Source organism: Corynebacterium sp. KPL4072 (assembly GCF_037908395.1).
GTDB lineage: Bacteria > Actinomycetota > Actinomycetes > Mycobacteriales > Mycobacteriaceae > Corynebacterium > Corynebacterium kefirresidentii.
This window is the reverse complement of sequence record NZ_JBBMGE010000010.1, coordinates 1-114354: the sequence shown is the minus strand read 5'-3', so window position 1 is coordinate 114354 and position 114354 is coordinate 1. Positions and strand designations below refer to the sequence as shown.

The following is a 114354-nucleotide window of genomic DNA, read 5'->3' as shown; positions in this document are numbered from 1 at the left end:
CGGCAAGCCAGCGAAGGCGCAGCTAGACCTCTCCAACGATCTCCTCGCCCTGCCAGGCCTGGGCCATTACACCGACGCGGCCGGAAACGACCTGCGTAACTACGGCAACCAAAAGGGCATCAAGGAACTGCGCGACATCTGGGGCAAGCTGACCAACATGGACCCCGAGCTGCTCGTGGCCGCAGATTCTTCCTCCCTGAACATCATGTTTGACCTGATTTCTTGGGCGTTCCTCTTCGGCACCAATGATTCCGCGCAGCCGTGGAGCAAGGAAGAAAAACTCAAGTGGATCTGCCCAGTGCCGGGCTATGACCGCCACTTTGCCATCACGGAGCAATTTGGCTTCGAGCTGGTGACGGTGCCGATGGAAGAAGACGGGCCGGATGTAGAGGCCGTCGAAAAGCTGGTGGCGGACCCGACAGTCAAGGGCATGTGGGTGGTGCCGATGTTCGCCAACCCCACCGGCGCCGTGATTTCTGAGGACAAGGCCCGCCGCCTCGCCCGCATGCAGGCCGGCGCACCGGATTTCCGCATCGTGTGGGATAACGCCTACGCCGTGCATACCTTGACTGAAGAGTTCCCGGAAATTCTGCCGATTCTGGATATCGCCGCGGAAGAAGGCCACCCGAACCGCTTCTGGGCCATGTCGTCCACCTCGAAGATCACCTTCGCGGGCGCGGGAGTGGGTTTCTTCGGCACCTCGGAGGATAACCTCGAGTGGTACCTAGAGCATGCCGGCATTCGCGGCATCGGCCCGAATAAGATTAACCAGCTGGCGCACCACGAGTTCTTCGGCTCCGCAGAAGGGGTGCGCGCGGTGATGCGCCGCCACGCCGCGCTGATTAAGCCGAAGTTCGATGCGGTGCTGCGCATCCTGGAAAAGCGCCTGGGCGAGTACGAGGTGGCGCAGTGGACCAACCCGAAGGGTGGCTACTTCATCTCCCTCGACGTTGTCGACGGCACCGCCAACCGCGTCTGGGAGCTTGCGCGCGACGCCGGCATCCTGCTTACCCAGGCGGGCTCGGCCTTCCCTTATGGCCAGGACGACAATGACCGCAATATCCGCCTCGCCCCAACCCTGCCGCCGCAGGAAGAGGTCGAGACCGCGATGGACGGCGTCGCTACCTGTGTGCTGCTTGCCGCCGTGGAGAAGCTGGGGGCCTAAAATCAACGCCGACGAGTCTGCCCTGTGGCTGAGCGAGATTATCCCGGCGCCGCTGGAGTTCCGCTACGTCGATGAGCGCCGGCTAGGCCTCGCCGCGCTTGCCGACGCCCAATCGCTCGCCCTCACCACCACCTTCAACAACACCGACACCGGCCTGCAGAGCCAGGACGACGGCACCGATGTGCGCTGCGAGCTGTTGACGGTGGCGCGTACCGGGCAGCCCGAGGTGGCTGCCGCCGTAAATGCCGCGGCCGATACTTTCGAGAAGGCCGACGGTCTGCTTCCGGCGCAGCCGGGCGTGATGCTGCCGTCCATCCTCGACGCGCCGGGAATTACCGTGCACCACGGACTCTTCATCGCGCCGTACCTGTGGGGCGGGCAGACCCCGCAATTTCGCGAAGAGGGCCGCCTGACCCTCATCCTGCAGCTGGTCATGCTGACGGATTCGGAATATGCGTTTGGGGTAGAAGAGGGCGTCGGCAAGCTGCAGGGGGCAGTGGCCGAGCAGGGCATTGACCTGCTGGACTGGTCGCGCGAGGGTTAGCCGGTAAACTGGCTAACCGTGGCTTTATACCGGAAATACCGTCCAGCAACGTTTGCGGAGGTCGTGGGCCAAGAGCAGGTCACCACGCCGCTATCCGCCGCCCTCGATGCGGGGCGCATCAACCACGCCTATCTCTTTTCCGGCCCGCGCGGCTGCGGCAAGACCTCCTCGGCGCGAATTATGGCCCGTTCGCTCAACTGCGAGCACGGGCCGACCTCGACGCCGTGTGGCAAGTGCGATTCCTGCGTCTCCCTGGCCCCCGGCGGCCCCGGAAACTTGGACGTGACGGAGCTTGACGCCGCCTCGCATAATGGCGTGGAAGACATGCGGGAGCTGCGCGATCGCGCCTACTACGCGCCGGCCGAATCGCGCTACCGCATCTTCATCATCGACGAGGCGCATATGATTTCGCCCTCCGGCGCTAACGCGCTGCTCAAGGTAGTGGAGGAGCCGCCGGAGCACGTCATTTTCATCTTCGCGACCACGGAGCCGGAGAAAATTATCGGCACCATTCGCTCGCGTACCCACCACTATCCCTTCCGCTTGCTGACCCCGCCGGCCATGAAGGGCTTGCTGCAGCGCACCGTCGCGGCCGAGGGCGTGCATGTCGAGGACGCCGTATACCCCATGGTCATTGAGGCGGGCGGTGGTTCCCCGCGCGATACGTTGTCCTTGCTGGACCAGCTGCTGGCCGGTGCCGGGCCCGATGGCCTGACCTATGACCTCGCCCGGCCGCTTTTGGGTGTCACTGATGTTTCGCTGCTTGACGACGCCATCGACACCCTCGCCAACCAAGACAAACCCGGCCTCTTCGCGATGGTGGACCATGTCATCGAGGCCGGCCACGACCCGCGTCGCTTCGCTATCGATTTGCTCGACCGCCTGCGCGATCTGATGATCCTGCAGGCCGTGCCCGGCGCTATCGAGGCCGGCCTCGTCTCCGCGCCCACCGACCGCGCTTCTGTGCTTACCGCCCAGGCGCAGCGTTTTTCCGGCCCGCAGCTGACCTACTTGGCATCCACGGTCAACGACCGCATCAGCGATCTCACCGGTGCGACCTCGCCGCGCTTGCTGCTGGAAATCATGTGCGCGCACCTGCTTATCGGGTCCACCGGCCCCGCGGCCACCGGCGCCACCGTCCCCGCGGCCGCACCCGGAGCGCCCGTGCCTGCCGGCCCTGCGACCCCGGGCGGTGCCGCCGCGGCAACCTCAGCTGTCGCAGGTGCCCAAGACCCCCAGTCCGCTGCGGCCGCCATTATCGCGCGCCGTCGCGCCAAGTCCCAGGAGCAGCACTCCGCTGGCTCTGAGCCCGCCCCTCAGCCGCAAACGCAAACCCAGCCCCCGGCTAAGACCGCGCAATCGTCCGCCGAGCAGCAAACCCCGCAGCAACAACAGCAGCCGCAGTCGGAGCCGCAAGAGTCCCAGGATCCGTGGCAGCGCGAACGGCGCATACCGCAGTCGGCGCCGGCCCAGCAGGAGCGGCAGGAGCAGCGCGAGCCATTGGAGAAACCCGTACCGGCCCGCGCGGAGGAATCCGCCCAGGAAGCAACGGCGCGATCTGGGGGCCAGCCCGCTGCGGAGACGGCGTCGGAAAGAGTGTCGGAAACGGCGCAACCGCAGGCAACGCAAGAGCCGGAAGGCGACTTTGCGGAAACCGTGAGGGAGAAATGGGTGGCGTTGAGGGGGAGCGTCGGAAAGCGGAATAAGGTAGCGGAAATTATGCTTGCCGAAGCCCGCGTGCTTGGCTTCCGCGATGGCACGCTAACGCTGGGACACACCACCGGTGCCCTTGCCGAGCGAATCAATGCGCCCGCCAATAACGCCGTTATCGTGGAGGTACTCAAGGAGGAGTTCCAGCGCGATGTGGCCGTGACCTGCGTGGTAGGCACTGACCCGAAGACCGCCGGTTTCAATGCCCCACGGCCGGCGCAGCGCAAGGAGGCGTGGACACCGAATCAGCCCGCGCGCGAGCCTGCCGACGACCAGGAGGCGGAGAGTAAGCAGGAAAACACGCCGGGCTGGCGCTCGCGCATCGCACGGGCGACGCAGGCCGCCAAGCAGCGCGATGAATCGCAGTTCAGCAACGGCGTGCCGCTGCCGCCCGAACCCGAGCCGGAGCCCGATGAGGTACCGCCCGAGGAACCGCCGGCCTATACCCGCGATGACGAAGAACGCGACATGATGGAGGCCGCGCAGTCCACCGGTGAAATGGATCATCGCAGCGCTACCGAGGTAGCTATGGAATTGCTGGAGCGGGAACTAGGCGCGCGGCGTGCCTAGGCGGCGAGCACGGTACACTCGGGCGGTAGCGAAATTTAAAGTTGATTTAGAAAGGAAACACCATGGCTGACCAAGACCCAATGCAGCAGGCAAATGACATGAACGACCTCATCGCGCAGGCCGCGCAGGTGCAGGCGGATTTGCAGAAGGCGCAGGAAGAAATCCTCGCTACCAACGTCGAGGGCCAGGCAGGCAATGGCCTGGTCAAGGTGACCATGACTGGCGGCGCCGAGCTCGTGGACTTGCAGATTGATAAGTCCATCGTGGATCCAGAGGACGTCGATACGCTGCAGGACCTGGTTATGGGTGCGTTCAAGGAGGCCCACGCTGCGGCCGGACGCCTGGCACAGGAAAAGATTGGCCCGCTGTCCCAAGGCATGGGTGGCCAGGGCGGCCCGTCTTTTGAGGATGTCTTCGGCGGCAACCAGTAGCCCGCGCGATACGATATAAGGCCGTTGCCCCGGGGTGGGGCGGCGGCTTTTGCCGATTTTGGGAGTAATTGATGTTTGAAGGACCTCTGCAAGACCTCATCGACGAGTTTTCGCGCCTGCCGGGAATCGGCCCGAAGTCGGCGCAGCGCATCGCGTTTCACGTTTTGCACATGGAACCCGAGGACATCGAGCGGCTGCAAAACGCGCTGGGCGCGGTGCGCGACGGCGTGACCTTCTGCCGCATTTGCTGCAATATTTCGCGTGAGGATGTCTGCCGCATCTGCATTAACTCGCAGCGCGACGCCTCTACTATCTGCGTGGTCGAGGAGCCTAAGGATATCCAGGTTATTGAGCGCACCGGCGAGTATGAGGGCCGCTATCACGTTTTGGGCGGCGCGTTGGACCCGCTGGCGAATGTGGGTCCGCGTGATTTGAATATCTCCACACTGCTGCAGCGCCTAGGCGGCGTGTTGCCGGACCGAGAGCTTGCAGACTCCACCCCCGAAACCCCGCTTTACGACGCCACCCCCACCATCCACGAAGTCATCCTCGCCACCGACCCCAATACGGAGGGCGAGGCGACCGCCGCATACCTGGTGCGCTTGCTGCGCGACTTCCCTGATTTGAAGATCACCAGGTTGGCCTCCGGCATGCCGCTCGGAGGCGATTTGGAGTTTGTGGACGAGCTCACCTTGTCTCGCGCGCTTTCCGGCCGCCTGACCATATAGCACGTTGAGCGCCCTGGCCAGTACTGGGCGAATGCGGAGCTACAGCGGCTAGGGCACGGCGGCCGTAGGCCCGGTTCGCGCTCGGCCGGTGAATACCGGCGGGCCGTGCGCCTCCTTTGTCGTCGTGCTGCATCTGCTGCTGCGCCCGCTGCGCCTGTTGTCGGGTTCGTTGCTGTGCCCCATGTGTGTATGCCTGTCCTGGCTAGCGGGCGGGAGCCAGGCGATCCGGCCCCGAATACGCGCCATCCGGCCGCGGCCCGGCAGCCCGTTGATGGAGTTGTGATACGGGCACAATAGCGTCATGTTCTCAGGATGGGTGTGGCCGCCGCGGGAGTATTCGATGAGGTGGTGGGCTTGGCATTCGGAGGTAGGGCGTCGGCAAGCGGGCCAGGCGCAGCGGGCGCCTTCGGCCTCGAGCATGCGGCGTTGCTTGGCGGAGGCCTGCCGGGTGCGGTAGAGGTTGACCGGGCCGCGCTCGGGATGGATGAGCGTGAAGAGTCCCGCGCCGGCTAGGGTGCGGCGGACTAGTTCGGCGCCGGTGATAGTGGCGCCGTTGGTCATAGCGAGGCGGATATCCTCGCCGTTTCCAGCGAGGATTTTCAGATAATCCGGCAGCTCGATGATGACATTGGTGGTCACGGTAGCGGGCGCGGTGGCGCGGGAGCCGTTAAGCCAGGCTAGCGGGTCGGATTTAGCGGCGGCCCAGATATCGGCCATTTGTGCGGCGGGGCCGGTGAAACTCAGGGTGGTTTTCTCCCCGTGCATAATCCGGCGTCCGCCGTCTTCGCGCTCGGGCGGAGGGTTGAATTCGCGCAGCAGACGGGTAGCCGCGCGCGAGACGTGCGCGGTGGTGCCGGCGGTGGCGCAGAGCTGCTCGCGGAATTGCCAGCGCTTGGTGGGGTCGCTAATGCTGCGCGAGCGACGGGCGATGAGCGCGAGGGTCTCTAGGCAGTGGTGATTGCGGCGCGCGGCGGCCAGTGCGCGGGCTTGGTAGCGCGAATGGCTGGTGGGCGAGAGAAAGGCCGCGGCGGTCCGGCGCAGGGTGCGCGCTTGGTCCGCGGGCAGGGGCAGGCTGGAGGCGGCGTGGACCTCTTCGAGAAGATCCACGCCGCGCTTAGCGATGTCGCCCAGCTGCTCCAATAACGTCATGCCCCGTAGCCTATTGGCGTGGGATGCGCGGCTACAAGGGGCAGCGGCCGGGCCTGTGGATAACTCGGGATTTCAGGGCCGTCGGGCGCAGTTATCCACAGTTATGGGCCTATCTTTGGGAGCGCGGGGGCTCGGAGGCGTTGAAACGTTCGACACGCAGGCGGTCAACGGCCGGGATCTCAAGCGGTTCAAGATCCGCGAGGGCCACGCCCATCGCTTGGGCGAGGAGGAGATCGGCCAGCTGCGGGTTTCGGGCCAGTGCCGGGCCGTGCATATAGGTGGCGATGACGCTGCCTTGGACGGCGCCTTCGTAGGTGCGCTGGGTGGAGCCATCGGCAAGGTCGGCGGTGGCGGCCTGGTCTGCATTGCCATTGCCACGCGTGAGCGTGCCGAGGGGCTGCGCGGAGGGGCCAAGGATGGTGGCGCCCAGGTGGTTTTCAAAACCGGTCAGCGGCTCGGTGAGGTCCGCGGTAACTCCAGCGTGGGTGGGTTTGGAAGCCACCTCGCCGATGGCACGGTCCTGCATGCCGGCCGTGGTGGCATCGAGCAGGCCGACGCCGTCGATGATGCGGCCGGAGGCGCGGAAGGACTCGCCCAGGACCTGCAAGCCAGCACAAATGGCAAAGACCGGGCGGCCGGCGTTGGCGGCGCGGCTCAGGCCGCCATCGGAAATCAGGTGGTCCGCGGCTAGGATCTGCGCGGTATCTTCGCCGCCGCCGAGGGTGTAGATATCCAGTGTCTCAGGCACGGGCTCACCCAAGCGGATCGGGTGAATTTCCGCCTGTAGGCCGCGCATGCGGGCGCGCTGGCGCAGGACGAGGGCGTTGCCGTCGTCACCGTAGGTACCGAGGACGTCGGGAAGCACTAGGCCGATATTAAGCATTGGTGGCCTCCTTGGAAAGCGCCTTCTTCAAATCGCGGAAGGCGGTGTAGTTGGCGAGGACCTCGATGCGCCCCTCCGGGCAGGCGGCGAGCGCATCGAGCGGATCCGGGATGAGCTCGTGGGAGATATCGGCGTAGACCACGCGCACCGCCAGGTCGGTGCCGCGCTCGCCGGCGGCCTTCACGCTGAGGCCATTGAAGCCTTCGAATTTCACGTCCCACAGCCAGGACATGTCAATGCCATCGGCCACCTGGCCGTTGGTGGCGATGATCAAGCCATCGGCGCTGCGGTCCACCATGGACAGCGCTTCTTGCCAGCCGGCCGGGTTCTTGGCCAGCAGCAAGCGAATCTCGCGGCCGCGCCAGTGAATGGTGGAGTAGCGACCGGCCACATCATCGATGCTTTCGGCGGCCGCAATGGCTTTGTCGAGGTCCACGCCGAAGCCTGCGACGGCGGCAGCGATGGCTTGGGCCGCGTTGCCCCGGTTAGCACGGCCAGGCAGCGCCAGGTTCAGGGGGCGTTTAGCGGTGGGGGTGATAATGCCATGCTTATCGACGCCCCACGTTGGCTGCGGCCGGCGGAATTCGCGGCCGTCGGCAAGCGGCTTGACGGCGTACCAGTCATCCTCGGTGCGCACGACGTGCCCGCCGGTGCGCGGGCAGGTAACGGAATCGCCGAGCCAGCCGGCGCCGGCCGAAACCCAGATGACATTCTTGGCGTCATAGGCCACGGAGGTCATCAGAACGTCATCGCAGTTGGCGATGACGAGCATGTCCGGGTGGGCTTCCACAGCGCCGCGCAGAGCCCGCTCGATCTTATTAATCTCGCCCACGCGGTCGAGCTGGTCGCGGGTGAGGTTGAGCAGAACTAGCGCCTGCGGGTTCAGGTTATCGGCTACGTGGGGCACGTGGAGCTCGTCCACCTCGAGTACCAGGTGGGAGGCGTCCTTGCCGGCCATGAGTGCGGAGATGATGCCGGCATCCATGTTGTCACCGCCGTCGTTGGTGGCTACGGTGTGCTCGGCGCGGACTGCGGCGGCTAGCATGCGGGTGGTGGTGGACTTGCCGTTGGTGCCGGTCACTAGCACGGCCGGGCGCCCACCGCCCAGGTTGGTCATGATGGAAGGGTCAATGGCATTGGCGATTAGACCACCGATCATTCCGCCGGCGCCACGGCCGGTGGCGCGGGAAGCGGTGGTGGCCAGCTTCGCGGCGGTAGTGGCGGTGGTGGTGCGCAACTTCCTCAGCGCACCCGGGACTCTAAAACTCATGTCCCCTAGGGTAGTCGCGCGGGCGGCTTAGTCGTTCTTTTTCCCCGCCGAGCCGCCAGAATTTCGTCGGCCCCTGCCGCGACCACCGCGGCCGCCCCGGCGACGGCGGCGCTTTTGGTTCTTAGCGCCGCCTTTTTTGTTGTTGTGGGAAGAGCGTTGGGGCCGGGGCGTGGGTTTGCCGGATTCGGGTTCCGGCACGGCGTCTTCGATGCGGGTGAGGGCGTCAAGAAACGCGGTATCGGACATCAGCGGAATGCCCTTGCGGTGGGCGTGCATGGGTTTTCCCACCAAGTCAGTGGTCACGTTGCACACGACCAGCGAGGATTCGCGGGTGAGCTTTTCGGAATAATTGAGCTCCTCACGCATGAGCGCGGCGATGATGGCGTCCGGGTCCTCGAGGATTTCCGGAGCGACCACGATTTCCATGCCGCGGCGCAGTTCCTTGCCCGGCTCGTATTTGCCGGGGTTGTGGTGTTGGACGGGGGCTTCGGCAGCGTCGACTCGCACGTGGGAGCGTTGCAGGCCGAAGCGGTCGGCGCGCACGTCCTCGGGCGCATAGCTGCGCACCGTGCCACCTCGTTGCTTGCGGTAGAGCGCGATGAGCAGTTCGGTTTGTTCGCGCGAAGTCTCGGGTTCGGGCCGCTTGGCGCGCTCCACCGAGGCCTGTGGCGAAGCGTCCAAGCCGCTCTGCTTAGCGACACCCCCTAAGCGCACATCATTCGACCGCACCTGCTGCGCATAGGAGGTGCCCAAAGTATCGATGATGCGGACGGGGGTGGGGACGTGTCCGACCTTCTGGCGGCGCCGGCGGCCCTTGTTGCGGCCGCGGTTGCGCGCGCGATTTTGGCGGGCGGCGGCCATCATGGCACGGCGGGCCTCGGCGACGAGAAAACCCCAGGTATAGGGGAGGTCGTGGACGATGAGTGTGCGGCCGTCAATAAGCTTGTCCAGCGATTTGAGGATCTTGCCAAAAGCTGGCGCCTGCTCAATATCGGTGGTGCTCAGCCCGTGGAGGTGGCGCGGCCCGGCATCGATATCGGGCTTGAGGACGGCGTGGAATTGCTGGCCCTGCTCGCCGGCTTCGTTGAACGCAATGGCGTCGATAGTAACGATGCGCCCGGTGCTGGGATGGATGCCGGTGGTCTGGATGGTCAGCGCCACATAGGGAAAGTCCGCTGCCTCATTGGACGAGTCGGCCTGCTGCGGCTGTTGCTGAGCCGGTGGGTGCGGTTTCGGTTTCGGCTTGGGTTTCGGGGCGTCTGGCTCTCCGGAGGCACGGACCGCACGGCGGGGCTTAGTGCGGCGCTGTTCCATGCCTGGTTTGGGCGCTGTGGACCTGGCCGCGTGGCGCGAAGCTACCGTCGCGGGCGACGGCGCTGGGGCCGACGCCGACGGGTGCTGCGGGGAGGGGCCAGGTGTGTTGTTCATTAAACTCAGTGTAGTATCCCGCATTTCGTGCAGGGGGACAGGGCGCGCCGCTTAATCTTCTACAACGACGACAATGACCTTCGGCGGGGTTGTTTGTTCCTCAGGTTCTTCAGGGTGCCCCGGTGTCTCTGGCTGCTGCGGTTCAGCCGGCTCTTTCGGCTCTTCCGGCTCTGTCGGTTCTTCTGGTTCGAGCGGTACGAGGGGCTCATCCGAGCCGTCCGGCGCGCCGCGGTCTCCCGTGGGCAGTTCCGGTTCGACCTCTGGTTCTGGCTCCGGGGTGGGCACGATTTCCGAGCCAGGGATCGTCGTCGTTGGGACAGTAGTTTCCGGCTCTGGCGTTGGCTCGAGTTCGGAACCTGGGATAGTGGTGCTTGGCACGGTGGTATCCGGTGCCGGCTCAGCCTGGGGCTCCGAGGTCAATAACGAAGATGTCGTTGTAGGCGCAGTCGGCTCCGCAGGCGTTGGCTCTGAGGACTCTGGTGCGGGCAGTGGCGTCTGCTTATCCGTCGAGGTGGTGGCGCCGTCTTCAGTTGTGGTCGTTTCAGCCGAAGTCTTTTCCGAAGTAGGCGTATTTGAAGTAGGTAGGTCGGACGGCTCGGCAGGTGCGGTAGCCTCCGTCGACGTCGTGGCCTTCGATGGTGACGTCGAAGTTGCAGAATCCGTAGATGCCGTGGTCTGCGCGGGCTCCGTGGTCTGCGTTGTCTGGGAAGGCTCGGCCGATGACGAAGACGTGGAGGTTGCAGTCGGCTCCTTCGCCGCTAGCTGCGGCGCCGGCTCAGAGCTGGAAGATGGCGCCGCGGCCGGAGTCGAAGCCGGGGTCGATTCGACGTTATTAGCCGCAGCGGCGGCGGCAGCGGCTGCGGCGGAGGCGGCGCGGGAAATTGCCTGGGAATCCTGGCGGTGGTGCTCGCCATGGTCCTCACCACGGTGCTTGCCGTGGTGGCCGGCGGCAGGGGTCGTGGCACGGTCAGTCTGAGGGGTGTGCGTCGGCCGCGCCTGCTTAGACGGTTGGGGCGCGGGGGCGTGGCGGTGCTGCGGTGGTGTCTCAGAGGGGGCGTCGGCAAGCGGGTGCTGGGTCGGGGAATCCGCGCGGGATGGCGCGGCGACACCGCTGGTGGGACCAGCATCGTGGATGCGGGGCGTGGCGGGGTGCGCGGGGCGCTTGGGACCAATGCCATCGAAATGGGAAGAATCGTCGGTGGAATGCGAGTGGGTGTCCGAAAGAGCTTCGTCCTCACTAAGCATGTGGGTAGCCACGGTGGTGCCGCCACCAACTAGCACGGCGACACCGGCTGCGGCCAGCAGATTCGAGGTCACGGCCCCAGAAACGCCGGCGGCATTGGCGGCAGAGGTGATGGCAAAACCACTTGTGGAGGAGGTGCCAGCGGCAGAGATTCCGGCAGTGGGGCCGCTGGGAACGCTGGTTGCGGCCTGTGCGCGGGCTGCGGTGGCCGCGGACATGACGGCGGCGCCACCGGCGACAACGCCCAGAACTAGGCCGGCGTGGTGCCTATTGGCAGCGTTGTGCGCGTAGATGGTCAGCGCGGGGCGGTCATCGGCGTCGTAGTGGAAGTAGCCGTGGGCAATGGCGAGGCGGCCGGATTTGGTGCAGTCGAGCACGGCGGGGGCAATCTCGCGGGCGGCATCGCGCGGGAGGGAGCCTAAGAAGATGCTATTGACATAGACATCAACGGTATTTCGCCGCAGGAAACCACGGGTGCGCAAGGAGACGAGGTAGTGCTCGTCGGTGTGCGGAAAGCCAGTGACGTCTTTGGAAAACTCCGTCAATGTGGCGGCAGCCTCGCCCGGCAGCATGGTCCAGCGCTGCGCCGGCGGGTTATTGGCGGGGATGCACAGGTGCGGTGCCGGCAGGAGCAGGTTGAGCGTGGGCCACTCTTCGCCGGAGGCATCTGTCATGCTCACGTGGGCGGTGGCGCGTGGGCGTAGGCCGGCGCTGAGAACCCAGTCAAAGAGTGCGTAGGCCTGGGAATCGGCGGCGCTGAGACGGCCAAGGAGAGAATCGCCGATCCACACCGCGAAGCCGTCCTGGGCGGTGCGGGGGCCGAGCTCCGCAGAGAGGTAACCGCCTTCTGCGGCGGTGGACTCGAGCAGTTCGCTGAAAACTTCTGGCGAAACATCCTCGATGGGCAGATTATGGATCACGCCAAAACCGTGGTCAGGGACCACGTAGGTGGCGGAATCCAGCGAAGTCATTGGGGCCTTTCGATAGGGGGTAATAGTAACACTGTATTTTAGGCACTGCCGTGGGCCATTTCCAATTTCCCCGGCTGGTGAACAAGGGTGTTACCCTGCCCGAAAGTTTTACAGAATAAAAATGAGCACGGCGATGAGCGCTGCAATCACCAGTAGGGCCATGACGGCGGGCCACCACCGGCGGCGGGGTGCGGGGTCATCGGTGCTTATGGCGCGGAAGCTCGTAGTTTCGAAGGTTTCCGTGGCGGCGGGGGAGGTAGGGGCGGCGTCGGCAAGCGAGGCTTCCTTCGAATCCGGCAGCGGCGCCCCCGCGTAGATGCTGAGCACGCGGCCGGTGTTGCGCGGCGCATGATAGGCATGGGCCAGGGTTATGCCCTGCTTGGCGACGTCCACCCCTTCCAACCGCCCCACAAACTGCGGGCCCATATAAGCATCGGTGCCGGAACCGGTGCTGCTGGGCGAGAGCGTAACCAATACGTGCATGCGGGCGTGGGCGGGAATGTCCAGATCCGCGGGAAGATCGGCGATGTCGATGGGTGGGGCATAGCCCAGCATTGTCCACGGGCCCGCTGGCGGATTATTCGCCGGCAGGCAAAGGCCCGGCCGGGGCAGCAGTAGCGACAGAGAGCCATCGGGCTGCGGCGCGGCGGTGGCTGCAGGGGTCAGCCCGGCGCGAAATAGTAGATCTATTTCGGGATACTCCGCGCGGTCGGCGCTGGTGATGTGCCCGATGGTGGAGTCGGTACGCACCTCCAACCCGCCGTCTGGGCGGGGTGCCAAGGTGACGGTGAACTCTCGGTTTTCCTTCGTCTGCGCATCGTAGATGGGCAGGGCCTGCACGGCGCCCAAGCCACGGTGCGGTATGAGGTAGGTAGAAGAAGGCATACCCACCCTTCTACCACGCCGGGCCGCGGCGCCGGCGAGCAGGCCTAGGCCAGGGCGCGGTTGACGGCGGAGTTAATCGCGTTGATGGAAGCCCGCGTGGTGGACCCGGCGATGCCCGCTCCCCAGACCTTGTTCTGGTTGACGTCGGCGGCGATATAACAGGCGGCCTCGGCGTCGTCGCCGGCGGAACGGGACTGCTGGGAGTATTCCATGACCTCGAAGTCGATGCCCAGGGATTCCAGGGCGTTGGCATAAGCCGCAATGGGTCCGTTACCGCTGCCTGAGACGGTGGACTTTTCCCCGTGGAAAGCCACGGTGGCGGTCACCGATGCATCCCCATCTTCTGTTGGGGCATTGTCCATATGGAAAGACTCCAGGGTCAGCGGATCCTCGCGGTCCAGGAACTCGGTGGCAAAGATATCCCACATGTTTTTAAAATTGACCTCGCCGCCTTCGGAGTCGGTGATTTCCTGGACCACGCTGGAAAATTCCGCTTGCATGGCGCGAGGCATATTGATGCCGTGATCGGTCTTCATGATGTAGGCAACGCCGCCCTTGCCAGACTGGGAGTTGACGCGGATGACCGCCTGGTAGTCGCGGCCCACGTCCTTTGGATCGATGGGCAGGTAAGGAACCTCCCAGATGGCCTCGCGCATTTCTTCCCACGAGACCTCGGTATTATTCGCGCCGGGGCGGATGGTGGCTGCCAGCGCGTCCAAGCCCTTATTAATTGCGTCCTGGTGGGAACCGGAGAACGCAGTAAAGACCAATTCGCCGCCATAGGGGTGGCGCTCCGGCACGCGCAGCTGGTTGCAGTATTCAACGGTTTCGCGAATCTGCGGCAGATCGGAAAAATCAATCTGCGGGTCCACACCCTGGGTGAGCATATTCAGGCCCAAAGTGACGAGATCTACGTTGCCGGTGCGCTCGCCGTTGCCAAAAAGGCAGCCTTCGATGCGGTCCGCGCCCGCCATAAAGCCAAGTTCGGCGGCGGCGATTCCCTCGCCGCGGTCATTATGCGGGTGCAGTGAGAGCACGACGTCCTCGCGGCGGGCAAGATTGCGGTGCATCCATTCGATGGAATCGGCGTAGATATTGGGCGAAATCATCTCCACGGTGGATGGCAGGTTGATGATCATTGGATTCTCTGGGGACGGATCCATGATGTCTACCACCTCATCGCAGACCTCGCGGGCGAAGTCCAGCTCGGTACCGGTGAAGGATTCGGGGGAGTATTCCCAGCGCCAAGTGGTATCTGGGTAGTCGGCGGCGATGGACTTAATGAGTGTGGCAGCATCGGTGGCCAGCTTCTTAATGGCAGGTTTGTCTTTGCGGAAGACTACGCGGCGCTGCAGCTTCGAGGTGGAGTTATAAAAGTGCACGATGACGTTCTTGGCGCCCTCGCAAGCTTCAAAGGTGCGGCGGATCAGGTGATCGCGGGCCTGTACCAGGACCTGAATGGTGACGTCATCGGGAATTTTATTGCCCTCGATGATTTCGCGGACAAAGTTGAAATCGGTTTGGGAGGCAGAGGGGAAGCCCACCTCGATTTCTTTGTAGCCCATCTTGACCAGCAGGTCGAACATGCGGTGCTTGCGCTCTGGGCTCATGGGATCAATCAGCGCTTGGTTACCATCGCGCAGATCCACCGCGCACCACTGGGGAGCGTGGGTGATTTTCTGACTAGGCCATGTGCGGTCCGGCAGGTCGATGTTTTCTACCTCGACGGCGAAGGGTTGATAGCGCTCGTGGGGCATGGCGGAGCCGCGCTGCTTATTCCACGCGGGTTGTCCTTCGCGGCGTGGGCCGGTGGGGGTGGTGATGTCGCGCGGGGCGCTGATAAAAGAGTCGGTGGGGGACATGGGGTGCGGTTTCCTTTTCTGGTGTCTATGGGGAAAGACGGCCAGCTGGGCTTGGGTAGCCGGACTCCGCGACGGGGCGCTGGCCAGTGCTTAGGCCGAAATCCCGCCGCGGCAGATAAGGAGTAGGTCATTCCGCTGTGTCATATCGGTCACACTACAGGCTTTCTCACTGTGCGGCAAGAGATTTCATTCAATGAGACGCGGTGGTGGTGGGGTACCATGCCTTTCGTGTCTAATCCCCGCCATGCCAAGCCCCAAACATCATCCATATTGCGTTCCTTGTGGGCGCCTGCCGCACTCGTTGCACTCATTGGAGCCGCATTGCGCGTAGGCGTACTCGCAGCGGTGGCCGCCGCGCAGGACGATAAGCTGTGGGGGCTGCTCAATAAGTGGGACGCTAAGCACTACGTAGAAATCGCCCGCGGCGGGTACTTTGGTGCGGATATTTCTACGGATGGGCCGGTCCATGAGACGACCATGGCCTTCTTCCCGGGATTCCCCTTCCTCGTGCGTGGGTTAAGCAGCATCTTTGGTACCGACGAAGCGGGCACGGCCATTGCGCTCAATGTGCTCTTTAGCATCGCGCTGGCTGCCGGTGTGATGGCCTTGGCTGCGCGCATGGGCATGGGGAAGTGGGCCCAGGTGCTCAGTGCTGTGATGGTGACCTGTGCGCCGATGTCCATCGTGTTTTCCATGCCGTATACCGAGGCACTTTTTGGGGCCCTGGCCATATGGGCGGTGGTGGCGCTCGTAGATGAGCGATGGTGGGCTGCCGCGGCACTAATTTTTGTAGCCGGACTCGTGCGTCTTACCGCGGTGGATCTCGTTGCGGTCTTTGCATTCATGGTGCTGCTGCGGGCGCGAAAGAACTGGCGGGCCTGGGCCGCGGTGGTGTTTTCGGTCGTGCCGCTGGTGGGGTATTTGTGGTGGTCGAGCAGCCATCTCAAAGAAGTTGGCGGTTATTTTGGGATCCAGAAAGAACATTGGAACTCCAGCTTTGATGGCGGCAAAGCCACGGTTATCTGGCTTTGGGAGACGCTTAGCGGGGCTACTAACGGTGGATATCTGCTCAGCGCCGGCGTGATGATCGCTGCCCCGGTTTTCCTTGTGTTGGCATGGCGCCGCCTGCCGTTAGCGGCCTGGCTATTCTCTGCGGTGCTGATGGCGAACGTGCTGCTTTCTGATGGCATTATGCACTCGCGGCCCCGGCTGCTCCTGCCGGCGGTGATTGTGTTGTTGCCGTGGGTGAAAAAGGGGACGTCGGCAAGCGTGGCGGTTGGCGCCTGGGCCCTGTTCGGGGCGTGGTTTTCGGCCTATATGCTCGGCGTATTTGAGTGGGCCATTTAGCCGCGCTGGCTTACCGGGCTGCGGGAGAGCACGATGGTGGAGAGCACCATAACGGTAAGGGCGATGAGCATAATTGCCCAACCGACGGCCGTATCGATGAGGAATTTCTCTCCCAGCACCATGTAGCCCAAGCCGAAGGCCACGATGGGTTCAAAGATGGTCATGGCCGGCAGGGAATGGGCTAGGGGGCCGGCATTAAAGGAATATTGCTGCACTACGGTGCCGGTGAGCGCGAGACCGATGAGGCCGTAGAACTGCCAGCTTGCCAGTAGCGTGGCAAGGCCTTCGTGGGTGAAAATGTCCACCACGGCCTTTGATAGCAGGGCGACGAAGCCGTAGATGACGCCGCAGGCCGTGCCCAACGCTAAGGGACGGTTATCCGGTAGCTTCGTGGCTACCGCAGCAAGTAGGGCGAGGGTGACCAACCCTACAAGGAGCGCCGGCCACCAATCGCTCCATTCCGGGCGGGGGTTTCCTGCGACCGGACGGCCGTAGACGACCATGATGCCCACCGCGATGGTCAATGCAATAGACCAAAAGACCTCGTGGAAAGGCATTTTGCGGCCGGAATACCACGCCGAAAGCGGCAGGGTAAACATTAAGGACAGCACCAAGATGGGCTGGACCACCAGCAAGGTACCAAAACCGAGGGCGATGACCTGCAGGCCATAGGCGCCAATGGCGGCCGCGGTGCCCACCCACCACAAGGGGTTGGACATGGCGGCGCGCATGACCGAATCATCGGCGTCGAGGGCAATGCGGTGGCGGATGACCGTGCCCCAAGCAACCGTCAGCGCGGATGCGAGCGCGAAAAAGATGGCGAGGAGGTTGCTTAACACCCGCTCAACGGTAGTAAAAAATCCTGCTATATGCATATTCTTCCCTGCATGGCGCGCGTTTTTCTGCGCTGAGGAAGCGAGCGTGTGGTGCGCTTAACATTGGGGGCGTGTGAATAAAAATTAAGCATTGTCTAGGAATTATGATGAGGGCAAAGACCCTGCGGGGTAGCATGGGTCTTTGACTAATGAACGACAGGTATTTCCGGGCGTGTACACACACGCCAGGGATGCCTTGAACGACGAAAGGCGGCATCCTTACCGTGGCCCTGATCGTGCAAAAGTATGGCGGCTCATCCCTCGAATCCGCAGACCGCATCCGCGCCGTTGCGGAGCGCATCGTGGCCACCAAGAAGCAGGGCAACGACGTTGTCGTGGTGTGTTCCGCCATGGGCGATACCACCGATGAGCTGCTCGACCTTGCCGCCCAGGTCAATCCTGTCCCGCCGCAGCGAGAGATGGATATGTTGCTCACCGCCGGCGAGCGAATCTCTAATGCTCTGGTGGCCATGGCAGTGGAATCGCTTGGTGCCCACGCCCAGTCCTTTACCGGCTCCCAAGCCGGAGTGCTCACCACCGAGCGCCACGGCAATGCCCGCATCGTGGACGTCACCCCGGGCCGCCTGACCGAGGCTTTGGACGAAGGCAAGATTTGTATCGTCGCCGGCTTCCAGGGCGTTAATAAGGAATCGCGCGATGTCACCACCTTGGGTCGCGGTGGCTCCGACACCACCGCGGTGGCACTTGCTGCCGCGCTAAACGCGGACGTGTGTGAGATTTACTCCGATGTTGATGGCGTCTACACCGCAGACCCGCGCATCGTCCCAGACGCGCAGAAGCTAGACAAGCTCTCCTTTGAGGAGATGTTGGAGATGGCCGCGGTAGGTTCCAAGATTTTGGTCCTGCGCAGCGTGGAGTACGCCCGCGCATTCAATGTACCCTTGCGAGTTCGCTCGTCTTATTCAAATGACCCCGGCACCCTAGTTACCGGATCGATGGAGGATATCCCCGTGGAAGAAGCAGTACTAACTGGTGTAGCAACCGATAAGTCCGAGGCAAAGGTCACCGTCCTGGGCATCCCGGATCGCCCGGGGGAGGCTGCGAAGGTCTTTCGCGTCATTGCCGATGCAGAGATCAATATCGATATGGTCTTGCAAAATGTCTCCTCCCTGGAGGACGGCACCACCGATATCACCTTTACCTGCCCGCGTGCCGACGGCCCGCGTGCCATGGAGCTGCTGAGCAAGCTGAAATCTGAAGGAGGCTGGGCCAATGTGCTGTATGACGACCAAGTGGGGAAAGTCTCCCTCGTCGGCGCCGGCATGAAATCCCACCCGGGCGTTACCGCAGAGTTCACCGAGGCCCTGCGCGACGTCAACGTCAATATGGAGCTCATCTCCACTTCTGAAATCCGCATCTCCGTGCTCACCCGCGAGGCTGACCTGGAAAAGGCCGCCCGTGCACTGCACGAGAAATTCCAGCTTGGTGGCGAAGAAGAAGCCACGGTTTATGCTGGAACCGGACGTTAAACACCCACAGCAACTACAGAGGATTTATAGTCATGACCACTGTTGCAGTAGTAGGCGCTACCGGCCAGGTCGGCCGCGTTATGCGCTCCATCTTGGAAGAACGCAATTTCCCGGCCGATAAGGTGCGCTTTTTCGCCTCTTCCCGCTCCGCCGGCACCGAGCTGGAATTCCGCGGCGAGCAGATTACCGTCGAGGACCTCGCCGAGGTTACCGAGCAATCCGTCGCCGACGTTGATATCGCCTTGTTCTCTGCCGGTGGTTCTACCTCCAAGCAATGGGCTCCAGTGTTTGCCGCGGCCGGTGCGACCGTGGTGGATAACTCTTCGGCCTACCGCAAGGATCCAGAGGTTCCCCTCATCGTCTCCGAGGTCAACCCCGAGGCAGCCAAGAACACCCCTAAGGGCATCATCGCGAACCCAAACTGCACCACCATGGCCGCTATGCCGGTGCTGAAGGTCTTGCACGATGCCGCGGGCCTGAACAAGTTGCATGTGTCCTCTTACCAGGCGGTCTCCGGCTCCGGCCTGGCCGGCGTGCAGGCGCTGGCCGCGCAGGTCTATTCGGTTGGTGAGCACAATGTGGGTTTGGTCCACGATGGCTCTGCACTCAATGACGAGGACTTTGGCCCTTATGTGGCGCCCATTGCCTATAACGCGCTGCCGATGGCCGGCAACCTCGTGGATGATGGCTCCCTAGAGACCGATGAGGAGCAAAAGCTGCGCAACGAATCCCGCAAGATCCTAGACATTCCGGAGCTGAAGGTTGCAGGTACCTGCGTGCGCATCCCGGTCTTTACCGGCCACACCCTGACCATCCACGCCGAGTTCGACAAGGCAATCACCTCCGAGCAGGCCACCGAGCTTTTGAGCGGTGCCCCGGGCGTTAAGCTTGCCGACGTCCCCACCCCGCTCGCTGCCACCGGCATCGACGAATCCTTGGTAGGCCGCATCCGTCAGGACCAGACGGTGGACGATAACAAGGGCCTCGTGCTCGTTGTCGCCGGCGATAATCTGCGCAAGGGGGCCGCGCTCAACACCATCCAGATCGCGGAGCTACTCGTTTAAGCAGGTTCCGCTTCGTCGCAGGTTACACAAAAAGCTCGGCGCCCTCCTTCCTCGTTACGGGATAAGGAGGGCGCCGAGCTTTTATCTTGATTGACGTGGGCGAGAAGGCTAGTCCTCAGAGACTGGCTTGGCGGTGCCCGTAGCCTTGCCGCTATCAGCGGCAGCATCCTTCTTGCCAAAGTCAAGGTCGCTATCGGAGGACGGAACCTCCGGCTTGGTGTGCTGCACGTAGGTCACGGATGGCTCCGGATCTTCACGGTCGTAGTCAAGGTCGTCATCGTTTTCGAGCTCTTCGTGGATCTCTTCTGCGATATTGGTGACGAACTCGGTGGTTTCCATATTGGAAGCCGCAGCCAGCTTGCGCAGCTCGCGCTCATTTTTCTTGGTGAAGCGCTTGCGTGGATCCAAGCGGCGGGAAACCAGCTCGTGTGCGCGCATGCGGCGGTCGGACTCATCCGAGAGCTTGCTGCCGTTCTTGATGCGGTTGAAGACCATCACCACGATCATCAACAGACCCAGGTAACCCAGAATTGGGTAAACATTGCTGACCAGCGTCTGGAAGCCCACGAAGGACAGGATGAAGCCGATGATGCAGCAAACAGCGTAGACAGGGTAGAAGCGCTTGGGATTATTGCGGGTCAAGCGCTTGCCCAAGGCGTAGAACATACCGATAGCCGTATTGAAGACCATGCCGTAGATGATGAAGGTCATGAACACGCCGAATACCGGGTGGATGCTCGTGATGAGGGCCAGCACCGGCATATCCTCGCCGTTGACGGTCTCGGCCTCGAAGAAGAGGGCGAAGACCAGCAGGGCTAAAAGGATCAGGTAGAGCAGGCCACCAATGAGGCCGCCGATGCCGACTGCGCGGTTATCCAGGAAGTTACCGCCAATGACGATGGACATGGACACAGCCGTCATAACGTTCAGGCCGGTGTAGTTCAACGCAGACAGCCACCAGTTAGGTAGCGAGGTATCGACGTTAGCTACTGCCCAGTCATTGAGGGAAGAAAAATCAACATCTGCGTTGAGAATGGTGTAGCCGGTGGCAATCACCACGAAGATAATGATGAACGGGGTGATGGTACCGATGACCGCGGTCACGCGGTCAACATCCATCAGGCCGACGAGCAGTACCAGAATCAGCATCGCGGTGGCGCCCACCCATACCGGAACGGAGGGGAACTGCTGATTGATATTAGAGCCGCCGCCAGCAAACATGACGAAGCCGATGGAAAACAGAGTAACTAGTGTTGACCAGTCCAAAATCTTGGCGGTAAACGGCGATGCGACCTTGTCGTAGACAGCGGTATGTTCCTCGGCCTGGAAATACGAGCCGAGCTGCAGGATGGACACGCCGGTGATCATCATCAGGCCAGCGGCTAGGGCGATGCCCCACAGACCCCACTCGCCAAAGGCTACGAAGAACTGCATGGCCTCCTGGCCGGAGGCAAAGCCTGCGCCCACGACGACGCCGATAAACGCCATGGAAATTCCGATTGCGCGTTTTAACATGAAAGGGAGAAACTCTCTTACTCACACGCGCCGGGCCCGGCATTGGGATCGCACGGGCCCGGATCGACGGTCGATTTATCACGTGTGTACACATCTAATAAACCACACATTGGACAAATCTTTCGGGCAAGAATCGCCCTAATTGTGGCCTCCTTCACCCAGTATCCGGTGTACAACCTGCAGCTAAATGCCAAAAATTGGGGCTCTTGGGGTGCAAGGTAACCAGAGCGTAACAATTTGCAGGTGAAATTATCTCGCCGCCTCAAGGGGCCGGTATGGGGGTATTAACCTGTCCCTGCGATCAGATCCTTGCGGGCGCGCGCGACGCGGGAGCGGATAGTACCTACCCGCACGCCAGCAATCTTGGCCGCCTCCTCGTACGTGTAGCCCAGCACCTGGGTGAGAATGAGGGCTTCGCGGCGGTCGGCCGGGAGGGCGTCGATAAGCGCGCGGGCATCTATCCATTCACTCCATGCCGTGGACTCTTCTGGTGCCGCACCCATGGCGTCTTCGTATTCGGTGGCAGATTTGCGCGGCCGGGCCATATCGTGGCGAATATTATCCACCCACACCCGCCGGGCTAAAGACAGCAACCACGTGCGTGCCGAGGACCGGGCCGCAAAGCGTGGCAGGGCGCTGATCACGCGCAGATAGGTCTCTTGGGTGAGATCGTCGGCGCCTTCCGGCCCGCCTAAATGCGCTAGCAAACGCCACACATCATCCTGGGTAGCCCTAATAAACTCCGTCAGCGCCGCACGGTCACCGCGACCGGCCCGAAGGGCAAGGTCGGTGACGCGGGCGTCATCTGCTGCGGAGTGGTGAGTCACCTGAATGAATCTACCAGTAGCCCCTACACTCCTTTTAGATCCCTGACAACCGGTGATTCTTTTGCCACACTGGTGGTACATATCCACTGATTGCCAGGAGGCAAAATGACTGATTTCACCGCTGATGACATCCTGAACAAGGGCCAGCGCCCCGCTGGCAAGGGCAATACCACCCGCCCGTCTGGCCAACCAGTTCCTTCCGAGAACACCTCGGTGACTGCTGGCCAGCAGGGACCAGTGGTGCTCAATGACATCCACCTCATTGAAAAGCTTGCCCACTTCAACCGCGAGCGCGTGCCGGAGCGCACCCCGCACGCTAAGGGCCACGGCGCCTTCGGTGAGCTGCACATTACGGAAGATGTATCCGCCTATACCAAGGCCAAGGTCTTCCAGAAGGGCACCGTCACCCCGATGATGGGCCGCTTTTCCACCGTCGCCGGTGAGCAGGGATCCCCGGATACCTGGCGCGATGTACACGGCTTTGCGCTGCGTTTTTATACCGAGGAAGGCAACCTGGACATCGTGGGCAATAACACCCCAGTCTTCTTCGTTCGCGATGGCCAGAAGTTCCCTGACTTCATCCACTCCCAGAAGCGTCTGGGCACCAATGGTTTGCGCGATGCGGATATGCAGTGGGATTTCTGGACCCGCAACCCGGAGTCTGCCCACCAGGTCACCTACCTCATGGGTGACCGCGGCACGCCGAAGTCGACCCGCCACCAAAATGGTTACGGCTCCCACACCTTCCAGTGGGTCAACGAAGAAGGCGAGGCTTTCTGGGTGAAGTACCACTTTAAGACCCGCCAGGGCGTAGAGAACTTCACCGACGAGGAGGCCACCACGACCGCCGGCCAGAACCCGGATTGCCACCGCGAGGACCTCTACAACGCCATCGAGGAGGGCAATTACCCAGTCTGGGACGTCAAGGTACAGATCATGCCGCTGGATGAGGCGGAGAACTATCGCTTTAATCCTTTCGACCTAACCAAGGTCTGGTCCAAGAAGGATTACCCGCTGCACGATGTGGGCTACTTCGTGCTCAACCGCAACCCACGCAATTTCTTTGCGCAGATTGAGCAGGTGGCGCTCGATCCATCCAATATCGTGCCGGGTGTTGGCCTCTCCCCAGATAAGATGCTGCAGGCACGCGTTTTCGCCTACGCTGACCAGCAGCGCTACCGCATTGGCCCGAACTACCAGCAGTTGCCGGTCAACCAGCCGCAGAATGTGGATGAGGTCAATACTTATCAGCACGAGGGCAGCATGCAGTTCCTTTTCAATGCCCCGGAGGATCCGGTGTACTCACCGAACCGCTATGAAAAGGGCACTGGCGTGCTTGACGACGCCGCTGTGAATGACCGCTCCCAGCTCGAGACCACCACCGCGGCGGAGCTTTATATCAATCCGGAGTCCTACGGCGGCGATCTGGTGCGTGCACCGTACGTTCGCCACTCCGAAGATGATGATTTCGTGCAGGCGCGCGACTTGTACGAAAACGTCTATGATGACGCCGCCAAGGAGCGCTTGGTTACCAATATCACCAATGCTATGGCAGGTGTATCTGAGGAAACTGAGGAGCGCGTTTACGACTACTGGACTAAGGTGCACCCAGCCCTTGGCCAGCGCGTGCGTGAGGTCTACGCCGAGAAGAAGTAATCCTTCCGCGGCAGTCCCTCCGCACTAAAAACTCCGCCCCCGTATCGCGCAGTTATAAAGCGCGGTACGGGGGCGAAGTTATGCTGTGCGGCTAGTCGCAGCGGCGCATATTTTCGGTAAGGAAAGCGGGCGCCCCCTCGGCGGCCCACTTGTCTACGTCGTAGCACGGGGCGGTCATGCCGGAGGTGGCTTCGCCAATGGGCTCAATGGCTACCCACTGGCCATTGTCGTAGCGCGCCCAAGCTGTCCAGTCCGTGCTGTCCTTGCCGAAGTGCGCCCATTGGCCATCGCAGTCACTGACTCGGATATTTGTCATGCTGGGGGCCGTGGGTTGTAGCGCTTCTGGGGAGCAATCGCCCTGGCCTGTATCGGCGGGCGCGGCGGCTTGGTCTTCGCTCTCTTTATCGCCTGCTTCTGCGGGGGATGAGGAGGGAGCTGCTTCTACGGAAGTAGGTTCAGCCTCGGCGGTGGTCTCTGCGGCTGCCGACGTGGTGGCCTCACTCGTGGCTTCTTCGGAGGAGGTCTCCTCGGCGGAGGAGCTAAGAGCAGTGGCATCGGAAAACTCGGGTTCTGCGGACGTATCGGTGTCGTTGGAGCAGGCAACAAGGCCAAAGCACAGCGGCACGAAGGCCGCGGTGGCAAGGTAACGGGAAGGAGCTAGGGAATAAATGTGGGGCATGCCATATATTCTAGAGTAATCGGCAATGTGGGGTGCTCGGCGCGCCTGCAGCAGGGGAGTGACCTGCAAGGATAGGTTCATTACCATGACCTCACGCCTTGCTTCCCCAGACGCTGCGTCTCCCTCCCGGTGGCGCAGCGTCCTCTTGATCTTCTTGCTTGCCCTGCCGTTGGTTATCGGAGCTACGGTGGCGGGCCTCGCGCAGTGGGAACCTGCCCATGCTTGGTCTAGCGCCGCGCAGCCGTTTGGCGCGCCACGGGAAAATTCTTCCTCTCCAGAGGTGAAAGAAGCCGCCGAAGCAGCCAGCCGCGCCCAGGCACAGGCAAGCATGCTTAAATCGGGCGCCAAGCGGCTTGACGACGGCACGGGGGAGCTCAACAAGGGGGCGGATGAGCTTGGAGGGGGCGTCGACAAGCTGGCGACGGGCTCCCAAGAACTGGTATCCGGCCTCAATCAGCTGCAGTCTGGAACCAATACGCTCGGTGGCGGCGCCACGGAGCTGGCCAATGGCGTAGGTGGCGCTGTGGACCAGGTGGTCGGCCTCGGGGCCGTCCAGGGGCAGATCCTGCAGGCCATCGATGGCACGATGCACGATCTAGAAGGCAATAAATCCAAAGAAGCGAAGGATATTCGCGCGCAGCTGGGTGATCTCCGCGCGCAGGTGAATAATTTCCGCCTGGATAATTCGGTAACTGGCCAGCTCAAGAAGCTCAAGGACGGCTCGCGCGATCTGTCCAATCAGTTGGCAGTCAATGGCTACGCCTATCACGATGGCGTGAATCAGGCGGTATCGGGCGCGCAAGAGCTCAATGAGGGTATAGCGGAGCTTAGCAAGCGCGTCGGTGAGGCGCAGGAAGGCGTGGACAAGCTTGACGACGGCGCCGGCAAGCTCTCCGGCATGGCGGCCCAAAATCAGACGAACGTGGGCGATATTCAGCGTGCCCTGCCGCCGGTGCATACTGCATCCCAAGGCCCGACGCATTTGCTGAGTCCTATTGTGGCGCTGCTGATCTCCGCCTTGGTCTTGCTCGCAGGTGCGGCAGCTGGCGTGGCCTGGCACGTAGGGTTCCGCCCTTGGCTAATGGTGGCTGGCGGAACGCTGGCTGCGGTGGCCATCGGGGAAATCCTCCTCTTCGTGCTTGCCACTGGTTTTACTCCCGTGGCGGCGGCCTGGTCTGGGGTGACGCTGCTACTGGGCGCGCTGTCCATGACGGCCATTACGCGTGGCCTGCTAGGCCTGTGCGGTATTACTGCCGGCAGTATTCTTGCGGCACTCTTTGGCATCGGCCAGACCGCGCTGGTGGGCTGGTTGTGGAAATCCGCTGCAATTGCCGGGGTTTCTAAAGTATGGCAAGTTATTTCTAATCTTTTTCCGCTGAATTGGACTACCGCGGCCGTCACGGTGGCGGGCAACGAAGGCGAACAAGCCGTCCTCTGGGCTGGGATTGCGGTATTGTTGGCTGTCACTCTCGTTGGGTTAAGTGCAAAATGGTGGGCCTTGTCCACAGTAAAAACTAAAGATTCGGTCAATTAGGTCTGAAAATGCAGACCTAAGAATAAAAAATATTGGTGGAAACTGGGAATCTTGGTGTCCGCTACCGTTTGCATTGTGTGAATGCTACAGTTGGTCTTGCTCACAAAGCCTACTTAGGGGGTAGGCAAACGGTTTCTCCAATCCGTTGTGAGTGATAGGGAATAGGGACGACGCGGCGCTGTAGGGGCACCGCGTCGTTTCCCATATATGGGGTATTTATCTGCATTTTCTGCGCAAGAATCCGTGCACAACGGCCGCCGTTTTATCGGGGTGGGGTAGTTTTCACGCTTTGCATACCTTTTTGACGACACTTATCTATAGACAATTCAATTCAAAGTGGTGTGAATTTTTTGAGGTAGTGGTAGTGCTGCCGGTGGCCAGGGTTTAATCTGAGTCACACCCCGTCTATCTGTGTCACGTGCGGCACGGCGGGACGTCAACTTGTAAAGGAGCACTATGCAGACCCCGCTCGGCCTTACGACCGTAGGCCTTTTGGTCATTTTCGTGACGGTGGGAATTTTAATTCGCGGCCGGGTAAACCCCATCATTCCCATGACATTGGTGCCTGTAGTTGGTGCCCTAGTATGTGGATTTGGTCTAGGCGAAATATCTGACTTTTTCAGTGAAGGCTTAAGTTCCGTCATCAACGTTGTGGTGATGTTTATCTTTGCCATCATCTTCTTTGGCATATTGCAAGATGTTGGCCTATTTACTCCGGTTATCCGCGCGCTAATCAAGGCTACCCGCGGAAAAATCATGGCCGTAACGTTGGGCACTGCGGCGATCGGCGTAGTAGCGCACCTCGATGGATCTGGTTCTACCACCTTCCTTATCACCATCCCCGCGCTACTCCCGCTCTATCGTGCGCTGAATATGTCGCGCTACGTGCTTATCACCATTGTGGCGATGGCCGCCTCCATAATGAATATGGTTCCTTGGGGCGGCCCGCTTGGCCGGGCCGGCGCCGTAGTCGATCAAGAGCCCAATGCCATCTGGGTGCAACTTTTGCCCATTCAGGGCGTAGCGATTGTGCTGGTCTTCGTTTTGGCTGCGCTTTTGGGGTGGCGGGAAAAGCGCCGCATAGCGGGTTTGCGCGAAAGCGGCGAAATAGCAGGCGGCACGGCAGTAGACGTGAATGAATTGGCCGATGAATTCGCTGCTGCACAGGTACGTGAACAACATAAATTGGGCTACCACTTCCGCACGGGACGCTGGGTTACCGTGGTCAACGTTGTCGTAGCCCTTGCGGTCTTAGTGGCTCTGCTATCGGGCGTAGTTCCGCCCGCCCCAGCCTTCCTCGTGGCCACTACTATCACGCTAGCCATTAATTTCAGCGGTTCCATGGAACAAGGCGAGGCCCTACGGCGCCATGCGCCTAATGCATTGGCCATGGCGGGCGTCATTCTTGCCGCGGCCATGTTCTTGGGCGTTCTCAATGAAACGAAGATGCTTGAAGAAATCGCCCTGACGCTAGTTAACGTCTTGCCGGAGGGTGTCGCGCCGCATCTCCACGTTATTGTGGGCTTCTTTGGTGTACCGCTTGACTTGTTGACCTCGACGGATGCCTATTACTTCTCAGTTCTTCCTATTGTTCAGGGAACCGTGGAAAGCTTTGGGGTCAGCGGTATGGGTGCGGCTTGCGCGCTCATCATTGGTAACGTGGTGGGCACCTTCGTCTCGCCGTTCTCACCCGCATTATGGTTGGCGTTGGGGCTAGCGGAAGGCCAGATGGGTAAATATCTCAAGCTGGCTTTCCCCATTGCGTGGCTATTTTCCGCCATCTTGGTGGCCGCGGCGCTGTTTATGGGAATGTTGGCCTAGTAAAGGAAAGGCCCGCAGCACAGCTGCGGGCTCATGGTCGGGATAACAGGATTTGAACCTGCGACCTCTTCGTCCCGAACGAAGCGCGCTACCAACCTGCGCCATATCCCGGCGTTCCGCCTTGAAAAGCGGTACCTCGATACTTTAACGCAAGCTAAGCGCAATCAACAAAACGGCAGGTGGTTGCGTTTAGTCCACCTCAGTGATTTTTAGCAGCGTGGCGGAGGGCCGGCAGAAGATGCGTACGGGGGCAAATTTGGAGGTGCCCAAGCCATTGGAGACATGCATTTTCATCGGGCCGAAATCGTGGAGCCCCTGCACGCGGTCGCGGTCGATGCCGCAATTGGTTACCAGTGCACGGGATCCCGGCAGGCAAATTTGGCCGCCGTGGGTGTGACCAGAGAGCGAGAGTTGGTAGCCGTCGGCCGCGAACTTCTCCAGCACGCGGGGTTCGGGAGCGTGGAGGAGGGCCAGGGACAAATCAGCATCCTCGTTGGGAGGACCCGCGATTTCGGAGTAATCATCCAGATCGTGGTGTGGATCGTCCACGCCGGCGGCGGCAAGACGGACGTTGCCCACCTTAAACTCATGCCGAGCCTGGTTGGCATCGCGCCATCCGTGCTCCATAAAGGCGGCGCGCATACCGCGCCAGGGCAGATCCACATAGGAAGGCTCCCGCTTTTTGCCCAGCAGATACTTGAAGGGATTGACCGGACGCGGGGCCCAGTAGTCATTGGTGCCAAAGACAAAGAGGCCGGGGCGGGCCAGCAGCGGACCGAGAGCGCGCAGCGTATCGGGTACGGCCTGCTGATCGGAGAGATTATCGCCGGTGTTGACTACGAGGTCCGGCTCCAGGGCGTCGAGGGCGGAGACCCAGGCAATCTTGGTCTCTTGGTCCGGGATCATGTGCAGATCAGAAAGGTGGAGCAACCGAAATTCCGGCTTGCCACGCAGAGTGCCCTTGGGCAGGAGAGGGAGCGTATATTCCTTGAGCTCGAATTTGGTCAGTTCGCTATAGCCCCATGCTGCGGCGCCCAGGCCCGCAGCGGTGAGGCCGCCAAGAATACGTAAAAGTTTCACGGCTACCACCCTACCTGGCGTACATTGATAGGCATGAGCGAGCTAAAACAAACCATCCGTGCAGATCTGAAAACCGCAATGAAGGCGAAGGAGAAGCAGCGCACCAGCGCCATCCGTGCCTTGCTGGCCGCCATCCAGGCCGAGGAGACTAACGGCTCCCGGCACGAGCTGGAGGACGCCGATATCCTTAAGGTAATTGCGCGCGAAATCAAAAAGCGCCGCGAGTCCGCCGAGGTCTATGAGGAAAATGGGCGTCCGGAGTTGGCTGAAGCCGAGCTTGCTGATGTCCCCTTCTTCGAGGCCTACCAGCCCCGCCAGCTAGACGAGTCCGAGCTGCAGGCCTTGGTGAAGGAATCCATCGCCGAGGTCGAAGCCGAAAACGGCGAAGCACCCACCATGAAGCAGATGGGTGCCGTAATGAAGGTGGCCAATGCCAAGGCCGCCGGCCAAGCGGACGGCAAGCGCCTGTCCGCTGAGGTCAAAGCCCAGCTGAGCTAGAGCGGGCGAGACCACACTGGGCGGCGGAGCCTAGCGGCCAAGCAGGCTGCGGATATCGTTGGCAAAGTTATCGATGTCCTCTTGGCGGATGCCAAAGTCTTCCGGCGAGAATCCGCCCCCTCCACCGTCACCGCCTGTGCCGCCAGTCGAGCGGCCCGGACTAGTAGCACCGTCGGTATTAGCGCCGCCGGTGCTATTTTGCGTGCCGGTGGAGTTAGCATCGGCCACGCCGGAGGAGGGGGATTGGGAGGCCCCGGCGCCGTCGGAGAGCTGCAGCGTAATTTCTGCCCCCTTCTTCTTTCCGTCCTTGCCGGTAATGGCGCGAACTACGCGGCCATAAGGCACATCGCCGCCGATGACGCGGGAAGTCTTGACCACATAGCCCTTAGCTTCCAAGGCCTGGCGCGCCTCGGCCTCGGACTTGCCACGCAGGCCATCTAGGGTCTTATCGGCCGTGGTGCCGTTATCGTATTTCTTATTGTAATTCGGCAGACCAGCCTTGGTTGCTCTCGGCAGCTGGGAGGCCATGCTGAAGAAGGTCTGCGCCGGCTCCAGGCCGCCGTAGAGGTTGCCCCAACCCGCACACTGGCGCACCGGGCCAGTACACAGCGGGACGGTGGAGGTGCCGTCGTTATAAATATAAGGAGCGGCGGAAATGCCCTCATTGAATCCCAAGAAAGCAGAGGACTGGTTGGACTCGGTGGTGCCGGTCTTTGCCGCGATAGGGCTGGAATAGCCGGCCGCCTGGGCGGCATCTTTGGCCGTGCCCTGCTTGGCATCTTCGGACAAAGCATTGCTCATGGCGCGGGCCACGTCCTTATCCACCGCCTGCTCACAAGGGGTTTCTTTAAGGTAGACCTCGTTGCCTTCCTTATCGGTGATCTGGGCGATGGGGTTGGGTTCACACCATTTGCCATCCGAGGCCAGCGTGGCACCCACATTGGCTAGCTCCAGCGGGTTGACCTGGTCTGGGCCCAGGGTAAAGGAACCCGAATTGGCTTCCTTGGTGTGCTGGGCAATCGAGGTGTCCTTATCAAAGCTGCCCTTGTCATCGTAGGAGCGCAGGCCCAAGCGCACGGCCATATCAACGATGGGGGCTACGCCTACCTGCTCGGTGAGCTTGATAAAAGGCGTATTGGGCGAGTGGGCCAGTGCTTCCTGCAGCGTCATGGTGGCCTTATAGGCGCCAGCGTTTTCCACGCAGTAGCGGTCCGCCGGGCAGCCGGCGGCGCCGCCGTGACCAAGGCCTTCCGCCTCGTAGCGGGTGGGCACATCCACGGTGTTTTTAATGCCATAGCCTGCCTCAAGCGCGGCCGCGGCGGCAAAGACCTTAAACACGGAGCCGGCGCCGTTGCCTACCAGGGAATAGGGCTGCGGCAGGATGGTTTCATTCTTGTCCAAGTCCAAGCCATAGTCACGGGAGGAGACCATGGCCAGCACCTTGCGATCCGATTTACCGGGTTTGATGACGTCCATGACTTCCGCCACGCCCGGGGCGTCCGGGTTGGTGTGGCTTTGCACGGCCTGAAGGGCCTTATTTTGCACCGTTGGATCCAGCGTGGTTTTGATGGTGTAGCCACCGCGCGCCAGCTGTTCTTCGCTAATGCCCTTCTTATCCAGGTACTTCAGCACATAATCACAGTAGAAACCGCGGTCACCCGCGCCGATGCAGCCATTGGCTAGCGTTTGGGGCTTCTTGCCGACGCCCAGCTTTTCCCCCTTATACTTATCCGCTTCCTGCTGCTTGATATAGCCGTTATCCGCCATGGATTGCAGGACGAGATTGCGCCTTTCGGTTACTTCGCCAGTGTTGGTATAGGGGTTGAGACGCTCAGAGGATTGGACCATGCCCGCCAGCATTGCTGCTTGTGGCACCGTGAGCTCAGAGGCGTGGGTGCCAAAATAGGTGCGGGCTGCGGCCTCGACGCCATAGGCATGGTTACCAAAAGACACCAGGTTGAGATAGTTGGTGAGGATGTCATCCTTATCTAACTCCTCATCCATCTTGGTAGCCATGCGCATCTCGCGCAGCTTGCGGGTTATGGATTGCTCGGTGGCCGCGGCACGCTCTTCATCGGTGGTAGCAGAAACCAACAGCAAGTAGTTCTTTACGTACTGCTGATCGATGGTAGAAGCACCCTGAGAGACACCACCCGAGGTCAGGTTGGTCCACAGTGCGCGGAAATTGCCCTGGAAGTCTACGCCTTCGTGATCATAAAAGCGCTCGTCCTCAATGGAGACGATGGCGTTTTTCATGGCTTTAGAAATCTTCTTTCCCTCCACCGGGTGGCGGCGCTGGCTGAAGACATAGGCCATGTCCTTGCCCTTGGCATCTTTAATAGTGGTGACGCCAGGGATATTACCGGCCGTCAGATCTTGCAGGTCAGATTGCATGGTTTCGTTAGTACGGGCAATCGCTACCCCGGAAATGCCCGCGAAGGGGGCAAGGGCCAGGGCGATCAGCGCGCCTACCAAGACCGTAGACAGGGCTATCTTGGCCAAAGATTTGATGACAGTCACGCCCCATACACTACGTGGTCGCCCTCGGTGGGTGGAAGATCACTCGCACCCCCTAAAGTGTGACGTGTTAGACAATCTTCTACCTGGGTGAATAGACTTAGGCGCGTTACATAGTATTCCGTCTGGGAAGGAGCACACTCACCCATGACCGTTCGTGTGAAGACTGCTGGAATGTCTAATACAGCCCGAAATCCCGAGCGTGGTGAGTGGGTTACCCAGGCTAAATGCCGTAAAGGTGACCCGGATGCCCTCTTTGTGCGCGGTGCAGAACAGCGCAAGGCGGCGGTCATCTGCCGCCACTGCCCGGTGTTGACCGAATGCCGTGCCGATGCTTTGGATAACCGCGTCGAGTTTGGTGTTTGGGGCGGGCTGACCGAGCGTCAGCGCCGTGCATTGCTGCGCAAGAACCCTCACATCACGGATTGGGCGCACTACTTGGCTGAGGGCGGCGAACTCGTCGGGATTTAAGAATTTTGACGGCGTGGGGCGTATTTAATAGTTAGAATGGGACCCATGACTAAATGGGAATACGCAACCGCACCTGTTCTTACCCACGCTACGAAGCAGATCCTCGATTCTTGGGGTGAAGACGGCTGGGAACTGGTTACCGTCACCCCTGGCCCGAACCCAGAAAACGTCGTGGCCTACTTCAAGCGCGAGGTGGCAGAGTAAATGGGCTTTCATGCTCGCTTGCGGGAGCTGGGGTACGAGCTACCGGGCGTCGCCAAGCCGCTAGCTTCCTATGTGCCGGCCGTGCGCGTAGGAAATCAGGTCTGGACCTCCGGTCAGCTTCCCCTCGTGGAGGGAACCTTGCCGCTGACCGGCAAGGTTGGTGCCGAAATCACTACGGAACAAGCCCAAGAACAGGCCCGTATCGCGGCGCTCAATGCGCTCGCCGCCATCGATGCTGAGGTGGGCCTAGATAATATCTCCCGCGTGCTAAAGATTGTGGGGTTCGTGGCTTCTGATCCGGGCTATGCAGATCAGCCAGCAGTTATCAATGGCGCCTCGGATTTCATTGGTGAAGTCTTTGGGGATGCCGGAACGCATGCTCGCTCCGCCGTTGGTGTGGCTGCGTTGCCTAAAAACGCGCCGGTAGAGATCGAACTAATCGTAGAAATTGCTGCTTGATCGGATAGGCTAGTAACTATGGAGCACCCTGCATATAGTCAATTGCGTCCCGTCAGCCAATCCGTTGGCGTAGTCCTTTGTGATAACCCCAGCTACACCGCCCTTGAGGGTACGAATACGTGGATTATTCGCGCCGCTGAAGACTCCCGGGCGATCGTCGTAGACCCGGGTCCAGAGGATGAAGGCCATCTCAACGTTGTGCACCGCAACGCAGGTGAGGTGGCATTGATTTTGATTACTCACCGCCACGATGATCACGCATCTGGCGCGCAGCGCCTGCGGCAGATGACCGGCGCCCCCATTCGCGCATTCGATCCGAGTTACTGCAACGGTGCCGAGGCGCTGCAGGATGGTGAGCATATCTCCCTCGACGGCATCACCCCTCGCCTCGAGGTTGTTCACACCCCTGGCCATACCGCGGACTCCACCTGCTTTTTTGTGTGGAGCGGTGAAGTAGGAAACTCCCGTCTCGAAGGCATTATTTCCGGTGACACCATCGCAGGCCGTCACACCGTTTTGCTTTCGGAGACGGACGGAAACTTGGCCGACTATCTGCACACCTTGGATACCCTAGAGGAGCGCGGTAAGGATATCGCGTTGTTCCCAGGGCACGGCCCAGATTTGGATGACACGTCCCAGGTAGCTCGCAAGTATATCGACCGCCGCCACTACCGCCTTGATCAGATTAAGGAGATCCGCTCCCGCTTGGGTGAGGATGTAGATCTGAATACCCTGGTCAACGAGATGTACGATGATGTGGATCCGGTACTGCGCCACGCTGCGGAGCAGTCCACTCGCACCGCGCTGAAGTATTTGGACGGCAAGACTAAATAAGCCGTATCTCCTATGTGCCCCTTTTTCCTCCTAGTAGGAAAAGGGGCTTAATTGTTTTAGCCCCTGCGCTGGTGCACCAGGGAAGTGGGGCTGGCCTTCACGTAATGCTGGGCAAGGGGGGCGAAAACCAGCGAAACCCCCGCTTTAAGCGGGGGTGTGGCGAGCTCGCGCTTACTTAGCGAGCGCGGCGGGCGAGGTGCTCGGTATCGACAATGAGCACGGACTTGCCCTCGAGGCGGATCCAACCGCGGTGGGCAAAGGTGGCGAGCGCCTTGTTGACGGTCTCACGAGAGGCGCCGACCAGTTGGGCAATCTCTTCCTGGGTGAGATCGTGGTTTACGCGCAGGGCGCTGCCTTCCTGGACGCCGAAGCGATTGGCCAGCTGCAGCAAAGTCTTTGCCACGCGGCCGGGAACATCCGTGAAGATGAGGTCGGCCAAGTTGGCGTTGGTGCGACGCAGGCGGCGTGCCAAGACGCGTAGCAGCTGCTGTGCGATTTCGGGGTGGTCACCAACCCACTTCTTGAGCAGCTCGGAGTTCATGGTGGCCGCCTGAACTTCGGTCACGCATACTGCGGAAGAGGTGCGCGGGCCCGGGTCGAAGATGGACAGCTCGCCGAACATATCGGATGGGCCCATGACGGTCAGGAGGTTTTCGCGGCCGTCCGGGGCGTGGCGAGCGAGCTTAATCTTGCCCGAGGTGATGATGTACAAGCGGTCACCAGGTTCGCCCTCGTCGAAGATGGTGGTTCCGCGCGGATAGCGCACGGTCTCCATCTGCTCGATGAGGTGCTGCACTGCAACGGGATCAACGCCTTGGAAGATTCCGGCGCGGGAGAGGATGTCCTGTACGCCTTCCACGTTTTACTCCTTGGATGTCGACTACGAAAGTCCATAGATGCGCCTGCGCCACATCTGGGTGCGGTCTTTCATGCACTCGACAATGCGGAACAAGCGGGGTCACTGTGTAACGAGTTTCATCTTACAGTGTAATTGGTCACTTTTGGTACTTCAGTGAATTTTTGTCACACTATAGAAACTCTGATCGTGCTAGAGGCACAACTCCGGCCAGCGAGTTTGCGGCTTAGTCAGCGAAAACAACTGCCTCGAGCTTTTCCATCAGGAGGGCGAAAAGGGCGATCGCAAGCGGTACCAGAATCACAAGTGAAATCATGTTTTCCTAGTCTACTAAGCTTTATGCCATGAATTCAGCACTGTCAGCGGCCAGCGCGCCGGAGCTACGGGCACCGGAGATAAATAGGCGTTTGGCACAGGAGTATCCAGATGCGCGTTGTGCCTTGGATTATGACTCCCCGCTGCAGCTTTTGATAGCCACGGTGCTTTCTGCCCAGTGCACGGATGAGCGCGTGAACTCGGTGACCCCTGAACTCTTTTACCGCTACCCCGAGGCCGCAGATTATGCAGCAGCGCAGCGGTCGGAACTGGAGCGCATCCTGCGCCCGTTGGGTTTTCAACGAGCTAAGGCGGGACACCTTTTAGGCATAGGGGAGAAGCTGGTGGCAGATTATGCAGGCGAGGTTCCCCGCACGGTTAAAGAGCTCACCAGCCTGCCCGGCGTGGGGCGTAAGACCGCGCTGGTGGTGCTTGGGAATGCCTTTGGGATTCCGGGGCTGACGGTGGATACGCACTTCGGCCGCCTCATGCAGCGGCTCGGGCTCACAGGGGAGACGACGCCGCTAAAGATTGAGCGGGACATCGCCAAGCTCCTGCCAGAAGAAGAGTGGACAATGTTTTCTCACCGCGTCATCTTTCATGGGCGCCAGGTATGCCATGCGCGCACGCCGGAGTGCGGTGCATGCGTGCTGCGGGATATGTGTCCAGCGGCTAGTGGGCGCTAGGCTTAAGGCATGAAGAACTACGTCCTTGGCACGGTGATTGCCGCGATCCTCATTGCCGTTATCGCCGTAGTGGGGGTCTCGCAATTGCGGGGTGGGGACGAAGCCGAGGAGGCGTTGCCAACCGAGGCTGCTCCGCAAGAAGTTCCGCAGCGTCCAGACTGTCCAGCCGGCACCGTAGCTGGGGTAGAGCTGGATTGCTTGGGCGGTAAGGCCACCGGAAAGCGTGCCGATGAAGGTGTGAGCGTGGTCAACGTGTGGGCGTGGTGGTGCGAGCCGTGCCGCGCGGAGCTTCCCTATCTGCAAAAGGTGGCGGAGACGCACCCAGAATGGCAGGTCGTGGGTGTGCACGCGGATAAGAACGCGGGAAACGGTGCGGCTTTCTTGAATGACGTGGGAGTGGATCTGCCGAGCTTCCAGGATGCGGATAATAAATTTGCCGGTCAGTTAAGCCTGCCAGGCGTAGTTCCGGTGACAGTGGTGCTCAAGGACGGCGAAGTACGCAAGCAATTTGCGCAGCCCTTTAGCTCCGCAGCGGAGATTGAACGGGCCGTGAAAGAGGCGATTGCGGCATGAGCCAACTTCGTCCCGAGTACACACCAGAATGGCTCAAGCCAGCGTTGGGGGTAGACCCGAGCCAGGTGCAAGAGCTCATTGGCAACCGGCAGGCCTCGTCACTCAATGGCACTACTGCGCAGGTGCCGGTCAAACGGGAAGCAGCCGTGCTCATGCTGCTTAGCGGCGAAAGCGCGGAGGAGGGCAGCATTTTGCTCACGCACCGCTCGCCGTCCATGCGTTCTCACTCCGGACAAATTGCCTTCCCGGGCGGCCGCCGAGATCCCGGTGATACCTCGCTAGTGGATACTGCGCTGCGGGAAGCCTGGGAAGAAACGGACCTGCAGCGTAATTCCGTGACCCCGCTGGAGCAGTGGAGCCAACTGCATATCCGTGCCACCGGCAATCCCGTGAGCCCGATCCTGGCGCATTGGAACCAGCCGGGGGAGGTCTATCCCGCCAGCCCTGATGAAACCGATGACGTCTTTCTCGTTCCCATCCGGGAATTGGTCGATCCACACAATCGCTTCGTGGTGGGCTTTAGAAAATGGCAAGGACCAGCATTTCATGCCAATGGCTATGTCATCTGGGGGTTTACCGCCGGCGTGCTTTCGGCCCTCTTGCAGCACTCTGGGTGGAGCGTTCCTTGGGATAATAATTCAGTCATGGACCTGCGTGACTCCCTCAAAAACTCCCGCAATAATGAGAAGATGTCCTAACCGCTTGTGCCGCGGTACGTGTACGTCTTAACCCCCAAATAGAAAGAATCCATAGCCATGACTCCTGCGCTTATCGTTGACGGCCTGATTGTGGTCGCCGTCCTGTTGGCGCTACTTAGTGGGTGGCGCAATGGTGCCCTCGCGGCAGTTTTGGCCTCCATCGGAGTGGGTGCTGGGGTAGTGCTGGGCATTGCCGTGGCACCTGCCGCATTGCGCCTGGTGGAGCAGCCCTCGCTGCGCTTGCTGCTTTTGGTAGGGATTTTGGTGCTATTCGTGGGCATCGGGCAGCTCATCGGCTCCTCTCTGGGCGGCAGCGTGCGCGACCGCATGAAGGCGCGCAAGACGCAGCGCCTCGATTCTGCGGTGGGTGCGGTATTCCAAGCCTTTGCCGCCTTGGTGGTTATTTGGCTGATTTCTATCCCTGTGGCCACCAACTTGGGTGGTGCGGCCGGTCAGGGCCTGCGCGATTCGCGCATTCTGGGCAACCTCAACTCGGCCGCGCCGGCGCGGGTAGCGGCGCTGCCCAATGGTGTGGCGGCAATGCTTAATGAGTCCGGCCTGCCGCCATTAGTGTCGCCGTGGCAAAACTCTATTAGCACCGAGGAGGTAGAAGAGCCGGACCCAGACGTGCAGGATCCGGAGCTGGTGCGCCGCATGCGGCCCTCCATCATTCACGTGCTTGGCGACGCCGAAGAGTGCTCCCGCCGCCTCATGGGTTCCGGCTTCGTAACGGCCGATGACTACGTGATCACCAATGCCCACGTGGTGGCCGGCACGCAGACCGTGCGCCTTGATACCAAGCTGGGGCTTAAGGATGCGACCGTGGTCTACTACAACCCAGACGTGGACGTGGCGGTGTTGCATTCGCGCGACCTCGGCATCGATCCGCTGCCGTGGGCCCAGACCCCGGCCCAGACGGGCGATGATGCGATGGTCATGGGCTTCCCACATTCTGGGCCTTTCGACGCCGAGATGGCGCGTGTGCGCGATCGCATCACCATTTCCGGCCCGGATATTTACTCCCACGGGCATGTGGAGCGCGATTCCTACACCGTTCGTGGCAACATCCAGCAAGGAAATTCCGGCGGCCCGCTGGTCAATACGGCCGGCGAGGTCCTAGGCGTGGTCTTTGGCGCCTCGGTGGATGACTCTGAGACGGGCTATGCGCTCACCGCTGATGAAGTCAACAGTCAGATCGGGGACGTCGCGCAGCTTACCCACCCGGTCGATACCGGTGAGTGCGTGGCCCACTAGGTATATTCTTGGAGCCACGCCCCCAGCGTAGAGACGAACTCCGCCGGTGCTTCCACGTGAGGTAGGTTCTTCGCACCGGGCACGGTCGTGGCGGTAAAACCGTGGCGGGCGCGCAAGGCGGCGCGACGGACCACGGGATTCCACAGCCGTTGTTGGGCGTGGATGAAAAGGACGGGTCGTTCCACTGTCAGTTCCACCCAGTTCAGGGGGACAACGGCGGTGCGCATACGGTGGTTCCACAAGATTCCGCGCCGAACGCTGCCGATCCGGGAGGCGCGCAGGCGTAGATCGAGGATGCGGTCAAAGGTGGCTCCGTTAAGCGAAGGCCCCGTATCCAGCTCCAACTCCTTGCGGTAGGCGCGCGGGCTAAGTAGCAGGTTCTGGGCGCGGGTAACGCGGGGTAGGCGGCACAGCAGCGAGCGCAGGTTAATCCACCCAAAATCCCACGGCCGGGCGGCAATCGCTCGGCGCAGATCCACCGGGTGAGCGGCGGAGATGGAAGCCAAGCCGCGCACCCGCTCGGGGCGCTCAGCGGCTAAGCACCAAGCCACCGCGCCGCCGGTATCGGCACCGACCACAAAGGCATCGTCGTGGCCCATGGCCTGGATGAGCCCGCTGATATCGCCCACCAAGGTACGAATATCTTGCCCCGCATCAATAGGTGGCTTATCGGACATGCCAAAGCCGCGCATATCTACCGCCGCGACGTGGAAGCCGCGCTGCGCAAGCGGCGCAATGACGTCTTGGTAGTCGAACCACCCACCAAAGGCGCTGTGGATGAGTACCACTAGTGGCTGCGTGCTCTCTCCCGCCGTGGCCACGTGCAGGCGGATGCCGCGGGTATGGACGAAGTCATGCGCATAAGGTCCCTCCAGCTCCACCGTTGAGGGAGGCAGGGGTGCAAAGGCCATGGTGCCGCCTTTCTATAGTTGGGGCAGAAACGGTAGAGGATAGGGAAAAGTACACAAAATCCGCCCCAGGCTAGCTAGGGCGGATAGAGGGGAGCACGACTGCGTGGCGTGCTGCGTGTGCGTGGCGCCTGCCGGTTTAGGTGTAGAGGCCGTGGGTGGTCTTTCGGTCCAGAGACTTTTGTGCCTTGCCCGGAACCAGGTTCTTGAGCTCCTTGGTGGAGGCAATGGTCTTTTGCGGCGCCTTCACCTGCTTGACGTTCTTCAGACCAACAAAGGCCAGGATGCCGGCGAGGACGATCATGATCAAGAAGACGATCAGGAACGCTGCCCAGCGGTCCAGCCAGATGGCGAGGAGCTCTGCCAGGAAGAAGAAAAAGAAGAAAGAGCTATACAGCGCGATGGTGCCAGCGCCGCCGAAGAGACCAGCGCCAATTCCGCCCTTCTTTGCGGACTCTGCCAGCTCGGTCTTAGCCAGCTCCACCTCGGAGCGTACGAGCTGGGACATCTGCTCGGTGGCGTTGGAGACCAGCTGGCCTACCGAGGTCTCGGACGAGGACGTATCCACGTCACTCAATGGGATCGAGTTCACCTTCGGTGCAAATTGATCAGTACCGTCGGTATACAGTCCATCGTTGCTCACGATTAATTCTCCTCGCGTTTATCTAAACCTTGTAATGTCCCTAATAATAATGGAATCACTATTCTCCCATGGTGCCACGCATACGTAGGGACTTCCACGGCTATCCTAATGTATATGTCAGAAATTGACGCGTTATCCCCGCTGTTTCGCCTGCCGGGGGTGAAAGAAAGTGCAGAAAAAGCCGCCGCTGCCATTGCCCGTGCACACCGCCGACCTGCAGGATTGCGAAAGTTTGAGGTTATTTCTGCCGAGTCACTTATGCGCGGTGCCCGTTCTAGCGTGGCGCTTGATGGCTACGCCTTCCCCCCACATCCGGGCCCAGAAAATGTGGAAGAAGGGCCGTTGGCCAGCGCCGTAAGCGCCTACTCTGTGGCCGCGCCGGAGCTCTTGGACACCACGGTGCGCTCCTTTGCCCGCGCGCCGTTGCAGGTTTTAGCGCGCATTGACGTCGCGGCCGGTGGCACCGGTATCCCAGCCGGTGAAAGCGCACGACTGCAAGGGCTGGGCCAGCTTATCGCGCAGGGTAATGGTCCCGCCTTTGATCGCCTTCTACCGAGCGTGGTCCATGCCGAGATCGCCGCAGGGCAGTTTTTCGGCCCTCGCAGCGGCCTCGTCGCTCGCGTTGCTTCCCGCCTTGCCGCTGTGCATACGGGTTTTGACCCGCGCGGTTTCGCCGTGCCCGAGGTTTACTACACCCGCCACCGCGCTGAGTATGCCGATGCGGTGGATAATTACCGCACCGCGCTTGCCGACGCCCTCCTTACCCACCTCGCTGCCTGGGCAACCGGTGGTGCAGAGGCCGACGCGATTGCGCGAGCCGCTTAAGAGGTATGCCGTGGCCCGCGCTTGGGGAAGCTGGGGCGGTCAGGGTGCTGGGCAAGCCACAGCCCGGCGCCGATAGCCGCCACGGTCCCCGCCAGCACGGAGGCGCCGATTCCGATTTCTTTAGCGGATGGCGCAGGCAGGAGCGGCACTGGGTCCTTAAAGGATCGAATATCCCACTCATGGCTGATGGCGTGGCGCTTTAATTGCTTGTCCGGGTTGACCGCGACGGGGTGGCCAACCTTCTCCAGCATCGGGATATCCGTAGCGGAATCCGAATAGGCATAGCTGGCATTAAGATCAATGTTTGCTGCAGCGGCAGTGCGCTCTAGTGCTTCCGCCTTATGCGGGCCCTTGCAATAGAAGAGCACCTCGCCGGTAAAGCGTCCGTCTTTTTCTGCCAATTCGGTGGCGATGACGTGCTCGACGCCGAGCTCCTCCGCGATGATGTCTACCAGCACGGCAGCGGAGGCAGAGACAATGACCACGTGGTCGCCTGCGGCGCGGTGGGCACGGATAAGTTCCCGGGCCTCGGCATAGATGGAGGGAGTGACCACGTGGTGCATGGTGTCTCGGGCGATGGAGCGCACTTCCTCCACGGACCACCCCGTGACCATCGTGGTGAGCTGATCGCGGCTAGCGTCCATGCCTTCGCTGGAGAGGCCGGAAAACATATAGCTGGCTTTCGCCAGGGAGAGCTGCAGTGCTTCGGCCGGGGAGATGAGCCCGTTGTGCAAAAACTCGCGGCCAAAGGCATAGGCCGAGGAGGTGGCGATGATGGTTTTATCGAGATCGAAAAACGCCGCGGTGCGTGCGTGTTCGCCGCCGGCGCGACTCGTGCTAGCGGGGCGGGGAGGAAAGGATTCGCGGGAATTCGTCATGGTGTGCTGCCGAGTGTAGCCGCCCTTCGCGCTTAGTGGTGTTGAAGTGGCTGCAGTTAATGGTGGTTGGCGTGTCAATAAAGTGGGATTGGCAGCCCATGCGGGGGATAAAGTAGTGAACACGCATTCGGTGCAGGTCAGCGCCATGGCCGTGAAAAATTGCTGTTAGCTGTTGTGGTTGGGTGGCGAACATGTCATAATAATGCGTGCAAGGCCCCGATATACTGTGCGGCCTGCCCCGGCTCACCCCCCGAGGCCGGGTTACTGACGGCCCGTGCGCACACCCCCCCGATGCACGGGCCGTCACCTATATCTAGCGCCATGTGATACGAGGTTATCCACAGGTTTTTAGTTGAAGTGGCAACCAAATCAGGACCACACGGTGACTTATCGCGGGTTATCCACAGTGCCACCGGAGAGCCCTCGCTGCGGTTGCACGGATGCTTCAGGCTATGAGGCATGAACGCATTACATCCTGATTCCGCTGCCATCGTCGTTGCCGTCGGTGACGAAGCACTGCGCGCCGAGGCTATCCATGCCGCGGCTGCTACCAGCCACGATGTGCTTACCGTAACCGATCCCCGCGACGTCCCGCGCAGTCTGCCAGGCGCCTTTGCGGTCCTGGTTGATTCCCTCATGGCCCGCGTGGTGGCGGCAGCGCAACGCCCCCACACCGCGCCTGTGCCAGTACTATTCCTTGCCGCGGACCCTGGACCGATTGACTATGAAGCGGCATTAGCCTGTCACGCGGAGAGCGCCTTTATCATTCCCGCCCAGATCAAGGAGCTGCTCGCGGGCATTGCCGCCGCGGGCACCCCGCAGGACACGCGACCGGGTAGCGCCACCATCGCCGTGGTTGGGGCGAGCGGCGGGGTGGGGGCTTCTACCTTCGCGGCCGCCTTGGCCCGCACCCAGTGCGCTGCGGATGGACGCGCCCTGCTTATCGACGCCCACGCATACTCCGGTGGCCTCGACCTCCTGCTTGGCGTAGAGGCCGAAGCGGGGGCGCGCTGGCCGGAGCTTACCGTGGGCGATGGCAGTATCGATGCCGCCGATCTCTACCGCGCGCTGCCCACTACGCCGGATGGGGTAGCGGTGCTTTCGACCGCGCGCAGTACCGTCGCGGATCCCTTCCGCCTGGAAAAGGACCTGCTCGCGCGAGTAGTGGGCGCGGCCCACGCGGGCGAAGGGCTATGCGTGGTGGATTGCACCCCGGAGACCGTTCCGGATGCGTGTACCCACGTGGTCATAGTGGTGGCCGCAGAAGTGCGCTCGGCTGCATCGGCCGCGCAACTAATTACGCGCTTCGGAGCCGCGCGGCGCAGCTGTGTGGTGGTGCTGCGGCAACGCCAGTGGGCATCGTTAAGCGCGGCGGAAGTAGAAAGCATCATCCACAGCACGGTGTTGGCAGAACTGCCAACGGCCCGGGGCCTTACGCGTGCGGTGGAAATAGGCGGCCTCCCGCAGCGCCTCCCGGCACCCTTGCGCAAGGCTGCACACGCGGTCCTCGAGGAGGTAGGCGCGTGAGTGAGCAGAAAGTAGCACAGGAAACGCTGGAAAAGATGCAGCGTATCATCGCCGTCGAGCCCGACTTGGTGCATGATGCGGCAGCCCTGGCTCGGCGCATCCGTGCAGAAGCCGGCGTGATTAGTGACGTCGCGGTACTCGACCTACTACGCCGCCTGCGCCAGGACGCCACCGGAATGGGCCCGCTTGATGCATTGCTGGGGCGAGAGGGGGTTACCGATGTCGTTGTGAACGGGCCGCATGCGGTATTCATGGACCGCGGCGAGGGCCTCGAACGCACTGACATCACCTTCCGCGATGATGGCGAAGTCCGCCAACTGGCCAGCCGGCTGGCGGCAGCCTCCGGCACGCGCCTCGATGATGCTCAACCCTATGCCGATGGCCGCGTTAGCCGCCCTGATGGCGTCGTCCTGCGCGTCCACGCCCTGCTGAGCCCGCCTGCGGTGGCCGGAACCTGCCTGAGCCTGCGCGTACTGCGCCAAGCACAGACCACCTTGCCCCAACTAGTAGACAACGGCACGGTGCCAGAAGATATCGCTACGCTGCTGCGCGCTGTGGTGGACAAGCGAGTCTCATTCCTGGTTATAGGTGGAACCGGCTCCGGCAAAACCACCTTGCTATCGGCGCTTTTGGGAACCGTCTCCGAGCGCGAACGGATCCTCGTCATCGAGGACACTGCCGAGCTCTCCCCGCACCACCCGCACTGCGTCAGCGTGGTCTCGCGTCGGGCCAATGCGGAGGGAAGCGGCGAGGTCACGATGTCACAATTGCTCCGACAAGCGCTGCGCATGCGCCCAGACCGCATCGTGGTAGGCGAGATCCGCGGTCGCGAGGTGGTCGATCTCCTCGCCGCCCTCAACACCGGACACGACGGCGGCGCCGGTACGCTCCATGCCAATTCGCTCTTTGAAGTCCCCGCCCGCATGGAGGCCCTCGCCGCCCTTGGCGGCCTGGACCGCGCGGCACTGCACTCACAACTGGCAGCGGCCGTACACATGGTGCTGACCATGGAACGCACCCCGCAGGGCCGCCGCCTTGTCCATATTGGCGTGCTCGAGGGAAACCCGGTTACCCCACGCATCATCTGGAGTGCCGAAGACGGACCGGCGGATGGCTTTGCGGAATTTTCCGCACAACTTCTGGGCGAGCGCGCCGGGGAGGCCAGCCATGCTTAGTTTCCTCCTGCTCGCCGCCGCACTGCTCCTGCCCGCGCCCTCTATCACCGGCCGCCTAGCTTCCGCAACGCGCCAGACACGAGCTAGCTCCGTGGTCATCCTGGGGGCGGTATTTTGCGGCAGCCTGGTCTTTTACTCAGTGGGTCGCATCAGCGTCGCTATCGCCGCCGCCATAATCGCCTGGTGCGTGTCCTGGTACACCAAAGACCTCGTGGCTGCGCGCACGCAGCGGCGTGGGCGCGAAGGGATGGCCGCCTATTTGGGAGTGGTCACCGCGGACCTGCGGGCAGGGGCGACCCTGGCTGGGGCGCTTGCCCGCGGGGTGGAGGCCCTGCCGGGAACTACCCCGCGGGAGGTATCCGCCGCACTGGAAGCAACGGCCGCCCTCGCTGCGCGTGGCGCGCCGCCCCACATGGCGCTCACGGATGCAGAGGATACAAAGACCCTGCCGGAGCTTTCCCGCTTAGGCCATCTGCTAGAGCTTTCCACCTACCACGGTATTGCGGTGGCCAGCTTGCTCGACCAAGCCCAAAGCCGCCTCGATGCTTCTCGACGCCACCAGCAATCCACCTCCGCTAGTCTGCAAGGCCCCCAAGCGACCGCCACGGTGCTCGCGTGCTTGCCAATAGCCGGCATCGCCATGGGCGGGGCCATGGGCGCTAACTCGCTCGGCTTTCTTTTCGGCGGCGGGTTAGGCGGCGTCCTTCTCGTGGTAGGCGCGGCGCTGGCCTGCGGCGGCTTCGCTTGGTCGCGCATCATTATTCGGAAGGCGGCTGCATGACCCCGCTCATCTTTGTGGCCTTAGCCGCCCTCGTTGGCCTCCCACCGCACACTGGCCGGCTGGCAGTTACCAGTGCGACTGAGACCACCGCCAAGACCCCGCGCGATGGCCCGAAAGCGCGTGGGGGACTGATAAGCAAGCTCAAGCCCGCAGCACCGCTGGACCCGCTGGTAGTAGCAGGTGACGTCGAACTCTTCGCAGCGTGCCTGGCCGCAGGGCTGTCCGTGCACGGAGCCGCCACCGCGGTCGCTCGCACCGCGGACGCTCAGACGCAGGACCTGTGGGAGACCGTCTCCGCGCTGCTAGGCGTTGGAGTTTCCACGCAGTCCGCGTGGGGCCATATGAAGGGCCAGGCGGGGCTGGAGGACTTAGCACAGCTTGTCATCATGTCGGGCCAATCCGGCGCCACCATTGCGGCCGGATGCCATCGAATCTGTACTTCTTTGCGCGCGGAAGCATCCGCCCACGCCACAGCACAGGCGGAGCGCGCAGGAGTATTCATTGCCCTCCCGCTGGCGGTGTGCTTCCTGCCGGCATTCATCGTTCTAGGCCTTGCGCCCGTAGTAATCAGCCTGGGCGCGCAACTTCTCTAAACCTCACTTGAAAGGACACTAATCATGCACGCACTTACTAAGTATCCCCAGCTCATCCGCAATGACGAGGGGATGAGCACCATCGAATATGCCATGGGCTCTCTAGCAGCAGCGGCGCTTGCCGGGGTGCTCTACATGGTCATCAACGGCGGCGGCGTGGTGGATGCCATCGAAGGCATCATAACCGACGCCCTCTCTAATACCCCCAGCTAGCAGCTCTACGTAACCCCAGCCGGCGGGACCATTCCCGCCGGCAGAAAGGAGGAATAATGCACAAGGTATTTGATGACGATGGCTCCGTGACCATCGAGGCCGCCTTAGCTTTAAGCTCCCTAGTCTTGGTCGCGGCGGGAATCGTGGGTGCTATTGCCACGCTGGCATCCTATATCGCCGCTGTGGACATGGCGGGTGCGGCCGCGCGTGCGCATGCCATCGGCGTCGAATACCACCCCGCGCGCGAAGATGCCCAAGTCAGCGTGGAGGAAAGCGGTGGGCTGGTGAAGGCGTCGGTAAGCGTGGAAGCCCCCATCGGCACCATGCGCTCCGAGGCAGTCTTTCCCGCCGAGGTGGGCGGAAATGAGTAAGCCGCAACGCTGGGGCGAGGAAGGCTATGCCACCATCGCTGCGGCCGGCATCATTGTCGCCATCGTGAGCCTGCTGCTTATCGTGGCGGCGGTGGGCTCGCGCGTAGCCGCACGCCACGAGGCGCAAGTGGCCGCCGACCTCGCTGCGGTCGCTGGCGCCTGGGCACTTGCTACTGGCGAGGATGCCTGCACCGCCGCGGGCGATACCGCCGCCCTGAATGGCGCCACCCTAGAAACCTGCACCGAATCCGGTCGCGACGTCATCGTCACCGCGGCAGTGCGCGGCCGCTCTACCCAGGCCAAGGCCGGGCCGGTGTGAGCCAGCGGAAGGAGGCAGCGCGGCTAGCCCTGCGTCATGGTGACCAGCGCGCCGAGTAGCTTGATAGCACCATCTTTGCTGAGCGGATTATTTCCGTTGCCGCACTTCGGTGATTGCACGCACGACGGGCAACCGGATTCGCAAGGACACGAGCGCACCGCCTCGAAGGTGGCCTCTATCCATTCGGGGAAGCGGCGGAAGCCTTCTTCAGCAAAGCCGGCACCGCCCGGATGGCCGTCATAGACAAAAACGGTGGGCAGCTGGGTATCGGGGTGCAGTGCGGTGGATACGCCGCCGATATCCCAGCGGTCGCAGGTGGCGATAAGCGGCAGTAAGCCGATGGCGGCGTGCTCGGCCGCGTGTAGGGTGCCGGGCGTATCGGAGGCCGTCACGCCCATGGCGGAAAGTGCCAGCGGATCGATGGTATAGGCCACGGCTCGGGTAACCAGGCGCTGTTCGGGGAGATCGAGGGGGATGTCGTCACCAATGGTGCCATCGGCAAGCCGCACTTGGTAACCGGTGACGAGATCGGTGACCTCTACCTCCACGTCGGCTACCCACAGGCCCGGGGAATAATTGACCAGGTTATCGGCCTCGCGCAGGATGCGGATATCCGTGGTGGAGCGCGGGGTCGTCGAATAATCCGGGGCCTCGGGGCGGGCGAGCGCCAGGTAATCGCTGAGGATGAGTTCCTCGATGACAAAACTTTCGCCTTGGTGCAGGTACACCGCGCCGGGGTGCACCTGGCTGGTGGCGCGAGCGGCATCGATGGTGCCGAGCAGGCGGCCGTCGGAAGAATCCACGATCATCACTTCCTCGCCTGACCCGCCGCGCAAGGAAACGGCGGTATGCGCCGTCTCCGGGGAGAGTTCCTCCGGCGAGTGGGCAGGAATGGGTACGGCGAACCACCCGCGCTCGCGGTGGCGCAGCAGGCCAGACTCGGCCAGCTGATGGACCACGTCCTGGGCTCCCCAGGCAGCAATCGTGGCATCATCCAGTGGTTTTTCTACCGCAGCGCAGTAGACATGGCCGAAGAGGATATAGGGATTGGCCGGGTTGAATACGCTGGCCTCCACCGGCTTGCCCAGCAGCGCCTCGGGATGGTGGACCAGATAGGTATCCATCGGCTCATCGCGGGCGATGAGTACTACGAGCGAGCCCTGCCCGCGGCGGCCGGCGCGCCCGGCCTGCTGCCAAAAACTGGCGACGGTCCCCGGGAAGCCGGCCGTGACCACGGCATCGAGCCCACCGACGTCGATGCCCAGCTCGAGCGCGGAGGTGGTGGCGACGCCGAGCAAGGAGGCGTCGTCAAGCGCGCGCTCTAATGCACGGCGGTCCTCGGCCAGGTAACCCGCGCGGTAGGCGGCGATGCGCTGGGCAAAATCGGGCCGGCCCAAACTACCGGAGAGCACCTCGGCCGCACGCATGGCCACCACCTCGGCCGAGCGGCGCGAACGCACGAAGGTCATGGTGCGCGCACCCTCGGCGATGAAAGAGGCCATCATCTCGGCAGCTTCGGTGGTGGCGGCGCGGCGCACCGGCGCCCCGTGCTCACCCTCGGCGCCCTCGATGAAGCCTGGCTCCCACAGGGCTACGGTGCGCGCACCGGTGGGGGCGGTGTCCTCCGTAATTGCGCGGGCCGGCCGGCCGGTGAGGCGCTGTGCATGCCGGCCCGGGTCCTTCATGGTGGCCGAGGCATAGATAACCGTCGGCCGCGAGCCATAGTGCGCGCACAAGCGCAGCAGCCGCCGCAACACGAGCGCCACATTGGCGCCGAATACGCCCCGGTAGGAATGGCATTCATCGATGACGATGAATTCCAGGTGCCGCAGCAGCCGCGCCCACCGGGCATGCGCCGCCAGCAGGGACATATGCACCATATCCGGGTTGGAAAAAATGAACCGCGAATGATCGCGCACACCCGCGCGGGATTCCTGCGGCGTATCGCCGTCATAGGGCGCGGGCACCACACCCTTGAGCGCCGGAATCCCCCGGCACAGCTCCAGCACCGCCTGCAGCTGATCCGAACCCAGTGCCTTAGTGGGGGTGAGATACAGCGCGCAAGCGGTCGGCTCCTGCGCCAGCCGGCTCAAAATGGGCAGCTGGTAGCCCAGGGATTTTCCTGAAGAAGTGCCGGTAGCAATCACCGCATCCTCGCCTTTCCAGGCGGCCTGTGCGAGTTCAGCCTGGTGCCGATACAGCTTGCCGACGCCCCCTTCTACCAGCTTCTCCCGCAACTGCGGCAATACCCACTCCGGCCACTGCGCATACTGGGCGCGCTGAGGGGGCAGGGTGGTGTGAAAGGTGAGAGTGGACTCATCGAGGCGGCGCTGGATGAATTCGAGGAGCTCTGTTCCCAGGGGATTATCTGTTTCCGGGTGAGACAATTTTTACCCCCTCGTGGGTTTGGTCTATCGCTTTGGCGTGGAACGTGTCACACTGATATAAGGCCAATGATGTCTTGGTGCGGTGTTTACACTTTAAGGTACTGCTAAAGGACGCATTTACCGAACCCCCTTGGTGCGGAATCGCTGCACCGATAAGCAAGAAAAGGACTGCACACCATGGCACAAGGAACCGTTAAGTGGTTTAACTCTGAAAAGGGCTACGGCTTTATCGAGCGCGCGGATGGCGCCGGCGATATCTTCGTCCACTACTCCGAGATTCAGGGCAGCGGCTTCCGCACCCTAGAGGAAAATCAGCAGGTCACCTTCGAGGTTGGCTCCGGCCCGAAGGGTGATCAGGCCCAGTCCGTGTCCGTCATCTAGGCGGCCTGTTCTCCCCGCTACGGCGTCTCCGCGTAGCCGCGGCGGGTATCCCACCACTCGGTGAACTTATTCTGCAGCTTCTGCAGGCCCACGCCGATGATGATGGCTGCGATGATGCTGACCACCACGGCGAGTACTGGCGAATTAGAAAAGGCCATGCCGCCGAGATAACCAATGGCCAGCGCCTCGCCAGCCCAGAGGGCGACGCCGATGGTGTCGAAGAACACAAAGACGATCCACGGGAACCTCATGGACCCCAGCAGGATGGTCATAAACAAGCGTGCTGAAGGGATGAAGCGGGCGATAATAATGGCGGCCCCTCCGCCGCGGCGCATATTTCGCTTGACCCAGTTCAGCCCTTCGTAGGCCTTAGATCCCTTTGGCACGCGCTTAAGCAAGGGCATAAACCGCGTGCCTAGCAGGAAACAGAGATTATCGCCCATCATGGCGGCGATGAGCGCCACGAAAAACATGGTGGGCAGGTGGGGGAAGCCCTGCGAGCCGGACCAGGCGCCGGCCATATTGAGCGGGATTTCTGACGGCAGGACGGGGAAGAAGCAGTCACCAAAGATCAGCGCGGCGACCAGCGGGTAGATCCACTCTGTGGACATGACGGTTTCGATCCACATAGTGATTGTGTCGACCATGAATCCTCCCCGGGTGTCGGCTTAGGTGTGCTATCGTGCCCCACAATGCTTTCACAGTTACTGGGCATTCTAAGTAGGCCAGTATAGACCCGTTCCGTGGGGGTACATAGTGCCCCTGAAAACGACCTTTTGGCAGAACCGCGTATATGGTGCGAGAAAGGAAACACAGATCAACTGTGTACGCTAGGGGCGATTGCTGAAAGCGTGCATACCTTATTGTTCGCATCATCGAAAGGGATGAAGTCGAAGTGGCAGAAGCAGCCGGGCCGGGAAAGACCTTGGTGATCGTCGAGTCGGCGACGAAGGCGAAGAAGATTCAGCCTTACCTCGGAGATAAGTACATCGTGGAGGCCTCCGTAGGCCACATCCGCGATCTTCCCCGCGGCGCTGCGGACGTACCGGCTAAGTATAAGAAGGAATCCTGGGCGCGCCTTGGCGTGAACCCAGAGGACGACTTCGCCCCGCTATATGTGGTGAGCCCCGATAAGAAGAAGAAAGTCGCGGACCTAAAATCCAAGCTGAAGCAGTGCGATCAGCTCTACCTCGCGACAGACCCCGACCGCGAGGGCGAGGCCATCGCCTGGCACCTGCTTGAGGTCTTAAAGCCCAAGGTTCCGGTGCGCCGCATGGTGTTCAACGAGATCACCAAATCGGCCATCCTGGAAGCTGCGGATAATACGCGCGATCTGGATTACAACCTTATCGACGCCCAGGAAACCCGCCGCATCCTGGACCGCCTCTACGGCTACGAGGTCTCCCCAGTGCTGTGGAAGAAGGTCATGCCGCGGCTTTCTGCAGGCCGCGTGCAGTCGGTGGCTACCCGCGTCATCGTCGAGCGCGAGCGCGAGCGCATGGCGTTCATCCCCGCGGATTATTGGGATCTAGCCGCCACGCTAGATACCGGCGCTGCGGATGCGGATAATCCCGCTACGTTCGACGCCCGCCTCACAGCCGTCAATAGCAAGCGCGTGGCCCTGGGCCGCGACTTTGATGACCACGGAAACGTGAAGAGCAAAGACGTCATCGTCATCACCGAGCCGCAGGCCAAGGCGCTAGAAACCGCACTGAGCGGCGCGGACATGCAGGTCGCTGGTGTCGAGCACAAGCCTTATACGCGCAAGCCTTATGCGCCGTTTATGACCTCTACGCTGCAGCAGGAGGCCGGCCGCCGCCTGCACTTTACCTCCGAGCGCACCATGCGCATTGCGCAGCGCCTGTACGAAAACGGCCACATTACTTATATGCGTACTGACTCCACTTCGCTGTCCAAGCAGGGCCTATCAGCTGCGCGCAACTCCGCCACCAGCATCTATGGCGCAGAGTACGTTTCTGATTCCCCGCGTGTTTATGACCGCAAGGTGAAAAACTCCCAGGAGGCTCACGAGGCGATTCGCCCAGCCGGCGAGTCCTTCGCCACCCCGGGCCAGCTCTCCGGTCAATTGGACGCGGAGGAGTTTAAGCTCTATGACCTGATTTGGAAGCGCACCGTCGCCTCCCAGATGGCCGATGTCAAGGGAACCTCCATGAAGGTCACCGTGGCCGGCACCGCCACCACGGATAATGGCAGCTATGACGTGGAATTCTCCGCCACCGGCCGCACCATTACCTTCCCGGGCTTCCTGAAGGCCTATGGCGCAGATGACGCCAAGGGTGACAAGAAGGGCGAGACCCACCTGCCACATTTGGAAGAGGGTCGCGCCCTGAACGCCAAGGAGGTCTCCGCCGAGGGCCACTCCACCAACCCGCCGGCGCGCTATACCGAGGCCAGCTTGGTCAAGAAAATGGAGGACTTGGGTATCGGCCGCCCGTCCACGTATGCGTCCATTATCAAGACCATCCAGGACCGCGGCTATGTGGTCTCGCGCGGCAATGCGCTGGTGCCATCGTGGGTTGCCTTTGCCGTCGTGGGACTGTTGGAGGAGAACTTCACCGAGCTGGTCGACTATGACTTCACCTCTTCTATGGAGGATGAGCTGGACCAGATTGCTACCGGTATCGAGGACGGCACCGCCTGGCTCAATGGCTTTTATTTCGGCAACGCCGAGGCCAACGAGCAAAAGGCGGCCTCCATTGCCCGCCACGGTGGCTTGAAATCGCTTATCGACGTCAACCTAGAAGCCATCGATGCCCGCAAGGTCAACTCCCTGCGCCTTTACACCGATACCGAGGGCCGCGATGTCTTCGTCCGTGTGGGCCGCTATGGCCCGTATATCGAGCGCGCCGTCGGCACCAATGACGACGGCAGCATCGAGTACCAGCGCGCTAACCTCTCTGAAACCGTCACTCCGGACGGCTTGAACGAGGAGCTGGCGGAAAAACTCTTTGCCACCCCACAGGGCGGCCGCGAACTGGGTGAAAACCCGGCAAATGGGCGCATGATTGTGGCTAAGGAGGGCCGCTTCGGCCCGTATGTCACCGAGGTGGTCCGCGATGATGAGCGGGAAAAGGCCGAGGGTGAGGCTGAAGAGGTCGTCGCCAAGGAGCGTGCCGAGGAAGACAAGCAACGCGCCGAGGAAGGCAAGCGCGCTAAGAACTGGGAAACCAAAACTGCCGCGAAGCAGAAGGAAAAGCGCGTCAAGGAGTACATCGAGAACAAGCTGAAGCCGGGTACGGCCTCGCTATTTAGCTCGATGGAACCCTCTACGGTGACCCTCGAAGAAGCCCTCCAGCTGCTGTCCCTGCCACGCGAGGTGGGCGAGGACGACGGCGTGATGATCACCGCCCAAAATGGCCGCTACGGCCCGTACTTGAAGAAGGGGACCGATTCGCGCTCTTTGGCCAAGGAAGAGCAGATCTTCACCATCACCTTGGACGAGGCCCGCCGCATCTATGCCGAGCCGAAGCGTCGCGGCCGCGCCGCGGCTCAGCCGCCGATCAAGCAGCTAGGCGATAATGACGTCTCCGGCAAGCCCATGACCGTCAAGGATGGCCGCTTCGGCCCGTATGTCACCGACGGCACTACCAATGCCTCCCTGCGCCGCGGTGATGACCCGGAGCAGCTTACCGACGCCCGCGCGAACGAGCTCCTCTCCGAGCGCCGCGCCAAGGAAGCATCCGGCGAAACCAAGAAGAAGTCCACCAAGAAGTCCTCTAAGAAGACGACCAAGAAGAAGGCGACTAAGAAGGCCACCAAAAAGTCCACGAAGAAGGCCGGCAAGAAGGCAACCAAGAAACCATCGCCCGGCACGAAGAACGTGGTAAAGGCCGGCTCGCGCAAGAAATAACCGCGTAAGGTAGCGGGCATGAACGATTTACTTGCCCGCACCCAGGAAGGCGATGCGGCCCTGCGGCGCGCCGTATCCGATATCAGCACACAGCCACGACTGCTCGCCTCGGTCCGCGAAGACCCCGCCGTTGGCGCCGCAATCCTAGCCGGGATTATTGCCCAAGTGGAAAAGGCCCGCACCCTGACCCATCCTTCGGCGCTGGGCGTGGCGGCTTTAACGGCGAACCACGCCGCCTATGCCTGGAGCCTGTATCGCCGCGGCGCGCGCAACGATGCCTTAGGTTGGGGCCTGCGCGCGGCCGCATGGGGTGCGGGCGTTGCCGCTACCCGTAGCCAGCCGACGGCCGCCGCAGTGGCAGTGGGCGGCGCGGCCGTGCTTGCCACCTCGGCGCTGGCGGGCGACCCAGCGCTGCGCACCGATGCCGGTAAGGGCATCGGCCACGGCGCCAATCTGCTCGTCGCAGCCGAAGCGCTAACGGCCTTGCGTGCGGCGCTGAAGCAGCGCAAACACAAGGCGCGGCTAGTGCGCGCGGCCGAAGCCGGCGCCCTAGTTATCGGCCATCTGCTGCTGATTGACGGCCTTCACCGCACCCGGTAACTGCGGCTGCATCGTCGGACCATAGGAAAGGCGGCGGTGCACCGCCTCGAAGGGGCCGCGGCGGCCGCAGGCCTCCAGCACGCAGGCGAAGATGAGAGTGGCCAACCACACCGCGAAGGCCATCACCGCTTGGCCGAAGGCCCCCAGCTCGTGACCGAAGTTCAGCATAAACGGGTGCACGAGGCAGAAAAAGAGGATGGACTGCCCCACATAGCCGCTCATGGAGCGCTTGCCCAGCGCCGCAAAGGGCCATAACACTGCGGGCAGCGGTGCCCCGGCCGAAAGTCGCTCCTGTACTGGCTGCAGCACCAACGCGAGTCCGGCCAGGATACCGGGGCCAGTGAAGACGCCGAGGAAAGAGTTGGCATTATTGGCCGCATTCGCCCAGCGCTGCTCGATGACCCCAAGCGTGCTCAAAGACCACAAGGTACCGATAACCACGGTAATGATCACCGCGACGGCCACCCAGCGCAGGAGGGTGGGGCGGTGAGAGGGGACGTCGGCAAGCACGCCTTGGCGCGCCCACACAAAGCCCACCAGCATGACGGGCAGGTACATCAATAAAATGATCGGCGTGGCCAAGGCCTGGCTGCCTAGGGTGACAAGCTGGCTGAGCAGCAAATCGGGGTAGGACTCGATGGTGCCGATGCCCTCCGTGGCCACCACGCCGAGGGGATCCAGCGCGCCGGAAATGAAGGCCACAATCCCGCCCAGCGCGCATAGTGCGAATAGAATATAGGCCACGCGCATGAGGGAGGAATCCCGCTTGCGCAGCAGGAATGCAATCACGATTCCGGCCACGCCATAGAAGAACATGATGTCGCCCCAAAACAGCAGCACCATGTGCGCCGCTCCCATCACTGCCAAGAAGGCATAGCGCTTGGCGATGACCCTGCGCGCCCCCTGCACCGGAAACCCGCGCCGCCACAGACTCAGCGCGATGAGCCCCACGCCAAAACCCAGCAGTGTAGAAAACATGGGCAGGCCGCGGTTGTGAACAAAGAAGGCGGCGAAGACGACGGCCGCCTTATCCCACACGCTGCCATCGATGATGCCGCCGAAATAACTTGCTGGCCGGTCGGTGGTGATGATCCACGCCGTGGTCATATTGGCCATGGCGATGCCTAGAAGGGCCATGCCGCGCGCCACATCGGGCACGATCATGCGGGGCCGGGGAGCTGAGCTCACTTAAAAACCTCTTTATACCTCGGAACGTTCTGCCAGGGTAGCGCGGATAGGGCGAGCCAGCTGGGTCATGCGGTGACGGCCGCGCAGCTCAATGGATTTCATCATAGTCCAGCGGGCCTGCTCGGCCTCGTTAGCGGTTTTGAGCGTGGCGGCATTGGTGAGCACTTGGCCCGGGGTGTCCTTGGCCAGCTCGGTCAGGCGCGCGGCCTCGTTGACGGCATCACCGATGACGGTATATTCAAAGCGATCGGCGCCGCCGATGTGCCCGGCGACAACGTGCCCCGCGGCCACGCCGATGCCGGCTTGCAACTCGAGTCCGCGCAATTCACTGCGCAGATCGCGGGCGGCCTGCAGGGCCATGGAGGTGGAATCATAAACGTTGAGGGGAGCGCCAAAAACAGCGAGGGCTGCATCGCCCTGGAATTTATTAATAATTCCTTTATTGCGGTGCACCACCTTGACGACGTGCTCGAAGAACTTATTGAGCTCCTCCACAACTTCTTCGGGGGAGTGGTTAACGGCAAACGTGGTGGATCCAATAACGTCAATAAAAAGCACCGCCACTTTGCGATCCTCGCCGCCTAATTCTGGGCGCTCCTCCAACGCACGTTGGGCCACCTCGCTGCCGACGTAGCGGCCGAAAATATCGCGCACGCGGTTGCGCTCCCGCAGGCCACGCATCATTTCATTAAAACCGGCCTGCAGCACGCCTAGCTCGGATCCGTCATAGATATCGACCTCGGCATTGGTCTCACCGCGGCGCACCCGATTGATAGCGTTTTGTAGCTCCACAATCGGGTCCACGACGCTCATCACCGCAAAACTGGTGCCGATAAAACCGGTAGCCAGAGCGGTAAGCGCCAAGGCGGTAATGGCGGGAACAAGATCGCCGGCGGATCCCGGGAAAAGCCCGGTCAGCTGGGCAATCAATACCAGGAGGATGCCGATGAGCGGCACGCCGGAAGTCATCAGCCAGGTGGATATCAGGCGGTATTTGATGGGTGGCTCGAGCGTGGAATCCTCAAAGCGCCGTGCCACCGCCTGGGCGGCAACCGGGCGCACGAGGCGCTCTGCCTGCAGGTAGGTCAGGATGATAACCACCAAGCCAGCCAGGGTAGCGGATACGCCTACGACAAGCCCCAATCTGCCGGACTCCCGCGCGGAAATGACCACGGCCAAAATGATGCCGATGAGCCATACCGCGGCCGCTACTGCGGATTGGTAGACGGGGATGCGCAGCACGAGGTTGCGCACCATATTCGGATCGTGTTCGTCTGGGTTGCGCTGCCAGTCCAGCACCGGGCGGAAGAGCAGCAGGGTAACGGCAATTCCGATAATCACGGCGAAGATGAGGTACACCGCAGCGACACCCATCAAGCTCGGCAGCTCGGCGGCAAAGTCCTCGATTTCCGGCATGGGAAGGAAATAGAGAACGAATGTCATGATCGCGATGGCGCCGATGAGGTTCGCACCGAGGACTAAGGCAGCGTAGACCGGCCATTGGGTTCCCATGAGCCATCGTGCGCCGCGCAATAGTCTGTTCATGTCTTCATACTTTAGTAAGACCAGTAGGCTAGGGCGAGTGAATACCGGAAGCGTTGCGCAAAGATTGGCAGATACCCCAGGCGTGGCCCGCACCATCCTGGATGCCGCTCGGGCAGCTCGGGGGATGCCGGGGGCAGACCCGCGGGCAATGAGCCATTCCTGGCTATTTACCGGCCCGCCGGGCTCCGGCCGATCCCTGGCCGCCCTCGATTTTGCTGCCGCACTCATGTGCACGGACCCGGAAGAGCCGGGCTGCGGCCGGTGCGAGGCCTGCCAGGCGGTGCTGGATGCGAAGCAGCATACTGACTTGGTGCTGGTGGACCCGCAGGAAGTCATCATTCCGGTGGATACGGTGCGCGAGGTCATCGGCCGCGCCGCGAGCCTGCCCACGGTGGCGCCCTGGCGCGTAGTGATCTTCAACAATGCCGACCGCCTCAATAATAACGGTGCGAATGCCCTGCTCAAGACCGTGGAAGAACCGCCGGCGCGCACAGTGATCATCATGTGCGCTCCTTCCGACGCCCCCGAGGACTTCTCCCAGACCCTCCGCTCGCGCTGCCGCCACCTCTACATTCCTTCCCCGTCCGTAGAGAGCATTACCGCCCAGCTGGTCAGCGAGGGCGCCTCGGATCACGACGCCCACTTGGCCGCCCTCACCTCCCTCCGCCACGTCGGCAGGGCGCGACGCCTCGTCAACGACCCGGCGGTACAAAAGCGCCGCGCGGTGGCCATCAACCTGGCAGAAGAGGTCTTCCACGGCTCCCAAGGCTTCCAGGCGGTCACCTCGCTGCTGAAATTGGTCGATTCGGAAGCGAAGGAATCGCATAAGGAACAAGAAGAAGCCGAACTGGCGAAGCTGGAGCAGACCCTCGGCGTAGGTGCGAAGGGCAAAGGCGCGGCTAAAGCGCAGCGCGATGCCCGATCCGCCATTAAGGATCTGCAGGACCAACACAAGAAGCGAGCGAAACGCCGAGTTATCGACAACTTGGACTTAGTTCTTATCGATCTCTCCGGTGTGTACCGCGATGCGCTCATGCAGAAAGTTGGCGCGCAGGTGGACCTGACCCACCCGGACTTCGCCGGTCTTTCTGGCGAGCTAGCGCAACGCGTGAGTGAGGAAGGTCTGCTGGACTGCCAGGCCGCCATCACGTTGTGCCGCGAGCAGCTCACACAAAACGTCGGCACGCAGATTGCCTTCGACGGGTTGGTGGGCCGACTGCGTCGCGCGTGCCTATAAGCGGGTGCGTAGTCGGGGCCGATTTCTATTCCGCGGCGCCCCTAGGTTAAACTTTCTCTTGCTGCACTGGCATATGCCAAGCAGCGTGCCGCCTTAGCTCAGTCGGTAGAGCATTTCACTCGTAATGAAAAGGTCGCGAGTTCGATTCTCGCAGGCGGCTCCACAGTGGCCGCAGGTTATCTAGCCTGCGGCCTTTCGCCGTTGTGGGCACGGCAGTGGGTGCAGAGCGTTAAGCCTCGCCGTGGTTGTGCAGTAGGCGCGGGACCACCTTGCCGGTGGCGTTGCGCGGCAGCTGGGATAGGAAGTGCACATCGCGCGGCACGGAGTGATCGGCGAGCTTGGTGCGGACCCACTCGCGGATGGCGTCGGCCGTGAGGGCCTTTCCGGTGGCGTCGGCAGTAGGCACCGCCCACACGGCGATGCGCTGGAAGGTCTCGCTATCCTCCACGCCACCGGCATGGACCTCGTGGATGCCGGGCATGGCCTCGAGGACCTCGGTGATGGACTGCGGGTGGACGTTTTCGCCGCCGACAATGATCATGTCATCGGCGCGGCCGACCACGTGCAGGAAGTCGTGCTCATCGATGTAGCCCAAATCGCCGATGGAAATGAGCCCGTCCACCTTATTGAGCCGCAGGTTCGGGTTGGTATAGCCGGTCATCGCAGTGGAGTTGGTCAGGTAGATCTCTCCCACCTCGCCGCGCGGAACCGGGTGGCCCTCCTTATCGAGGATGCGCAGCTTCGTGCCCGAGGCCACGCGCCCGGCGATGGTGGGGTTGGCGGCCACCTGATCCATGGTGGCGGTCGTCGCGAGCGCGAGCTCAGTGGATCCGTATACGTTGCATAGGATGGCGCCGAAGCGCTCATTGGTCTCCTTGACCACCTCCGGAGTCAGCGCATTGCCGGCCGAGGCGATGAATTTCAGGCTCGAGGTATCGAACTCACCGGCTGGGTCCCGCTCCACTAGGCGCTTAAAGAAGATGGGGGAGGAAATCATGCCATCGAGGCGGTAGCGCTGGACATCGTCAAGCACCTGCTCCGCGTCGAATACGCGGCGGGTGACGATGGTATTGCGCAGTCCGAGTGCGATATTGATGCAGGCCCATCCCCAGGTGTGGAAGATGGAGGCGGTGATCTGCAGGCGCTGGTCGGCGCGCCATGGAATGGTATCCACGATGGAGGCCAGCACTACCGGCAGGGTCGGTTCCGGCCGCACAATGCCCTTCGGAATGCCGGTGGTGCCGGAGGACATGAGCACGATCGGGCCGTGCTTGGGGAAGCGCGGCAGCTCCACGGCCGGTGGATTCTTCACAATCTTGTCTAACTTCGGCAGCTCGCTAGCCCCGGTATCGTGCGCGATGATTACGGGGATATCGGTATCCACGCGGTCGATGAATTCATCATCCACGACGAGCACATTGATGCCGTTTTCCTCAATGCAGCCGGCCAGCTGCTCCGGGGAGGAGCCTACGTTGAGCAGGTAAATAGAAGCGCCCACATAGCCCTTGGCGCCGAGCGGAATGATGATGCCGCGGCCGTTGCGCGCCATGACGCCGAGGCGAATCTCGGGCAGGTCCAGCGAGCGGAGGTAGCGGGCGAAGCCCTGCGTGTGGGTGCGCAGCTGGCGGTAGGTGAGGGTGCCGTCGTCGTCGATAAGCGCCAAGCGCTCCGGACAGGCAAGGTAGCCCTGCTCGATCTCGCGTGCGGTGGTAAAGCGGTAGCGGGCCAGGTTCGGCAGCAGGTTGAGCTGGGCCTTCGCGCCGCCTTGGTGGCTGATGAGTCCGGCGTTAAGAAGCGCCGGCACGAACCGGCCGAGGGCTGCAGTGTGGAATGTGAAATCAGAAAAATTCACGGTTGGGGTAGCTCCAAAAAGCGAAGATAACAAAAAGGTAACCATGGACGATATCGTGAGAGAGGCGCGCGGTGTAGCCGCCAACTCGAAATTACAGAAGTGACTACAGTTACCTGAAGTTACTGGTGTTTCTAGAAAAGGATCTCATGAAATCTCTGCAGCTCAAAGTCCTCTCCGTGGTGGCGTCCGCGCTGGCCGTCGTAGGCGTGGCAGTCGCGCCGCAGGCCACCGCCGCGGAGCGCAACCTAGTAGCCTTCGGCGATTCCGTCCTCGCGGATCCAGATGCCGGCTCCTACTTCGCCCACCGTTACGATCCCTCTAAGGGTGTGGGCGTGGATTGCCCGACCTCCAATAACTACGCCAAGCGCGCCGGCGCCAAGCTGCGCCTTCCGGTGCGGGACTTCTCCTGCTCCGGCGCCGTGTCCATGTCCCGCGGCCCGCAGATTTTCCAGCAGGTGGATGCGGCCATCCGTACCGGCGCGCTGAGCCCGGCTACTAACCGCGTGGTTATTACTACCGGTTTCAACGACACCTATAACCACCGCGAGCTCAACCTGCCGCAGATTCGCAAGCAGTTCGCGGACCGCACCGCCCCACAAATCGAACGCATCAAGCGCGCGGCCCCGAACGCCCGCGTCCAGATCGTTGGCTACCCCACCATTGGTTCTGGCCCGTACTACTGCCTCTTCCACTTCGGTCCGCGCCCGGCCGACTCCACCTTCCTGCCGCCAATCCAGGACTTTGAGAATAAGGCACAGTGGATGCAGGTGGACCTGGCGGCACGCACTGGCGTGCAGTTCTTGGATATGAAACCTTCCACCCGCAATAACGGCATGTGCGCCGATGCAAACCAGCGCATGTGGGCTGGTCTGGTGGACTTTACTGGTGGTGACGGCAACCTGCCCATCCACATGAACCAGCGCGGCCACGAGCATACGGCCAACGTCATCGCCCGCTCTTAAAAAATATTTTCATTAATGTGCCGATTTTGAAAATATCGGTACGCTCGGGCGCATGACTGTAAAAGCTGTTATTGCCCGTTCCAAGGGCGCGGAAGTCGAAACCGTCAATATTGTTGTCCCCGACCCCGGCCCTAATGACGTCATCGTGCGCGTGCAGGCCTGCGGCGTATGCCACACCGACCTTGCTTACCGCGATGGCGATATTGAAGACGCCTTCCCGTTCCTGCTCGGCCACGAGGCCGCAGGCGTGGTGGAGACCGTAGGTTCTGCGGTCACCCACGTGGAGGAGGGCGACTTCGTCATTTTGAATTGGCGCGCCGTATGCGGCGAGTGCCGCGCTTGCAAGAAGGGCGAGCCAAAGTACTGCTTCAATACCCACAACGCCTCGAAGAAGATGACCCTCGAGGACGGCACCGAGCTCACTCCTGCGCTGGGCATCGGTTCCTTCGCGGAAAAGACCCTGGTCCACGAGGGCCAGTGCACCAAGGTGGAAGACACTGACCCAGCCGCTGCAGGCTTGTTGGGCTGCGGCATCATGGCGGGCCTCGGCGCAGCCGTGAATACCGGTGACATCCAGCTCGGCGAGTCCGTAGCCGTCTTCGGCTGCGGCGGCGTCGGAATGGCCGCCATTGCGGGTGCCAAGCTGGCAGCCGCGGCAAAGATCATCGCCGTGGACATTGACGAATCCAAGCTGGAAACCGCCCGCGAATTCGGCGCGACCGATACTATCTGCTCCAAGGACCTGTCGGAACAGGAAGTCATCGACGCCGTCCGCGAGCTCACCGGCGGCTTCGGCACCGACGTTTCCATCGACGCCGTGGGTATCCAGCCCACCTGGCGCCAGGCCTTCTACTCCCGCGACCACGCCGGCCGCATGGTCATGGTGGGCGTGCCAAACCTCACCGACCACGTGGACATTCCCGCCATCGACCTCTACGGCCGCGGCGGTTCCATCAAGCCAGCGTGGTACGGCGATTGCCTCCCGGAGCGCGATTTCCCCGCTTATGTAGCGCTATCCAAGGCCGGCAATTTCCCGCTAGAAAAGTTCGTTTCCGAGCGCATTGCGCTTGACGACGTCGAGCAGGCCTTCGCCACCATGAAGTCCGGCAAGGTCCTGCGTTCGGTGGTGGAGTTCTAATGCGCATCGATAGCACGGTTACTTCTGGCAAGTTCCGCCTCGACGGCGGCGAGTGGGACGTGGATAATAACGTCTACGTCGTGGGCGATGACTCCAATGTTTATGTGGTGGATCCCTCTCACGATCTCGATGCCGTAGCGGAGCTGGTAGGCGATCGCCACGTGGAAGGCATCCTGCTCACCCACGCGCACAATGACCACTGCGAGCTCGCCCCCGAGGCCGCCAAGCGCTTCGATACCGAGGTTTACCTGCACCCGGACGATGACATGCTGTGGCAGGAATCCAACGGCGATGCCCCATATACGCCGCTGGCGGATCGCGGTCAATTCGATATCGGCGGCGAGAAAATCACGGTCTACCACACCCCAGGCCACTCGCCGGGCTGCGTGGTGCTGCACGTGGGCGAGACGCTTCTGTCGGGCGATACGCTCTTCAATGGCGGCCCTGGTGCCACTGGCCGCAAGTACTCCGACTTCGATGTGATCATCGAGTCGCTGAAGAACGTGGTCTTCACCCTGCCGGAGGACACCAAGGTCCTGCCGGGGCATGGCGACGCCACCACGGTGGGTGCCGAGGCCGCACGCCTCGACGAATACATCGAGCGCGGTTACTAGCTGTTAGTACGCCCGCAGGTACTCGCCGTAGCCGGACTTAAGCAGCGGCTCGGCGAGTGCTTCTAGCTGGGCGCGGTCGATAAAGCCCGCCTCATAGGCAGCAACCTCGGGCGATCCGATAACGATCCCGGTGCGCTTTTGCATCACCTCAACATAGGCAGAAGCCTCGCTCATGGAGTCCACCGTGCCGGTATCGAGCCAGACGCTACCGCGGTGCAGGCGCTGGACATTCAGCTCGCCGCGGCGCAGGTATTCCTCGTTAACCGCCGTGATTTCCAGCTCGCCGCGGCCGCTGGGCTCGATGCCCTTGGCAATCTCCACGACGGAGTTGTCATAGAAATACAAGCCCACCACCGCGTGATTCGACCGCGGAACCTCCGGCTTCTCTTCGATGCTGAGCGCATGCCCCGCAGCATCGAATTCCACCACGCCGTAGCGCTGCGGATCCGAGACCTCGTAAGCAAAAATGATGCCACCCTCCGGATCCTGGCAGTGGGTGAGCTCGCCGCCGAAGCCGTGGAAGATATTATCGCCGAGCACCAGTGCGACGCTATCGTCTCCAATAAAATCCTCGCCAATCAAAAAGGCCTGCGCGAGCCCCTCCGGCCGCGGCTGGACCGCATAATCGATCATGAGGCCGAGCTGGGAGCCATCACCAAAGAGGCGTTGGAAGGCCCCCGCATCCTCCGGGGTGGTGATGATGAGGATTTCCCGAATCCCCGCCTGGATGAGCGTGGTCAGCGGATAGTAAATCATCGGCTTGTCATAGATGGGCATGAGCTGCTTCGAGATGCCCTTGGTAATCGGGTAGAGCCGCGTGCCGGAACCGCCGGCTAAGATGATGCCCTTCATTTAATCCTCCGGGTAGAGCGCCAGGTACAGGGCCAGCGCGGCGCGCCAATTCTGCGGCTTGAAACCGGTGGCCTCGACTTTATCCAGCGCAAACGTCGATTCCTTAGGTCGCGGCGCCTCGGGCCCCGCGATCTCACGGTACTGCTCGGTCGTCACTGGCGTGACCTCGGACGGATCGTGGCCGAGCCCGATGAATACCGCCATGGCAATCTCATCGCGGCCCACGGTATCGCCCGAATTGGACAGGTTATACACGCCGTAGTCCGCGCCGGACTTGAGCAGGTGCACGATGCCCTTGGCTAGGTCCTCGGCAAACGTGGGGCGGCCACGCTGGTCATGGATGACCTTCGGCTCCACGCCCTTATTAGCCAGCCGGCGCATGGTGGACATGAAATTTTCCCCATCGCCAAAGACCCACGAGGTGCGAATGACGTAGTGCTGCGGCGCGGTCTGTGCTGCGGTATCACCCGCGGCTTTCGACGCCCCGTACGCACTGAGCGGCGACGGCAACTCCGCCTCGGTGTGGACCTCGTTCGCCCCATCGAAGATATAGTCGCTCGAGACATGCACCAGCGTGATCTGGTTTTCTGCGGCGATGCGTGCCAGCTTTGCCGGCCCTTCCGCGTTGACGGCCCAGGCAGCGGCGCGGTCGTTTTCGGCGCCGTTGACGTCGTTGTACGCCGCGCAATTAATGATGGTCGAGTACTGCTTCCAATTTCGCTCCGGCGGATTGGTGATGTCGAAGTCGGCGTGGGAGCAGAATTCGGCGTCGCCAAGCAGGCGCTTCAGCGCCCTCCCCAACTGCCCATTCGCACCCGTGACGAGGATGCGCCGGGCAGGCATCGGGCTCACCTCTTCGAGGCTGGGGTGCTGCTTGTCTTTCTCCGAAATCTCGGTGGGCTCTAGTGGCCAGTCCACGATGTCGAGGTTCACCGCGGCATAGCGCGCCTCGGCCGACCAGTGCTCATTGACCAGGTAACTATAAGAGGTATCCTCCAGCGCTTGAAAGCCATTGGCGACGCCTCGCGGCACAAACACCGCCGTCTCCGGCCCAATCTCGTGGGTAATAACCTCGCCGAAGCTCTCCGACCCCTCGCGCAGGTCGCACCACGCACCAAAAATCTTGCCCTGCGCCACCGAGATGAGTTTGTCCCAAGGTTCGGCGTGCAGCCCGCGGGTAGCGCCGGCGTGGTTGAAGGAAATATTGTTCTGCACCGGCTGAAAGCTCGCGAGTTCGGGCGCGAGACCGGTGAGCTTTTCCCGCTGCCAATTTTCTTTGAACCAGCCGCGATTGTCCCCGTGCACGTCGAGGTCGATGATGAGTAGTCCCGCGATGGCGGTTTCAGTTATGCGCATGTCTACTGTCCTTGCTGCTTGTAGCGGGTCTCTACGTCTTCTTTCTCGGGCTTCCACCAGTCTTCGTTATCGCGGTACCACGCGATGGTGTCTTGGAGGCCGGCGCGGATATCCGTAAACCGCGGGGCCCAGCCCAGCTCGCGGCGCAGCTTGGTGGCATCCATGGCATAGCGCTGATCATGGCCGGGGCGGTCCGCCACGTGCTCATAGAGCGCGCGTCCATCGCGGGTGTGGCCCATGATCTCGCAGATAAGCTCGATGACCTGCTTATTGCTGATATCTGGCTGATCCGCGCCGATAGCGTAGGTCTCTCCAATCCGGCCGCGCTCTAGGATGGCGAGCACTGCCTCGTTGTGGTCATCGACATGAATCCAATCGCGGACCTGCTCGCCCGTCCCATAAAGCTTGGGCGTGCGGCCGGAGAGAATATTGGTGATCTGGCGGGGAATGAACTTCTCGATGTGCTGATACGGCCCATAATTATTGGAGCAATTCGAGATGGTGGCGCGCAGCCCAAAAGAACGCACCCATGCGCGCACGAGGTGGTCAGAACCTGCCTTGGTGGCGGAGTACGGGCTGGAGGGGGCGTAGGCGGTGTTCTCGTCAAACTTGGTTTCTGCCCCAATCTCGAGATCACCGAAAACCTCGTCGGTGGAGACATGGTGGAAGCGGGTATCGTGCTTCCGGCACGCCTCCAACAGCGTGAACGTGCCCACGATATTCGTGTGGAGGAAGGGGGAGGGGTCACGCAAAGAATTGTCGTTATGGGATTCGGCGGCGAAGTGAACTACTACATCGGCGGCAGCGACGAGCGGTTCTACCGTCGCAGAATCGGCGATATCACCCTCGACGAAGTCAATATCCAGATCGGCGAGGTTGGCGCGGTTTCCGGCGTAAGTGAGCTTATCAAGCACCGTAACGCGGGTATCGGGGCGCGCCTGGCGCATGAGGCGCACGAAATTGGCGCCGATAAAACCGGCGCCGCCAGTGACGAGCATCGTTTGCATGGTTATCCAGTGTAGGGCAGTCGGACGGGCTGCTGTGGCAGGCCGCGGGCCCGCGCGCAAGAGGTCAGGCCGCGCCCGGGGGAGACGGTGGTGGCGAGGGCGGATCCGTGAGCCTGCGTCCCGGGGCTTGTTCCGCGGCGGGGTGGTCGTTGACCTCTACTGTGGGCGATAGCCCGCTCGCGTGCGCGGCCCGGTAGCCCACCCGGCCGGTGCCGGGGTCCCGTTCGGCGTGACCCATTCCGTTGCGGCCATCGCGGTAGTCGTTATTGTCCACGTGGTGGCGACGGCACAGCAGCGTCAGATTTTTTAGGTCGGTGGCGCCGCCGTGAGACCAAGCCTGCAGATGGTGGACATCGCAGTCCTGCCAGGGGCGGTGGCACTCGGGGTGGGTGCAGACAAGCTCGGAGGCCGCGAGGGCGAGCTTCTGCCAGAGGGAAGCGGTGCGTTTGGTGCGGCCAAGTTCGAGGGGAAAGCCCTTCTCATCCACCGCACAGAAGAAATCGTGCTGCGCGGCACCCAAGCGGAGGAGATCGAGCGGAGAAAGCTCGATGCCGGTGCTGGTGGCGAAGCGGGTATCGCCGCCCATCGCCTCCAGTTCTTCCAAGGTGGTGGCGACGAAGAAAGAACCAAGGCCCGCTGAGTCCTTTTGGGTGGCAGAAAGGTAGCTCGACAAGGCAGCGGTCAATTGGTCCGCCATGCGCTGGGCATAAGTGCGGGTATCATCCTCGGCGCTGAGATCGGCGCTGCCTTTATTTTTGGCGGGAGCAAAGGCACTGGCAAGGATGGCGGCCGCGGAGGCGTCGAGGTATCCGGAGATATGCACACCGCCGTCAGCATCTTGGCGGGAGATGCTAAAGCGCCGCTTGCGGGTAGCGGCGTGCGGATCGGGCTCGCCGGCAGGATTGAGGGCGTGCTTATTCGCCTTGCGAACTGCCTTACGCAGCCACTCGCGTAAGGAATCGAAGGAGCGGCGCTTGGCCTGCTCGAGGGCCTGGTTGCGCAGCTCGCTTGGGCCGGGGATGGCGTACTTGCTGAGGCTGCGCAGCTCATTCTCGATGAGGTTAAGGATGCGCTCAGGGATAGGCTCTTCTTCGAAAAGCTTCTTGCGGCGCTTTTCCTCTTCGCGGCGCTCGCGGTCGGCGCGGCGGCGGGCTTCTTCCTCGGCCTGTGCGCGTGTGGCGTCATCAGCATCGGGATCAGCAGGTGGGGGAGTGGGCTCCGGTTCGGGGATAGGGGCAAATAGGTTGCGCCCATTGCGCAGACGGGCGGCGGCTTCGGACTCGCTAAGACCTAGGCGGGCGGTCAGGTAGTCCTTGGCTTTGGAGGAGCCCACGCGGCGGCCGGCGTCATCGCGCTCCGCGATGAAGGCGAAGGCAGCGTCAATAGCGGCCTTGTTGCCCAGGGCCCTTTCCAAGTGCTCGAAATGAGGGTGAAGAAGCTCGAAAGAGAGGTCGGAGGGATCCTGCATGAGGCCGCGCAGTTGGGTTAACCCGGCGGCAACTTGGGCGATGGCGGAGTCTATCTCCGCGTGCTTGGTGGTCTGCATAATCCCTCCCCTCCTGTTCGTTTACATGTTCTATTCTATCTAGATAAAACACCCCGTCAACAGGAAAGAAGGGATTGGTCAATAGATTAGACAATCCCCAAACAAACGCAGGGCCAAAACCACTAACTCGGGAATGAAGGAAGGGCCGTGTGGTTGAGCCAAGCGTCTACGGTGGCGTCGAAAAGCGCGGCATCAGGAGCGGCGGCGCGGAAGGAATTTAGCAACATGGAAGGCTCCACCACCGAATGCTGGTGCTCGGTGAGGTAGCTGCGGAGGGTGCTAAAGAAGGCGTCGCCAAGCAGGCGGTGAATGGCGTGCACGGTCAAAGCACCGCGCTTATACACGCGGTCATCGAACATATCGCGCGCACCCGGATCGGAAACGGTGAGGTTCTGCGCCTTGCGGCCTAGGACGTTGTAGTGGGAGCGTGCTGCCTCGCGCGCGGTGGTCTCGCCCTTGTGCTCGGCCCATAACCACTCGCTGTAGCAGGCAAAGCCCTCATTGAGCCAGATATCTTTCCACTCGCTCAGGCCTACGGAATTGCCAAACCACTGGTGGGAAAGTTCATGCGCGATAAGGCGCTCGAAGGCGTGGTCTCCCTTCACATGGTTGGATCCAAAGATAGAAAGCCCCTGCGCTTCGAGCGGAATTTCCAGCTCATCTTCCGTGATGACCACCTGGTAATCCGCAAACGGGTAGGGGCCATAAATGGAGGTAAAGAAGTCCACCATCTCCTGCTGCTGGGCAAATTCATTCAGCAGCCGCTCGCGCAGCGTGGCTGGAGCCCAAGCCCGAGTGGAAGGGCCCAAGGCAAAGCTGGAAAACTCACCTACCTGCACCGTAGCCAGGTAGGTGGCCATGGGCTGGCGGGTACGGTAATGCCAGCGCGTGGTGGAGCCGCCCGCCCTGCGGGAGACGAGGTCGCCATTAGACACAACGATAAAGGGATCATCGGCCGTAATGATGATGTCATAGAGCGCCTTTTCAGACGGTGTATCGTCGCAGGGGAACCAGCTCGGCGCGCCATTGGGCTGGCTGGCTACCAGCGAGCCGGACTCGGTTTCTTCCCAACCAATCTCGCCCCAGGTGGTGCGGATGGGGCGAGGGCTACCGCCATAGCGAATAACCAGCTCAAACTCCGTACCGGCGGCGATTTCTGCAGCGAAACGAAGACGCAACTTACCGGAAGACTGGCGGAACTTTGCCACCCGCGGTGCACCCTTCGCGGTCACGCGACGGGCCACCATCGCCCCGCCCAAATCCAAGGTCAAAGACGTTAAATCGGCGGTCGCTCGGATTGCTAAAACGGCCTCGCCGTGGAGCAAGTTGGGCTCCACGCGGTAGGTCAGATCCAGCGTGTAGTGGGACACCTCAAATCCGAGGTTAAAATCCACGCCGGTATAAGGATCGGTATGGGAACGCGAAAGGGCGGTAGGAAGCAACTTCATAATGCTGCAAGCCTACCGCCCTTTTAGCCGCGGAAAGAAACGAGCTTATTTATTGAAAGCGCGCTCGAAGACCGGCCAAGAATCCTTGAGGTCCGCAATCCAGTGCGGCCAGGAGTGGGTGCCGGTATTGCGGAAGTTGTAGGTTGCCGGGATACCAGCCTGGTCCAGCTTGGCCTTGAAGTTGTGGGTGCAGTAGTTCACGCCAGCCTCGATGGCGCCGCCTTCCACCTGCAGCTTAGCGGAGCCCAAAGCAGCGGCGGCAGGGTTGTAGCCCTTAGCCACGTTATAGGAGAAGGTATCCTCCTTGCCGGCCAGACCGGAACCGGAGGAGATGTACAGCTCCGTGCCGCGCAGCTTCTCGTGGTTCATCATCGCATCGTTATAGCGGTTGGTGGGGGAACCGAAGGGGCCCCACATCTGCTCTGCGGAAGCGCCACCGCGGTTAACGGTGAGCTCAACGGCCTTGTGCTCTACCGGATAGGCGGTAGCCGCACAGCCGGCGTAGGAACCAACGGCGTCATAGAAGCCTTGGTTATGCTCCGCCAGCAGCAGGGAGGAGGTAGCGGACATGGACATACCCGCGATGGCGCGGTGGTTATCGGCCTTGATGTGTCCCTCGATAGCGCCCGGCAGTTCCTTGGTGAGGAAGGTTTCCCACTTCTGCGGGCCCTTAAGATACTGGGAGTTCGGCTCGGATACCCAGTCGGTGTAGTAGGAGAAGGCACCAGCCTGCGGGATGACCACGTTGACGTTCTTGGAGTGGTAAAAATCCACGGCATCGGAAAGCTTCAGCCAGTCCATGTCCTGCTCCGCGCCGCCTGCGCCATTAAGCAGGTAGATGGTCGGGCGGTTCTCATCCGTCGCGCGAATGACAGCCAGCGGAATCTTGCGGCCGTTCATAGCCGGGGAGGTGGCCTGCAGCTTATCGACGCGCGGATCGTCCTTGTACTTCTGGTACCAGGTCTGCTGCTCCAATTCCGGGGTGACTTCTAGTGGGGCCAGGATGGACTGGGCAGCATTGCCAGCTACCTGCTGCGGGGTGAGCTGTGCGGCGCCCGCCAGCGGGGCGCAAGCCAAGCCTGCGCACACGGCGGTGGCGGCAAGGATGGAGTTAAGACGCTTCATTGTGCTTCTTTCCTGTAGTTAATGAACTCGTTGATTATACTTCTGCGCTACTTATTCCGCAGCGCCGGCAGCCTCTGGAGCTTCGGCTTCCTTGCCCTCGACGAAGTCCTTATCAGGGGACTGGTCAGCGGCGCTCGGGGCGTCCTTGATCTGCGCATTTTCCTGAGCCTGCGGCGCATCGATGGAAAGCTCGTTGGGCTTTACTTCCAGCTCGGCCGGAGCTTCTGCGGCGTCCTTTTTAAAGCCACGCTCGAAGGTCTTCCACGAGGAGAAGATGTCATCGCGCCAGCCCGGCCAGGAGTGGGTGCCGGTATTGCGGAAGTTCCAATCCGCCTTCATGCCCTGGGAATCCATCTTGGCCTTGAGATCGTGGGTACAGGAGCTCATAGCAGCCTCGATGACGCCGCCCTCCACGATGAGGGTGGACGATCCCTTAGCGCCCCAGTCATTGGCACCGCCCAAACCGCTATTCACGGAGACGTAGGTCTCGGATGGGCCCAAATTCTTCGGGGTGGCATTGACCAATGCGTCGTTGTACACGTTGTACTCACTGCCCATAGCGCCCCACATCTGATCGGCCGAGCCGCCGCCGCGGTTGACAGTCAGCTGGGTGTACAGGCGCGGCAGCGGGCGAGAGGTAGCCGCGCAGCCGGAGAAGGAGCCCACCGCGTTGTAGAAGCCCGGGTTGTGCTCCGCCAGCAGCAGGGAGGAGGTAGCGGCCATGGACATGCCAGCGATGCCGCGCTTGCCATTGCCTCCGATATGATCCTCTAGAGCGCCTGGCAGCTCCTTGGTCAGGAAGGTCTCCCACTTCTGTGGGCCCTTGAGGTAGCCGGCATCCGGCGTAGAAACCCAGTCAGTGTAGTAGGAGAAGGCACCGGCCTGTGGGATGACCACATTGACGTCCTTGGACGTGTAGAAATCCACCATGTCCTGCACGCCCTCTTGCTCTGGGTTGACGTCGCGCTTCGCGGTGGCGGTGATCCAGTCCATGCCCTGCTCAGCGCCGCCCGCGCCGTTGAGTAGGTACAGGGTGGGGCGCTTCTTTTCAAAGTTGCCGTCTGGGGAGATGACCGCAAGCGGGACCTCGCGGCCACCCATGGCGGCGGAGGTAGCCGTCATGACCTTGACGTGGTTGCCGTAGTGGTTGCCCTGGGCGCTCTTGAGGCCGAAGGCATAACCCTTCCACTTGTCCTTGTCCTTTAGTCCGGCAATATCTACCACGCGGTTTTCGCCCTCGGTGGTGATGGCGTAGTTGATATTTTCCGGATCTGCCGAGTCAGTGAGGTTTACCTCGCGGATGGTGGATGGGGTGGCGTCCCCCTGAATCTTGGCCGGCTCGACGGCGGAGGCGATAGGGGCGGAGAGGACTCCTGCCGCGATGGCGATGCCTGCGACGCTGGAGCCGATAGAGCGCAAAGTATGCATATTTTTAGCTTCCTCGAGTTAAGAGAATCTTCTCAGTAGGTATCGTTCCGCATAGCGGGAGTGTTAGCAAGACTCTATGCCTTAATAGCCCTTTTAATGTAGCAAAACCTGTGACGCATGTGGTTTGTGTGTCATAATTCTGAACGCAGCGCTAACCCAGCGCTCATGTAACGGCGGCGCTACAATTCCCGTTAGTTCTAAACGTGTGAATAGTGCGGTCCCATCCGCGGGCCCATCCCTCGCTCTAGGCAAAACAGAAAGAAGAAAAATGAACGTTTTCGATTCCATCCTCGTATCCATCAACGAAGTTCTGGGCCAGTTCCTGCATATGGGTTCCTCCATGTCCTCCAACGCTGCCCTGGCTCTCGGCCTGTTCTAAAACACCGAGCCCATAGCCCTGCACGGCGTCGCGCGCTTGCCGACGCCACCGTGCAGGGCCTTTGTGCGTTTTACCCCCGAAGCGTGGGGTACACGGGCAAAAGAGTGTGACCCAATGCGCGACATGGAGGGGAAAGTTACGTATCCTGTAGGGCGTGACTAATGAACATTATGACGTAGTAGTACTCGGCGCGGGCCCTGGCGGCTACGTGGCCGCCATCCGTGCAGCTCAGCTTGGTAAGAAAGTTGCCGTAATCGAGAAGCAGTACTGGGGCGGTGTCTGCCTCAACGTAGGCTGCATCCCTTCCAAGGCACTGCTGAAGAACGCTGAGGTTGCCCACACCTTCAAGCATGAAGCAAAGGACTTCGGCATCTCCGGCGATGTTTCCTTCGACTTCGGTGTAGCCCACAAGCGTTCCCGCAAGGTTTCCGCGGGCATCGTCAAGGGCGTTCATTACCTGATGAAGAAGAACAAGATCACCGAGATCAACGGCCTTGGCTCCTTCAAGGATGAGAAGACCATTGAAATCACTGACGGCGATGACAAGGGCAAGACCGTCACCTTCGATGACTGCATCATCGCCACCGGCTCCGTGGTCAAGTCCCTGCCGGGCGTAGAGCTCGGCGGCAATATCGTCTCCTATGAGGAGCAGATCCTCAACGATGAGGCCCCGAAGTCCATGGTCATCGTCGGCGCCGGCGCCATCGGTATGGAATTTGCTTATGTTCTGTCCAATTACGGCGTGGACGTCACCATCGTGGAGTTCATGGACCGCGTGCTGCCGAACGAGGACAAGGACGTCTCCAAGGCCATTGCTAAGGAGTACAAGAAGCTTGGCGTAAAGCTCCTGACCGGCTACAAGACCACCTCCGTCAAGGACAATGGCGATAATGTCACCGTTGAGGTCGAGTCCAAGGATGGCTCCAAGCAGGACACCCTCACCGTGGACCGCGCCATGATTTCCATCGGCTTCGCCCCCCGTACCGAGGGCTTCGGCCTGGAGAACACCGGCGTTGAGCTCACCGAGCGCGGCGCCATCGCCATCGATGACACCATGCGCACCAACGTGGACCACATCTACGCCATCGGTGACGTCACCGCGAAGCTGCAGCTCGCACACGTTGCTGAGGCACAGGGCGTTGTCGCCGCAGAGACCATCGCCGGCGTGGAGACCCAGCTTCTGGGTGACTACATGAACATGCCGCGCGCTACCTTCTGCAACCCGCAGGTCGCTTCCTTCGGCTACACCGAAGAGGCCGCAAAGGAGAAGTTCGCGGACCGCGATATCAAGGTCGCTACCTTCCCGTTCTCCGCCAACGGCAAAGCTGCCGGTCTCAACGAGACCGCGGGCTTTGTCAAGCTCATTGCGGATGGCGAGTATGGCGAGCTCATCGGCGGCCACATGGTGGGCTCCAATGTCTCCGAGCTGCTGCCGGAGCTGACCCTGGCGCAACGCTTTGACCTCACCGCTGAGGAAATCGGCCGCAACGTCCACACCCACCCGACCCTCTCTGAGGCCATGAAGGAAGCTGCCGAGGGCATCGGCGGCCACATGATTAACCTCTAAGCAGGGGCGCTTGGCGACGTCGCCTTGAGCGCAACACCCACGGCACCGCGCCGTCCCCGCCCACCAGGCAAAGGGACCGCGGTGCCGTTTTGTATGTCTACGCCCCCGAAAAGGCTCGTCGTGGTGATGCGTAACTAGTACGGTGCCACCGCTGAGCGGTGGGCATCGATGCTGATGACCTCGTTAATGGGTGGGAAGGCGCGCTGCGCACAATTCTCGCGCGGGCAGGTGCGGCAACCGGAGCCGATAGGGGTAGCAGAAGAGAGATCTTTGAGGTCGAGACCTTCTGCGTAGACGGTGCGGTCGGCGTGGCGAGCCTCGCAGCCCAGGCCAATGGCGAAAAGCTTATTGGTATCGCCAAAGCGGCCTTGATGGTGCTGTACCGCGCGGGAGATCCACAGGTAATTGCGGCCATCGGGCATCTGGGCCAACTGACGGGAAATAATGCCCGGCTGGGTGAAGGTCTCGTAGACATTCCACAGCGGGCAGGTGCCGCCATTATTGGAAAAGTGCACGCCGGTGGCGGATTGTCGCTTGGACATGTTTCCGGCGCGGTCGACGCGGACGAAGGTAAAAGGAATGCCCCGCAGGTTATCGCGCTGCAGGGTGGACAGCCGAGAGGCGACGGATTCATAGCCCACTCCGAAGACCTGGCAGAGGTATTCCACGTCGTAGCCGGAGCGTTCGGCCTCAGAATGTAGCAGGGTATAGGGCATCACGGTGGCGGCGGCGAAGTAGCTGGCCAATCCGCGTTGCGCTAGGTTACGCGAGGCATCCGAGGTAAACGGCTCATTTTTTACCAAAGATGCGATCTCCTCGCCAGCCTCGAGGAAGCTCAGCTCCGCGGCCATGCGGAAGGCGCGTTGCCCTTCGCTTAAGCGCGAGGCGAGCCGAAATTCGCCGGTCTCGCGGTCGAAGCTGTGCAGCGTGCCATCCATCTGTGAGGTGATGTGAATGTCTACGTTGTGGAGATCGCGCAGGCGCTGGGCTAGGGCATGTTCGGTGTCGCGGATGCCGAATTGGGTGACCGAGAGGGCGTCGGCAAGCTGCTCCGCATGGTGGTCCAGGCCGTCCAAGTAGTTCTGGCGGGCATAGAAGAAATCGCGCACCTCATCGTGCGGCATGGACAGTGCCTGGGTGGCCTCGGTGGTGCGGCGGGTATCGGTGGCGAGTGAGAGCTTATCGCGCACATTGCGGTAGCGGCGGTGGACATCCACCAGCGTGCGGGCGACGGTGGGGTGGTTATAGACCAGCTCGGAGAGCTCCTGCAGCTCGACGGGGGAGGGGCACAGCTCCTTGTCCTGGATGACGTCCTGGATCTCCGCGAGGAGGCGCGAGTCATCGTCGCGGGAGAAGAAGGTGGCGTCAACTCCGAAGACTTCGGTGATGCGAAGGAGGACCGGAACGGTAAGTGGCCGAACGTCGTGCTCGATCTGGTTGACGTAGCTGGCCGAAAGGCCCAGCGTGGCGGCTAAGGAAGCCTGGCTGAGATCGCGCTCACGGCGAAGTTGGCGAAGGCGGGATCCCACATACGTCTTACTCATGCCGGAAAGGTTACTGGGTGGCCTGCGCGTGTGCACCTTAATCGCAAAGATCTTGTGAAGAATATTCACCCTCCTGTGGGGAATATGTGGGTTTCATGCGAAAGTTTGACACATAAAGGGGTAAGGGGATCACTCCCGTAACACTGGGTGACCAAGTTCACAACTGGAGGAAGATTTACGCAACGTCAATATTGCGAAATTGCGAGCAGCCAAGGTAGTGACGTTTTGAATCCGGCCATCTAAGGCAACCCTTACCTAAAAGAATTCTGAGTTTAACCGTACCGCCGTACCGTTAGATGAAACGCCGCCGGAATTGACTGGTAACCAGCGGTTAAGCCCAGTTAAGGTGAGGACGACAATGGAGGTGTCATGACTTTAAGAAATCCCGACCGTGAGGCAGTAGCTCACGGCCACATTACTAACGAACCAATCCGCCAGAAGCCGGGAGTGCCCTCCTGGGTTCTGAAGCTCATCATGGCCGTCACCGGCCTGCTATTTGCACTTTTCGTCGTCGGCCACATGGCCGGCAACCTGAAGCTGTACTTGCCGGCTGAGGATGGCGACGAGGCTCTTGATGAATATGGTGCATTCCTGCGCTCCATGGGCGAGCCACTGTTCCCGCATGAGGGTGCGTTGTGGATCATCCGAGCAGTCCTGCTGGTTGCCATCATCGCCCACATCTATGGCGCGTTTGCTCTCACCGCACGTTCCAAGGCGTCCCGCGGCAAGTTCCGCCGTAGCAACCTGATGGGCGGCCTTGATTCCTTCGCCACCAAGTCCATGCTGGTTACCGGCATCGTTTTGCTGCTGTTCATCATCTTCCACTTGCTGGACCTGACCTTGGGCGTACAGCCCATCGCCCCAGGTGACTTTGTGGAGGGTGCGGTGAAGGCCAATATGATCGCAACCTTTAGCCGCTGGCCGGTCACCATCGTGTATGTGATCGCCATGTGCTTCCTGTTCCTGCACCTCACCCACGGCATTCGCCTCGCCGCTTCTGACCTGGGTATTACCGGTGCGAAGTGGCGTCAGACCTTCCTGATCCTGGCGTACGTCATCCCGGCCGTTGTCTGCATCGGCAACATCGTTATGCCTTTGTCCGTTGCCCTGGGCTTGGTCAGCTAAAGGAGTTAGAAACCCATGACTAATACTGAACTCAAGCGCGAGCACCCCAAGTTCTCGCATCCGCAGTCCATCGTTCCGGGCGTATCTGCCGGCAACATTCTGGAATCCAATGAGCCGCACGGCGTGCCAATGAAGGATATGTGGTCCCACCAAAAGGACCACATGCAGTTGGTTTCCCCGCTGAACCGCCGCAAGTTTGAGGTCCTCGTGGTTGGTACCGGCCTGTCCGCCGGCGCCGCTGCGGCCGCACTGGGCGAGCTGGGCTACAAGGTAAAGGTATTTACCTACCACGACTCCCCGCGCCGCGCGCACTCCATCGCCGCGCAGGGTGGTGTCAACGCTTCCCGTGCCAAGAAGGTGGACAATGACTCCGCCTACCGCCACACCAAGGACACCGTCAAGGGTGGCGACTACCGCTGCCGCGAGTCCGACTGCTGGCGCTTGGCCAACGAATCCGTTCGCGTTATTGACCACATGAATGCCATCGGTGCACCATTCGCTCGCGAATACGGCGGCACCCTGGCTACCCGTTCCTTCGGTGGTGTGCAGGTCTCCCGTACCTACTACACCCGTGGCCAAACAGGCCAGCAGCTGCAGCTGTCCACCACCTCGGCGCTCTACCGCCAGATTGGCCTGGGCAACGTGGAGCTCTTCGCTCACAACGACCTGCAGGACATCATCGTCTACAACGACAATGGCAAGAAGCGCGCTGGCGGCATCGTTACCCGCAACCTGATCACCGGTGAGCTCAAGGCCTTCACCGGCCACGCAGTCGTGCTGGGTACCGGCGGCTACGGCAACGTCTACCACATGTCCACCCTGGCTAAGAACTCCAACGCCAGCGCCATGATGCGTGCGTACGACAGCGGTGCTTACCTGGCTTCCCCAGCCTTCGTGCAGTTCCACCCGACGGGCCTACCGGTCAACTCCGATTGGCAGTCCAAGACCATCCTGATGTCGGAGTCCCTGCGTAACGACGGCCGCATTTGGTCCCCGAAGAAGGAGGGCGACGACCGCGACCCGAATACCATTCCGGAGGAAGAGCGCGACTACTTCCTGGAGCGCCGCTACCCGGCATTCGGCAACCTGGTTCCGCGTGACGTTGCTTCCCGCGCCATCTCCCAGCAGATTAACGCTGGCTTGGGCGTTGGCCCGCTGCACAACTCGGTGTACCTGGACTTCCGCGACGCCATCGAGCGCCTGGGCAAGGACAAGATCCGCGAGCGCTACTCCAACCTCATCGAGATGTACGAAGAGGCCATTGGCGAGTCCGCCTACGAGACTCCGATGCGCATCGCTCCGACCTGCCACTTTACGATGGGTGGCCTGTGGACCGACTTCAACGAGATGACCTCCATCGACGGCCTCTTTGCTGCCGGTGAGTGCTCCTGGACCTACCACGGTGCTAACCGCCTGGGTGCTAACTCCCTGCTTTCGGCTTCCGTTGACGGCTGGTTCACCTTGCCGTTTACCATCCCGAACTACTTGGCTGACCACCTCAATGAGGAGAAGCTGGCGGAGGATTCCCCAGAGGCACAGGCAACCCTGGCCCAGTCCCAAGAGCGCATCGACCGCCTCATGGGCGTGCGCGGCGAGAACCCGCACGGTCCTTCCTACTACCACCGCCAGCTAGGCGACATCCTGTACCACGGCTGCGGTGTGTCCCGTAACGTGGAAGACCTCAAGGAAGCCATCACCAAGATCCGTGAGCTGCGCGAGGACTTCTGGGCTAATGTCCGCATCCCGGGCGAGGCCAACGACATGAACCAGGTGCTGGAATACGGCCTGCGCGTTGCCGACTACCTGGACCTGGGCGAGCTCATGTGTGTTGACGCTCTGGACCGCGACGAGTCCTGTGGCGCCCACTTCCGCGAGGACCACCTCACCGAGGACGGCGAGGCAGAACGCGACGACGAGAACTGGTGCTTCGTTTCCGCCTGGGAGCCGGGCGCTAATAAGAACGAGTTCATCCGCCACGCTGAGCCGCTGTACTTTGATTCGATCCCGCTGATGACAAGGAACTACAAGTAATGAAACTGACACTTGAGATCTGGCGTCAAGCCGGACCGACCCAAGAAGGCCACTTCGAGACCGTCCAGGTGGACGATGCCTCTGAGCAGATGTCCATCCTGGAGCTGCTGGACCACGTCAACGAGGGCTACATTGAGCGCGGCGAGGAGCCCTTCGCCTTCGCCTCTGACTGCCGTGAGGGCATTTGTGGTACCTGTGGTCTGACCGTCAACGGCCGTCCACACGGCCCTGGACAGAACACCCCGGCCTGCCAGCAGCGCCTGTTCAACTTCACCGAAGGACAGACCATCAAGCTGGAGCCATTCCGTTCCGCTGCCTACCCGGTTATCAAGGACATGATCGTCGACCGTGCGGCACTGGATCACGTGATGGAGCAGGGCGGCTACGTCTCCATGGATGCTGGTACCGCTCCGGATGCGGATACCCTGCACGTCAACCATGAGACTTCCGAGTACTCGCTGGACCACGCTGCCTGCATCGGCTGCGGCGCCTGCGTTGCTGCTTGCCCGAATGGTGCTGCACACCTGTTTACCGGTGCGAAGCTGGTGCACCTGTCCCTCATGCCGCTGGGTAAGGAAGAGCGTGGCCGCCGTGCCCGCAACATGGTCGATGACCTGGAAGCCAACTTCGGCCACTGCTCCCTCTACGGTGAGTGCGCTGATGTTTGCCCGGCCGGCGTTCCCCTGACCGCAGTATCCGCGGTTACCCGCGAACGTGCACGTGCTGCTTTCCGTGGCAAGGACGACTAAGCTAAGGTTATTCCGTAGGAATACAAGGAACGAGAGAAAGACAGAAAGACTCCGCCATGAGCGATAACACCCACGCAGTCGCTGACTACACCAGCGAGACTTACCCGGAGTTCTCCGGAAAGATTCAGGACACCTACATTGAAGGCTACGACCCAGTTTCCTTCGGTGCTCCTCATTCTTCCCTCATTCGCACCTCCACCTGGGTGGGCATGGGTCTGATCCTGTCTTGCCTCCCGGCTGCCGGAATCCTCATCTGGGGCCTCGGCGTGTGGGATACCCCGCTGGGCACCGCCGGCGAGGGTGACTACACCCTGACCACCATCATCGGCATCATCGCTCTAGCCGTTGTGGCTATCGCCGCCTTCAGCACCGTCCACTATGGCCGCCGCTACTACCGCAAGTACCGCAAGGAAACTGGCCGAGCTAACTAAGGCGCTTGCTGTACCAGGCAATGCCTAAGTTTCTGTACTGACTCGACGTCACCCCCGTCTCCACAGCATGCAATCCATGCAAGGAGGCGGGGGTTGCGTGATCTCTCAGTACCCAAGTGGCAATGTCAGATGGACCAGCCGGCGATTCAGGACATCATTGCAACGACGACTGCCACCGAGCATGTTCGTTGCTGGCACTAGTGTTAGAGAATGAAGCTCGAAAGCACCTTCACAACCCCAAGGAGAACTCATGACCCACCGCGCGGACGAAGGCCTCGAATCGGCAGCCGCATCGGCGTCGGCACCGGAGTTGGCATCGTCGGGTGCTGCTCCCGTGCCGCAGGCTGGTAACCAGGAGGCCCGGCGGGCGGACTTGCGGCGGTGGAAGGCGATTGCGCTGTCGTTCCTGATTGGTGCGGCGGTGATCTTTTTGGGATGTTCGTGGTGGCAGGCGTCGGAAAGCGGGGCACCTGTGTGGGTGGGCTACGTGCGTGCAGCGGCCGAAGCCGGCATGGTGGGTGGCCTTGCGGACTGGTTTGCGGTGACTGCGCTCTTTCGCCGACCCTTGGGACTGCCCATTCCCCACACCGCGCTGATTCCGAATAATAAGGACCGAGTGGGCGATGCCCTGAGTGACTTTGTGGAGGAAAACTTCCTCACCGCGGATGCGCTGAGCGCCAAGGTGCGCGAGGCGGAGCTGCCCTTGTGGCTGGCGCGCCAGGGGGTAAAGCCCGGCAAGGCGGAGGAGGTCTCCGCGTGGATTGGTGAGCGTGCGGCCAGCGTGGTGTCGGATTTGGATGCGGAAGAGGCGGAGCAGTTTATTCGCACCCAGGTCATGGACCGCCTAGCCGAGCCGGAATGGGGCCCGCCGCTGGGCAGGTTGCTGGAGGGCTATATTGCAGATGGCAAGGCACGCCCCTTGGAGGATGACCTCATCGACTGGGCACACGGCAAGATTCTCAGCATGGAGTCCACCGTGGTCACCGCCATCGATGAGCGCATGCCCGGCTGGGCGCCGCGCTTTGCCCGCGAGATGGTGGGGGAGAAGGTCTATACTGAGCTCGTAGAATTCGCCGATGAGGTCCGCCGCAATGGCAACCACGAGGCCCGCCTGGCCATTCGCCGCAACTTGTCCAAGCTTGCCTCCGATCTGCAGTGGGACGAGGACATGCGCGGGCGCATCGAGGGCATCAAGCAGGAGATGCTCGCCTCTGACCAAGCACAGCAGGCGCCAGCCGCCATGTGGCGTACGGTCTCCACCACGCTCATTGACCAGCTCAATGACTCGGAGTCCTTCCTGCGCCAAAAAATTACGGCCAAGGTCAAGGAGCTGGCGCACCGCCTGCTCGAGGACTCCGAATTTTTAGCCCAGGCCAATGCCCTGGTGGACAAGGCCGCGCGCTACGCCGTGGAGAAATTCGCCCCGGAAATCATTGCGATTATCCCCGAGACCATCAAGCGCTGGGATGCGGAGGAAGCCTCCCAAAATATCGAGCTCATGGTGGGCAAGGACCTGCAATTTATTCGTTTGAACGGCACCGTCGTCGGTTCCCTGGCAGGATTGGTGATATTCGCGGTCAATCACCTTATCTTTGGCGCTTAGAAAAAAGGAGTAATGAACAATGAGCGATAATAAGAAGATTTTTGATTCCCTGAAGGATGCTGGCAGCGCTGCCTTTGACGTAGCCAAGGACTTCGGCGGTCGCCTGCAGGAGGAGCGCGCCCAGCACGCTCATGGCGCCGAGGCCAAAAGCCCCTATGGCGCCTCCGGCAAGGAGGGCTTGGTGGATAAGGCCACTGCCACCGCGAAGGAGCTCGGTGCCACTGTGAAGAAGGCCGCCGATGGCACCCGTGAGTCCGCTGCTTTCGACGCCGCTAAGGGCAAGTTCTCCACCGCCTATAACGAGACCCGCGAGGGTGTCATGGATGCCTATAATTCCGCTCAGGCCCGCCGCGCGGAAAAGAAGAATGCGGCACGCCCTGGCCAGGATTCGGCTCCTTCGCAGGGCGATAATATTATCGATGGCGAAGTAATCGAGACTGACGATCCACAGAATTAAACTACATGTATTTTCTTTATGATCTTGCCTTGCATCTAGACAGCTACCTCTTCCAGGTCCTCGCCCTGACCGCCATCATCGGCGCGATCCTCGCTGCCACCACGCGCGAGGATGCCTTCCGAGCCGGCGACCGTCAAGGTAAGTGGGTGTGGGTAGGCCTGCTGGCGGGCTCGGCGGTAGCGATGGCCACCGGCATGCCTTTACTGTCTTGGATCGGCGCGGTCATTACCGGCGTGTACTGGTTTGATGTGCGCCCGCAGCTCAAGGCCATTATCAACGGCGACTACAGCTACTAATGCTTAATTTGCTTGACGCCCCGGCCGCGACGGTCAAGGAGCGCGCCGCCGATAACACCGTCCTTGTCTCCCCGCACCATGTTTCCCTTGCCGCAGGCGCAGGTGCGGCCGATATTATTTCTGTCGCGGGGTATCCTACCGGCCGCCACCACACTCTTATCAAGGCCTCCGAGGCGCGCCTGGCCATCCAATCGGGCGCCAGCGAGGTATGGGTCAGCCTCGATGAGACCTTAACGGATGCCAATGCTGTGCTCTCCGAGCTCATTGCCATCCGCGAGGCCTGCCCGGATCCGGCCCGCTTGGGCCTCATTGTGCCAGACGCCCCGCTTGCCGACGCCACCCTTAAAGCCGCCCATCAAGCCGGCTACCAGCGCCTCATTGTGCGCAGCCGCAAGGCCGCGGATTACGCGGAATCCGCGGCCGGTGAAGAAGGCAAGAAAAAAGGACCGGAGTTGGCCGCTGCCACACTTCCGGTCCTCGAGTTTCCCGCTCCCGCGGTTTAGGCGGCTTTCTCCTGCGCGTCCTGCTGCGGCGCGCCATTGCCCGTGGCGCCGCCCTGGCCCGCGGAGTCACCACCGCCGGCGAACTTATCCATGTCCTTCATCGGAACATCGGTGCCGGTGATGGTGAGCTTGAGCTCGCCATCGAGCACCTCTACGGAATCGACGTTCATGTCAGAACCCACGAACTGATCCGACATGCCATTTTGCAGGGCGGAGGAGATGGCTTCGGTGGCCTGATCCGGCAGCTCGAGGCCAAAGATGGAGGCCTCGGTGGCGCGGATATCGAGCTTGCCATCGTGGGCGGTGGGCTCTAGCGAGAGGTTGGCAAGGCCGCCGGCAAACTTCACGTCCAGCACGTGGTCTTGCTCATTGGCGGTGATCTCCGTAACCACCATATTGCCCACCTTCTCGCTGCCGGCCTGCTCGGAAATGCCCTTCTGGAAAGACGCCAGCAGGTAGTCATCCGGCACGGTGGTAGAAGCGCGCAGCTTGCCGGCCACCGGATTCTCCTGGTCGGTGCTCATATCTTCTACGTGGATCTCTGAGGCAGGTTGGCCCTTGATATCAGTGCCGTCGATTTGCAGGGTGGACGGCGTGGTCATATCCATCTGAGAAATGGAGCCCTTAAACAGCCCTACGAGCAGTGGGCTGCCGCCAAAGCTGACGGAGGGATCTTCTTTGACCTGGATACCTTCTTCTTCGGCAGCCTGGTTAAATTGCGAGGTCATCTGGTGACCAATGAACCAGCGCAGGCCGAATTCGGCCAAGAGGATGAGCACGAGTAGTGCTACGAGGATGCCAATGATGATTTTCCAGGCGAGTGAACCTGCCGATTTCTTCGAAGCCATGCGTACCAGTGTGGCGCATGAGACGGCGCGGAGCAAAGTTTGCGGGAGTTCTCGGGCACATTGCTAGGCACTTCACAGCTGCCCCAGCTGTCATCACCGCGCGGCGCGGTTAGTCCCGTGGCGCGACGGACTCCCAGTCCACGGTCAGCACATTATCGCGCAGGCGCCGGCGGATGGGGTGGATAGTAAAGGGGGCGTCGGCAAGCGCGGCTCGTGCCATGCGCCAACGCACGCGCGGGCCGTAGGGCGCCCACCCCGCCGCGTGGTCCCAGGCCTCGTCGGCGGCCTTAAGCAGCTCGTGGATGGGCTCGCCGGGAACGTTGCGGTGAATGAGGATTTTGGGCAGGCGCTCGGCGATGTCTGAGGGCCGCGCCACATCGAACGGGTCCCACGCCAGGGTGAGAGTCCGTGGGCCGTGGGCATCCAGCAGCAACCAGGCCGCGCGCCGGCCCAGCTCATCGCAGGTGCCTTCCACAAAGAAGCCACCGGGGGCAAGCCGAGAACACACCGTCTGCCAGGCCTCCTGGACCTGGTCCACGTCGTATTGGCGTAGCACATTGAATGCGCGCACCAGCTGTGGCCGGTAGCCGGCCAGTTCAAAGCCGCCAAGCTCGAAGCGCACGCCGTCGCGCGGTGGCAGGACCCGGTCCGGGTGGATTTCGAGCCCGCGGACGTCTACCTGCGGATTCGCCCGGCGCAGCCACCCTGCCCATTCCACGGTGGTGGCGTGCGAGGCCCCGTAGCCTACGTCGAGCGCGAGCGGCTTTTCCACGTGCCGCAGCAGCGTGGAAATCTCCGGGTGCGCGAGCATCCATCTATCGCAGCGGCGCAGGCGATTGTGATTGGTGGTGCCGCGGGTAATAACGCCAAAAGGCCGACCCGCAGCTGCGCTAGCGCGCAGATTATGTGCGTGGTCGGCCATAGATTTCGGTGCTGTAGAACTTAGGCGTTCTCAGAAATCCACTGCTCGGTGAGCTTTCCTTCGTTATCGAAGAGCTCAGCCAGGGATTCGCCCACCTTCGGCTCGATGGCGGCGCCCATCATCGGGATATTTACGGAAATCTCGTTGACATAGGACAGCTTGGTCATCTCGCCCTCGCCAGCCAGGGAGATATCGCCCTTGAAGTCCACCGGGGTGCCCTTGACATCTGCGGTGTAGTTAACATCAGCGGCTTCACCGTTGAGCTCGCCTACGGTGACCACGCGCTTGACCTTGAGGTCCTGGGAAACCATGGCGCGCACTGCCTCTGGCAGCAGGGTGGTCGGCAGAACCTCGAAAAGGGTAGCAACGTTATCGCTGAAGTCATGCACCTGACCCGCCTCAGGGGAGAGGTTGGCCACGATGTACTCCCAGTATTCCTTGGTGAGCAGCGCCTTGTGCACCTTTTCGATGGGCTGATTGATGGTTACGGTGTTTTCACTACGGGTTGACATGCTTAACAGACTACCTTGGTAGGCGTGCTTGATAAATCTTTGACGCAACAGCTCACAGCGATCGACGGCGTGGAACTGGACTCCACCACCACCTTCGCGGATCTGACTACGCTGCGTGTGGGTGGAAAACCGCAGGCCGCACTGCGCTGCTCGCAGCCGGATGCCGCAGTGTCCGTTGTCCGCGCCCTGGATCGCGCTGCGGTGAAGTTCATAGTCGTTGGCGGCGGCTCCAACCTCTTGGTGGCCGATGGCTCCGTGAATGTCGTCGCCGTCATCCTCGACTCTGATGAGGTGTCCATGGACCCCGAATCCGGTCTGGTGCACGCGCAGGCGGGTGCCAACTGGGATGATGTGGTGGCTCGCTCCGTTCAGCTTGGCCTGGGTGGCATCGAGTGCCTGTCCGGCATCCCCGGCACGGTGGGCGCGGTTCCGGTGCAAAACGTGGGTGCTTATGGCGCGGAAATCTCCGAGGTGCTTACCCGCGTGCGCCTTTATAATCGCCGCACCGATACCGATGAGTGGGTCCCTGCCTCCGATCTGGAGCTGGCCTATCGCTATTCCAACCTGAAATTCACCGGCCGCGCCGTCGTGCTCGAGGTAGAACTCCAACTCAACAACGATGGCCTATCCCGCCCGTTGCGCTTTGGCCAACTTACTCAGAACCCGGGCGAGCGCCGCCCCGTGGCCGAGGTCCGCGAGGAGGTCTTAAAGCTGCGCCGCGGCAAGGGCATGGTGCTCGACCCCACCGATCATGACACCTGGTCTGCCGGCTCCTTCTTCACCAACCCGGTGGTGGACTCCGCTCTTGCTGACGCCGTGCAGGCCAAGGTTCGTGCCTCGCTTGGCGACGCCACCGCAGACTCCATGCCTCGCCACCCCTCCTCCGAGGCCGACCGGGAAAAGCTTTCCGCGGCCTGGCTCATCGATCGCGCCGGGTTTGCCAAGGGCTACCCAGGCTCTGGCCGGGCTACGCTTTCGACAAAGCACACGCTGGCGCTTACCAACCGCGGCGAGGCTACGGCCGCCGATATCGTGGACCTTGCCCGCACCATCCGCGATGGCGTCCGCGATGCTTTCGGCGTGGAGCTCGTGCCCGAACCCGTCTGGATTGGCCTCGCCCTCGACGAGTAGCGCGAGGTTGTCCCTTCACACCGGGGCCTAAAACCTATAAAGCGGCCACGATAGCACCCTAAACCACACGGTTTTCGGGTCTATCGTGGCCGCTTTGCGGGCGTGGCGCCTGTCGCGTTTGTCGCGCCGCGAAGGTTTCTGGATTAGACCGCCATGACCTGAAGCCACTCATCCTTAGCACCCAAGAATGCGCGGGCCGCCTCCTGCGCACCCTCCAGGCTGTGGTGCGCACCCCAACCGCACTGCTCTTCGTTGGCCGCGGGTACCTCGGTGGCGTTAAGAATATCGTTGAGCGCGCCTTCTACCGCGCGCAGCAGCTCGTCTTGTTCCATGCCATTAGTGATGGCGTAGGAGCCGGTACGGCAGCCCATTGGGGCAAAACCGATGAGCTTATCGGTGTAATTGCGCATGAAGTTGGCCATCATGTGCTCTACCGAATGCAGCGCCTTGGTATCAAGGTGATCCTGATTAGGCTGGCAGAAGCGCAAGTCGTACTTAATGATTTCGACGCCGCCACCCAAATCCGTGCGGTCGGCCACGCGAATATACGGTGCGCTGACGAGGCGGTGGTCGAGTTCGAAGGACTTCACGTTGAGCTTCTTATCATTCTGTTCAGTCATGCTTCTCCAGTGTAATCACAGCTGAGTGTCACTTCCTGAAATAGATTCTTTACCGCATACGCTGGGATAATATGAGCACACTGGACGATTCCGCCGAGGTTCCTGGCGCCGCGAACATGGCGGCCGACGATCTGTCTGCTGGCGACCCGTCCGCCACTGCACGGCCGAGCGCTTCAGCCACTCCGGTAAGAGAATCCGTCTATGAGGGCGCGGATAAAATCGTGCCGAGTACCGCGCCCACCGTGGTCAAGATCGAAGGCCACACCGAAAATGTGGACCCGCTGGCCCGCGGTAACCGCTTGCGCAAGGAAAGCTGGGGGCTGGTGCTCCGCCGCGTGTGGGCGGACTTCTTCCACGATGCCTTGATGGATCGCGCCGCCACGATGACGTATTTCACGCTCATGGCCTTTGCTCCTACGGTGCTCGCGGCCTATTCGATAGCCACGCTCATCTTTTCCTCTCGGCGCGCCGAGGTACATGAATTAACCTCGCAGTTCATTGCGGATTACGTGCCGAGTTCGATGACGGAGCAGGCCGAGCACCTCGTGGGCTCCATCATTGGCTCCACAGCCCAGGGCACCTTCGCGCTGGTGGTATCCGTACTGGTTTCTCTTTTTGCCGCCTCGGCCTATGTGCGTGCCTTCTCGCGCACCGCCAATACCGTCTACGGGCGGGTAGAGGGCCGCGGGATTATCCGCACCTGGGCACTCATGTGGGGGCTTACTATCGTCCTGGTCATCGGCGCGGTTATCGTGCTTTTTGCTAACCTGCTGCGCGATACCATTGTCAGCGGTGTGGTCGAACCGCTGGCTGGCAAGCTAGAGATGCAAGGCACCGCGGACTTTTTGGGCGGCATCTTTATGCCGGTGTGGAATTGGCTGCGCTTCCCACTCACCGTGGTGGTTGTGCTGACGTTGATTGCCATCCTGTACCACTTTTCCCCGAATGTGCGGCCGGCGCGCTTCCGCTGGATAACTCTCGGTTCCGTGGTGGCGCTTAGCACCAATGTCGTGGTGTGGGGAGCCTTCGCGCTGTATACCCAGCGCTTTGCTGGGGCCAGCGTCTACGGAGCCTTCAGCCTCATCATGGCCGTATTCATGGCCGTGTGGCTATCTAATACGATGCTCATTTTGGGCATCAAAATCGATGCGGAGGTCTTGCGCGCCAAAGAATTGCAACTGGGTCTGCACGCCGCGCGGCATATTCAGGCCCCGCCGCGTTCCGATGCCGCCGCCAAATCCCAAGCCCGTGCCCAACATGACCTGGAAGAGCGGTCCGAGCGCATCTACAAACAAGCGGTGCGCAAAGCAGAAAACGACGCAGACTAGTCGCGGTGAAGGCGGGCAAGGAGATCGCGCCGGACATCGCGGCGGCGCAGCTTGCCTAGCTGATCACCGGCAAGCTTATCCATGGCAAAGAATCTTTGCGGTACCTTATAACGCGCCAGCAGCCCGCGGCAGTGCTCGCGCAAGGCGGCTTCGTCGAGCCGGACACCAGGAGACAGGACCACGCAGGCAGCGACGTCCTCAGAACCATCGGAGCGGGGAGTGCCTACGACGGCGGCTTGGGCGATATCGGGGTGGGATGTTAAAGCCTCCTCCACCTCCCCGGGATAAACATTGAATCCGCCGGTAATGATGATTTCTTTAATGCGGCCCACCAACCGGATATGGCCATCGGGCTCGCGCACGCCCATGTCTCCGGTGCGGAACCAACCTTCATGGAAGGCGGCTGCGGTAGCGGGGGCGTCGGCAAGGTAACCGCCAAAAACCTGCGGGCCGCGGGCGAGGATCTCGCCGGCCACGCCATCCGGTTGGGTACGGCTGAGATCGGCAGGATCGCCGATGCGCAGCTGTGTGTCCGGCAAAGGCAGGCCGATGGTGCCGGCGCGCCGGGTGTCATCAAGGGGATTGATGATCAGCACAGGAGAGGTTTCTGTAAGCCCATAACCTTCCACCAACATGCCACCGGTGCGTGCCTCCCACGGGTCGATGATGCGCGAGGGCAGCGAGGCCGCGCCCGAGATGGAATAGCGCACCCCGCCGAGATCCGAGGGAGACTCGGAATCAGCGGCAGTGGCAGCGTAGTTCATGGCGCGCTCGTAGATGGTCGGCACGCCCGGCATCCAGGTGGGGCGGCGGGTGGCAAGCGCTTCCGTCACTGCGTCGGTGTGTGGAGCGGCAAGCAGGATAATCTCGGCCGCGCAGCGCACCGCAAGCAGCACGCTCATCGTCAGGCCATAGGAATGGAACATGGGCAACGCGGCCAGGAAGCGCTCATTACCGCGGCGCAGCGGGGCCTGGGTTTCTAGCTGCAAGCAGTTGGCAGCGAGGTTGCCGTGGGTTAAGACCACGCCCTTGGGGCGGGCGGTGGTGCCGGAGGTGTAGAGGATAAGGGCGGCGTCGGCAAGCGTGGCTGGGTGCGCCTCCACGGGGGTGCCGTTTAGCGGAAGCGGTGCGCTAAGGGAGACGGAGATGGTGGTCTCTACCTGCGCGGAGACGGTGGGGGCGATGTCCTCCCAGGCGATAGCCACGCGGGCGCCATGGTGGGCGAGCAGCGGAGTGAGCTCGTGCGCGGTATAGCGCGGGTTATGCTCCACCACCACCGCGCCCACGCGCAGGATGGCGAAGAATGCCACTACATGCTGCGGGCAATTGGGCAGCAGGAGCGCCACGCGGTCGCCGGGCTGCACGCCCATCTCGCGCAGGGCCCCAGCCGCGGCTGCCACCTGGGCATCGAGCTCGCCATAGGTCAGTGTCTGGCCGGCGAAGTAGGTGGCGGGGCGCTGCGGAAACCTCGCGACGGCCGCCGCGAGGAAATCCGTCAAGGTAGCGCCATAGTGAATTTCTGCCATAGCCGATAAGTTTAGGCCTTTGCCTCCAACAGCTCGAGTAGGTCCTTGCGCACCTGGTGGCGGCGGATTTTGCCCAGGTGGTCGCGCGCTAGATCTTCGAAGTGATAGAAGGTGCGCGGCACCTTATAGCGGGTGAGGCGCTCGCGGCAGAATTCCTTCAAGCCCTCGGGATCGAGCACGGCACCATCGCGCAGGGTAACGCAGCCGACGACATCCTCGGAGCCATCCTGGCGCGGGCGGCCCACGGCGGCGACATCCACCACGTCGGGGTGCTCTGCAATTGCCTCTTCTACCTCTGCGGGGTAGACGTTGAAGCCGCCGGTGATGATGATTTCCTTAATGCGGCTGACTAGGCGGACCCAGCCGTCTTCTTCCATGACTGCCATGTCTCCGGTGCGGAACCAGCCGTTATGGAAGGACTCCTCTGTTGCTTCTTGGTTGCCAAAATAGCCTTGGAAAATTTGCGGACCACGCGCGAGCAACTCGCCTGGCTGGCCATCAGGCTGGGTTTCATCCAGATTCTTCGGATTGGCAATGCGTACCTCGGCATCTGGGAATGGGAGCCCCACATAGCCAGGGCGATTCTTTCCGTTCATTGGGTTGCCAATTAACACGGGGGAGCACTCGGTCATGCCAAAGCCTTCTACGAGTCGTCCGCCGGTCATGGACTCCCACCGTTCCACGATTTCTACGGGCAGTGTAGCGGCACCGGAAAAAGCGTTGCGGATGCCGCTTAAGTCCACGTCTTTGTCTTCGGCTGCGTCCATGATCTTCTGATAGAGGGTGGGAACCCCTGGCAGCCAGGTAGGCGTGCGCTTTTTCACGATGTCCAGGATGAGCGGCATTTGTGGGGAAGGAAGCAAGATAAGCTCGGCGCCCATGTACACGCTAAAAATGCACAGTGTGGTCATGCCGTAGGCGTGAAACATCGGTAATGCGGCGAGGAAGCGCTCTTTGTGCTTTCCCATTTCTGGAACCCAAGCTTGGCCTTGGACGCAATTAGCTATGAGATTACCGTGCGAGAGCATTCCGCCTTTGGGTTTTCCGGTGGTGCCGGAAGTGTAAAGGATGAGCGCGACGTCAGCCTGGCTGATGCGTGGCATTTCTAGGGCGCTGCCGTCGCCGCCAATAGCTGAGCCGATCAGGGTAGACCACGCTACTGTGTTTGGTGCATGCTCGGTGAGCTGCTCGCGTTTAGCAGCTAGCGGTGGGATAGGCAGGCGGAGCGCGAGGCGCTTGAGTGGTGGCATGGCATCGACCATGTTGACGGAGACGATGGTCTCTAGCGGGGTAGTCGAGCGCAGCTTTTCCAGCGTGGAGGCGGTTTTATCCCAAGAGATTGCTACGCGGGCACCATGATCTCGGAAAAGGCCTTCCAATTCGTGGGCGGTATAAAGTGGGTTGTGCTCGACCACGGTGGCACCAAGTAGCTGCACCGCATAGAAGGCCGCGACGTGCTGAGGGCAGTTGGGCAGCACGATGGCCACCTTGTCGCCTGGGCGAATACCAAAAGCCTTGAGCCCGGCCGCGGCGGCGCGCACTTGGGCGTCGAGCTCCGCGTAGGTCTGCGTGCGGCCGAAGAAATAGGTGGCGGGTTTATTGGCGTTGACCCGCAGGTTATCGCGGTAATAGTCGACGATGGTTTTATTACCGTAGTCCAGCGTGTGAGGGGTCCATTCGCTGTAGTGATCGAGCCAAGCTCGGGAGGTGGAAGCGGACACGCAAAAACCTTTCGTTTGGGTAAATAATTAGTTTTAAAAAATCAGTATAGAGAAAACGTGAAGAAGCCCTCTAGTTTTCTTCCAGTGTCAGCAAAAAACGTTTGGCTTCCAGACCGCCCGCATAGCCGCCGAGCCCGCCGTCGCTGCGCAGCACCCGGTGGCATGGCCGCACGATGAGCAGGGGATTGGCACCGCACGCACTGCCCACGGCCCGCGTCGCGCCGGGCCGGCCCAGCAGCTTGGCGACGTCGCGGTAGGTGACCGTCTCCCCATAGCCAATCTCGGCCAGTTGCGCATGCACTGCGGCGCTAAAGTCGGTCGTCGCAGGCGGGTCGAGGGGCAGCTCGAAGGCGCGGCGCTGGCCGGCGAAATACTCCGCGAGCTGTGCCTGGGCGGCGTCGAGCACGTCCGCGCTGCGCTTTTCGATGCCCCCTTCCTCTACACCGCCCACCGCTTCCTGCAGGGTGCTGGCCGCGGTGAATTCGACGCGGGAAACCCCCCGCGGGCTCGCCTGCAAACGCAGGGGTCCGAGGGGGCTATCGATTAGGCGGAACATGCTAGTTCTTTTCGGTCTCGAGGCGGCGGATGAGGTCTGCCTGGACCTCGCGGCGGCGGATCTTGCCCATCTGGTCCTTGGCCAGCTCCTCAAAGTGGTAGAAGGTGCGCGGGACCTTGTAGCGGGTCAGGCGCTCGCGGCAGTAGTCCTTGAGTCCCTCCGGGTCCAGGGCGGCGCCATCGGCGAGGTCGAGGCAGGCCACGACGTCCTCGGAGCCATCTTCGCGCGGTCGGCCTACCACGGCGACGTCATCAATGCTCGGGTGCTCGCGCAAGATTTCTTCCACCTCGCCCGGATATACGTTGAAGCCGCCGGTGATGATGATCTCCTTGATGCGGCTAACCAGGCGGATGAAGCCATCTTCTTCCATGACGCCCATGTCACCGGTGCGGAACCACTCGCCGTGGAATGCGGCCTCGGTGGCCTCCTCGTTATTGAGGTACCCCTTGAAAATCTGTGGTCCCCGCGCCAAAACTTCGCCTTCGGTGCCATCGGGCTGGGTTTCATCGAGGTTATCTGGGTTGGCGATGCGCACCTCGGTATCCGGGAAGGGGATGCCGACGTAACCAGGGCGGCGGTCGGTGCTCATAGGGTTGCCCACGATGATGGGCGAGCATTCGGTCAGGCCATAGCCTTCCACTAAGAGGCCACCGGTATAGTTCTCCCACTTCTTGACCGTGTCCGAAGGCAAGGTAGAAGCCCCGGAGAAGGCTGCGCGCACGCCCTTGATAGGAATCTGCTGCTCGTCGGCGGCTTTGACGATTCGCTCGTAGAGCGTCGGCACACCCGGCACCCAGGTCGGGGTGTGCTTTTTCATCAGCTGCATAATGAGCGACATATCTGGCTTAGGCAGGATAACCAGCTCGCCGCCGATAAACTGCGCCAGGGTCACGTTCATGGTCAGGCCATAAGCATGGAAGAAGGGGAGGGCGGCGAGCATGCGCTCGGGCTTATCGCCCAAGCCCGGTACCCACGCCTTGCCCTGCAGGAGGTTGGAAAACAGGTTTCCATGGGAGAGCATGGCCCCCTTCGGGGCGCCGGTGGTACCAGAGGTGTACATGATGAGCGCGATGGTGTCCTTGTCCACGTCTTCCGGCGTGGTGATATCGCTGCCGTCGCCACCGATTGCGTTGCCCACCAAAGTTTCCCACGGCACGGTATTTGGCGCCGGGGAAGATAGCTGCTCGCGCTTGGACTTGAGCGGCGGAATAGGCAGGCGCAAAGCGGCGCGCTGCAGGGTGGGCATGGCGTTGATCATGTTGATGGACACGACCGTTTCCAGATTGGTGGTTGCCCGCAGCTTCTCCAGCGTGGGCGCGGCCTTGTCCCAAGCGATGGCGATGCGCGCGCCGTGATCTTGGAAGAGTCCTTCCAACTCATGGGCGGTGTAGAGCGGGTTATGCAGTACCACCTGCGCACCGAGCTTCAGAATGGCATAAAACGCTGCGATGTACTGCGGCGAGTTGGGCGCGACGATCGCTACGCGGTCACCTGGCCGCACGCCGAAGGCCTTCAGGCCCGCGGCCGCTGCGCGAACCTGGCGGTCTAGCTCAGCATACGTTTGGGTGCGTCCGAAGAAGTAGGTGGCTGGTTTATCGGCGTTGACCTCAAGATTGTTGTCGTAGATATCCAGCAGCGTGGTATCGCCGTACTCAAGGTGGTGCGGTGTCCATTCCGGGTAATACTGGAGCCAAGCCTGTGATTCGTATGCGGACAAAACGTGACCTTTCGGTAGCGTAGGTTTCTGGCAGGGGCCAGTATAGCGCCGCTAGAATGGAGCGCCATGCGCATCGCCATGATTTCTATGCATACATCCCCTATCGAGCAGCCTGGCTCAGGGGATGCGGGTGGAATGAACGTCTACGTCCTCAATATTGCCCGCCAATTGGCCCGCCGGGGAATCGAGGTAGACGTCTATACCCGCGCCACCCGGCCCAGCCAAGGCGAAATCATTGCGGTTGAGCCTAGCCTGCGCGTTATCAATATCGTCGCGGGCCCGTACGAGGGGCTAGATAAAGAGGATCTCCCTACCCAGCTGGCCGCTTTCGCCGGCGGCATGGTGCAATTTGCCAAATGGCAGGGTAAAAAATATGACCTTATTCACTCCCACTACTGGCTTTCTGGCCAGGTGGGCTGGCTGTTGCGGGATCTCTGGGGTATCCCGCTTATTCACACAGCGCATACCTTGGCCGCGGTGAAAAACGCCTCGCGGACGGCGGATGACACCTTGGAGTCCGAAGCCCGCCGCATCTGCGAACAGCAATTGGTGGATAACGCGGACTTGCTGGTGGTCAATACCGAGCAAGAAGCCCGCGACTTGGCCGAACATTATGATGCCGAGAGAGCCAATATTCGCGTGGTCTCGCCCGGCGCCGACGTAGAGCTTTTTACCCCTGGCACGGACCGCAATACCGAGCGCTCCCGCCGCGAGTTGGGCATTCCGCTGCACACCAAGGTGGTGGCCTTTGTCGGCCGCTTACAAAAATTCAAAGGCCCGGAGGTACTCATCCGCGCCACGGCCGAGCTCTTCCGCCGCGAGCCGGCCCGCAACCTGCGGGTGGTTATCTGCGGTGGCCCGTCGGGGGCCAATACAGCGCCGGAGGCATATAGGGAGTTGGCGCGTGAGTTGGGCGTCGATAAGCGGGTGCGCTTTTTGGGCGCCCGCCCGCCGGAGGAACTGGTGGGGGTCTACCGCGCGGCTGATATTGTGGCGGTGCCCAGCTATAACGAGTCCTTCGGCCTGGTGTCTCTGGAGGCCCAAGCCTCTGGCACGCCGGTGGTTGCTGCCGCCGTCGGCGGGCTGCCCATTGCCGTGGCTGACGGGGAAACTGGCTTGCTGGTGCACTCGCACGATCCGGAGGATTGGGCTGATGCCTTGGCCCGCCTGCTTGACGACGACCCCATGCGCATCGCCATGGGCGAAGCCGCCGTCGCCCACGCCGCGCGTTTTAGCTGGGCCAGCTCCGCCGCAGCGCTCGCGGAAATCTATGACGAGGCCAGCCATATCGAGGTTCCAGACTGCCATCAACGGCGGGCAAGTGGAGATTAAACCTCCTACGCCGGAAGCTATTTCGTGGCATGCTGGAAACATGACTAACGGAAAGCTAATTCTCCTTCGCCATGGCCAATCCAAGTGGAACGAGTCCAACCAGTTCACTGGCTGGGTCGATGTAGACCTGACCGAAAAGGGTGAGGCGGAAGCCAAGCGCGGCGGCGAGCTGCTCGCGCAGGAAGGCATTCTGCCGGACGTCCTTTATACCTCTCTTCTGCGCCGCGCCATCCGCACCGCAAATATCGCGCTCAATGCCGCCGATCGTCACTGGATCCCAGTAGTGCGCGATTGGCGTCTCAACGAGCGCCACTACGGCGCCCTGCAAGGCCTGAATAAGGCTGAGACCAAGGAAGAGTACGGCGAGGAAAAGTTCATGGCATGGCGCCGCTCCTATGACACGCGCCCGCCAGAGCTGGCCGATGACTCCGAATACTCGCAGGCCAATGACCCGCGCTACGCAGACCTAGATAAGGTCCCGCAGACCGAGTGCCTCAAGGATGTTGTCGCCCGCTTTGTGCCGTACTTTGAAGAGGAAATCCTCCCGCGCGCCAAGAAGGGCGAGACCGTGCTCATCGCCGCTCACGGCAACTCCCTGCGCGCACTGGTCAAGCACCTGGACAATATTTCTGATGATGATATTGCCGGATTGAATATCCCCACCGGCATCCCGCTGGTTTATGAGATTACCGAGGACGGCTCGGTAGCAAACCCAGGCGGTACCTACCTGGATCCGGAAGCTGCTGCTGCCGGTGCCGCCGCCGTTGCTGCGCAGGGCGGTAAGTAAGTAACTGCGCTAAAGTCCCCGGGGAGTATTCCCTGGGGACTTTGTGATGGATAGGCTAGACACGTGGAATTGATTCTTTCCTTTGCCGCCGGCGTGGTGGCCTGCGGGTTGGCGCTGCCGGCGATGTCCTGGGCGCGCGGGCGCATTGCGCGCTACCGCCAGGCTACCGATGTCGGGGCCAATCAGGTTACGACGGTTAGCCAGGTGCTGCACTTGGCCGTGCAAGGCTCGCCGACGGCGCTGACGGTGCTGGACCGCAGCCAGGAAATCGTCATGTCTAATCCGGCCGCGCATGAGATGTCCTTGGTGCATGACCGCGCCGTTAACCCAGAGGTATGGGAGACCGCGCAGGAGGTCTTCGAAGACAAGGAGACCCGCACCGTTGACATAGCTATTCCCAAGCGGCGCACGGGACACCGCGTCACGCAGGTCAGGGCGGTGATTAAGCCACTGACTCTTAATGACGGCCGCTTTGTCATCGTCTACGGCACCGATGAAAGCGAAAATGTCCGCATGGAGTCCGCCCGCCGTGACTTCGTGGCGAACGTCTCCCACGAGCTCAAGACACCCGTCGGCGGCATTGCCTTGCTGGCAGAGGCCCTGCTACAAGATCCCGGTGACCAAGAGACCGTGGAGTACTTTGGCAATAAGGTCTATAAGGAAGCCAACCGCATGGCCGATATGGTCAGCGAACTTATCTCCCTGTCCAAGCTGCAAGGCGCCGAGGCCCTGCCGGAGATGGAACCGCTGGCCGTAGATGATCTCATCGATGAAGCCCTCTCGCGCAACCACCTTGCTGCCGAGGCCCGTTCCATCGAGCTCAACCGCGGCGCCTCTGTGGGCGTGCAGGTTAAAGGCGATCGATCCCTGCTGGTAACAGCACTATCCAACCTGGTCTCCAATGCGATTAACTACTCGCCGGAGAAAATGCCGGTGTCCGTCTCCCAAAAGGTGGTGGATGGTGGGGTCGTACTCATCCGCGTCACGGACCGTGGCATTGGCATCGCACCGGATGACCAGAAACGTGTTTTTGAACGCTTCTTCCGTGTAGACCAAGCCCGGTCGCGGCAGACCGGAGGCACTGGCCTAGGATTAGCAATTGTTAAACACGTGGTGGCCAACCATGGTGGCAATATCAAACTATGGTCCCGGCCGGGTACGGGTTCTACATTCACCATTGAATTGCCCATCTACAGGGAAGAAAAGCCAGCGCAGGAAGCTGGCATGAAGGATAATGAGAAAAGGGATGCCGTCGACGCGGCGGCGCCTGGGCTCCCGCGTGCAGTGGCACGCGTTGCAGCACGTCGAAAGGATAAAGCACAATGACCACCATCCTCATCGTTGAAGATGAAGAGTCGCTGGCAGATCCGCTGGCATTCCTCCTCCGCAAGGAAGGTTTTGTACCCATCATCGCGCATGATGGCCCTACCGCGCTGGAAAAGTTTGCCGCAAACGACATCGATATCGTCCTTTTGGACCTCATGCTGCCCGGCATGTTCGGCACCGAGGTATGCAAACAACTGCGCACTACTTCGTCCGTGCCCGTCATCATGGTCACCGCGCGCGACTCCGAGATTGATAAGGTCGTCGGCCTCGAGCTGGGCGCCGATGACTACGTCACCAAGCCTTATTCTTCCCGCGAGCTTATCGCCCGCATCCGTGCGGTACTGCGCCGTGGCCATGATTCTGGAGCCGGTGCCGAGGCCGAGGCCGAGGAAGAGGTTGCCGAGCAGATCCTCGAAGGCGGCCGCGTCAAGATGGACGTGGAGCGCCACACCGTTACCGTTGCCGATGAGTCGGTATCCATGCCTCTCAAGGAATTCGACCTCCTGGAGTACCTATTGCGCAACGCCGGCCGCGTGCTCACCCGCGGTCAGCTCATTGACCGCATTTGGGGCGCTGATTATGTCGGCGATACCAAGACGCTCGACGTCCACGTCAAGCGTCTCCGCTCCAAGATTGAGGAACAGCCCTCCCGCCCGAAGCACTTGGTTACGGTGCGCGGTCTGGGCTATAAATTCGAGCTCTAATCTTCCGCCTGCAGGCTCTCAGCCTTCACACTGGCCGGGTGCTGCGTGAGCTGAACGCCGTGTTCGGCCGCCGCCGCTCGGGCCTTGCAGTGCGCGGCCAAAATTTCATAAGACTCGCGGCCCATTAGTGCTACCAGCTCGTCCTCGTGCGACTGCCACATCGGCAGCGGGTTGGCGTGACAGGCGGAATCGGCTGAGCAATACCAATCAAAATCTTCGCCGCCATTGCCCCAACCGCGACGGTCATACTCGCCTATCTGGGTGCGTAAAATCTCCTGCCCATCCGGGCGTTCTTCATAATCCTCGTACCGGCGCAGCGGCAGCTGCCAGCACACCTCCGGCTTGACCACCGTGAGCTCTTCGCCAGCATCCACCGCCCACTGGTGCAGCGCGCAGCCCGTGCCCGTTGCCCAACCGGTGCGGTTGGCAAAAATGCACGCGCCATCCACAATCGGCGTCTTAAGGGCCGGCTCCGGTTCCCCGTCCTCGCCGTCGAGCTCGTCCCATTCCAGCCACGGCTCTAATTCATCCGTATCGTCTTGCGCGAGGAATTCATCTACCCCCGCTGGGCGCAGCTGCCAATATTCGGCGGGCATGCGCGCGACGGCGTCATAAAGCTGGTCGCGGTCTTCCTCATCGGCCATATAAGCTCCATGCACGCAGCAGCCCACTTCGGGCTGGCGCTTGTCGATGCCCCGGCATGCCGAAGTACCAAACTGGCAGCTGTAGTGCGATTCCACCCATGTCAGGTCGATGGAAAAGACGTGGTGTGGGTCGTTCGGATTGGTAAATTCAAACCACTCCCGCGGGAAATCGGGGGCCTCTTCGCGGCCTGCTCTTATCGACGCCGCCGCGGGCGAGCTCGCGGGAAAACCTAGATATACCGTGTCAGATTTTGGGTGATTCACACCTAACCACGGTAGACCTACTACGCTATTAGTGTGCGATTAGGTGTATTAGACGTCGGAAGCAATACTGTCCACCTTGTTGCGGTCGATGCCGCGACGGGCGGACGACCGACTCCGATGAGTGATTGGAAGACCCCGCTCCGGCTGGTAGAACAGCTGGATAAGAAGGGCAACATCCATGAAAAGGGTGTAAAGAAGCTGGTCAGTGCCGTAGCTGAAGCTAGCGAGCTGGGTGAAAAGCTTGGCTGCGCTGAATTCATTGCCTTTGCTACCTCGGCGGTGCGCTCCGCGCCCAATTCGGAGGAGGTTCTCGATGAGGTGGAAAAGCATACTGGCGTGCGCCTGCAAATCCTCTCCGGCGTGGAAGAAGCCCAGCTGACCTTCCTCTCCGCGCGTCGCTGGTATGGCTGGTCCGCTGGCCGTATCACTAACCTGGATATCGGCGGCGGCTCGCTGGAACTTTCCACCGGTACTGATGAGCACCCCGACCTTGCTTTCTCCCTCGACCTAGGTGCCGGCCGGTTGACCCATAATTGGTTCGATACCGACCCACCAGAGAAGAAGAAGGTAAGTGCGCTGCGCGATTTTATTGATGCGGAGCTTGAGGACGTTGCCGCACAGATGAAGGCGATGGGTCCCGCCGGCCTCGCCGTGGGCACCTCTAAAACCTTCCGTACGCTTGCACGACTTACCGGTTCTGCGCCCTCGTCTGCCGGCCCATACGTCAAGCGCACGCTGACTGCACCGGGTCTGCGTCAGTTGATTTCCTTCATCTCCCGCATGACTGCGGCAGACAGAGCGGACCTAGAAGGTGTAAGTTCTAACCGATCGCACCAAATCGTTGCCGGCGCTCTGGTGGCCGAGGCATCCATGCGAGCCTTGGAAATCGAGAAGCTGGAAATCTGCCCATGGGCGCTGCGTGAGGGCGTCATTTTGCGCCGGACCGACAAGGGATTGGAATAGGAAGAGATCATGGCTGACCAGAATAAGTTGACCGTGGCAGAGCTGCTGGCTCGCAATAACAAAGCCCGCGGCGAGAAGGAAAGCAAGAAAGACAACCGTTCTCGTCGCCACCGCCGCAGCCTGGATGAAGGCGGCATTTCCGTTGCCGAGCTGACCGGCAACCTCAAAAAGGTCAAGGCTTCTCCTGCTGAGGCCAAGCACACCTCCGTCTCTATCGACGAAGACGCCCCCGTCATCCGTTCCCCCAAGTCAGCCGAACAGGCCGGTGCCGATTCCGCGAAGAAGCCCGCCGCGGACCCAGCCGCAAAGCCGGCGGCAAAGCGCGCGGCACAGCCCGCAGCTAAGGCGGCGCAGACTACCAAGCCTGCCGCAAAGCCCACCACAAAGACTGCAGCTGCTTCGTCCGCTACTCCGGCTGCCGCTGCTCCGGCCGCACAGAAGCCTGCTGCCACCGGCGCGGCACAGGACGCGGCGAAGAAGAACCAGCCTTCAGCCGATGACACCGCCGTAATCCAGCGGGTGGATAAGGCGGGCGAGGCTAAACCTGCTGCGGCAAAGTCTGCTGCGGACACACCAGCGGCAAAGAAGCCAGCCGCAGACAAGGCCCGTGCTGAAAAGCAGGGCACTGCGAAGCCTGCTGCTGAAAAGCCTAAGGACGACAAGCGCGCGAAGGCAGCCGGAGCAGGAGCTGCGGCAGCGGGCGCTGGAGCGGCAGGTGCTGGAGCGGCCGCGGCGGCGGTGCCGACGTCGAAGAAGGCGGGCGTCGCCAAGAGCGCAGAGGAAACCGGCAACCTACCCAAGGTCGAAGACAACGAGGATTGGGTGGAAGAAGAGCACGAGAAGCTCAATCCGGTATCCATCCTGCTGATGATTGTCGCGGGCATCCTGCTGGCGATTGTCATTTTCAAGGGCTTTGAGATTCTGTGGGATAACTTCCCACGCCTGGTCGTGGCTGTCCTAGCGCTGTGCGTCACCGCGATTATGGTCGGTGTGACCCACGCGCTGCGCACCGCACGCGATGGTTTCTCCATGTTCCTGGCCGGCTTTACCGGCCTCGTCCTTACCTTCGGCCCGCTGCTATTGGTTATGCTTTAACCCCGCGCTTGTCGATGCCCCGGTTACCCCACGTGGTAGCCGGGGTTCCACATTTTTGGCATGGTGGAGACTATGACAAAGATTGCAATTTTAGGCGGCGGACAAATCGGTGAGGCTTTGACCTCGGGACTCGTGGCATCGGGCTTTGCGGGCTCGGATATCACGGTTACCAATCGCACCGAATCGCGCAGCCAAGAACTCGAACAGACCTATGGCGTGAATACCACCAGCGATAATGCGGCCGCGGTAGACGGCGCGGACTATATCTTCGCGTGCGTGAAGCCCTACGCCATCCTGGAACTGCTCGAAGGCCTGTCGCCGGCGAAGGACGCCGTGGTCGTTTCCATGGCCGCAGGCCTAACGCTAGAGCAGCTGCAGGGTGCGGTGGGCGAAGGCCAGCCGGTGGTGCGCGTCATGCCCAATACCCCCATGTTGGTGCGCAGCGGCATGTGCACCTGCGCGGCCGGCGAGCATGTGAGCGATGCCCAGATGGACGGCGTGCGCGAGCTGCTCGAAGCCGTTGGCGAGGTTGCGGTTATCCCAGAGAAGAATATCGACGCCGCCACCGCGCTGGCGGGCTCCTCCCCGGCATACTTTTTCCTCGTGGCAGAGGCGCTTGTCGACGCCGGCGTGCAGCTCGGCCTTCCCCGCGACGTCGCTGAGAAGCTTGCCGCTCAGGCCGCGGTCGGCTCCGGCGAGATGTTGGCCAGCTCTGGCCGCTCGGCCACCCAGCTGCGTGCCGGAGTGACCTCGCCGGGCGGCACCACCGCGGCCGCTGTTCGCGAGCTGGAGGAGTCCGGCCTGCGCGGAGCGTTCTACCGCGCGGCAGAGGCCTGCTCCGACAAGGCTAAGGAGCTTGGCTAAAGCTTCCGTGCGCGACCTTCCCGTGGTGGGGGTGTACCCCCGGGAGCGTTGGGGCGGGTGTTAAGCAGCGCTTTCGGGGTAAACCCTAATGAATGCTGTGAAGAAATTTGGCACTTGGGTCGCATTAGTCACATGTTTCACGATAGGCTAGGACAAGCACGTGCGTGAAGTCCTGTGGGAGGGGAAGCCTACAGCGCGCACCGAGCTGAAGGGTTAGATATATATGGCAAATGAAGATAAGGGAACCTTTCTGACGATCGCGGAGGTCGCCGAGATTATGCGCGTCTCCAAGATGACCGTCTACCGTTTGGTTCACGCAGGCGAAATGCCGGCTGTTCGCGTTGGACGCTCTTTCCGCGTCCACGAGTCCGCCGTCAACGAGTACTTGGAGGCATCCGTCTACGGAGCCTAGGCTCGCGCCGCACTAGACAGCGCCCACCTCTGCTGGCCATCGTGGTCAGCGGTGGTGGGCGCTGTTCTTTCTCCTGGGCCCTTTTTGGTCACGGGCTGGGGGCTGGGTAAGATGGTGTGCATTCGTGTCGGCTCGCTGATGTGGCCCGCGGTCCGTGTGGCCACGGCGGCAAGAGTGCACCTTCGCCGTTTTAGCGCTGACAAGTTTGACAGTACGTACTATTTGAAAGTGAGGACTCTATGGGTTCCGTCATTAAGAAGCGCCGCAAGCGCATGTCCAAGAAGAAGCACCGCAAGATGCTGCGCCGCACCCGCGTGCAGCGCCGTAAGCTGGGCAAGTAAACCCAGCCCGCTTCTTGCCCTCCGCCATTGTGCGGAGGGTTTTTGCATGCTTGCCGATGTCCCCCCAGCGCCCGCTACCGCCGGTAGTAGCGCCAGCCGCCATAGGAAAAGGCAGCGGTGGCCAGGGCCGGCAGGCCATAGGTGCGGATAGCGCGGCGCACTGAGCGATAGTCGCGCACCAGCCAGCCGTGCTCGCTGGCGATGGTGCGCAGCTTACGGTCTGGGTTAATGGCCACGGCGGTACCGACCATGGACAGCATGGGCACGTCGTTGGCGGAATCCGAATACGCGGTGCAGCGCGAAAGGTCCAAGCCCTCGATGGTCGCGAGCGCGGCTACGGCGTGCTTTTTGCCGGGGCCGTGCAGGATATCGCCGACCAGCCGGCCGGTGAACTTGCCATCCTTGACCTCCGCGACGGTGCCGAGCGCTCCCGTAAACCCGAATCGCCGCGCGAGCACCTGCGCTAGCTGCACCGGGGTGGCCGTGACCAACCACACCTGCTGGCCGGCGGCTAAGTGCATTTCTGCTAACTGGGTAGTGCCAGGGTATGCGCGGCGCGCGAGCGAGGCGTCCACAATCTCCTCGCATAGATCGACCAGCTCGTCGACGCTGCGGCCTTTGACAAACTCCAGCGCCTGCGCACGGCCGGCGGCGACGTCTCGGGCATTTTCGCTGCCGGAGACGCGGAATTTAAGCTGCTTCCACGCAATCGGCAAGATCTCTGATAACCGGAAGTAGCGCTTGCGCGCCAACCCGAAGGCGAATTCCACGAGGGAGGAGCCTTGGATGAGGGTATTGTCGACGTCGAAAAACGCCGCCGCGCCCACATCTACCGGTACGTCCGGGTCCTGGGCGGTAATACGCTGCGCGCCCGCGGCGTCATAAGAGCCGGTTACCGAATCCACACCGGAGGCAAAATCCTCTAGCGCCAGCCCGAATTCTTCCAATGCCGCCGCGGCCGCGGCTTCGCCGGCGGTGCGCTGGGATTCCTCATCCAGCGGGGCGAGCGCCTGGTTTTCTAAAAAATTTCGCAGATTGCCGCGCGAAGCGGTCCAGTTGGCCAAGAATTCGCGGGGAGTTTCAGGGAACCCTGGGGGAGTGGTAGCGGACACGAGTCAGACAAACAGCTTTCGCAAACGCGGGGTGGACTAACGTGTCCATAGTAATGGTTTCGACCGCCGCCGTCCCTGTGAGGAGAATATGTCTCAGCATTTCGTCGAGCTCATGGTGCGCACCACCTGCGGTTCTTGTGCGCGCGTGAGGGAGCAGATTACCCCCGTTGTCACGCAGGCAGGTGCGGAGCTTGCCGTGCGTAACGTGGATGAGGATGCGGAGCTGGCCATGGAGTTCGGTGATCGCGTACCCGTCGTGGTTATCGACGGCGAAGAGTTCGCCTGCTGGGAAGTAGACAATGCCGAGCTCGCGGCCGAGCTAAGCAGATAATTCGGGATCCCTGCCACCGACGGGTACTCTTTTGGTGGGTTAAAATCAATCAAATGGTTGAGGAGTGTTGTGCATGAGCGTGCTCGTCGTGGGCATGTCCCACCAGTCGGCGCCAGTGGCGCTGCTGGAGAAGCTGAGCATGGATAGTGCGGTCCAGGATTCCGCCTGCGGGAAACTGGTGGCGGCCGACTCACTTTCAGAGGCGATGATCATCTCCACCTGCAACCGCATGGAGGTCTACACCGTTACTAACTCCTTCCATGCCGGCGTGCAGGAAGTCGTGCGCGTGCTCACCCAGGTATCGGGCGTGAGTGAGGAGGAGCTGCGCAGCTACCTCTACGTGCGCTATGCCGACGCCGCGGCCGAGCACCTGATGTCGGTGACCTCTGGGCTGGATTCCATGGTGGTAGGAGAGCAGCAGATCATCGGCCAGGTGCGCAGCGCCTACCAGGCCGCCTCCGAGCAGGGCACGGCCGGACCGCGCATCCACGCGCTGGCGCAGTCGGCGCTACGGGCGGGCAAGCGCGTGCACTCCGAGACCGACATCGATGAGGCAGGCTCCTCCATGGTGTCCTTCGCTTTCGACCAAGCCCTGCAGCGCCTAGACGCCGAGGACTTGGCCGGCAAGACCGCGTTGGTCCTCGGCGCAGGTGCTATGGCATCGCTCGCCGCCACTCACGCCGGCCGGCTGGGGGTCAAGGAGCTGGTGCTGGCCAACCGCACCCGTGAGCGCGCCGAGCGCCTGGCGAGCCACGCCGAGGAGGCGGGCGTTGCCGCCCGCGTCGTGGACTTTTCCCAACGTGCCGCCGCGCTTTCCGACGTCGACCTGGCCATCTCCGCCACCGGCGCCGATAACTTCACCATCGAGGCCACCGACATTCCCGCCGGCCGCGAGCTCATGTTCATCGATCTCTCCCTGCCGCGCGATATCGACGATGCCGCCGCTGCGGCCGAGGGCGTGGATCTGGTCAATATCGAGCGCCTGAGCAAGTCGCTCTCGGCCGCCGATACCGACGTCGCGGCCGGCACTAGCCCGCACGCGCAGGCCCGGCGCATCGTCGACGAAGAGCTGGCAGCCTATACCTCTGCGCAGCGCGTACGCGATGTCGTCCCGGCCGTGAGCGCCCTGCACCGCCGCGCGGCCGACCTCGTGGAATGCGAGGCCGCACGCCTGCAACATAAGCACCCCGAAATCTCGGGCAAGCAACTTGAGGACGTCCAGCGCGCCCTCAAGCGCGTGGCCGATAAGCTGCTGCATGAACCAACGGTGCGGGCGAAGAAACTGGCGGCGTCGGAAAGCAGTGTCAGCAGCGAGAATGCCCTGCAGGAACTTTTTGGCCTGCAACTGGAAGGCTCCGGAGTGTCCGTGGCCGTTAATGAATTGCCCACCATGACTAAGGAGGCCTAAATGTTTCAGATTGGTACCCGCGGCTCCAAGCTTGCCACCACCCAGGCGGGCCACGTCCGCGATTGGCTTATCGACGCCGGCTTTGACTCCCAGCTCCACATCGTCACCACCGCCGGCGACGTCAATATGGCACCGGTCGAGCGTATCGGCGTCGGCGTATTTACCCAAGCGCTGCGCGAGGCCCTCTATGCCGGCGAGTGCGATATCGCCGTCCACTCTTTTAAGGACCTGCCCACCGCGCCCGATGATCGCTTCCGCCTCGTGGTGCCGCAGCGCCAGGATTCCCGCGAGGCGCTCGTCGCCCGCGATGGCCTGAGCCTGGCGCAGCTGCCGCAGGGCGCGCGCGTGGGTACCTCCGCCCCGCGCCGCATCTCCCAGCTGGCCGCCATCCGCCCCGACCTGGAGATTCGCCCGCTGCGCGGCAATATCGATACCCGCATGTCCAAGGTCACCGACGGCGAGCTCGACGCCGTCTTGCTGGCCTATGCCGGCCTGCTGCGCGGCGGCTACGCGGACCGCGCCACCGAAATCTTCGAGCCCTCCGTCTTCATGCCGGCGCCGGCCCAGGGCGCCCTCGCCATCGAGGCTGTGGCCGGAACCGAGGCTGCCGCGGCCCTCGATGCCATCGTCGATGACCGCGCCTCGGCCGCCGCGGCCGGTGAGCGCGGTGTGCTGGCCCGCCTTGAGGCCGGCTGTACCGCGCCGGTGGCCGCCACCTCGCGCTGGGACGGCGACCAGCTCACCGTGCGCGGTGGCGTCTTTGCACTCGATGGTTCGCGTCAGCTTACTGCCACCGCCTCCGGGCCTGCGGCCGAAGCCGCCGAGCTCGGCGCGCGCGTTTCGGACGAGCTTTTCGCCGGTGGTGCGGCCGAGCTGCTGGGCAAGTAATTTCGCCTTTAGGCGCTAATAATTTAAGGTGTAGATACCACAAATCATTGTCCCGCAATGATCCGGCCCCCTTTAAGGGCATCCCAGGACTTAAGGCCTGGGATTTTGGCCGTTATGACCGTGTCACCCACCGCCGGCGCGGGGAACCACACCGCATGCGATCATGTCCGTGCGCGGTGCCGCGCGCCCGAATTTAGAAAAGAACTTTATGAGCAATGCCGCGCCAGACACCCAATTGGGCAAGATCGTCTTTGTGGGCGCTGGTCCAGGTAATCCCGACCTGCTGACCGTCCGCGCCCGCGAGGTTCTGGCAAATAGTGCCATCGCCGTGACCGATCCAGAGGTCATGCAGGGGGTGCGCGATGCCGTCGCAGCCGCCCTGCCCGTACCGCAAGAGCTTCTCGATGCCGCCGAGGCCGAATACGCCCAAATGTGCGCCGATGCCAAGGCTAAGGGCGCGCGCCGCAAGCCGCCCCGCCCCGCGCCGCCAACGGCCGCGGTGTTGTATGAACCGGGAGAGGATATCGTCGGCCAGCTGCGTGAGTGCTTGGTTGAGGCCGACGGCGAAGATGTCATCCGCCTAGTGACCGGCAACCCGCTGCACCGCGAGTCCATCAAGGCCGAAATCAATGCCGTGGCCTCCGCAGGCCTGGAATTCCAGGTCGTGCCGGGCATGTCCCTGCCGTCGACCGTGCCGTCCTTTGCTGGCATTGCACTCGGCTCGACTTATACCGAGGCCGATGTCACCAACGGTGCCGATTGGGACGCATTGGCCAACGCCACGCAGCCCATCGTTCTGCAGGCCACGAAGGAGGACCTGCCGGTCATCTCCGAAGAGCTACAACAACGCGGCATGCCGGCCGAGACCGAGGCTTTTGTCACCGTGCACGGCACCACCCGCCTGCAGCGCACCTACGAGACCACTCTGGGCACCATGGGCAAGCTCGACGCTGACCTTGTCGGCCCGCTCGTGGTCACCCTCGGCCGCAGCATCGACGACCGCACCAAATACTCTTGGTGGGAAAACCGTCCCCTTTACGGCTGGCGCGTGCTCGTGCCGCGCACTAAGGAGCAGGCTGGGCCGATGTCCGCGCGCTTGGCCGGCTACGGAGCCATTCCCCAAAACGTGCCCACCATCTCCATCGAGCCGCCGCGCAATCCGGCACAGATGGACCGCGCCATTAAGGGAATCGTTGAGGGTCGCTATAAGTGGATCGTCTTTACCTCCGTCAACGCAGTGAGCGCGGTGTGGGATAAGATAGCCCAGCTCGGCCTCGACGCCCGCGATTTCGCCGGCGTTCACCTCGCGGCCGTGGGCACCAAGACGGCGGCCGCCATCCGCGCCAAGGGCATGGTCCCGGAGCTTTTACCGCACAAGAAAAAGCAGAACGCCGAGGGCCTGCTCGATGTCTTCCCCAACTTCGTGGAAGATATCGACGCCGTCGGCCGCGTCCTGCTCCCGCGCGCCGATATCGCGGCCGATACCCTCGTGGATGGGCTCAAGGCCCTCGACTGGGAAGTCGATGACGTCGTGGCCTACCGCACCGTCCGCGCCGCCCCGCCTTCGGCCGAGATCCGCGACATGATCAAGACCGGCGGCTTCGACGCCGTCGCCTTCACCTCTGGTTCCACCGTGCGCAACCTGGTGGGCATTGCGGGCAAACCGCACCAGCGGACGATCATTGCGTGTATCGGGCCGTCGGCAAGAGCGGCCGCGGAAGAGATGGGCTTGCGCGTTGATGTCGTGCCCGAGGTCGCGGACGTACCCGCGCTTGTCGACGCCCTCGCAGACCACGTCGCCGCCCTCCGCGCCGCCGGAAACCTTCCCGCGCCGAGGAAGAAGCGCCGCTCGCGCAAGAAGGCTACTAAGGTCGACAAGGCATAAGTTTTAGTCTCGCTCTAAGGAGTACCCAATGAGCACTTTCCCAGTCCGCCGCCCACGCCGCCTGCGCACCACCCCCGCGATGCGCAACCTTGTGGCCGAAACCCAGGTCCGCCCCTCGGACCTGATTTTGCCCATGTTCATCGTGGACGGTCTCGACGCCCCGCGCGAGATTCCCTCCATGCCGGGCGTTTACCAGCACACTTTTGATTCCCTGCGCCGCGCGACCGAAGAGGCGCTAGAAGCCGGCGTGACCTGCGTCGATCTTTTCGGCGTTCCGCTCGAGGAGGACAAGGATGATACCGGCTCCGTCGCGTGGGACCCGCAGGGCATTTTGAACCGCGGCATTTCCTGCCTGCGCGAGGAATTCGGCGATGACCTCATCGTGATGGCCGATACCTGCCTGGACGAGTTCACCTCCCACGGCCACTGCGGCGTGCTGGATGACAAGGGCCGCGTGCTTAACGACGAATCCGTCAAGCTCTACCAAGACATGGCCCGCTCCCAGGCCCGCGCCGGTGCCCACATCGTCTCCCCGTCCGGCATGATGGACGGCCAGGTGGCCGCCATCCGTGCCGACCTCGACGAGGCCGGCCACGAGGATGTGGCCATCATGGCCTATTCCGCCAAGTACGCCTCCGCCTTCTTCGGCCCGTTCCGCGACGCCGTCGGCTCATCCCTCGAGGGCGACCGCCGCACCTACCAGCAGGATCCGCGCAACTTCCGCGAGTCCTTGCTCGAGGCCGAGCTCGATATCGAAGAGGGTGCGGACTTCGTCATGGTCAAGCCCGGCCTGCCGTACCTGGACGTGCTTTCGGCCGTGGCGGAGACTTCTCCCGTGCCGGTTGCGGTCTACCAGGTCTCTGGCGAGTACGCGATGGTCAAGGCCGCGGCCGCCAATGGATGGATTGATGGCGAGGCCATCATGCTCGAGTCCCTGACCGCGTTTAAGCGCGCCGGTGCCGATCAGATTCTCACCTACTTCGCTACCGAAGCCGCCCGCCTGCTCAAGTAAAGGATCCCTGTGACTGTTACGCCCCCGTCGTCCGCCCCTGCTCCGCGCTCGCCGCGCACGCAACGCCCGGAATCCGTGGCGTACATGCTGTGGCTGTGGATGGGCGCGCTGTGCGGCGAGGCCGTGCACCAGGTGCTCAACGTGGTGCTGACGCTGCTCAACCACGACGTACTCATGTCGCAGGCCAAGGAGATGGCCAAGTCCGCGCCGGCCGGCGTCGATGAAGCCCAGCTTTCCGACGCCTTCCTCCGCACCGCCGCCTACGCCTCCGTTGCCCTTTCGGCGGCCATTTCCTTGGCGATTATTGTGCTGCTGGCCTTCCTGCTGCGGTCCCTGGCGCGTCGCGGCAAGCGGGCCGGTACCTCGCGGCGCGTGTGGTTCGCTTTCTCGCTGTATTTTGGCTTCCGCATCCTGCTGACCTTAATGGTTACCCCGGCCGGCGCTGATGTGCCCGATTGGCTCTTTGCCGCCGATGGCATGGTGCAGATCCTGGTCGGCGTCGCGGCGGTGCTCGGCCTGATTTTCTCCGTGCGGGTCGATACCTTGGATTACACCGGCGAGCTCGAGCAGATGCGCGAGCTGGAAAAGGAACTCGAACAAGCGCAGCGCGAGAAGAAGCGCGCCGAGCAAGAACGCAAGCGTGCCAAGGATGACCAGCACAGCAAGCGCACTGACCGGGAGGACAAGCGATGAGCAATACCGAGCGGCCCGGACCCCGGGACTATAACCGCGCGGCCAGAAATACCTCCGCCAGCCAGAACCTCGACGCCTGGCCGCGGCCGCTGCGCTGGGCCTATTGGGTGCTCGTCGTCAGCGCCGTGCTCATGCTGGTCAGCGGCCTGGTGGGTATCTTCGGCTCGGGCGGGCCGCAGGTAGAACCCCAGAACCCGCAGGTCGCGGAGTATCTCCACTCCAACCGCCTATTTGTTGCGGTGACCAATACCGTCGGCGCCGTCGTGCTGGCGCTCTTTGCCGCGCAGCTGGCCAGCGGGTCCAAGTGGGCGCGCCGCATCATCACCATTGTCATCGCCATCGCGCTCTTTAATAATATCGCCGCCCTGGCGCTTGGCATTGGCGGGCTTAGCCTGCTGATTATCCCCATTTCCTTGATCATCGCCCTCGCGCTGCTTTTCCAGCCGCAGTCCAACCGATTTATTAAGGACCGCAGCTTGCGTGGCTAATTAGCCCCCACTCCAACTTTTGATTCATAATTGGGGCATGTCTCGACTTAATCGTGCCCCGCTTATCGACGCCGCCCTCGGCCGCACCCCCTCCCGACCCCCAGTCTGGTTCATGCGCCAGGCTGGCCGTTCGCTGCCGGAATACCGCGCCGCTCGCGAGGGGATTAGCATGCTCGATTCCTGCTTCATGCCAGAGCTGCTAGCAGAAATTACCCTGCAGCCGGTGCGCCGCCATGACGTTGATGCTGCCATTTTATTTTCCGATATCGTCGTCCCGCTCAAAGCCGCCGGCGTCAAGGTCGATATCGTGCCGGGTCGCGGGCCGGTGATGGAGCAGGCGGTGCGGAGTAGGGAGGACGTCGGCAAGCTGCCGCTGCTAGAGGCCGATGTCCCCGAGGTCACCGAAGGCATCGCCCGCATCCTGGCCGAGCTCACCGAAGCCCAAGCGCTCATTGGGTTCGTTGGTGCGCCGTTCACGCTGGCTAGCTACCTCATTGAGGGCGGGCCGTCCAAGAACCACGAGCGCACCAAGGCCCTCATGCACGCCGAGCCGGAGACCTGGCATCTGCTCATGCGCCGCCTGGTGCCTACCATCACCCGTTTCCTGCAGGTGCAGGTCGACGCCGGCATCGACGCCATGCAGCTTTTCGATTCCTGGGCGGGCTACCTCAACGAGCGCGACTACCGCGAATTCGTTTTGCCGTATTCGCGAGAAATCCTGGCCGGCGTGGACATTCCGCGCATCCACTTCGGCGTCGGAACCGGCGAGCTTTTGCCGGCCATGTCGGAGGCGGGGTCGGAGGTCATGGGCGTCGACTATCGCGTACCCATGGACGCCGCGGCCGAGCGCGTGAGCGCCCGCGTGCTGCAGGGCAACCTCGACCCAGCCATGCTTTTTGCCGGCGACGACGCCGTGCGCCAGGCCGTGCGCACCATCCGCGGCGAGGTCGATCGGGCGCGCGAGCGCGGCGATATTGACGGCCACATCTGGAACCTCGGCCACGGGGTCCTGCCAACTACTGACGCGGAAGCAATCACCCGCGCCGTTTCCATCATCCACGAGGAGGGCTAAATGCGTATTGCGATTATCGGTGCCGGCCTGGCGGGCTTGACGGCCGCTTACGAGCTGCGCGATCACGACGTCGAGGTTTTCGAGGCCGCCGGCCGGATCGGTGGCAAGCTGTACTCTGTGCCGTTTAACGACGGCCCGACCGACATGGGCGCCGAGGCCTTCCTCGCCCGCCGGCGCGACGCCGTGGAATTTATCGAATCCCTCGGTCTCGGCGATAGCTTGGTCGAGCCCTCCGGTCTGCACTCGCTGGTGTACTCCGGCGAGCTCAAGCCGTTGCCGCGCGGCGGAATGATGGGCATTCCTTCGCACTCGGAGCCGGTCGCGCACCTGGTCTCGGCCGAGACCGCGCGCCGCATCGACGATGAGGAGCCCTTCGAGTGGACGGCGGGCAGCGACGTTTCCGTAGGCAAGCTGGTGCGCCAGCAGTTTGGCGACGACCTCGTCGACCACGTTATCTCCGCCCTCCTCGGCGGCGTGTACTCCTGTTCGGCCGACGACCTGGGTGTGCGCGCGACCATCCCGGCGCTGGCGGAAACCCTCGACGCGCTGTCCGAGCGCGGTCCAGTGACTCTCTCGGCCGCGGTCCGCACGCTGGAGGAGGCCCGCGCGACCAAGCCGAGCAGCGGCGGCCCTGTATTCCAGACCTTCCGCGGCGGCTACGCGCAGCTTTATGAGGCACTGGCCGAGCAATCCCGCGCCAAGATCTACCTCGATACTTTTATCTCCGGCATCACTCGCGAGGGCGAGCAATTCCGCCTGGCCGGAGCACCGGCCGATGCGGCGCCGTTTGATCGCGTGCTGGTAGCTACCCCGGCTCCGACCGCGGCGCGCCTTCTTAGCAAGGTCGCCCCGCAGGCGGCGGGACGGCTGAAGGGAGTGAAGTTGGCAGCGTCGGCCGTCGTGGGGTTGAAATTTGAGTCCGATACAGACCCTTCGGGAAACGCTTTGCCGCAGAATTCCGGCATTCTCGTGGCCACCGACCAAGACGATGTGCACGCCAAGGCCTTTACACTTTCCTCCCGCAAGTGGCCGCACTTGGCTGAGCGTGGCGGTGCCCTCGTACGTGCCTCCTTCGGCCGCTTTGGCGACGACGCCATCGTCCGCGCCGAAGAAGACGACCTCGTCGACTATGCCCTCGATGACCTCCAGCGACTCACCGGCTTCGACGGCCGCGCCGCGGGTGTCGCGGAGATCTTCACCCAGCGTTGGTTCGGCGGCCTGCCGCGCTACGACGCCGGGCACCTCGAAACTGTGGCCGGCGCACGCGGTACCCTCGCGGCGACGCCGGGAGTCGATGTCACCGGCGCCTGGGCCGGCGGCGTTGGAGTGCCCAACGTCATTGCGGATGCCCGCGCCGCCGCCGCGCGCATCGTCGGCTAGCGGTGCCGCACGATTCGTGCATTCCGGGTCATACGCTGTGGCGTGGTGCGGGCATGCCTAAGTGGCAGCAGGGCATCCTGCTGCCTAGCGGCATGAGTGCTAGTGCGGTGGATCCGGCGGGGTCGGTTGCACTGGCTCGTTCGGGCTGGACGGCGATGCGGCGGTATCGGCCCATGGCGGTTGCCACACCACGCGACCTCGGCGGCGAACGAGTCGCCCGCGGACAGGCGGGGCATTCGGGTCATCGTCATTGACACCATTGTGGTACGGGCAGCAGGTGGCCAGGTTTGACATGTTGGTCTCGCCGCCGTGTCGCCACGCTTGCAGGTGATGCACCTGGCATTTATCCGCCGGGTAGTTGCACGCGGGCCACGGGCACACAGGGTTTTCGGCGGCAGCCATGAGCCGCTGCTTTTCGCTGGCCATGCGTTCCGTCCGGTAGAGGTTGACCGCACCTTCGTAGGGATGGACGAGGGTGATAAGCCCGCGCTCTGCCAGCGTGCGCGAGACAAGTTCCGCGCCGGTGAGGCGGGCACCGTCGGTGAGCTGGATGGTGATTTCTTCGCCGTCGCCGTCGATGATGCGGTCGAGTTCGTCGAGCGTGATAATTGCATTCGTCGTAATGGTTGGACGGGTGGCTGGGGCGGCGCCGGAAGGGGAGAAGAGCTCCGCAACGGAATCGAGAGGCGCGTCCTCGTCCAGGCTGGATTCCAAGTCCGCGATGAGCGAGGAAGGCCCGGTAATCGCGAGAGTCCATGGCGCGTCCTTGCGCCGGCGGATGCGCACGCCGGGGCGCGGAGGGGCCGGGGGATTGAGCTCGCGCAGCTTTTTGCGCGCGAGCTTTTCCATTTCCTCGGTATCGGCGGCAGTGCGGCATAGCTCTACGCGCAGGCGCCAGGCGTCGCGCTTAGTCTTGGCGCGGGCGGCGTAGCGCTCGATTACCTCCAGCGTGGGCAGCGGGTGGGCGCGCTCGCGCGCGGCGTTAACCGCCTGGCGTTGGAGGCGGCTAAAGGAGGTGGGGGCAAAGAGGGCGTCGGCAAGCGTGAGCAAAGTGCGGGCCGTCTTATTGGGAGCACCGGCGGCGCACAGCTGGTCTTCAGACATGCCAGCGCACCCGGCAACGATATCGATGCCGGGCGCCAAGGCCGCGAGATAGGTCTGAAGAGCTGTCATGCCCCGCAGCCTAAGCCACCGCGCGCAATCCGTGCGAGGGCGAGCGCGCGAATCTGTGGATAACTAGGGCCGGAAGGACGAATTTCGGCCCGCACTCGCTGCGGGCCTGTGGATAACTAGCCCTTATTGCGGAAGACGAAGATGGAGGAGAAGTCCTGATTGCCGTGGCCCATCGCCTGCATTTCCTCGAAGCGGCCAATGGCGGCGGTAAGGGCTGGCAGCGGCTTGGTGGAGGTCATCTCCATGAGCTTCGCGTCCTTAGCCAGGGCGTCGACGGTGAAATCGCCCGGGTCGGTATTGCGCTCGCCGGTGATAAACGGAGCTTTCATATTCGCGATGAAAGACAAGCCGGTGATGTCGAGCATCTGCAGCACCACCTCGGAGTCCAAGCCCTCGGACTCGCCGAGTTGCAGGGCTTCGAGCAGGCCCTCGGCGGTGACGGCGAGCGCGAGGTTCGCCAGCAGCTTTCCGATGGCCGCCGTGGCCGCCGCCTCCACCCCGATGAGCTTGTCTTCTCCCGCCCAGGACTCGGCGAGGGACATGGCTTGCTCGCGGCGGGCGTCGTCAGGCGTGCCCACATAGACGCCGAGCTTGCCCTCGCGGGCCGGGCCGAGCGTGCCGACGACCGGGGCGTGGACGTAGGTTTCCACGGCGGCGGCGAATTCGCGGGCATCGTTGGGCGAGACGGTGGTGGTATCGATCCAGGTCACGCCGGCGGGGATGAGCTGCGGCTCGACGACGACCTCGCGGACATCGTCAGGCCCGAAGAGCGAGGTGATGATGACCTCGGCGTTCACTAGGGCCTCGGTGGGCGAGGCGGCAAGCTCGGCGCCTTCCTCCACCAGCGGCTGGGCACGCTCGGCGGTGCGGTTCCAGACGGTCAATTCGATGCCGTCTTGCTCATTGAGCAGGCGGCGGGCTAGTTCGGTTCCCATGCGGCCAGTTCCAAGAAATGCAATCCTCATGGTTTCCCAGTGTGCCATCATTGGGTGCAGGTTCGCCGCGTCTTGAGCGAGCCCCGGACGGGGGAGCCGTACCCGGCAACGCGACAAGACGGCCAGGAAGCAGTTATGGCGTGGTTCATCTTGATTTTCTCCGGCGCATTCGAGGCCGTGTGGGCGGCGGCGTTGGATAAATCCGCAGGTTTTGCGCGTTTGTGGCCCTCGCTTATTTTCCTCGTGGCCTGCGCGATTTCCATGGGCGGGCTGGCGTGGGCGATGCGCAGCATCCCGGTAGGCACGGCCTATGCGGTGTGGGCGGGTGTTGGCGCGTCGGGGCGGTTATCTATTCCTTCGCGGCCGGGCACGAGGTCGCCACGGTGTGGAAGGTGTTTTTCCTCTCCATGATCATCGGCGGCATCGTGGGGCTGAAAGCGGTGAGTTAGAGACCCGGAATCCGCGGCGCGGGAGGCAGCGGCGGCGCAGGCGGTGGGGCGGGCGCAGGCACGGCGGGCACTGCCGGCATATCAGGCACCACGTCCTCGATGCGCCCGCGTACCTCATGCGGCGGAATGTTGAGGTTCGGCAGTCCGCTCTTATCCCGCGCGGGAGGGCGTGGCGCTGTCGCTCGCGGTGCGGGCGCCGGCGCGGGCCTAGGCGCCGGAGCGGGAGCCAGGCCCGGTTCTGGGCGAGGGGCCGGCGCAGGCTTAGGCGCAGGCGCGGGCGCCGCGGTTGACGGCGAAGGTTCCGCGGCCGGCGGCGAAGGAGGGGCCGTGTCTTCCTGCGGCAGGTCGCGAGGGGTGAGAGGGTGGGG

At 62.0% G+C, this 114354-nt stretch carries 106 protein-coding genes, 2 tRNA genes, 1 pseudogene and 1 riboswitch (1 of these 110 only partly in view); of the genes and pseudogenes, 66 read left to right on the top strand and 43 right to left on the bottom strand.

The window, feature by feature from the left end; translation table 11 throughout:
- The 5 genes from WMP97_RS10745 to recR form a co-directional block, all read left to right on the top strand.
- A protein-coding gene (locus WMP97_RS10745) for an aminotransferase class I/II-fold pyridoxal phosphate-dependent enzyme (protein ID WP_301732931.1) crosses the window boundary here: on the top strand, positions 1 to 1165 show its 3' portion. 107 nt of this gene lie to the left of the window's left edge; 1165 of the gene's 1272 nt are visible here — the last part of the coding sequence; its start codon lies off the left edge, out of view; the stop codon is at positions 1163 to 1165.
- Entirely contained in the window at positions 1128 to 1709 is a 582-nt protein-coding gene (locus WMP97_RS10740) for a hypothetical protein (RefSeq protein WP_239207830.1), read from the top strand. Before WMP97_RS10745 ends, WMP97_RS10740 begins: the two co-directional genes overlap by 38 nt.
- 18 nt (positions 1710 to 1727) lie before the next feature.
- Complete coding sequence (locus WMP97_RS10735; protein ID WP_340440483.1) at positions 1728 to 3989, top strand: DNA polymerase III subunit gamma and tau; 2262 nt, start codon at positions 1728 to 1730, stop codon at positions 3987 to 3989.
- 62 nt (positions 3990 to 4051) lie between these two features.
- Entirely contained in the window at positions 4052 to 4420 is a 369-nt protein-coding gene (locus WMP97_RS10730; RefSeq protein ID WP_023020386.1) for a YbaB/EbfC family nucleoid-associated protein, read from the top strand.
- 71 nt (positions 4421 to 4491) lie between these two features.
- A complete protein-coding gene (gene recR, locus WMP97_RS10725) occupies positions 4492 to 5148 on the top strand; it encodes a recombination mediator RecR (RefSeq protein WP_023020387.1) in 657 nt (218 codons plus the stop codon).
- Positions 5149 to 5196: 48 nt separating this feature from the next.
- On the opposite strand, the gene WMP97_RS10720 is transcribed toward recR, so the two are convergent.
- The 7 genes from WMP97_RS10720 to leuA all read right to left on the bottom strand — a co-directional run bounded on the left by WMP97_RS10720 (position 5197) and on the right by leuA (position 14839).
- Entirely contained in the window at positions 5197 to 6297 is a 1101-nt protein-coding gene (locus WMP97_RS10720) for an HNH endonuclease signature motif containing protein (protein ID WP_340440482.1), read from the bottom strand.
- A gap of 109 nt (positions 6298 to 6406) precedes the next feature.
- Positions 6407 to 7180 carry a type 1 glutamine amidotransferase gene (locus WMP97_RS10715; RefSeq protein ID WP_239204861.1) on the bottom strand — a complete coding sequence of 258 codons (774 nt, stop codon included), beginning with the start codon at positions 7178 to 7180 and terminating at the stop codon, positions 6407 to 6409.
- Positions 7173 to 8450 carry a Mur ligase family protein gene (locus WMP97_RS10710; protein ID WP_340440481.1) on the bottom strand — a complete coding sequence of 426 codons (1278 nt, stop codon included), beginning with the start codon at positions 8448 to 8450 and terminating at the stop codon, positions 7173 to 7175. Before WMP97_RS10710 ends, WMP97_RS10715 begins: the two co-directional genes overlap by 8 nt.
- Positions 8451 to 8477: 27 nt before the next feature.
- The gene (locus tag WMP97_RS10705; protein WP_340440480.1) at positions 8478 to 9878 is read right to left on the bottom strand and encodes a DNA polymerase III subunit epsilon; all 1401 of its coding nucleotides are present in this window, start codon (positions 9876 to 9878) and stop codon (positions 8478 to 8480) included.
- A gap of 51 nt (positions 9879 to 9929) precedes the next feature.
- Complete coding sequence (locus WMP97_RS10700) at positions 9930 to 12092, bottom strand: hypothetical protein (protein WP_340440479.1); 2163 nt, start codon at positions 12090 to 12092, stop codon at positions 9930 to 9932.
- Between the two features lie 108 nt (positions 12093 to 12200).
- Positions 12201 to 12977, bottom strand: a complete 777-nt coding sequence (locus WMP97_RS10695; RefSeq protein WP_248099253.1) for a hypothetical protein — start codon at positions 12975 to 12977, stop codon at positions 12201 to 12203.
- A 44-nt stretch (positions 12978 to 13021) separates the two neighbouring features.
- A complete protein-coding gene (gene leuA / locus WMP97_RS10690) occupies positions 13022 to 14839 on the bottom strand; it encodes a 2-isopropylmalate synthase (RefSeq protein ID WP_340440478.1) in 1818 nt (605 codons plus the stop codon).
- A gap of 219 nt (positions 14840 to 15058) precedes the next feature.
- Here leuA and WMP97_RS10685 point away from each other — a divergent pair, with 219 nt between their 5' ends.
- The gene (locus tag WMP97_RS10685) at positions 15059 to 16186 is read left to right on the top strand and encodes a mannosyltransferase family protein (RefSeq protein ID WP_239204849.1); all 1128 of its coding nucleotides are present in this window, start codon (positions 15059 to 15061) and stop codon (positions 16184 to 16186) included.
- On the opposite strand, the gene WMP97_RS10680 is transcribed toward WMP97_RS10685, so the two are convergent.
- On the bottom strand, positions 16183 to 17061 hold the full coding sequence (locus tag WMP97_RS10680; RefSeq protein ID WP_200288367.1) for a DMT family transporter: 879 nt from the start codon (positions 17059 to 17061) through the stop codon (positions 16183 to 16185). The genes WMP97_RS10685 and WMP97_RS10680 overlap by 4 nt on opposite strands.
- A gap of 224 nt (positions 17062 to 17285) precedes the next feature.
- Here WMP97_RS10680 and WMP97_RS10675 point away from each other — a divergent pair, with 224 nt between their 5' ends.
- The gene (locus WMP97_RS10675; protein ID WP_200288366.1) at positions 17286 to 18551 is read left to right on the top strand and encodes an aspartate kinase; all 1266 of its coding nucleotides are present in this window, start codon (positions 17286 to 17288) and stop codon (positions 18549 to 18551) included.
- A gap of 32 nt (positions 18552 to 18583) precedes the next feature.
- A complete protein-coding gene (locus WMP97_RS10670; protein WP_200288365.1) occupies positions 18584 to 19615 on the top strand; it encodes an aspartate-semialdehyde dehydrogenase in 1032 nt (343 codons plus the stop codon).
- 108 nt (positions 19616 to 19723) lie between these two features.
- Here WMP97_RS10670 and WMP97_RS10665 read toward each other — a convergent pair whose 3' ends face one another.
- Together WMP97_RS10665 and WMP97_RS10660 are read right to left on the bottom strand one after the other, a co-directional pair.
- Entirely contained in the window at positions 19724 to 21130 is a 1407-nt protein-coding gene (locus WMP97_RS10665) for a YkvI family membrane protein (RefSeq protein WP_340440477.1), read from the bottom strand.
- Positions 21131 to 21414: 284 nt separating this feature from the next.
- A complete protein-coding gene (locus WMP97_RS10660) occupies positions 21415 to 21957 on the bottom strand; it encodes an RNA polymerase sigma factor (protein ID WP_200288363.1) in 543 nt (180 codons plus the stop codon).
- A 105-nt stretch (positions 21958 to 22062) separates the two neighbouring features.
- On the opposite strand from WMP97_RS10660, the gene WMP97_RS10655 reads away from it, so the two are divergent.
- Complete coding sequence (locus WMP97_RS10655; protein ID WP_200288362.1) at positions 22063 to 23613, top strand: catalase; 1551 nt, start codon at positions 22063 to 22065, stop codon at positions 23611 to 23613.
- Positions 23614 to 23704: 91 nt separating this feature from the next.
- On the opposite strand, the gene WMP97_RS10650 is transcribed toward WMP97_RS10655, so the two are convergent.
- Positions 23705 to 24292: a hypothetical protein gene (locus WMP97_RS10650; protein WP_340440476.1), complete on the bottom strand. Its 588-nt coding sequence runs from the start codon at positions 24290 to 24292 to the stop codon at positions 23705 to 23707.
- A gap of 85 nt (positions 24293 to 24377) precedes the next feature.
- Here WMP97_RS10650 and WMP97_RS10645 point away from each other — a divergent pair, with 85 nt between their 5' ends.
- Complete coding sequence (locus WMP97_RS10645) at positions 24378 to 25826, top strand: hypothetical protein (protein ID WP_340440475.1); 1449 nt, start codon at positions 24378 to 24380, stop codon at positions 25824 to 25826.
- Positions 25827 to 26282: 456 nt separating this feature from the next.
- Complete coding sequence (locus WMP97_RS10640; RefSeq protein ID WP_259824765.1) at positions 26283 to 27647, top strand: CitMHS family transporter; 1365 nt, start codon at positions 26283 to 26285, stop codon at positions 27645 to 27647.
- 34 nt (positions 27648 to 27681) lie between these two features.
- On the opposite strand, the gene WMP97_RS10635 is transcribed toward WMP97_RS10640, so the two are convergent.
- Together WMP97_RS10635 and WMP97_RS10630 are read right to left on the bottom strand one after the other, a co-directional pair.
- A tRNA-Pro gene (locus WMP97_RS10635) sits at positions 27682 to 27758 on the bottom strand.
- A gap of 78 nt (positions 27759 to 27836) precedes the next feature.
- Positions 27837 to 28727, bottom strand: a complete 891-nt coding sequence (locus WMP97_RS10630) for a metallophosphoesterase (RefSeq protein ID WP_200288358.1) — start codon at positions 28725 to 28727, stop codon at positions 27837 to 27839.
- A 33-nt stretch (positions 28728 to 28760) separates the two neighbouring features.
- On the opposite strand from WMP97_RS10630, the gene WMP97_RS10625 reads away from it, so the two are divergent.
- Positions 28761 to 29225, top strand: coding sequence for a GatB/YqeY domain-containing protein (locus tag WMP97_RS10625; protein WP_023020406.1), 465 nt, complete (start codon positions 28761 to 28763; stop codon positions 29223 to 29225).
- A 30-nt stretch (positions 29226 to 29255) separates the two neighbouring features.
- On the opposite strand, the gene WMP97_RS10620 is transcribed toward WMP97_RS10625, so the two are convergent.
- Entirely contained in the window at positions 29256 to 31745 is a 2490-nt protein-coding gene (locus WMP97_RS10620) for a transglycosylase domain-containing protein (RefSeq protein ID WP_340440474.1), read from the bottom strand.
- Between the two features lie 144 nt (positions 31746 to 31889).
- On the opposite strand from WMP97_RS10620, the gene WMP97_RS10615 reads away from it, so the two are divergent.
- The 4 genes from WMP97_RS10615 to WMP97_RS10600 are packed head-to-tail and all read left to right on the top strand — an operon-like array spanning position 31890 to position 33710.
- The gene (locus WMP97_RS10615) at positions 31890 to 32213 is read left to right on the top strand and encodes a WhiB family transcriptional regulator (RefSeq protein WP_023020408.1); all 324 of its coding nucleotides are present in this window, start codon (positions 31890 to 31892) and stop codon (positions 32211 to 32213) included.
- 45 nt (positions 32214 to 32258) lie between these two features.
- Positions 32259 to 32417, top strand: a complete 159-nt coding sequence (locus tag WMP97_RS10610) for a DUF4177 domain-containing protein (protein ID WP_005323131.1) — start codon at positions 32259 to 32261, stop codon at positions 32415 to 32417.
- Entirely contained in the window at positions 32418 to 32876 is a 459-nt protein-coding gene (locus WMP97_RS10605; protein WP_023020409.1) for a RidA family protein, read from the top strand.
- Between the two features lie 18 nt (positions 32877 to 32894).
- A complete protein-coding gene (locus WMP97_RS10600; protein ID WP_248099244.1) occupies positions 32895 to 33710 on the top strand; it encodes an MBL fold metallo-hydrolase in 816 nt (271 codons plus the stop codon).
- A gap of 175 nt (positions 33711 to 33885) precedes the next feature.
- Here the strand turns inward: WMP97_RS10600 and glxR are convergent, their stop codons facing one another.
- Complete coding sequence (gene glxR / locus WMP97_RS10595) at positions 33886 to 34569, bottom strand: CRP-like cAMP-activated global transcriptional regulator GlxR (RefSeq protein ID WP_005323128.1); 684 nt, start codon at positions 34567 to 34569, stop codon at positions 33886 to 33888.
- A 341-nt stretch (positions 34570 to 34910) separates the two neighbouring features.
- Between glxR and nth the strand changes: the two genes are divergently transcribed.
- Genes nth through WMP97_RS10575 form a run of 4 tightly spaced genes read left to right on the top strand, consistent with a single transcriptional unit; the run spans position 34911 to position 38092 of the window.
- Complete coding sequence (gene nth / locus WMP97_RS10590) at positions 34911 to 35567, top strand: endonuclease III (protein ID WP_316330939.1); 657 nt, start codon at positions 34911 to 34913, stop codon at positions 35565 to 35567.
- A gap of 9 nt (positions 35568 to 35576) precedes the next feature.
- Positions 35577 to 36140, top strand: coding sequence for a TlpA family protein disulfide reductase (locus tag WMP97_RS10585; protein WP_259824763.1), 564 nt, complete (start codon positions 35577 to 35579; stop codon positions 36138 to 36140).
- A complete protein-coding gene (locus WMP97_RS10580; RefSeq protein WP_200288353.1) occupies positions 36137 to 36838 on the top strand; it encodes an NUDIX hydrolase in 702 nt (233 codons plus the stop codon). The genes WMP97_RS10585 and WMP97_RS10580 overlap by 4 nt, the downstream gene beginning before the upstream one ends.
- A gap of 57 nt (positions 36839 to 36895) precedes the next feature.
- Positions 36896 to 38092 carry a MarP family serine protease gene (locus tag WMP97_RS10575; RefSeq protein ID WP_200288352.1) on the top strand — a complete coding sequence of 399 codons (1197 nt, stop codon included), beginning with the start codon at positions 36896 to 36898 and terminating at the stop codon, positions 38090 to 38092.
- Here the strand turns inward: WMP97_RS10575 and WMP97_RS10570 are convergent.
- The gene (locus tag WMP97_RS10570) at positions 38089 to 39003 is read right to left on the bottom strand and encodes an alpha/beta fold hydrolase (protein ID WP_340440473.1); all 915 of its coding nucleotides are present in this window, start codon (positions 39001 to 39003) and stop codon (positions 38089 to 38091) included. The two genes, WMP97_RS10575 and WMP97_RS10570, sit on opposite strands and share 4 nt — an antisense overlap.
- A 136-nt stretch (positions 39004 to 39139) precedes the next feature.
- Positions 39140 to 39643, bottom strand: a complete 504-nt coding sequence (locus WMP97_RS10565; protein WP_445293093.1) for a phage holin family protein — start codon at positions 39641 to 39643, stop codon at positions 39140 to 39142.
- A 108-nt stretch (positions 39644 to 39751) separates the two neighbouring features.
- Between WMP97_RS10565 and WMP97_RS10560 the strand changes: the two genes are divergently transcribed.
- Positions 39752 to 40468, top strand: a complete 717-nt coding sequence (locus WMP97_RS10560; RefSeq protein ID WP_445293092.1) for an oxidoreductase — start codon at positions 39752 to 39754, stop codon at positions 40466 to 40468.
- Here the strand turns inward: WMP97_RS10560 and WMP97_RS10555 are convergent.
- Entirely contained in the window at positions 40465 to 41346 is an 882-nt protein-coding gene (locus WMP97_RS10555) for an HAD family hydrolase (RefSeq protein WP_248099242.1), read from the bottom strand. The genes WMP97_RS10560 and WMP97_RS10555 overlap by 4 nt on opposite strands.
- Before the next feature lie 459 nt (positions 41347 to 41805).
- Here WMP97_RS10555 and ssd point away from each other — a divergent pair, with 459 nt between their 5' ends.
- Genes ssd through WMP97_RS10520 form a run of 7 tightly spaced genes read left to right on the top strand, consistent with a single transcriptional unit; the run spans position 41806 to position 46325 of the window.
- The gene (ssd, locus tag WMP97_RS10550; protein WP_316330944.1) at positions 41806 to 42873 is read left to right on the top strand and encodes a septum site-determining protein Ssd; all 1068 of its coding nucleotides are present in this window, start codon (positions 41806 to 41808) and stop codon (positions 42871 to 42873) included.
- Positions 42870 to 44048, top strand: coding sequence for a TadA family conjugal transfer-associated ATPase (locus tag WMP97_RS10545; protein WP_316330945.1), 1179 nt, complete (start codon positions 42870 to 42872; stop codon positions 44046 to 44048). The genes ssd and WMP97_RS10545 overlap by 4 nt, the downstream gene beginning before the upstream one ends.
- Entirely contained in the window at positions 44041 to 44829 is a 789-nt protein-coding gene (locus WMP97_RS10540; protein WP_317001423.1) for a type II secretion system F family protein, read from the top strand. Before WMP97_RS10545 ends, WMP97_RS10540 begins: the two co-directional genes overlap by 8 nt.
- Complete coding sequence (locus WMP97_RS10535; RefSeq protein WP_239204817.1) at positions 44826 to 45422, top strand: type II secretion system F family protein; 597 nt, start codon at positions 44826 to 44828, stop codon at positions 45420 to 45422. Before WMP97_RS10540 ends, WMP97_RS10535 begins: the two co-directional genes overlap by 4 nt.
- A 24-nt stretch (positions 45423 to 45446) precedes the next feature.
- Positions 45447 to 45635, top strand: a complete 189-nt coding sequence (locus WMP97_RS10530) for a DUF4244 domain-containing protein (protein ID WP_023020425.1) — start codon at positions 45447 to 45449, stop codon at positions 45633 to 45635.
- A gap of 56 nt (positions 45636 to 45691) precedes the next feature.
- On the top strand, positions 45692 to 46006 hold the full coding sequence (locus WMP97_RS10525; RefSeq protein WP_023020426.1) for a hypothetical protein: 315 nt from the start codon (positions 45692 to 45694) through the stop codon (positions 46004 to 46006).
- Positions 45999 to 46325 carry an Rv3654c family TadE-like protein gene (locus tag WMP97_RS10520; RefSeq protein ID WP_023020427.1) on the top strand — a complete coding sequence of 109 codons (327 nt, stop codon included), beginning with the start codon at positions 45999 to 46001 and terminating at the stop codon, positions 46323 to 46325. Before WMP97_RS10525 ends, WMP97_RS10520 begins: the two co-directional genes overlap by 8 nt.
- Before the next feature lie 23 nt (positions 46326 to 46348).
- On the opposite strand, the gene WMP97_RS10515 is transcribed toward WMP97_RS10520, so the two are convergent.
- Entirely contained in the window at positions 46349 to 48712 is a 2364-nt protein-coding gene (locus tag WMP97_RS10515; RefSeq protein ID WP_340440471.1) for a Zn-binding domain-containing protein, read from the bottom strand.
- 177 nt (positions 48713 to 48889) lie between these two features.
- Here WMP97_RS10515 and WMP97_RS10510 point away from each other — a divergent pair, with 177 nt between their 5' ends.
- Positions 48890 to 49093 (top strand): cold-shock protein, encoded by a 204-nt coding sequence (locus tag WMP97_RS10510; protein ID WP_023020429.1) that lies wholly within the window; start codon positions 48890 to 48892, stop codon positions 49091 to 49093.
- A 17-nt stretch (positions 49094 to 49110) separates the two neighbouring features.
- Here WMP97_RS10510 and WMP97_RS10505 read toward each other — a convergent pair whose 3' ends face one another.
- Positions 49111 to 49740, bottom strand: coding sequence for a DedA family protein (locus tag WMP97_RS10505; protein ID WP_023020430.1), 630 nt, complete (start codon positions 49738 to 49740; stop codon positions 49111 to 49113).
- A gap of 248 nt (positions 49741 to 49988) precedes the next feature.
- Between WMP97_RS10505 and topA the strand changes: the two genes are divergently transcribed.
- Both topA and WMP97_RS10495 read left to right on the top strand, forming a co-directional pair.
- Positions 49989 to 52964: a type I DNA topoisomerase gene (gene topA / locus WMP97_RS10500; protein ID WP_340440470.1), complete on the top strand. Its 2976-nt coding sequence runs from the start codon at positions 49989 to 49991 to the stop codon at positions 52962 to 52964.
- An 18-nt stretch (positions 52965 to 52982) separates the two neighbouring features.
- Positions 52983 to 53564, top strand: coding sequence for a hypothetical protein (locus tag WMP97_RS10495; protein WP_340440469.1), 582 nt, complete (start codon positions 52983 to 52985; stop codon positions 53562 to 53564).
- Here the strand turns inward: WMP97_RS10495 and WMP97_RS10490 are convergent.
- Positions 53514 to 54752, bottom strand: coding sequence for a DUF418 domain-containing protein (locus WMP97_RS10490; RefSeq protein ID WP_340440468.1), 1239 nt, complete (start codon positions 54750 to 54752; stop codon positions 53514 to 53516). The genes WMP97_RS10495 and WMP97_RS10490 overlap by 51 nt on opposite strands.
- Before the next feature lie 12 nt (positions 54753 to 54764).
- Positions 54765 to 56297, bottom strand: coding sequence for an adenylate/guanylate cyclase domain-containing protein (locus tag WMP97_RS10485; protein ID WP_340440467.1), 1533 nt, complete (start codon positions 56295 to 56297; stop codon positions 54765 to 54767).
- Positions 56298 to 56334: 37 nt separating this feature from the next.
- Between WMP97_RS10485 and WMP97_RS10480 the strand changes: the two genes are divergently transcribed.
- Positions 56335 to 57534 (top strand): DNA polymerase III subunit delta', encoded by a 1200-nt coding sequence (locus WMP97_RS10480; protein ID WP_396130028.1) that lies wholly within the window; start codon positions 56335 to 56337, stop codon positions 57532 to 57534.
- Positions 57535 to 57621: 87 nt separating this feature from the next.
- A tRNA-Thr gene (locus WMP97_RS10475) sits at positions 57622 to 57697 on the top strand.
- Between the two features lie 66 nt (positions 57698 to 57763).
- Here the strand turns inward: WMP97_RS10475 and WMP97_RS10470 are convergent.
- Entirely contained in the window at positions 57764 to 59431 is a 1668-nt protein-coding gene (locus WMP97_RS10470) for an AMP-binding protein (protein ID WP_408918739.1), read from the bottom strand.
- Between the two features lie 101 nt (positions 59432 to 59532).
- Between WMP97_RS10470 and WMP97_RS10465 the strand changes: the two genes are divergently transcribed.
- Genes WMP97_RS10465 through WMP97_RS10455 form a run of 3 tightly spaced genes read left to right on the top strand, consistent with a single transcriptional unit; the run spans position 59533 to position 62100 of the window.
- Positions 59533 to 60348, top strand: coding sequence for a GDSL-type esterase/lipase family protein (locus WMP97_RS10465; RefSeq protein ID WP_340440465.1), 816 nt, complete (start codon positions 59533 to 59535; stop codon positions 60346 to 60348).
- A gap of 52 nt (positions 60349 to 60400) precedes the next feature.
- Positions 60401 to 61486 carry an S-(hydroxymethyl)mycothiol dehydrogenase gene (locus WMP97_RS10460; protein ID WP_023020438.1) on the top strand — a complete coding sequence of 362 codons (1086 nt, stop codon included), beginning with the start codon at positions 60401 to 60403 and terminating at the stop codon, positions 61484 to 61486.
- A complete protein-coding gene (locus tag WMP97_RS10455) occupies positions 61486 to 62100 on the top strand; it encodes an MBL fold metallo-hydrolase (protein ID WP_023020439.1) in 615 nt (204 codons plus the stop codon). The genes WMP97_RS10460 and WMP97_RS10455 overlap by 1 nt, the downstream gene beginning before the upstream one ends.
- A gap of 3 nt (positions 62101 to 62103) precedes the next feature.
- On the opposite strand, the gene rfbA is transcribed toward WMP97_RS10455, so the two are convergent.
- From rfbA to WMP97_RS10420, 7 genes are all read right to left on the bottom strand, one after another.
- Positions 62104 to 62952 carry a glucose-1-phosphate thymidylyltransferase RfbA gene (rfbA, locus tag WMP97_RS10450; protein ID WP_316330957.1) on the bottom strand — a complete coding sequence of 283 codons (849 nt, stop codon included), beginning with the start codon at positions 62950 to 62952 and terminating at the stop codon, positions 62104 to 62106.
- Positions 62953 to 64308, bottom strand: a complete 1356-nt coding sequence (locus tag WMP97_RS10445) for a sugar nucleotide-binding protein (protein ID WP_340440464.1) — start codon at positions 64306 to 64308, stop codon at positions 62953 to 62955.
- A 2-nt stretch (positions 64309 to 64310) separates the two neighbouring features.
- Positions 64311 to 65306 carry a dTDP-glucose 4,6-dehydratase gene (rfbB, locus tag WMP97_RS10440; protein ID WP_198010452.1) on the bottom strand — a complete coding sequence of 332 codons (996 nt, stop codon included), beginning with the start codon at positions 65304 to 65306 and terminating at the stop codon, positions 64311 to 64313.
- 73 nt (positions 65307 to 65379) lie between these two features.
- Positions 65380 to 66861, bottom strand: a complete 1482-nt coding sequence (locus tag WMP97_RS10435) for an HNH endonuclease signature motif containing protein (RefSeq protein ID WP_340440463.1) — start codon at positions 66859 to 66861, stop codon at positions 65380 to 65382.
- A 122-nt stretch (positions 66862 to 66983) separates the two neighbouring features.
- A complete protein-coding gene (locus WMP97_RS10430; RefSeq protein WP_340440462.1) occupies positions 66984 to 68309 on the bottom strand; it encodes a M1 family metallopeptidase in 1326 nt (441 codons plus the stop codon).
- A gap of 45 nt (positions 68310 to 68354) precedes the next feature.
- Positions 68355 to 69434, bottom strand: a complete 1080-nt coding sequence (locus WMP97_RS10425) for an alpha/beta hydrolase (RefSeq protein WP_340440461.1) — start codon at positions 69432 to 69434, stop codon at positions 68355 to 68357.
- A gap of 51 nt (positions 69435 to 69485) precedes the next feature.
- Positions 69486 to 70862, bottom strand: coding sequence for an alpha/beta hydrolase (locus tag WMP97_RS10420; protein ID WP_340440460.1), 1377 nt, complete (start codon positions 70860 to 70862; stop codon positions 69486 to 69488).
- 533 nt (positions 70863 to 71395) lie between these two features.
- Between WMP97_RS10420 and lpdA the strand changes: the two genes are divergently transcribed.
- Positions 71396 to 72808 carry a dihydrolipoyl dehydrogenase gene (lpdA, locus tag WMP97_RS10415; RefSeq protein WP_340440459.1) on the top strand — a complete coding sequence of 471 codons (1413 nt, stop codon included), beginning with the start codon at positions 71396 to 71398 and terminating at the stop codon, positions 72806 to 72808.
- Positions 72809 to 72942: 134 nt separating this feature from the next.
- On the opposite strand, the gene ramB is transcribed toward lpdA, so the two are convergent.
- Positions 72943 to 74352, bottom strand: coding sequence for an acetate metabolism transcriptional regulator RamB (gene ramB, locus WMP97_RS10410; protein ID WP_200288334.1), 1410 nt, complete (start codon positions 74350 to 74352; stop codon positions 72943 to 72945).
- A gap of 369 nt (positions 74353 to 74721) precedes the next feature.
- Here ramB and WMP97_RS10405 point away from each other — a divergent pair, with 369 nt between their 5' ends.
- The 8 genes from WMP97_RS10405 (at position 74722) to WMP97_RS10370 (ending at position 81547) form a co-directional block, all read left to right on the top strand.
- Complete coding sequence (locus WMP97_RS10405) at positions 74722 to 75477, top strand: succinate dehydrogenase cytochrome b subunit (protein WP_284835610.1); 756 nt, start codon at positions 74722 to 74724, stop codon at positions 75475 to 75477.
- A 15-nt stretch (positions 75478 to 75492) separates the two neighbouring features.
- Positions 75493 to 77508: a fumarate reductase/succinate dehydrogenase flavoprotein subunit gene (locus tag WMP97_RS10400; RefSeq protein ID WP_200288333.1), complete on the top strand. Its 2016-nt coding sequence runs from the start codon at positions 75493 to 75495 to the stop codon at positions 77506 to 77508.
- On the top strand, positions 77508 to 78257 hold the full coding sequence (locus WMP97_RS10395) for a succinate dehydrogenase/fumarate reductase iron-sulfur subunit (protein WP_023020452.1): 750 nt from the start codon (positions 77508 to 77510) through the stop codon (positions 78255 to 78257). The genes WMP97_RS10400 and WMP97_RS10395 overlap by 1 nt, the downstream gene beginning before the upstream one ends.
- A gap of 56 nt (positions 78258 to 78313) precedes the next feature.
- A complete protein-coding gene (locus WMP97_RS10390; protein WP_023020453.1) occupies positions 78314 to 78688 on the top strand; it encodes a hypothetical protein in 375 nt (124 codons plus the stop codon).
- 250 nt (positions 78689 to 78938) lie between these two features.
- Positions 78939 to 80291: a DUF445 domain-containing protein gene (locus WMP97_RS10385; RefSeq protein WP_340432156.1), complete on the top strand. Its 1353-nt coding sequence runs from the start codon at positions 78939 to 78941 to the stop codon at positions 80289 to 80291.
- Between the two features lie 19 nt (positions 80292 to 80310).
- Positions 80311 to 80748: a CGLAU_01105 family protein gene (locus WMP97_RS10380; protein WP_316327937.1), complete on the top strand. Its 438-nt coding sequence runs from the start codon at positions 80311 to 80313 to the stop codon at positions 80746 to 80748.
- A gap of 5 nt (positions 80749 to 80753) precedes the next feature.
- Positions 80754 to 81044 carry a DUF2516 family protein gene (locus WMP97_RS10375; RefSeq protein WP_340440458.1) on the top strand — a complete coding sequence of 97 codons (291 nt, stop codon included), beginning with the start codon at positions 80754 to 80756 and terminating at the stop codon, positions 81042 to 81044.
- On the top strand, positions 81044 to 81547 hold the full coding sequence (locus tag WMP97_RS10370; protein WP_023020457.1) for a hypothetical protein: 504 nt from the start codon (positions 81044 to 81046) through the stop codon (positions 81545 to 81547). The genes WMP97_RS10375 and WMP97_RS10370 overlap by 1 nt, the downstream gene beginning before the upstream one ends.
- Here WMP97_RS10370 and WMP97_RS10365 read toward each other — a convergent pair.
- From WMP97_RS10365 to WMP97_RS10355, 3 genes are all read right to left on the bottom strand, one after another.
- Complete coding sequence (locus tag WMP97_RS10365; protein ID WP_340432157.1) at positions 81544 to 82395, bottom strand: LmeA family phospholipid-binding protein; 852 nt, start codon at positions 82393 to 82395, stop codon at positions 81544 to 81546. The two genes, WMP97_RS10370 and WMP97_RS10365, sit on opposite strands and share 4 nt — an antisense overlap.
- 109 nt (positions 82396 to 82504) lie before the next feature.
- Positions 82505 to 83317: a class I SAM-dependent methyltransferase gene (locus WMP97_RS10360; protein ID WP_308767053.1), complete on the bottom strand. Its 813-nt coding sequence runs from the start codon at positions 83315 to 83317 to the stop codon at positions 82505 to 82507.
- A gap of 20 nt (positions 83318 to 83337) precedes the next feature.
- A complete protein-coding gene (locus WMP97_RS10355; protein WP_005327201.1) occupies positions 83338 to 83829 on the bottom strand; it encodes a DUF2505 domain-containing protein in 492 nt (163 codons plus the stop codon).
- A 24-nt stretch (positions 83830 to 83853) separates the two neighbouring features.
- Between WMP97_RS10355 and WMP97_RS10350 the strand changes: the two genes are divergently transcribed.
- Complete coding sequence (locus WMP97_RS10350) at positions 83854 to 84960, top strand: UDP-N-acetylmuramate dehydrogenase (protein ID WP_340440457.1); 1107 nt, start codon at positions 83854 to 83856, stop codon at positions 84958 to 84960.
- 143 nt (positions 84961 to 85103) lie between these two features.
- Here WMP97_RS10350 and WMP97_RS10345 read toward each other — a convergent pair whose 3' ends face one another.
- Positions 85104 to 85580 carry an S-ribosylhomocysteine lyase gene (locus WMP97_RS10345; protein WP_340432159.1) on the bottom strand — a complete coding sequence of 159 codons (477 nt, stop codon included), beginning with the start codon at positions 85578 to 85580 and terminating at the stop codon, positions 85104 to 85106.
- A 71-nt stretch (positions 85581 to 85651) separates the two neighbouring features.
- Between WMP97_RS10345 and WMP97_RS10340 the strand changes: the two genes are divergently transcribed.
- Positions 85652 to 86908 (top strand): YihY/virulence factor BrkB family protein, encoded by a 1257-nt coding sequence (locus WMP97_RS10340; protein ID WP_239204769.1) that lies wholly within the window; start codon positions 85652 to 85654, stop codon positions 86906 to 86908.
- On the opposite strand, the gene WMP97_RS10335 is transcribed toward WMP97_RS10340, so the two are convergent.
- The 4 genes from WMP97_RS10335 to WMP97_RS10320 form a co-directional block, all read right to left on the bottom strand.
- Positions 86905 to 88434, bottom strand: a complete 1530-nt coding sequence (locus WMP97_RS10335; protein WP_340440456.1) for an AMP-binding protein — start codon at positions 88432 to 88434, stop codon at positions 86905 to 86907. The genes WMP97_RS10340 and WMP97_RS10335 overlap by 4 nt on opposite strands.
- An 11-nt stretch (positions 88435 to 88445) precedes the next feature.
- Entirely contained in the window at positions 88446 to 90155 is a 1710-nt protein-coding gene (locus tag WMP97_RS10330; protein ID WP_023020465.1) for a long-chain-fatty-acid--CoA ligase, read from the bottom strand.
- A gap of 70 nt (positions 90156 to 90225) precedes the next feature.
- Positions 90226 to 90711: a methylated-DNA--[protein]-cysteine S-methyltransferase gene (locus WMP97_RS10325; protein WP_340432161.1), complete on the bottom strand. Its 486-nt coding sequence runs from the start codon at positions 90709 to 90711 to the stop codon at positions 90226 to 90228.
- Position 90712: 1 nt separating this feature from the next.
- Positions 90713 to 92428: a long-chain-fatty-acid--CoA ligase gene (locus WMP97_RS10320; RefSeq protein WP_340432162.1), complete on the bottom strand. Its 1716-nt coding sequence runs from the start codon at positions 92426 to 92428 to the stop codon at positions 90713 to 90715.
- Between the two features lie 66 nt (positions 92429 to 92494).
- Here WMP97_RS10320 and mshA point away from each other — a divergent pair, with 66 nt between their 5' ends.
- From mshA to WMP97_RS10300, 4 genes are all read left to right on the top strand, one after another.
- On the top strand, positions 92495 to 93760 hold the full coding sequence (gene mshA, locus WMP97_RS10315) for a D-inositol-3-phosphate glycosyltransferase (protein ID WP_340432163.1): 1266 nt from the start codon (positions 92495 to 92497) through the stop codon (positions 93758 to 93760).
- 40 nt (positions 93761 to 93800) lie between these two features.
- Positions 93801 to 94547 carry a phosphoglyceromutase gene (locus WMP97_RS10310; RefSeq protein ID WP_023020469.1) on the top strand — a complete coding sequence of 249 codons (747 nt, stop codon included), beginning with the start codon at positions 93801 to 93803 and terminating at the stop codon, positions 94545 to 94547.
- Between the two features lie 63 nt (positions 94548 to 94610).
- Positions 94611 to 95873, top strand: a complete 1263-nt coding sequence (locus tag WMP97_RS10305; RefSeq protein ID WP_200288320.1) for a sensor histidine kinase — start codon at positions 94611 to 94613, stop codon at positions 95871 to 95873.
- On the top strand, positions 95870 to 96577 hold the full coding sequence (locus WMP97_RS10300; protein WP_340440455.1) for a response regulator transcription factor: 708 nt from the start codon (positions 95870 to 95872) through the stop codon (positions 96575 to 96577). The genes WMP97_RS10305 and WMP97_RS10300 overlap by 4 nt, the downstream gene beginning before the upstream one ends.
- Here WMP97_RS10300 and WMP97_RS10295 read toward each other — a convergent pair.
- The gene (locus tag WMP97_RS10295) at positions 96574 to 97485 is read right to left on the bottom strand and encodes a hypothetical protein (RefSeq protein ID WP_340440454.1); all 912 of its coding nucleotides are present in this window, start codon (positions 97483 to 97485) and stop codon (positions 96574 to 96576) included. The genes WMP97_RS10300 and WMP97_RS10295 overlap by 4 nt on opposite strands.
- Before the next feature lie 33 nt (positions 97486 to 97518).
- On the opposite strand from WMP97_RS10295, the gene WMP97_RS10290 reads away from it, so the two are divergent.
- From WMP97_RS10290 to WMP97_RS10270, 5 genes are all read left to right on the top strand, one after another.
- On the top strand, positions 97519 to 98448 hold the full coding sequence (locus WMP97_RS10290; RefSeq protein WP_080971159.1) for a Ppx/GppA phosphatase family protein: 930 nt from the start codon (positions 97519 to 97521) through the stop codon (positions 98446 to 98448).
- 9 nt (positions 98449 to 98457) lie between these two features.
- Complete coding sequence (locus WMP97_RS10285) at positions 98458 to 99543, top strand: tripartite tricarboxylate transporter TctB family protein (RefSeq protein WP_301732884.1); 1086 nt, start codon at positions 98458 to 98460, stop codon at positions 99541 to 99543.
- A gap of 72 nt (positions 99544 to 99615) precedes the next feature.
- Positions 99616 to 100407, top strand: a complete 792-nt coding sequence (gene proC, locus WMP97_RS10280; protein WP_340440453.1) for a pyrroline-5-carboxylate reductase — start codon at positions 99616 to 99618, stop codon at positions 100405 to 100407.
- Positions 100408 to 100630: 223 nt separating this feature from the next.
- Complete coding sequence (locus WMP97_RS10275; protein WP_005527601.1) at positions 100631 to 100819, top strand: helix-turn-helix domain-containing protein; 189 nt, start codon at positions 100631 to 100633, stop codon at positions 100817 to 100819.
- 239 nt (positions 100820 to 101058) lie between these two features.
- On the top strand, positions 101059 to 101160 hold the full coding sequence (locus WMP97_RS10270; RefSeq protein WP_003855542.1) for a 30S ribosomal protein bS22: 102 nt from the start codon (positions 101059 to 101061) through the stop codon (positions 101158 to 101160).
- A gap of 74 nt (positions 101161 to 101234) precedes the next feature.
- On the opposite strand, the gene WMP97_RS10265 is transcribed toward WMP97_RS10270, so the two are convergent.
- Positions 101235 to 102272, bottom strand: coding sequence for an HAD family hydrolase (locus WMP97_RS10265; protein ID WP_340432166.1), 1038 nt, complete (start codon positions 102270 to 102272; stop codon positions 101235 to 101237).
- Between the two features lie 88 nt (positions 102273 to 102360).
- Here WMP97_RS10265 and WMP97_RS10260 point away from each other — a divergent pair, with 88 nt between their 5' ends.
- The 9 genes from WMP97_RS10260 (at position 102361) to WMP97_RS10220 (ending at position 111429) form a co-directional block, all read left to right on the top strand.
- Positions 102361 to 102603 (top strand): glutaredoxin family protein, encoded by a 243-nt coding sequence (locus WMP97_RS10260; protein ID WP_200288316.1) that lies wholly within the window; start codon positions 102361 to 102363, stop codon positions 102601 to 102603.
- A gap of 73 nt (positions 102604 to 102676) precedes the next feature.
- Positions 102677 to 104011 (top strand): glutamyl-tRNA reductase, encoded by a 1335-nt coding sequence (locus tag WMP97_RS10255; protein ID WP_340440452.1) that lies wholly within the window; start codon positions 102677 to 102679, stop codon positions 104009 to 104011.
- Positions 104012 to 104899 carry a hydroxymethylbilane synthase gene (hemC, locus tag WMP97_RS10250; RefSeq protein WP_340440451.1) on the top strand — a complete coding sequence of 296 codons (888 nt, stop codon included), beginning with the start codon at positions 104012 to 104014 and terminating at the stop codon, positions 104897 to 104899.
- A 208-nt stretch (positions 104900 to 105107) separates the two neighbouring features.
- Positions 105108 to 106784, top strand: coding sequence for a bifunctional uroporphyrinogen-III C-methyltransferase/uroporphyrinogen-III synthase (locus WMP97_RS10245; RefSeq protein WP_232212573.1), 1677 nt, complete (start codon positions 105108 to 105110; stop codon positions 106782 to 106784).
- Between the two features lie 28 nt (positions 106785 to 106812).
- Complete coding sequence (gene hemB, locus WMP97_RS10240) at positions 106813 to 107796, top strand: porphobilinogen synthase (protein ID WP_340440450.1); 984 nt, start codon at positions 106813 to 106815, stop codon at positions 107794 to 107796.
- Positions 107797 to 107805: 9 nt separating this feature from the next.
- A complete protein-coding gene (locus WMP97_RS10235; RefSeq protein WP_340440449.1) occupies positions 107806 to 108489 on the top strand; it encodes a hypothetical protein in 684 nt (227 codons plus the stop codon).
- On the top strand, positions 108486 to 108977 hold the full coding sequence (locus tag WMP97_RS10230) for a tellurium resistance protein TerC (RefSeq protein WP_239208699.1): 492 nt from the start codon (positions 108486 to 108488) through the stop codon (positions 108975 to 108977). Before WMP97_RS10235 ends, WMP97_RS10230 begins: the two co-directional genes overlap by 4 nt.
- A 37-nt stretch (positions 108978 to 109014) precedes the next feature.
- Positions 109015 to 110049, top strand: coding sequence for a uroporphyrinogen decarboxylase (gene hemE, locus WMP97_RS10225; RefSeq protein ID WP_340440448.1), 1035 nt, complete (start codon positions 109015 to 109017; stop codon positions 110047 to 110049).
- Complete coding sequence (locus WMP97_RS10220) at positions 110050 to 111429, top strand: protoporphyrinogen oxidase (protein WP_340440447.1); 1380 nt, start codon at positions 110050 to 110052, stop codon at positions 111427 to 111429.
- 99 nt (positions 111430 to 111528) lie between these two features.
- Here the strand turns inward: WMP97_RS10220 and WMP97_RS10215 are convergent, their stop codons facing one another.
- Positions 111529 to 112602 (bottom strand): HNH endonuclease signature motif containing protein, encoded by a 1074-nt coding sequence (locus tag WMP97_RS10215; protein WP_239204737.1) that lies wholly within the window; start codon positions 112600 to 112602, stop codon positions 111529 to 111531.
- A 116-nt stretch (positions 112603 to 112718) separates the two neighbouring features.
- Positions 112719 to 113567, bottom strand: a complete 849-nt coding sequence (locus tag WMP97_RS10210) for an NAD(P)-dependent oxidoreductase (RefSeq protein ID WP_034655712.1) — start codon at positions 113565 to 113567, stop codon at positions 112719 to 112721.
- Positions 113568 to 113598: 31 nt separating this feature from the next.
- Positions 113599 to 113664, top strand: a riboswitch (guanidine-III (ykkC-III) riboswitch).
- A gap of 8 nt (positions 113665 to 113672) precedes the next feature.
- Here WMP97_RS10210 and WMP97_RS10205 point away from each other — a divergent pair.
- Positions 113673 to 113986: pseudogene (locus tag WMP97_RS10205) on the top strand (DMT family transporter).
- Positions 113987 to 114354 lie beyond the last annotated feature (368 nt).

Coding starts and splice junctions, on each gene's coding strand:
- WMP97_RS10730 (WP_023020386.1), top strand. CDS start 4,052: ATGGCTGACCAAGACCCAATGCAGCAGGCAAATGACATGAACGACCTC.
- recR (WP_023020387.1), top strand. CDS start 4,492: ATGTTTGAAGGACCTCTGCAAGACCTCATCGACGAGTTTTCGCGCCTG.
- WMP97_RS10720 (WP_340440482.1), bottom strand. CDS start 6,297: ATGACGTTATTGGAGCAGCTGGGCGACATCGCTAAGCGCGGCGTGGAT.
- WMP97_RS10715 (WP_239204861.1), bottom strand. CDS start 7,180: ATGCTTAATATCGGCCTAGTGCTTCCCGACGTCCTCGGTACCTACGGT.
- WMP97_RS10710 (WP_340440481.1), bottom strand. CDS start 8,450: ATGAGTTTTAGAGTCCCGGGTGCGCTGAGGAAGTTGCGCACCACCACC.
- WMP97_RS10705 (WP_340440480.1), bottom strand. CDS start 9,878: ATGAACAACACACCTGGCCCCTCCCCGCAGCACCCGTCGGCGTCGGCC.
- WMP97_RS10700 (WP_340440479.1), bottom strand. CDS start 12,092: ATGACTTCGCTGGATTCCGCCACCTACGTGGTCCCTGACCACGGTTTT.
- WMP97_RS10695 (WP_248099253.1), bottom strand. CDS start 12,977: ATGCCTTCTTCTACCTACCTCATACCGCACCGTGGCTTGGGCGCCGTG.
- leuA (WP_340440478.1), bottom strand. CDS start 14,839: ATGTCCCCCACCGACTCTTTTATCAGCGCCCCGCGCGACATCACCACC.
- WMP97_RS10685 (WP_239204849.1), top strand. CDS start 15,059: ATGCCTTTCGTGTCTAATCCCCGCCATGCCAAGCCCCAAACATCATCC.
- WMP97_RS10680 (WP_200288367.1), bottom strand. CDS start 17,061: ATGCATATAGCAGGATTTTTTACTACCGTTGAGCGGGTGTTAAGCAAC.
- WMP97_RS10670 (WP_200288365.1), top strand. CDS start 18,584: ATGACCACTGTTGCAGTAGTAGGCGCTACCGGCCAGGTCGGCCGCGTT.
- WMP97_RS10665 (WP_340440477.1), bottom strand. CDS start 21,130: ATGTTAAAACGCGCAATCGGAATTTCCATGGCGTTTATCGGCGTCGTC.
- WMP97_RS10655 (WP_200288362.1), top strand. CDS start 22,063: ATGACTGATTTCACCGCTGATGACATCCTGAACAAGGGCCAGCGCCCC.
- WMP97_RS10650 (WP_340440476.1), bottom strand. CDS start 24,292: ATGCCCCACATTTATTCCCTAGCTCCTTCCCGTTACCTTGCCACCGCG.
- WMP97_RS10645 (WP_340440475.1), top strand. CDS start 24,378: ATGACCTCACGCCTTGCTTCCCCAGACGCTGCGTCTCCCTCCCGGTGG.
- WMP97_RS10640 (WP_259824765.1), top strand. CDS start 26,283: ATGCAGACCCCGCTCGGCCTTACGACCGTAGGCCTTTTGGTCATTTTC.
- WMP97_RS10625 (WP_023020406.1), top strand. CDS start 28,761: ATGAGCGAGCTAAAACAAACCATCCGTGCAGATCTGAAAACCGCAATG.
- WMP97_RS10615 (WP_023020408.1), top strand. CDS start 31,890: ATGACCGTTCGTGTGAAGACTGCTGGAATGTCTAATACAGCCCGAAAT.
- WMP97_RS10610 (WP_005323131.1), top strand. CDS start 32,259: ATGACTAAATGGGAATACGCAACCGCACCTGTTCTTACCCACGCTACG.
- WMP97_RS10605 (WP_023020409.1), top strand. CDS start 32,418: ATGGGCTTTCATGCTCGCTTGCGGGAGCTGGGGTACGAGCTACCGGGC.
- WMP97_RS10600 (WP_248099244.1), top strand. CDS start 32,895: ATGGAGCACCCTGCATATAGTCAATTGCGTCCCGTCAGCCAATCCGTT.
- nth (WP_316330939.1), top strand. CDS start 34,911: ATGAATTCAGCACTGTCAGCGGCCAGCGCGCCGGAGCTACGGGCACCG.
- WMP97_RS10585 (WP_259824763.1), top strand. CDS start 35,577: ATGAAGAACTACGTCCTTGGCACGGTGATTGCCGCGATCCTCATTGCC.
- WMP97_RS10580 (WP_200288353.1), top strand. CDS start 36,137: ATGAGCCAACTTCGTCCCGAGTACACACCAGAATGGCTCAAGCCAGCG.
- WMP97_RS10575 (WP_200288352.1), top strand. CDS start 36,896: ATGACTCCTGCGCTTATCGTTGACGGCCTGATTGTGGTCGCCGTCCTG.
- WMP97_RS10570 (WP_340440473.1), bottom strand. CDS start 39,003: ATGGCCTTTGCACCCCTGCCTCCCTCAACGGTGGAGCTGGAGGGACCT.
- WMP97_RS10560 (WP_445293092.1), top strand. CDS start 39,752: ATGTATATGTCAGAAATTGACGCGTTATCCCCGCTGTTTCGCCTGCCG.
- WMP97_RS10555 (WP_248099242.1), bottom strand. CDS start 41,346: ATGACGAATTCCCGCGAATCCTTTCCTCCCCGCCCCGCTAGCACGAGT.
- ssd (WP_316330944.1), top strand. CDS start 41,806: ATGAACGCATTACATCCTGATTCCGCTGCCATCGTCGTTGCCGTCGGT.
- WMP97_RS10540 (WP_317001423.1), top strand. CDS start 44,041: ATGCTTAGTTTCCTCCTGCTCGCCGCCGCACTGCTCCTGCCCGCGCCC.
- WMP97_RS10535 (WP_239204817.1), top strand. CDS start 44,826: ATGACCCCGCTCATCTTTGTGGCCTTAGCCGCCCTCGTTGGCCTCCCA.
- WMP97_RS10530 (WP_023020425.1), top strand. CDS start 45,447: ATGCACGCACTTACTAAGTATCCCCAGCTCATCCGCAATGACGAGGGG.
- WMP97_RS10525 (WP_023020426.1), top strand. CDS start 45,692: ATGCACAAGGTATTTGATGACGATGGCTCCGTGACCATCGAGGCCGCC.
- WMP97_RS10520 (WP_023020427.1), top strand. CDS start 45,999: ATGAGTAAGCCGCAACGCTGGGGCGAGGAAGGCTATGCCACCATCGCT.
- WMP97_RS10510 (WP_023020429.1), top strand. CDS start 48,890: ATGGCACAAGGAACCGTTAAGTGGTTTAACTCTGAAAAGGGCTACGGC.
- WMP97_RS10505 (WP_023020430.1), bottom strand. CDS start 49,740: ATGGTCGACACAATCACTATGTGGATCGAAACCGTCATGTCCACAGAG.
- WMP97_RS10495 (WP_340440469.1), top strand. CDS start 52,983: ATGAACGATTTACTTGCCCGCACCCAGGAAGGCGATGCGGCCCTGCGG.
- WMP97_RS10485 (WP_340440467.1), bottom strand. CDS start 56,297: ATGAACAGACTATTGCGCGGCGCACGATGGCTCATGGGAACCCAATGG.
- WMP97_RS10470 (WP_408918739.1), bottom strand. CDS start 59,431: ATGGTTACCTTTTTGTTATCTTCGCTTTTTGGAGCTACCCCAACCGTG.
- WMP97_RS10465 (WP_340440465.1), top strand. CDS start 59,533: ATGAAATCTCTGCAGCTCAAAGTCCTCTCCGTGGTGGCGTCCGCGCTG.
- WMP97_RS10460 (WP_023020438.1), top strand. CDS start 60,401: ATGACTGTAAAAGCTGTTATTGCCCGTTCCAAGGGCGCGGAAGTCGAA.
- WMP97_RS10455 (WP_023020439.1), top strand. CDS start 61,486: ATGCGCATCGATAGCACGGTTACTTCTGGCAAGTTCCGCCTCGACGGC.
- rfbA (WP_316330957.1), bottom strand. CDS start 62,952: ATGAAGGGCATCATCTTAGCCGGCGGTTCCGGCACGCGGCTCTACCCG.
- WMP97_RS10445 (WP_340440464.1), bottom strand. CDS start 64,308: ATGCGCATAACTGAAACCGCCATCGCGGGACTACTCATCATCGACCTC.
- rfbB (WP_198010452.1), bottom strand. CDS start 65,306: ATGCTCGTCACTGGCGGCGCCGGTTTTATCGGCGCCAATTTCGTGCGC.
- WMP97_RS10435 (WP_340440463.1), bottom strand. CDS start 66,861: ATGCAGACCACCAAGCACGCGGAGATAGACTCCGCCATCGCCCAAGTT.
- WMP97_RS10430 (WP_340440462.1), bottom strand. CDS start 68,309: ATGAAGTTGCTTCCTACCGCCCTTTCGCGTTCCCATACCGATCCTTAT.
- WMP97_RS10425 (WP_340440461.1), bottom strand. CDS start 69,434: ATGAAGCGTCTTAACTCCATCCTTGCCGCCACCGCCGTGTGCGCAGGC.
- WMP97_RS10420 (WP_340440460.1), bottom strand. CDS start 70,862: ATGCATACTTTGCGCTCTATCGGCTCCAGCGTCGCAGGCATCGCCATC.
- ramB (WP_200288334.1), bottom strand. CDS start 74,352: ATGAGTAAGACGTATGTGGGATCCCGCCTTCGCCAACTTCGCCGTGAG.
- WMP97_RS10405 (WP_284835610.1), top strand. CDS start 74,722: ATGACTTTAAGAAATCCCGACCGTGAGGCAGTAGCTCACGGCCACATT.
- WMP97_RS10400 (WP_200288333.1), top strand. CDS start 75,493: ATGACTAATACTGAACTCAAGCGCGAGCACCCCAAGTTCTCGCATCCG.
- WMP97_RS10395 (WP_023020452.1), top strand. CDS start 77,508: ATGAAACTGACACTTGAGATCTGGCGTCAAGCCGGACCGACCCAAGAA.
- WMP97_RS10390 (WP_023020453.1), top strand. CDS start 78,314: ATGAGCGATAACACCCACGCAGTCGCTGACTACACCAGCGAGACTTAC.
- WMP97_RS10385 (WP_340432156.1), top strand. CDS start 78,939: ATGACCCACCGCGCGGACGAAGGCCTCGAATCGGCAGCCGCATCGGCG.
- WMP97_RS10380 (WP_316327937.1), top strand. CDS start 80,311: ATGAGCGATAATAAGAAGATTTTTGATTCCCTGAAGGATGCTGGCAGC.
- WMP97_RS10375 (WP_340440458.1), top strand. CDS start 80,754: ATGTATTTTCTTTATGATCTTGCCTTGCATCTAGACAGCTACCTCTTC.
- WMP97_RS10370 (WP_023020457.1), top strand. CDS start 81,044: ATGCTTAATTTGCTTGACGCCCCGGCCGCGACGGTCAAGGAGCGCGCC.
- WMP97_RS10365 (WP_340432157.1), bottom strand. CDS start 82,395: ATGGCTTCGAAGAAATCGGCAGGTTCACTCGCCTGGAAAATCATCATT.
- WMP97_RS10360 (WP_308767053.1), bottom strand. CDS start 83,317: ATGGCCGACCACGCACATAATCTGCGCGCTAGCGCAGCTGCGGGTCGG.
- WMP97_RS10355 (WP_005327201.1), bottom strand. CDS start 83,829: ATGTCAACCCGTAGTGAAAACACCGTAACCATCAATCAGCCCATCGAA.
- WMP97_RS10345 (WP_340432159.1), bottom strand. CDS start 85,580: ATGACTGAACAGAATGATAAGAAGCTCAACGTGAAGTCCTTCGAACTC.
- WMP97_RS10340 (WP_239204769.1), top strand. CDS start 85,652: ATGAGCACACTGGACGATTCCGCCGAGGTTCCTGGCGCCGCGAACATG.
- WMP97_RS10335 (WP_340440456.1), bottom strand. CDS start 88,434: ATGGCAGAAATTCACTATGGCGCTACCTTGACGGATTTCCTCGCGGCG.
- WMP97_RS10325 (WP_340432161.1), bottom strand. CDS start 90,711: ATGTTCCGCCTAATCGATAGCCCCCTCGGACCCCTGCGTTTGCAGGCG.
- mshA (WP_340432163.1), top strand. CDS start 92,495: ATGCGCATCGCCATGATTTCTATGCATACATCCCCTATCGAGCAGCCT.
- WMP97_RS10310 (WP_023020469.1), top strand. CDS start 93,801: ATGACTAACGGAAAGCTAATTCTCCTTCGCCATGGCCAATCCAAGTGG.
- WMP97_RS10300 (WP_340440455.1), top strand. CDS start 95,870: ATGACCACCATCCTCATCGTTGAAGATGAAGAGTCGCTGGCAGATCCG.
- WMP97_RS10285 (WP_301732884.1), top strand. CDS start 98,458: ATGGCTGACCAGAATAAGTTGACCGTGGCAGAGCTGCTGGCTCGCAAT.
- proC (WP_340440453.1), top strand. CDS start 99,616: ATGACAAAGATTGCAATTTTAGGCGGCGGACAAATCGGTGAGGCTTTG.
- WMP97_RS10275 (WP_005527601.1), top strand. CDS start 100,631: ATGGCAAATGAAGATAAGGGAACCTTTCTGACGATCGCGGAGGTCGCC.
- WMP97_RS10270 (WP_003855542.1), top strand. CDS start 101,059: ATGGGTTCCGTCATTAAGAAGCGCCGCAAGCGCATGTCCAAGAAGAAG.
- WMP97_RS10260 (WP_200288316.1), top strand. CDS start 102,361: ATGTCTCAGCATTTCGTCGAGCTCATGGTGCGCACCACCTGCGGTTCT.
- WMP97_RS10255 (WP_340440452.1), top strand. CDS start 102,677: ATGAGCGTGCTCGTCGTGGGCATGTCCCACCAGTCGGCGCCAGTGGCG.
- hemC (WP_340440451.1), top strand. CDS start 104,012: ATGTTTCAGATTGGTACCCGCGGCTCCAAGCTTGCCACCACCCAGGCG.
- WMP97_RS10245 (WP_232212573.1), top strand. CDS start 105,108: ATGAGCAATGCCGCGCCAGACACCCAATTGGGCAAGATCGTCTTTGTG.
- hemB (WP_340440450.1), top strand. CDS start 106,813: ATGAGCACTTTCCCAGTCCGCCGCCCACGCCGCCTGCGCACCACCCCC.
- WMP97_RS10230 (WP_239208699.1), top strand. CDS start 108,486: ATGAGCAATACCGAGCGGCCCGGACCCCGGGACTATAACCGCGCGGCC.
- hemE (WP_340440448.1), top strand. CDS start 109,015: ATGTCTCGACTTAATCGTGCCCCGCTTATCGACGCCGCCCTCGGCCGC.
- WMP97_RS10220 (WP_340440447.1), top strand. CDS start 110,050: ATGCGTATTGCGATTATCGGTGCCGGCCTGGCGGGCTTGACGGCCGCT.
- WMP97_RS10215 (WP_239204737.1), bottom strand. CDS start 112,602: ATGACAGCTCTTCAGACCTATCTCGCGGCCTTGGCGCCCGGCATCGAT.
- WMP97_RS10210 (WP_034655712.1), bottom strand. CDS start 113,567: ATGAGGATTGCATTTCTTGGAACTGGCCGCATGGGAACCGAACTAGCC.